Here is a 113,605-nt window from a genome sequence, read left to right on the forward strand (position 1 = left end):
CAAAGGCGATTATACTTTTATAACGACATAATTTTCAGGCCAGATTTTTCAATACGACGAAGAGAGTACGGCAAATACGGCCTTAATCCCCCGGCGGTACATCTGGCATTAGGCCGGCAAGGAGGATTATTTGTACAGTCCAGACCGACTTAGGCATAGCGTTATCCCTCCGTATATCCTGCGCCGTATCATGGAACGGGGCAGCGAGCAGCAGCGCTTGAATGCCCGCCAGACCCTGACCCATGTCCATAGCCTGATGGGGCGCAATCCTCTGCCCGCCCGCTATCAGGTCGCCCAGCAGGCCGGCCAGGTGAAGCGGGGGATATACGACGCGCACCAGGCCATGACCCTGCCCGGCACGCTGGTGAGGCAGGAGGGACAAGCCGCGGCCGATGACCGGGCGGTTAACGAAGCCTATGATTATCTGGGCATCACCTATGATTTTTTCTGGCAGGTATTCCAGCGCCATTCACTTGACGCCAAAGGATTGCCGCTGACCGGCTCGGTCCATTACGGCATCGAGTATCAAAATGCCTTCTGGAACGGCGAGCAAATGGTGTTCGGCGATGGCGACGGCGAAATCTTCAATCGTTTTACCATCGCGCTGGACGTGGTGGCCCACGAGTTAGCCCATGGCGTCACGGAAACCGAAGCCAATTTGATCTACTTTGAGCAGGCGGGAGCGTTAAACGAATCTCTGTCGGACGTATTCGGTTCGCTGGTTAAGCAGTTCCATCTGCGACAGACCGCCGCGCAGGCTGACTGGATTATCGGAGCGGGGCTGCTGACGGAAAAAATCGCCGGCCGGGGCTTACGTTCCATGTCGTCCCCCGGCAGCGCTTATGATGACCCGCTGCTGGGCAAAGACCCGCAGCCGGATCATATGCGGGAATTTGTCCGTACTCGCGAGGATAACGGCGGCGTGCATTTGAATTCCGGCATCCCTAATCGGGCGTTTTATCTGGCCGCCACCGCGCTGGGGGGATATGCCTGGGAAAAGGCCGGTTATATCTGGTATGCCACCTTATGCGATCACCGGTTAAAGCAAAATGCCGATTTTGCCGCGTTTGCCCGCCTGACAATCCAGCATGCCGGCCAGCACTTTACCGATGAGGAAGCTCAGGCGGTTGAACAGGCCTGGCGTTCAGTGGGCGTATCGTCGTGACTATACGGCCGTAGGCCGCTCGGTTCGGTATTTATCCGGACGCCGCCGCAGCAATCTGTCCCGGAGAGGAAGATGGACCAATGCCCTGTGCTTGATGAACAGACCGTGATCGAAGTGTCGCGAGAGGGCGGATTTGCCTATATCCCCGCCCTGCTGGTCCACAGGCGTTTCAGCCTGGGGCAGATGCCGTCCGGGCAGCGGGAGCGGCTGTGCGCGTTAATCAGGCAGTTGCTGGTGCAGTCCCCCCCGGGCGGACGTTGTCCGGGCAGCGGCGATACGCGTTACTACCGGATCCATATCCTCAGGCCGGATAACCGGCAATCGTCTTCCTTTTTCGAACTGCTGGTGCCGGAGGCCAGCGCTCCGTCGGAGCTAGCCCGGTTCTGGCAAAAGGGACGGACGGCGGAGAATTGATTAAGGCGTGATATAGCGCGGGACGACGCGTTTTTTCGAGATCAGTCCATCGCCATGGGGGCAAAAATAGTCCACCGCCCCGCAGGCAATCAGCACATCCAGCGGTTTGCCGCAATCAGGGCATAACACTTCCCGCTTGAACCGGCCCTGGCAGGACGGGCAGTAAAAATCCTCACCCTGCCGCTGGAGTTCGTGTTGGCACACCGGGCATATATCATCCATCATGTCTTCCTTAAACAGGCATCAGGGGCTCAGTAAAATCAGCCTTTATTTTAGCCGGTTCCCGCCCAGAATTGAGTACCGCCTGTGCGCCGGGACAACAGTACCGTCCGGACACTTTGTCAGCAAACTTAGGCCCCTATAGGGCCTTGAGTTTTACTTGCTCTTTTTGATATGGCTTATCAGACGTTTGCGCTTGCGCATCTGGTTTGGCGTCAGGGTGTTGTGTTTGCCGGCAAAGGGGTTAGCCCCTTCATTGAACTGAATACGGATCGGCGTTCCCATGATTTCCAGCGAACGGCGAAAATAGTTCATCAGGTAACGTTTATAGGAATCCGGTAAATGTTTCACCTGGGTACCGTGTATCACCACGATGGGCGGATTGTATCCCCCGGCATGGGCATATTTCGGTTTCACCCGGCGCCCGCGCACCAGCGGCGGCTGGTGTTCTTCGATGGCCATCTGCATGATATTGGTGAGCATGGAAGTGCTGATGCGTTTGGTGGAACAGCGATAGGCTTCGTTGATGGATTCAAACAGATTGCCTACGCCGCTGCCATGCAGCGCGGAAATAAAATGCACCCGGGCGAAATCGATAAAGCCCAGGCGCATATCCAGCGTCTCCTTGACTTCATCGCGGATTTCCTGCGTCAGGCCGTCCCACTTGTTCACCGCAATCACCAGTGAGCGCCCGCTGTTCAGGATAAAACCCAACAGCGAGAGATCCTGATCGGAAATGCCTTCCCGCGCATCAATTACCAGCAAAACCACATTAGCGTCTTCAATGGCCTGCAATGTTTTGATAACAGAAAACTTTTCCACCGTTTCGGTTATTTTGCCGCGTTTGCGCACGCCGGCGGTATCGATAAGGATATATTCCCGTTCGTCCCGCACCATGGGGATATAAATACTGTCGCGGGTGGTGCCCGGCATATCAAAAACCACTACGCGATCTTCCCCCAGTATCCGGTTGGTCAGCGTGGACTTGCCGACATTGGGACGGCCGACAATGGCCAGTTTTATCGGCAGGGACTGCGGGTCAAAGGCCTCTTCCTCTTCGTCTTCAGGAATGCCCTCTTCATCTTCCGGCCAGGGCTCCTGGCCCGGATACTCCACCGCTTCTTCTACTTCTTCCACCACCAGCGGCGAGAGGGCATCTTCCAGCAGGCTGTTGACGCCGCGGCCGTGTGATGCGGCAATGGCATAAACCTCGCCCAGGCCGAGGGAGTAGAAATCACCCACCGCGCTATCGGCATCAATGCCGTCGGTTTTGTTGGCCACCACCAGCGTGGTTTTTTGCCGGCTGCGCAGATGCTTGGCTATGCCTTCATCCGCCGGCATCAACCCGGCGCGGCCGTCCACCATAAACAGCACGATATCGGCTTCTTCAATGGCCACCAGAGATTGGCCGGCCATGCGGGTTTCAACCCCCTCTTCATTGCCATCGATACCGCCGGTATCGACAACGATAAATTCATGGCCTTCCCATTCCGCACGACCATACTTGCGGTCACGCGTCAGCCCCGGGAAATCCGCCACCAACGCATCGCGAGTATGCGTTAACCGATTAAACAGGGTGGATTTTCCTACATTGGGGCGCCCAACCAGCGCGACGACAGGTATCATTGTTACAACCTCATAAGGTAATAAAGTATTTCAGCACGAAACTGGGCTGATTATATAAGACAAAACGGCTCCTGAACATGTCAGGAGCCGTTGATGACCCGCGAACTGAGAATTAGACGGGTAAATCCCTATTTTTTAGCGGGTAAACGCGTAAACCTCGCCGCCGTTGGCCTGAACCAGCAGTTTGCCGCCGGCGACCACGGGTTTGCTCTGCAATCCGGAACTGTCGACTTTATTCTGCGCCACGAATCGCCCGTCGTCAGTATTTATCCAATGCAGGTAGCCTTGCGAGTCGCCCGCCACGAGATAACCGTCGAACAGGACCGGCGAAGTCAGGTTACGATGCAGCAGTTCGCTTTGCGTCCACAGGGTAACACCGCCCTGAATATCCAGCGCCAGAACCCGATCGTCCTGGTCCACGACATAAATCCGGTTGCCGTCCACAATCAGGTCGTTGACCGAACCCACTTCACGCTTCCAGGCAATCTGGCCGGAACGCAAATCCAAGGCGGCCAGGTTACCGTTGTAAGCCAGGGCGTACACCATATTATTGACCACCACCGGCGAGGTGTTCACATCACCCAGGCGGGCGATTTCCGTCGCGCCGGTAGTTTGTGAAATACGCTGCTGCCAAATCATCTGGCCCTGCGCCAGCATGATGGCGCTGACACGGCCGTTGTCGCCGCCCACAATCGCCGCGCCAAAGGCGGTGACCGGCGCGGACTCGCCCCGCAGGGTCAACGGCGGCATATCCAGATTCGCCGTCCATTTTATCGCGCCGTCGGTCTGGCTGAGGGCTTGCAGCATGCCGTTGCTGGTATGAATCAACACCAGGCCGTCGCTGATAACCGGCGTCGACAGGGCTTCGCCGGCGACTTTCGTCTGCCAGGCCACCGTGCCGTCGTCGGCGCTCAGGGCGTAGACCACCGCCTTTTCGCTGCCGATATAAACCCGATTGTCCGCCACGGCGACGCCGCCGGATAACAGTGCGGGCAGGTTACTGGACAAGAAGCCGGTTTTTTCCGACAGATCCGCCGACCAGATTTCCTTGCCGGTATCAATATCCAACGCTTTCACCGTGCCGCGACGATCCGCTGCGAATACGCGGTTGTCCTGCCAGGCCGGATGAAGATTGGAGTAAAATTCGCCGGTGCCGTTACCGACCGATTTGCTCCATACTTCGGTCGGCTGGAACTGGTTGTCAACTTTTGGCAGCGGCGACATGACGACCACATCCTCTTCACCGCTGAACCATGAACAACCGCTGAGCAAAGCTAATGAAATCAGTCCGACGAAACATGTTTTACGCAATTGCATGGGGTCCCTCTTAGCTGGACAAGTTATTCAGTTTCATGCGCAACAAGGCCTGTAATGCCTGCGGCGGATTCGCTTTAAGCGCTTTGTCATAAGCGTCCCGCGCCGCTTGGTTATCACCCTTGATCAACTGGGCGTCGCCGCGGACATCGTCCGCCAGTGCCGACCAGGCCGCAGGTTTAACTCCGGCCAAGGTCGTGAGCGCGCCGTCCACGTTTTTCCCTTGAAGCTGAACACGAGCCAGACGGAGATTAATCAACGACTGAAGATTTTCTTCTTTCGTCTGGGTTAAGGCTTTTTTCAGTTGTTTTTCCGCGGTGGCGAAATCACCTTTTTCCGCATAAAAACGTGCCAAATCCATGGAGGTCAAGGCACCATAGTTGTTGTTATTGCTGTCGGCAAACTTCTGCGCGGCGTCGACCCGCTGCTGGTCCGCATCGCTGGTGAGCGCGGTATTGACCTGCTGCCAGGCGGCGGACGATTTCATCATCGAGTCGTTTTGATGGTTGTGCCAATAACGCCAGCCCACCAACGCGGCGATACCGATAATGACGCCGATAACCAGCGCCTTACCGTTATCCGCAAAAAACCGCACCAGCGCTTCACGCTGTTCGTTTTCCGAGCTGTAGACTTCCACGTGGTCTTTCTCCTTAACCTAAAATCGATGCCAGCCGTTCAGCAACATCGCTTTGCGCCAGCGTTTCCTGGTCGCCGGTGGCGAGATTTTTCACCACCACCTGCTGCGCGGCAACTTCGTTCTCTCCCAAAACCAAGGCCAACCGTGCACCCCATTTGTCGGCGCGGCCGAACTGCTTCTTGAAATTGCCGCCGCCATAGTTGGTCATCAACCGCAGGGCGGGCAAAGCGTCGCGAAGACTCTCCGCCAGGGCCATTGCCGCGCTCAGGGTCGCCTCGCCGGAGGAGATCAGATAGACATCCACCGTCGGCCGGGGTTTGAAATCCGGATTGACCGCCTGCACCAGCAGCACCAAACGCTCCAGGCCCATGGCGAAACCCACCGCCGGCGTGGCGCGTCCCCCCAGTTGTTCAACCAATCCGTCATAGCGGCCACCGCCGCACACCGTTCCCTGCGAACCGAGGCTGGTGGTCACCCACTCGAAGACCGTGCGGTTATAGTAGTCCAGGCCGCGCACCAAACTCGGATTTACCGTATATGGGATACCGGACTGCTGTAAAAGTTCACACAGTCCGGCAAAGTGTTTACGGGACTCTTCATCAAGGTAATCGGTTAGCACCGGCGCGTCTTTCAGCAAAAGCTGAATATCCTCATTTTTGGTGTCCAGGACACGCAGCGGATTGACATACATGCGACGGCGGCAATCCTCGTCCAGCCGGTCCTGATGCTGTTCCAGAAAGGCCACCAGGGCATCGCGGTAATTCGCGCGCGCTTCAAGGGAGCCAATGGAGTTGAGCTCAAGGGCGACGTGTTGATGAATGCCCAGCGCCCGCCACCAGCGGGCGGTGAGGAGGATGAGCTCCGCGTCGATATCCGGCCCCTGCAGGCCGAACACCTCGGCGCCGAGCTGATGGAACTGGCGATAGCGGCCCTTTTGCGGGCGTTCATGCCGGAACATCGGCCCAATATACCACAGGCGCTGTTCCTGGTTGTAAAGCAAGCCATGTTCAATGCCGGCGCGGACACAGCCCGCCGTGCCTTCCGGCCGCAACGTCAGGCTGTCGCCGTTGCGATCCTCGAAGGTGTACATCTCTTTTTCCACAACATCGGTCACTTCGCCGATAGCGCGCTTGAACAAAGGGGTCTGTTCAACAATCGGTAAACGGATTTCACTGTAACCGTAACCGGCCAGTACATCCTTCAGTATGCCTTCAATACGCTGCCAGACTGCCGTTTCTTCCGGCAAATAGTCGTTCATGCCGCGAATGGCCTGGATGTTAGTTGCCATGTCGATTCTCTATAAAAAATTACTTATCAATCAAATTAACGACAATGCGATTGCTGTCATCAAGCATGGCCGCCTTGGCGCGGATTTTAGCTTCCAACTGATCGATCATCTGTTCGTTATCGAAACGGTCGCGCTGGCGCACGCCGTCTTCATAAAAACCGCTCTTATTGTGGCCGCCGGTGACGCCGATGGTGGACACCAACGCCTCCCCCGGACCGTTAACCACACAGCCGATAATGGACACATCCATCGGCGTGACGATATCTTCCAGCCGCTGCTCAAGGGCATTGACCGTACCGATAACGTCGAATTCCTGGCGCGAACAGGTGGGACAAGCAATGAAATTTATGCCGCGGGCGCGAATACGCAGGGATTTGAGAATATCAAATCCTACTTTGACTTCTTCCACCGGGTCGGCCGCCAGCGAGATCCGCAGGGTATCGCCGATGCCTTCGCTGAGCAGCAGGCCGAGCCCGATGGCGGATTTCACCGCGCCGCTGCGCGCGCCGCCCGCTTCGGTAATCCCCAGATGCAGGGGCTGATCGATGCGCGACGCCAGCAAACGGTAGGATTCAACCGCCAGAAAGACATCCGACGCTTTGACGCTGACTTTAAACTGGTTAAAATTGAGGCGATCCAGTATGTCGACGTGGCGCATGGCGGATTCAAGCAAGGCTTCCGGCGTGGGTTCGCCGTATTTTTCCTGGATGTCGCGCTCCAGCGAACCGGCGTTGACGCCGATGCGTATGGGAATGTTTTTATCACGGGCACAATCCACCACCGAGCGGATACGCGCTTCGCTGCCGATATTGCCGGGGTTGATGCGCAGGCAGTCCACCCCATACTCGGCGACTTTCAGCGCGATGCGATAATCGAAATGGATATCCGCCACCAGCGGCACGCTGACCTGCTGTTTTATCAGGCGAAAGGCGTCAGCCGCATCCATGGTCGGCACCGAAACGCGGACGATATCAACCCCCACGCGCTCCAGCGCCTGGATTTGCCGCACCGTCGCCGCCACGTCGGTGGTTCGGGTATTGGTCATCGATTGTACGGCAATAGGCGCGCCATCACCAATCGGCACCTTGCCGACATAGATCCGAGTAGATTTCCGGCGGTTAATGGGTGCGTGATTATGCATACATTCTCTCCATAATTGCTCAATTCAGCCTAATTAGCGGCTATGGTGAGTCTCGCAACCTGGTTTGATCTGACATATCGGCTCAAATCCACCGGTTTGCCCTGATATTGAATCTGGACCGCCGCAGGAGCGCCGATTTTCAATTTGAACGGCGCCTGACCGGCAAGATTGAGCTTACCGCCGGGACGCTGTGTACCGCTGAACAGTTTTTTACCGGTGGCGTCGGAGACTTCCAGCCAGCAATCGGCGGTGAAATTCATCACCAGCCCGTTGGTGCCGGCCTCGCCTTCGGTCGGCGCCGGTGCCGAAGATACGGGCTGCTGGATTGTGGAAGAGGTCGGCGCGGCGGCGGGCGCGTTATTTTGCGCCGTGGCCGGCGAGGTCGCGCCATTGGCATTAGCGCTGTTAGCGACAGGGGCCGCTGCCGCACCCGGCTGAACCGGGGTGGCGGGCGAAGTGGTGCCCGCGGCGGCGGCATCGCTGCCGGCGGACTGATCCGCCGCCGGCTGGCCGGCGTCGTCGCTGCCGGTGCCATCGTCACCGCTTTGACCGCCGGAAGCGGTATTGTCGTTATCGCCCCCCTGATTCAGCTTGGTGGAGGATTGATCGGCCATATCGGAGATATCCTTTTGCTGCGCCTGATGGTTTTGCCACCACCATGCACCGGTCAGGCCTATCACCACGAACAGAATGAGCCAGGTAAATCCCATTAACCAGCCGTCCCGCTTTTTGCGGGTTTTTCCGAGGGCAAAAGTCTGCATCGGCGCGACTTTCGAGGCTCGCACCGGCGCCTGTTTCGCCATCATCGGCAAAATTTCTTCTTCGGAAACGTGAACCAACCGGGCATAGGAGCGGATATAACCCCGCAAAAAGGTCGAGGCCAGATTGGGATTGGCCCTGTCCTCTTCTATTTCCTTCACGGTCGTGACCTTCAGGCACAGCCTTTCGGCCACCGCCTGCTGGCTGAGTCCCATTTGTTCACGTGCCTGACGCAGGCGTCCGCCTGTCGTTGTTGATGCTGTCTGATCTTGGAGGGCTTCAGTATTCATTAGCTAGGAACTGCTGGTACTGTTTAGATTGTGGAAAACTTCGCGCAAGCCGTGTGCCATAACGTTGAACGTCATTGTGGCGTCCCGCTAACGCAGCGAAACGAATCTGTAACCATAAACTTTCAGCACTTGCCGGAAGAATATGCTGATAAATATCCAATAATAGTTGTGCTTTATCGCCTTTCCCTTCACTGAACTGCCGGTCTGCTTCCGCCAGCAAAGCTACGCCCTTTTCCGGGTCGTATTTCAGCGCGCGACTGAGTAACGTCCGCGCCTCATCGTTTTGACCGGCTTTGAAAAAACAATAGCCGGCATTTTCCAGACTATCGGCGACCTGTCCGTAATCCGTTGACCGTGCCGCAGCAGCAAACTGTTGTTGCGCCGATACATACTGCCCTAAACTACATAAAAACGCACCGTAATTATTCAGTACCGAGGCGTTTTGCGGCGCCAATTTCAGCGCCAGGTTATAACGATTCTGCGCGGCGTCGTTTTCGCCGACCCGTTGTTCATAAAGCGCCATGCCCAATTGGGTTCGGTAATCGGCGGGGGCGCCTTTTACCGCCTTGTCGAGATTCTGCCGCGCCGCATCAAGATTATTGGCCGCCAGATATTCCATACCCAACTGCAATCGGGTTTGAGATGACTGTGATGATATCTCGGTATCATGCTTGTCACCGGCGCATCCATTCAACAACCCGAATAGCAATAATACTCCTGTTAACCGTCTCAGCGTCATGCCTGTTCCCTTTTATCCTCTGAAGATTCGGTTATTTTCATCGCCGCCCGTCCGGCGGCGGCTCATCACAAGGTTCTCACCGCGATAGGCTCTCCGGCCATGCGCTTATGCAGAGTCCGTTTAGTGCGATCGATAACATCCCCCGCCAATTGCCCGCAGGCGGCGTCAATGTCGTCACCCCGGGTTTTGCGCACGATAGTGGTAAAACCATAATCCATCAGCACCTTGGAGAAACGATCGACCCGGCTGTTGGAGCTGCGCCCGTACGGCGCGCCGGGGAAGGGATTCCACGGAATCAGGTTAATCTTGCAGGGCGTGTCCTTCAGACACTCCGCCAGCTGATGCGCGTGTTCCGTACCGTCGTTGATATGATCCAGCATGACATATTCCACCGTCACCCGCCCCTGGTTGGCATTGGATTTATCCAGGTAGCGGCGCACAGCCGACAGGAACATGTCGATATTGTATTTTTTATTGATAGGAACGATTTCGTCACGGATGGCATCCGTCGGGGCATGCAGCGAAATGGCCAGCGCCACGTCAATCATATCCCCCAGCTTGTCCAGCGCCGGAACCACGCCGGAAGTGGAGAGGGTGACGCGGCGTTTCGACAGGCCGAAACCAAAATCGTCCAGCATGATTTCCATCGCGGGCACCACGTTGGTGAGGTTGAGCAGCGGCTCACCCATGCCCATCATCACCACATTGGTGATGGGCCGCTGGCCGGTAACCTTGGCGGCGCCGATAATCTTCGCCGCGCGCCACACCTGGCCGATAATTTCCGACACCCGCAGGTTACGGTTGAATCCCTGCTGGCCGGTGGAGCAGAACGTGCACTGCAGTGCGCAGCCTACCTGGGAGGAGACGCACAGCGTAGCGCGATCCTCTTCCGGAATGTAAACGGTTTCCACCTGCTGGTCGCCGACCTTAATCGCCCACTTGATGGTGCCGTCGCTGGAACGCTGCTCGCTGGCCACTTCCGGAGCGCGTATTTCGGTCAAGGTTTTTAATTTGCCGCGCAGCGTCTTGTTGATATCGGTCATCTGATCAAAATCGTCACAGCAATAATGGTACATCCATTTCATGACCTGATCCGCACGAAAGGGTTTTTCGCCGATGCCCAGGAAAAATTCGCGCATCTGCTGGCGATTCATATCCAGCAAATTCAGCTTTTGGTTGAGGGATGCGGGCTCGTCGAGTTCCACCGCCGCTGGCGGCATTTCAGGTACATATTGCTCTGACATGGTAATGAAGGCCTCGTTATTACACGTTATGGCGCGGAAAAGATAAAGAAATGCCCCGGCCGAGTGCGGACTACCACCTCATCCGGGGCGCAACAGTTTTAGATTTTAGCGCAGAGCGGCGCTGCTTAAAAGCAGCAGCCCCGCTTTTTTATCTATCGTGCGGCGGCGATTAGCGTGTGCGGGGGCAAATCTCGTCTTCACTGAAGAAATAGGCGATCTCGCGCGCGGCGGATTCGACGGCATCGGAACCGTGCACGGCATTTTCCGTCAGGCTGTCAGCATAATCGCTGCGCAGGGTGCCGGCCAGAGCGTTGGCCGGGTTGGTGGCGCCCATGATTTCACGGTTGCGCCGCACGGCATCCTCGCCTTCCAAAACCTGGACCACCACCGGACCGGAGATCATGAACCCCACCAGCCCGTCAAAAAAAGGTTTACCCTGATGCTCGGCGTAAAAGCCTTCGGCCTGCGCGCGGGTCAATTGCAGCATTTTAGCGGCAACTATCTTCAAGCCGGCGCTTTCAAAGCGCGCATAGATGGCGCCGATGACATTCTTTGCCACCGCATTGGGTTTCACGATGGAAAAAGTACGCTCTATCGTCATAATGACCTCTTTGTAACAAATTAATAAATGGTCGAGTTAATCGTTTGTTGTATCGACCTGTTCAAGTGGCGCAAATTATAGGGATCGGATAGACGTTTGCCTATCAGAAATGCAACATTCCATTAAAAAAAATTTAGCTTATTCCCTACTTTTCAAGGGGCTATTCTATTTTCCATAAAAAAAGGGTTTATACCAGCGCAAATTCCGTGCAAATCGCTCAAAAATTAAATTCTGTGAGGAAAGGCCTTACCGGAGCAATCCGCTTGTTCGAGGGCTGAAAATCACCGACAATACCTTATCTTACGGGCTGGGCAGGCTGAATGGCCCGCCGCGGCGCAACCACGGAGCATCGTTATGACCTCATCGCTGTTTGTCTCCCCCGCCTGGCTGCAGGAACATATTCACGACCCTTCGGTGCGGATTTTGGATGCGCGGATGTTGCCGCCCGGTTACCAGGGGCCGCGGGATCTGCATGTGGAATATCTGGCGGGACACCTGCCGGAAGCGGTGATATTCGATATCGAGGCGTTGTCAGACAGCAACAGCGCGCTACCGCATATGCTGACCTCCCCTGAGGCGTTTGCCGCCGCCATGGAAGCGCTGGGGGTGGGCGATGGGCAGCATCTGGTGGTTTATGATGACGGTTCGCTGTTTTCCGCGCCCCGCGCCTGGTGGATGCTGCACGTCATCGCCGGCGTAGAGCGGGTGTCGCTGCTGGCGGGCGGCATGGCGGGCTGGCAAAGGGCCGGCCTGCCGCTGGCCGCGGGACCGGTGTTTCAGGACCCGCGCACCTTTCGTCCCCGCCCGTCGGCGGGTCATGTGAAAAGCCTGGCTGACATGCGCCACATTATCGCCCACCGCTCGGCGCAGGTGATTGATGCCCGCCCCGCCGCCCGTTTCAGCGGCCAGGAGCCGGAGCCCCGCCCCGGCCTGCATCGCGGCCATATTCCCGGCAGCAAGAATTTGCCGTGGCATGAGCTGGTGCGGGACGGGGAGCTGAAAAGTCCGGAAGAACTGCGATCGATAGTGGATAAGGCGGGAATCGATACCGGCCGGCCCCTGGTGGCCAGCTGCGGTTCAGGGGTTACCGCCGCGGTGGCGGTGCTGGCGCTTACCGAACTTGGCATTGAGGATATAGCGCTCTATGACGGTTCGTGGAGCGAATGGGGCGGTCGGGACGATGTACCCATTGCGACCGGCGAAGGAAGCGACTAACCCGGCGCCGATGATGCCTGGCCCGACCTTGCCTTGACTCCCGGGGCGCGGTGTCCAAGGCAATTCAGGCGGCAAAGCCATGGCGCCGCCGCCCCGTCAAAAACCCCGGCAATCAGGCCGGTTTGCCATCGCGCAGCGTCCGCAGCCAACTGCCCCACTTGCGTTCGTAGAATGGCTGGATGTGGTGGATGAAGTAATGGCTGATACCCGACTCATCCTTGCCCACCAGGCAAAGGTCAACCGGCTGTTCATCGGGGGCGGTGTCGGTTGCAACTTGTCCCGCCGCTTCGATGGCGGCCTCGGCATCCCCCTCGCACTCCAGTCCAATCAGCCAGTGCGGCGGGTCCTCGGGCTCGTCGCGGATCTGCACCATAAACGCCCGTCGGACCTGCTTATAGTCGGCGAACAGCCTGGTAAGTGAATCAACCATCTGCGCCGGTTTCTGCTCCGTATCGCTAAGGGTGAAGCGCATTTCGCCTTCGAGAATTTCACGCTCGGTCAAGGCATCGCCGCCGTTCATCATCAGGGCGGTAATTTCATCCGGACTGAAAGACTTGCCGTAAGGCAGTTTGGGATTTAGGAACAGCTCCGCTCCCGCCGTCATGGCGAACAGCGTCCGGGTAGGCAGCGCCATAAACGGCTGGGGGTCGGTGACCGCCTGCTGCAAGGCCTCTAAGGATGTAAAAAATGGTATGGCGGTGGTGCCGTCCGGTTTTTCCCAATGTTGCAGATTAACCGGCTGTTCGCCGTCATGGCGGGCCGCGCCGGCAATCCAGCCGTCGCCGGCATCCCCCAGCACAAAAACCGTCGATTCCATTAGCAGGCGAAAAAAAGCCGGCCGATGGGCCGGTTCGCCGGCCGCCTGTTTCAAGGCAAGATCCAGCGCATTCGCCTGAGCTGCATTATTCTGAGTCATTATGTTCTCCGTTAACCGTGCCGCCCCGGTTTCCGGTCCGGGGACGGACAAGATTATTCGGCCGCCTGGGACAACAGCAGATTGGCCAGGGTACGCACCCCCAACCCGGTAGCGCCGGCGGACCATTGATCCACCGCGCTCTTGCGGTAGGTGGCGGAACAATCGATGTGCAGCCAGCCCTGCCGGTAGTTTTCCACAAAATGGGACAGGAAAGCCGCCGCCGTGCTGGCGCCCGCGGTATAGGACGCTCCCGCCACATTGCTGAGATCGGCAAAGTTGGACGGCAGCTGGGCACGGTGGAACTCCGCCAGCGGCAGGCGCCAGAACGGTTCGTTTTCCTGCTCGGCGCTGCTAAGCAGCGACTGGGCCAGGACATCGTCAAAGCTGAACAGCGCGTGGTAATCATTGCCCAGGGCGGTCTTGGCCGCGCCGGTCAGGGTGGCGCAGTCGATAATGATACGGGGTTTTTTCGCCGAGGCGTCGATAAGACCGTCCGCCAGCACCAGCCGGCCTTCGGCGTCGGTGTTCATGACTTCTACGCTTTTACCGTTGCGATAGCGGATAATGTCGCCTAGCTTGAACGCATTGCCGCTCACCATATTGTCGGCGCAGCACAGATACAGGCGCACGCGTTTTTTCAGGCCGCGGGCGATTGCCAGGGCCAGGGCCCCGGTGACGGTGGCCGCGCCGCCCATATCGGATTTCATCGAATCCATGAAGCTGCTGCCTTTCAGGCTGTAGCCGCCGCTGTCGAAGGTAATACCTTTACCCACCAGACATGCCAGAACCGGTTCATCCGGATTGCCGCCCGGGTTGTAGTCCAGGGAGAGCAGCACCGGCTGGCGGTCCGATCCGCGGCCGACGCTGTGGATGCCCGTATAACCGTTCTCGCGCAGATCCTCCGCCTTGGTAATGCGGTATTTGATGTCGTTGGAGACGTGGCACATGATATCCACAGCGCGCTGAGCCAGTTGCTCGGGACCCAGTTCTTCCGCCGGGGTATTGATGGTATGGCGCACCCAGTCGATGACTTTCAGCCGGTTATCCAGCTCCTGCCTGGCGTCCGCCGCCAACTCCGGCCAATCGATGGTTCGCTCGCCTTTCGGCCCGCGGTAACCCTGCCAGAAAGACCAGCAGCGTTCCATATCCCAGCCGTCGCCCTCAAGACGGACATGTTTCACGCCCTGCCCGTCGATTTTACGTGCCCCACGCTGGATTTCCATCAGCGCATTGTCGCCGGTCAGGTGAATGGTCATTCCGCCATCACCGGCGCTCAGCAGCGTTTTTTCGCCCCAACGGGGATCCGCTGCTACCGTTGATAGCATGACCGGCATCGCTTCGGTTGTCATAGTATGACTCCTATAATTGTTGTTTGTGTGAGGCAATCCTGTACGTATCCGGTACAGTGACAAAATCATGGCCCCTACCGGGCGCCCCTTTCAATCGCTTGCCGAACGCCCCGCCTCATTGACTTGGCGGGACAAGGCCCGCCGATGGTCTCTAAACCTAATGACAATGGGATGACATTCAGCAGCAACGTCCCGCAATCGGGCTAACAGCCCGTGTATTCGACCCGGAGGGTGGCAAAAGACGTGGTGGTTAGCGTTGCGTCCACTCGATACTGCCGATATCCACGCCCTGCTTGAACATTTTCCACTGGGGGGAGAGTTCGCGCAGGCGGCCGATGGCGTTATGCACTTGCCCGACGGCGTAATCGATCTCCTCGGCGGTGGTAAAACGCCCGAGGGAAAAGCGAATGGAGCTGTGCGCCAGCTCATCAGTCAGTCCCAGCGCGCGCAGCACGTAGGAAGGCTCCAGGCTGGCGGACGTACAGGCGGAGCCGGACGACACGGCCAAGTCCTTCAACGCCATGATAAGCGACTCGCCGTCCACATAATTGAAGCTGACATTGAGGATATTCGGCGCCCCCTGCTCCAGGCAGCCGTTAAGATAAACTTCTTCCATGTTCCTGATGCCGTTCCACAGCCTGTCGCGCAGCGCGCGCAGCCGCGGTGCTTCAGTCGGCATCTCTTCCTTGGCGATGCGGTACGCTTCGCCCATGCCGACTATCTGGTGAACCGGCAGCGTGCCGGAACGCATGCCGCGTTCATGGCCGCCGCCATGCATCTGCGCCTCGATACGCACCCGGGGCTTGCGGCGGACATAAAGCGCGCCGATGCCCTTGGGACCATAGATCTTATGCGCGGTGAAGGACATCAAATCCACGTTGAGCGCGGCGAGATCGATGGGCAGCTTGCCGACGCTCTGAGTGGCGTCCACATGGAAAATGATTCCCCGGCTACGGCACATTTCACCTATGGCCGCGATATCCTGCACCACGCCAATTTCGTTATTGACATGCATGACGGATACCAGGACGGTATCGTCGCGCATCGCGTCTGCCAACTGTTGCAAATCAAGAAGGCCGCTGCGCTGCGGCGAGAGATAGGTGACGTCAAATCCTTCGCTTTCCAATTGGGAACAGGTATCCAGCACGGCTTTATGTTCCGTTTTGCTGGTGATGATGTGTTTGCCTTTGTCCCGGTTGGCATGGGCCGCGCCCTTTATCGCCAGGTTATCGGATTCCGTGGCGCCGGAGGTAAAAATGATTTCACGCGGGTCGGCGCCCACCAGATCCGCGATATGATTGCGCGCAATATCTACCGCCTCTTCCGCCTGCCACCCGAAACGGTGCGAGCGGGAAGCCGGATTACCGAAATTACCGTCCAGGGTTAAACACTGCATCATTTTTTCGGCAACCCGGGGATCGGCCGGTGTCGTGGCCGAATAGTCCAGATAAATCGGCAGTTTCATTGCTCTTACGCTCCGTACATTACTTCAAACTATACCCATCATACCTCGGCGTTGCCGCCTTCCTGCAAGGTGAATAGTTAGGGTATATGTTAAATGCCGTATTATTGCTTATGCGCGCAGATTAACATTAATGGTTTCTTGGATACGTCCGTTTGTGGCGGTGCGGCGGGTATCGTTATTTTGCCGGTCGGCCACATCAAGGATCTCTTCGTTTTGCACCAGTTCGGCCAGAGAAATATTATTGAGGAACTCGCTGATGCGCACGCTGAGATCGCGCCACAGGGTATGGGTCAGGCAGCGATCGCCGTTCTGGCAGCCTTCTTTGCCCTGGCAGCGGGTAGCGTCCACAGATTCATCCACGGCGGTGATGATGGCGCCGACCGCGATTTGATCCGCTGCTTTACCCAGCAGATAGCCGCCTCCGGGACCGCGTACGCTGGCCACCAGATCATTTTTACGCAAACGAGAAAAAAGTTGTTCGAGGTAAGACAGGGAGATACCCTGGCGTTCGGAAATTTCAGCCAGCGGAACCGGCCCTTCCTGGGAATGCAGCGCGACGTCAAGCATGGCGGTAACCGCATAACGGCCTTTAGAAGTAAGTCTCATGATAATAATTCCCGTTGGGTGAAATATGTCAAAAGTCTGCCATTCCTGAGTAAATTAGTCAACTATTTAACCAAGCATTCCACTCAAGTATTAGTCGCGTTTTAGCTCGTCTTTTGCCGCCTGGGGATGTTCGATTGAGGTCAGGATACCGCGCAGGATATGCAGCTCCTGGCTTTCCGGACGGGCGCGGACGAACAGCCGGCGCAGTTTGTTCATCACCTGCCCCGGATGGGCCGCGCGGATAAAGCCGGTGCGGATCAATACCTGTTCCAGATGCTGGTAGAACCGTTCCAGCTCATCCGCCATCGGGTAGGGCGAGTCCTCCCCATGAACCGGCGCGGCGGCTGTGAGGCTTTCCAGGTACGCTACCCGGATTTCATAGGCCAGGATTTGCACCGCCATCGCCAGATTCAGCGAACTGTATTCCGGATTGGCGGGAATCATCACGTGGAAATGGCACTTTTGCAGCTCTTCATTGGTCAGTCCCACGCGTTCGCGGCCGAATAGCAGCGCCACCGGCGCGTGTTCCCCTGCTTCAACGCTTTTAGTCCCGCATTCCCTGGGTTCAAGCATCGGCCAGGGCAAGGTGCGGGAACGCGCGCTGGTGCCCACCACCAGACCGCACCCGGCCAGCGCTTCGTCGAGGCTGCCGACGATGGTGGCGTTGCCGATGATATCGCTGGCGCCGGCTGACAGGGCAATGGCCTGTGAATCGGGTTGGGTTAACGGGTTCACCAGATAAAGGTTGCTCAACCCCATGGTTTTCATGGCCCGGGCGGCAGAACCGATATTACCGGTGTGGGATGTTTCGACCAAAACAACGCGAATATTGTGCAGCATAATCTTTCAAAGCTAAGGGGAAAGTGGGCAATATATTATCACACCCGTAGGTTTTTTACCGAAACTCTGCTATACTCCGCGCCGTTTCAGTTCTTTAACATCTTAGTGGACGATATCCATGCATCCGATGCTTAACATCGCCATTCGCGCTGCGCGAAAGGCGGGTAATTTAATTGCCAAACACTACGAAACCCCCGATGCCGTCGAAGCCAGCCAGAAGGGCGATAACGATTTTGTCACCAACGTCGATCGCGAAGCGGAACGGCTGATCATCGAGGTAATCCGTAAATCCTACCCGCAGCACACCGTGATCAGCGAAGAGTGCGGTGAACTGACCGGCGAGGATCAGGACGTACAATGGATAATCGACCCACTGGATGGCACCACCAATTTCATCAAGCACCTTCCCCACTTCGCCGTTTCCATTGCCGTACGCATTAAAGGCCGCACCGAAGTCGCGGTGGTCTACGATCCCATGCGCAACGAACTCTTTACCTCTTCCCGCGGCCAGGGCACCCAATTGAACGGCTACCGCCTGCGCGGCAGCACTGCCCGTGAATTGGACGGAACGATTCTCGCCACCGGTTTCCCCTTTAAGGCCAAGCAGCACGCGGCAACCTATATCAACCTGCTGGGCAAGCTGTTTACCCAATGCGCTGATTTTCGCCGCAGCGGCTCCGCCGCGCTGGATCTGGCCTATGTGGCGGCCGGAAGGGTGGACGGCTTCTTCGAAATCGGGCTCAAACCCTGGGATTACGCCGGCGGCGACCTGCTGGTGCGTGAAGCCGGTGGCCTGGTAACCGATTTTGCCGGCGGCCATGAGTATTGGCAGTCCGGCAACCTGGTGGCGGGCAATCCCCGTGTGGTAAAAGCCATGCTCTCCGCCATGCGCGATGAGCTCAGCGACGCGCTGCGGCGCTGATTGACCGGCATCAACCGGTGCGCCGCAGCGATAGTCCGGCGGCCCGCCCGGTCCCCCGCCGTCATGCTCCAATTCCATGACGCCGGCTTCATCTCCCGGGCCATCAATGGCTGAACGGTCTCACCGTGCCCATCAGCAGCGGCTGGGCGGTGAGATAGAGTACCGCTCCGGCGGCTACCAGCAGCAAACCGCCGGCCAGCGACAAGGTTGCCCACGCCACGCCGGCGGATATTCTCGAGGTATGGCGACGGGTTAGGCTTTCGGCCACCCGGCGGCTGAAAAACACCAGCAAGGCCAGCGTCAGCAGGGTCAGGGAGGTCCCGGCGGCCATCACCAGCGCCGATATCACGCCCCAGCCGTAAACCCCTATTACTTTGGCAAACAGCAATACCAGCACCGCGCCGGAACAGGGACGAAACCCCATGGCCAGCACCACCGCCACGCGGGTTCGCCAGCCCGCGTCCGCCTGTAGCGCCGATTCATCCGGTAAATGGTGATGTCCGCAGGCGCAGTCCGCGGGATGGTACCGACCGTCAATCGGCGCTAACGGCGTCGAGAGTAGTACGGCACGCTGCCCCTTCCCCGGGGGAGCAAAGCCCGGACCGGCCCGATAAGGACGCCCATCCTTCGGCGGTTCAATCCCCAGGTAGCGCAGCGAGGTAATGGCGCCAAGAGGCCGTTGCCCCCGATGCCTGAAATTCCGGATGATATCGCGCAGCTTCAGCAACGCCCGCCGGCACAGCAGCGCTCCCAGCAAGGCTACCAGGATATAGCTGCTTTTTTCCAGCCAGAACTCCCCGAGATGCAGCACGCGGGAAGAAAGGTGAAGCCCCACCAGGACCACGCTCACCAGGGCGATGGCCATTCCCCCTTGCAGCAGGGATGCCGCCAGCGTCATGGCCATGCTGAGTTTCAACCGGGACGGATGCGTGGCCAGATAGGTGGTGAGCACCACTTTGCCATGGCCCGGACCGACGGCGTGCAGGATGCCGTACACCAGGCTGAACAGCAATAGCGACAAACCGGCCCGCCCCGGATCCTGCTGAACCTGATAGAGCAGTTGCGCCAGGTGCTGGTGCAGCTGTTCTTGCCATACCACGCTTTTCAGCAGGATCAACGGCCAATAGGCGATAAGGTAGCGTATCGCCGTCAAGGCCGCCAACAGAAACAGCCAAAACGGCCAAAGGCCCGCCAGCCAATAACGTACGGTGCGGGAACCGGGCCCGGAGGCGATTGTCAGTGACATTGCAGTTGTACCCTTTGAGCGAATTGTTTGCCCAGGCTGGTATCGACTCCCTTCGAACCGGGATTATCCAGCGAGAGCGCGTAGGCCTGCAGGGAAGGATTGGGCTTGGGGGTCATCAACGTCAGCTTGCAACCCGCCGACAATCCGGCAGGCAACGTAATGGCGGTCTCATCGTGATACGTCATATCGACAAAATAGGTGGGATCGTAGGTTGAAAAAAAGATGGGGCTACCCGCCAGCAGCGGCGGATGCGCCAGGGGCAACACGAACATCAGCACCGCCTTTTGTCCGTTGCGGTATAAATGGTATTCCGCCGGCATATCTTCAAATTTAACCCGCTGCCCGTCTCGATACACCTCGGTGAAATAGTGCTGGCCCAGCACATTGGCCATGACCTGTGCCGCCAGTTTTTTCCAGGCTACCGAATCCGGTTTGGCGCCGGCATCGTCATAAAAAACATCGGCGGAGGTGATTTCATCCATGGTCCAGGTCATCTTGAAACCGCTGAGATAATTATCACGGCTAATTATTTCAGTTTTCATATCTATAAAACTATGGGGATGGGCGAACACCGCCTGGCTCACGCCCCAGGTTAACGCCAGCAAAATCCGCCATGGCGGATTTCTCCCCCCGCGTCTGTTTCGATGATATAACACCAAGATAACTCCTTGCGCCACCTTGCCACCCCAGGGTTGTCTCACCCTCTTCTCCTTTACGGTTTCATCCCTGGCGATGCTAGCGGATAGAACTTCGTCACCGCAAGACATTAACTGTTGCAAAGGCTTGCGGCGGCAAATCCTTTTCATCGCTAAATGCCTTCTCAAAATGTGATCGCCCTTGAATCTCACAAACAAAAATTATCCTAACCTCACACAGGGAAATTGATTAGCTATCATTAGCAATAATACCAACGTAAGGACAATGAGACCCATGAGCCTGCCCACCCCACCGGTGCCGGCGCTTTCCGGTTCGCAACGTCGCAGCCATTTGCTATTGATGCTTTTTGCGCCCCTGCCATCTTTGTCGCTGGTCTCGCTTTCAAGGTATAACGGCGAGGATTTACCCACGACTCGGCGCGATCTGGTCCACATCGAAAGCGAGATGCGGCGTATCTACCATCTCTCCCTGGTGGTGGGGCATGACGGTAATTACCGGATCGAAGGCAACGTTCTGAATAAGCGGCTGTGCCTTATAGAGGGTATGCGCCGTACGCTGCGCCTTTGTCCGGACAAAGTGAACCGCTATTTTTTGCCTCTGCAACAGCATCAGTGGCTGCATCTGCCCGCCGATTATCAAATCACCGATGAACAGTTCGAGGCTGCCATCACCGGTTACACCTCGTTACTGGAAAGGCCGCCGTCCGCAAGCGATGTGGCCTTTTTGCATCTCTATTTGCGTTATGTATTGATGCAATGCCATGCACGGGAGCAGCCGGAATTCAATCAGCATCAGCTGCAATGGCTACAGCAAAAAGCCGAATACCGGCAGGTGCTGGACATTTTTCGCTTATGGCCCCTGCCGGAGAACGAACTGATAGGCTTTACCCTGCTGGCCCGGTTGCTGAAGACACCCAACCAGACCGGGGTCCGTTCCGACGACGACCGACAGCTCTTGCAGGAAGTAAAAAACATCATCCGGCGGTTCGAACAGGTGGCGCAAACCACCTTCCATCAGCCGGAGATGCTGGCCGGCCAGCTTTTTTCCCATCTCAGCGCCGCCTTGGAACGCTGCCATTTCCGCGTCGGTATCGACAACAGCCTGCAATTGGAAGTGGAGGAGAAATACCCTCGTCTGTTGCGCACAACCCGCGCGGCGGTAATGCCGCTGGAAGCGGCATACCGCATCCGCTTTCCCCGCGAGGAGCTGGGACTTATCGCGGTGATTTTTGGCGCCTGGCTGATGCAGGATAACGATTTGCAGTAGAAGCAGGTGGTTATACTGACCAACAGCGAGGGGGGCAAAGAAAAAACGCTGGAGTTACAAATCCGCGAGTTGACCCTGTTGCCGCTGAATATCAAGTTCCAGTCCCTGGCCGAATTCCAGGTTCGCGGCGCGCCTAAAAATACCGTTTTGGTCATTTCACCTTTTTCTCTGCCGCTACCGCTTTTTTCGCCGCCGCTGATGCTGGTGCGCCTGCCGCTGGCGCAATCCCAGCAAGAGCGTATCCGCCAACTGCTGGAAGCCTGATTCCCGAAGGGAATCGATCATTATCGCTTTCCCTCAATGGACAATGGAAATGGGTTTAATTTAACATTTCATTTTAAAAATTGAAGAAATCGCTCATCCAATGCCGCCTTGGCTTTATTTTATTGAGTTGTTTACCTACTATGCTTCACCCATTTAGTAATGATAAAGCGTATTAATGAATTCGATTAAAGCACAACCTGATGCCTGCGCATTTTCACCGCATTTAAAAAATTGTGGCGTCAATTCTCCGGATCAAAATCATGAAATGAATAATTTTATGGGCCTGTTCAAGCCACTAATTCAGGTTTCCAATATTGCTTTGAAAATAAGTGCCAAATGTAAACCCTCAGCCGTAGCAATAACCAAATGTTTTTCCGCGCTGGTATTTCTTTCTATACCGTTCTCCGCGGCACGGAATCTGCCCAGGGATAAAACAAACAAGGGGGATGATTATAAAACCATTGGTCAAGAGCTCCACCAAGCATCACTTCAATGGCGGGATGAAAATATTATCCATCATCAAAAAAAATCCGATGAGAAATTACGAATTAAAAATATGCATCAGGCCGTCACGGCCGCTGTTTATTATGCCTCTGCATTGACTTCACCCGCTCATCACAGTGAAAGGCTCGGACCTCGAGAAAATAACAGGGCTGCCGACGATGCCCATTCAACGGCGCTATCCTCCCCGATCCTTGCCACGGGAATCCAAAAAGCATAGAACAGCTTCCTCGATTAGATCCTAATGAGTATTACATGATATCGGGCTATGGCGATAACGCCGACCGGTTGGTTCCATTGGAAAAAAGCGGCAAGAACACCCACCATAACTTTCTGCGTTATCGAGATGACCCTGATGTATTGACGTCCGGGTTCCCGCAGCAGGCGGCGTTTCCATTGGATACCCCGAGTGACGCCTCGCTAACCGCCCGGCCGGGTCGCCGCGGATTAAGCGGAAAAAGGTTCGCGGCGCCGGGCAAGGACAAAACGCAGAATATCTTAACCAAGATTAAAAAAGCTGACATCCGGAATGTCCCTTTATTGCCCCCATCCAAGAACGATCCGCGACTGCCAGCCGCCATCATTCAGCAATGCAAGGCAACTCTGGCTGAAGATGAATATGGCATAGCGGTGGATAACCTCAATCCGGCTCATTATGGCCAAGGGAAAGTCTATGAAGTATATAATGGCCGCGACGGCATCAGCCAGCCGGTTTCCCGCTTTTATGTATTGATAAACGCCGATGGGATATCGGTGCGCCCGATAGTGATGCCGGAGCACGGCGTCAAATATGAAATTTTTGATTCCGGCAATCAGGCCGTCAGATACCCCCTGGCCTTTAGCAACGGCCAATGGATACTGCAGCAGCCTACGGCTTTGCAAGTCTCGAAATCGTTAATCCGCCGCATGACCCCGGCAATGGCAGATCCAAATATTGTGGAGTCGGTATTATCCGCGCCCGATGAGCGGGGATTACAGTGGTCCCATGACCATAAAAGCTATCTAAGGATAAGGGGGAATTATGTGGAATTAATCCGTAATAAAAATAAAAGTAATCGATATCATATTGTGACAAAGCACAAAAGAAATAGAATCGATATTAAATTTCATAATAATAAATTTATCGTGACTTCTCAACGCAGCGGAGCCAAAAGAAATATAGCTGCGGCCAAGAGGGAAATACTGGTGTATTAATTAACGCTTATCCCCCGCAATCACATCTGCGGGGGATAAGGCATTCGGCTAATCAGGCATAAACCGGATAACGGGCGCAGATGGCCAGGACTTTTTGCTTGGTGCGCTCAATGACCGCTTCATCGTTAACATTGTCCAGTATGTCGCAGATCCAGCCGGCCAGTTCACGCACGTCGCTTTCGCCAAAGCCGCGGCGGGTGACTGCCGGGGTGCCGATACGGACACCGGAGGTGACAAACGGACTTTTCGGATCGTTTGGCACGCTGTTTTTATTGACGGTGATATTGGCGCGGCCCAAGGCGGCGTCAGCCTCTTTGCCGGTGAGATTTTTCTCCACCAGGTCCAGCAGGAACAGGTGGTTATCGGTACCGCCGGAGACAATGTTATAACCACGATCCAGGAAAACCGCCACCATGGCCTTGGCGTTTTTGGCAACCTGCTGCTGATAAATCTTGAATGCCGGTTCCATGGCTTCTTTCAACGCCACCGCCTTGCCGGCGATAACGTGCATCAGCGGACCACCCTGCCCGCCAGGGAATACCGCCGAGTTCAGCTTTTTATACAGCTCATCGCTGCCGCCATTCGCCAGGATCAGTCCGCCGCGGGGGCCGGCCAGGGTCTTATGGGTGGTGGTGGTGACCACATGGGCGTGAGGAACCGGGTTGGGATAGACGCCGGCGGCAACCAGCCCCGCCACGTGAGCCATATCAACAAACAGATAGGCGTCGATGCTGTCGGCGATTTCACGCATTTTGGCCCAATCCACAACGCCGGAAATAGGCGAAGAAACCGCCGATAATCATCTTCGGCTTATGGGTTGACGCCAGTTCCGCCAGCTGCTGGTAATCGATATGCCCGGTTTCGTCGATGCCGTAGGGAATAATATTATATAGCTTGCCGGAAAAATTCACCGGCGAACCGTGGGTAAGGTGGCCGCCGTGGGCCAGATTCATGCCCAGCACCGTATCTCCCGGCTGCAACAGGGCGGTGTACACGGCAAAGTTGGCCTGGGAGCCGGAATGGGGCTGTACGTTGGCATAATCGGCGCCGAACAGCTCCTTGGCGCGATCGATAGCCAATTGCTCGACGATATCCACAAATTCGCAACCGCCGTAATAACGTTTGCCCGGATAACCTTCGGCGTATTTATTGGTCAGTTGAGAACCCTGCGCCTGCATGACGCGCGGACTGGTGTAATTCTCCGACGCAATCAGCTCAATGTGCTCTTCCTGGCGCACTACTTCCTGCTCCATTGCCTGCCACAATTCGGCATCGTAATCTGCAATGTTCATTTCACGCTTTAACATCCGGTTCTCCTGCTTCAACTGACGTAATTCGTCGATTAAGTTACTCGCCATATTTCACGTTGCGGGCGCGTTGGCTTCCCTGCAAGTCGAACTATGTAGAGTAGAATCCGAGGGGGTATGGCGATAGTGTAAACTTTTTTGCCCCTGCTCCGATAGGTGCGGGGGCGGCTTTTTACGCAAACGTTTCCCTGCGGTTACGCCGCAGGGCTTGGGGGATGGGGTCCGGCGAACCTTCAGGATATTTTTTCATTGCGGCAGGGCGTTTTTTCATGAGGGGGCAGCCCATGAGTCAAAAGTTCACGGCGGGCGATTTATGAACGAGAACGGCCATCGCCCAAGCGGCATACTACGCCGGGACGAAGCCGCCGGGCTGGATTAAATCGCTTCTTCGTCCTGCTCGCCGGTACGAATACGCACCACGCGCGCCACGTCGAAGACGAAAATTTTGCCGTCGCCGATTTTACCGGTTTGCGCGGTATGCATTATCGTCTCCACACAGCTGTCGACGATATCATCCGACACCACCAGCTCTATTTTCACCTTGGGCAAAAAATCCACCATGTATTCCGCGCCGCGATACAGCTCGGTATGGCCTTTCTGGCGTCCGAAACCCTTCACTTCAGTGACGGTCATGCCGGTGATACCGACTTCCGCCAGCGCCTCGCGGACATCGTCCAGTTTGAACGGTTTGATAATCGCATCGATTTTTTTCATTATACAACCTTTCTCAAGCTGATTTGCGGCCTGCGCCGCTCATCATCGGATAGAAGAGAGCCAACTTAATCTTTGAAATCATTAGCGTCCAGCTCATGGCGCGACAGAAGCTTGTAAAACTCGGTCCGGTTACGACCCGCCATACGCGCCGCCTGGGTCACATTTCCCTTGGTAATCTGCAGCAATTTGCGCAGATAATGCAATTCAAATTGCAGCCTGGCCTCAACAAAGGTCGGCAAGACGGTATTTTCACCTTCCAGCGCCTGTTCCACCAGCGCCTCGCTGATAACCGGGGCTGAGGTCAGCGCCACACACTGTTCTATCACGTTAACCAGCTGGCGTACATTGCCGGGCCATCCGGCCGCCATTAAACGCTTCATGGCGTCGGAGGAAAAACTCCGCACAAAGGGTTTATGCCGTTCCGCCGCCGTCCGTAATAAATGGTTGGCCAACAGGGGGATATCTTCGGCCCGCTCGTGCAATGCCGGTAGTTTCAGGCTGACTACATTCAGGCGATAAAAAAGATCTTCCCGAAACTCCCCTTGCGCCATCACTTTGGGTAAATCCCGGTGGGTGGCGGAGATCACCCTGACATCTATATCCAAATCCCGGTTACTGCCCAAGGGGCGTACTTTACGTTCCTGCAATACCCGTAATAATTTTACCTGCAGGGAGAGAGGCATGTCGCCGATTTCATCAAGAAACAGCGTCCCGCCCGCGGCGGATTGAAACAGCCCCTCCCGGCTGCTGACCGCGCCGGTAAACGCCCCCTTGGCATGGCCGAACAGCTCCGACTCGAGCAATTGCTCCGGCAACGCGCCGCAGTTGATGGCGACAAAGGCGTTTTTGCCGCGGGGACTGGCGGCATGTATCGCCTGGGCCAGCACCTCCTTGCCGGTGCCGCTTTGCCCGGTAATCAGCACGCTGACATCGGACTGGGCCACCATTTTAGCCTGTTCCAGCAGCCGCAGCATGATGGGGCTGCGGGTTACGATGGACTCCCGCCAGCTCTCGTCGCCAGCCGGCATGGACAAGGACAGCGCCTCGTCAATGGCTTTATATAAAGCCTCGCGGTCCACCGGTTTGGTGAGGAAGCTGAACACGCCTTTTTGCGTGGCGGCCACCGCATCGGGTATGGAGCCGTGGGCGGTGAGGATTATCACCGGCATGCCGGGCTGGTGGCGCTGAATCTCCTCGAACAGCGCCAGCCCGTCCATTTCATCCATCCGCAGATCGCTTATCACCAAATCGATTTTTTCCCGCGACAGCAGGCGCAGCGCTTCCTGCCCGCTTTCAGCGGTGGTGACGTTGAATCCCTCGCTGCTCAGACGCATGCCCAGCAGTTTCAGCAAACTGGCATCGTCGTCCACCAACAGCAAATTGGCGTTTTTACGTTGGCTCATGGGTTACCGGTTCCTTCGCTTCATTGCTTCACGGCCGGTGCCGTCTTATCGCCGGCGGCCGCACCGGCGCCCGATGCCGGGGCATCGGATGCTCCCCCGTCGCCGGCATCATTGTCGCCGCTGTCTGATATGCCCTGTTTACGGGCCGACAGGCGCCGTTCTATTTCCGTCAGATTTTCCAGCTTGCGGGTGGTTATATCCAGTTTACTTTGCAATTCCGCCTGCTGCTGGCGCATTTGCTCGATTTGCGCCGCGTCGGCCTCCAGTTGCCGCTGGTGACTGCTGCGCTCGTCCGCCAGAATCAGGCGCAGCGCTTGCTGCTGGCGCCACATTTTAAAGATGGGATATACCGACGGGGGGAACTGGGAGCGAAAGCTCAACAGGCGCTGATAGGTCTGGCGCCGTTCGGTCACGGACATATTGGCGGCATTCAGCAGAAGGCTTTCCCGAAACGCGTCGTCCCAGGTATCGCCCCCCTGATTTTCAGCCTCGAGCCGCGCCTGCGACGGGGTCATGCGCTCGGCGCACTCCATGGCGCGCAGCCAATAGGTGGCGTCCTGGAGGTCGCCCTCCCCCCGAGTTTGCCAAATCTGGCCGCATTCGGCGGCATTTCGTCCGGGGACCGCGTTTTGGCGTACCATAGACAACGGCGTCGAAGAGTGCCGGCTGTCGGCATTGCCTACGCAACCGGTCAATAGCGACGGCAGCATCAATAGCGGTCCCAACATCGCCAGGGGATTGCCGGCGGGCCAGCGAAGGCTCAACAGACTTTTAATACTGACGGCAAACCCATGGTTCGCCGGTGAAAACCGTAAATTCATTATTATGCGTTCTCGGCGGTTAGGGGTAATTCGATACGAAAGCAAACACCGGCGTAATCCACCGTTACTAGATTCAGTTCGCCGTTCATGCGGCGTATACAATCCCGTGCAATGCTCAACCCGAGTCCGCTGCCTTTTACCGCGCCTTTGCGCTGTACGCGGCCTTGATAGAACGGCTCGACAAATCATGCTCCGCTCCGCGGCCGGGATCGGCTCGCCGCTATTGGCCAGTTCCAGGCAGAGCCGTTGCCCCGCCTGCCGGCTGCGGATCCAGATGTTACCGGATTCCTGTCCATAGTACACCGCATTGGAATAGAGATTATCAAGTACCCGCATTAATAACAGCGGCTGCGCCCGGCAATGTTCGCATTCCAGTTCCACCAGGGTATGAATGCCTTTGGCGCGGGCCGGCAGGCTGTGGGCGGCAACGACGGAATCGATCATGTCGCGCAGGTGGATATCGGCGAAGTCGGCCGGGCTGTCGGCCAGCTTGCGGTTGTAATCCAGCAATTGCTCGATTAACTGTTGCAGGTGGCGACTGCTGCTGTCGAGAATCGCCACCACGTCCCGTTGATCGGACGTGAGCGGCCCGGCGATTTCATCCGCCAGCAGGGCGGCGCCTTCCCTCAGACTTGCCAACGGCGTTTTCAATTCATGGGAGATATGCCGCAAAAATTCATGGCGCTGGGATTCAAGCCACGACAGCCGTTCGTTAAGCCAAAGGATCCGCTGCGCCAGCGACTGGATTTCACGCGGCCCGCTAAATGAAACGCCGCCGTCCAGCGACCGCCCTTCCCCCAGCCGGTTAATCATCTTTTCCACCATTTTCACCGGACCGATAATCATCCGGGTAAACAGCATGACCAGCATCAGGCTGAACAAAAAGAGCAGCAGCGCCTGCCAGCCGAAAAAACGCCCGCGTTCGGCGATGGCCATTTGCAACTGCTGGCCGCGGGCGAAAATACTGGTGCGGGTGGCCTGCACCATGTCGCTGTTGGCATGGGAAAAATCCCTGAGCTGGTCGGAGGCCGCTTTACTCGGCCCGCTGTTTTCGCATTCAAGATGCTGTAATTGAGCAAGCAAGTCACGCAGCCTCTGAACATAGCGCGGATCGGAGGGCATGCCGCCATGCGCAGCCAGAATCTGGCCGTATTGATTAAGCTGGTTTTGATACAGCGTCACCAGCGTCTGGTCATCCAGAACGCAATATTGGCGATAGCTGCGCTCCATTTCCAGCGCCACGCTGCTCATGGACTCGGTGCGCCGGGCATCCACCAGGGTGCTGCGATTGATATCCGCCGCCTGCTCGCTCAGATGGTCCAGGCTTTTCCAGGCCTGATAGGCCAGCAACAGCAAAGGCAGCAGCACCAGCGTGAAGGCGAGGATAACCAGCTGTCTTAGGGATCGGGGAAACAGACGCCACTTTTTCAAAGAAATCATCCTGTGATTACCGTCCGGTAACCCTGCCGATGCTATCCGACTCGCGGCCATGACGAAAGCACAAAATCATCGGCGCCGGCGTTAAACCACGCAGGGGTCTCATCGGCAAACATAAAACATGGCCGCCGCCGCTAAATCACGCATGGGCTTCAACGCCAGGCAAAAAAAAACACCCGCCTTACGGCAAGTGTTTTTTTCAGAATAGGGGGTGCCTCACTCAACGTGTCGCCCGATGTTTGATAAAGTCGTAAGACAATTATCGGTATGTTGGACGATAGGCACCGTTCTTTGGCGTCATTCGGTAGTTATGTAGCAATCTCTGCTCTTGGAGAGCAGCGGCGGCATATCGAGGTGAATGAGCAACTGGACAGTATTATGCAGCTATCGTGCCAGAAATAAAAGTATTTATTAAGTGATTGAAAAATATACTTAATATTCCCTCGGTATGTGTATAGGCATCAGCCGCCGCGGGATAGTGCCGATGTTCTGTCGCTCAACGGAGACACAAAGCAGATGAAAAAAAATTAATCATAAAAAACAATTGGTTATCTGTCTCCTTTTAGAGACAGATAATTCCGAGAAACGGGTAAAAAGCGACACTGGTACAGCGAGTCGCCATAACCGCTTAACCTAACTGTTTTCTGGCATTGCGGAAAATCCTCATCCAGGGTCCGTCTTCTCCCCACTCTTGCGGATGCCAGGAGTTGCTTACGGTCCTAAAGACCCGTTCCGGATGCGGCATGGTAATGGTCACCCGCCCGCCGGCGCTGGACACCGCCGTGATGCCGTTGGCCGAACCGTTTGGATTGGACGGATAGGCCTCGGTGGCATGCCCCGAATTATCCACAAAACGCAGCGCCACCAGGCCGGCGCTTTCCAACGCCGCCAAATGAGACGAATCCCGCACCTCCACCAGCCCTTCCCCATGGGAAACCGCTATGGGCAGACGCGAGCCTGCCATGCCATGCAGCAGAAGCGACGGGCTTTGCGTCACCTCCACCAGACTGAAGCGGGCTTCGAAGCGTTCTGATTTATTGCGCACAAAACGCGGCCACAGCTCGGCGCCGGGAATAAGTTCCCGCAGGTTGGACATCATCTGGCAACCGTTGCAGACGCCCAGCGCTAGAGTTTGCGGACGATTAAAGAAGGCGGCGAAGTCATCGCGCACCCGCGGGTTGAACAGGATGGATTTGGCCCAGCCTTCACCGGCCCCCAGCACATCGCCGTAAGAGAATCCGCCGCAGGCCACCAGCGCCTGGAATTCCTGCAAATCCCGATCCCCCGACAGCAGATCGCTCATATGCACGTCCACGGCGTCAAAACCGGCGCGATAAAACGCCGCCGCCATTTCCACGTGGGAATTGACGCCCTGCTCCCGCAGCACCGCCACCTTGGGACGCGCGCCTTTGGCAATAAAGGGGGCCGCCACATCCTCGGCGGGGTCGAAGGTCAGCTTGACGTTCAGGCCCGGATCGCTGTCGTCTTGTTTCGCGGCGTGCTCCTGATCGGCGCAGTCGGGATTATCTCGCAAGCGCTGCATCTGCCAGGTGGTTTCCGCCCACCAGGTACGCAGGGTGGTGCGGCTTTCACTGTATACCGTACTGTTGCCGGCACGGATAATCACGCCGTCGCCGGCTATGGCGCGGCCCAGAGTGAACAGGCAATCCTGCAGGCCGTGCCGGGCAAAGACTTCCGCCACCAGTTCGCTGTCTTCGGCGGCAACCTGAATCACCGCCCCCAGCTCTTCGTTAAACAGCGCCGCCAGCCGGTCCTGGCCCAGGGCGGCGATATCGATATCCAGGCCGCAGTGGCCGGCGAACGCCATTTCCAGCAGGGTCACCAGCAGACCGCCGTCGGAGCGATCGTGGTAAGCCAGCAGACGCCGCTGCGCCACCAGCTCCTGCACGGCACGATAGAAACCGGCCAGCTGCGGGGCATCGCGCACATCGGCGGTCTCGTCCCCCAGTTGGCGGTACACCTGGGCCAGAGCGGTGGCGCCCAGCGCCTGATGGCCGGCCCCCAGGTCAATGAGCAGCAGACGGTTTTCTCCGGCGGCGCGCAGCTGCGGCGTGACGGTGCCGCGCACATCCTCTACCCGGGCAAACGCGGTAATCACCAGAGACAGGGGAGAGGTGACTTCCCGCTGTTGCGTCCCCTGCTGCCAGCGGGTCTTCATCGACATGGAGTCTTTACCCACCGGAATGGTCAGGCCCAGCGCCGGACAAAGCTCTTCCCCCACCGCTTTTACCGCATCGTATAAACCGGCGTCTTCACCCGGATGGCCGGCGGCGGCCATCCAGTTAGCGGACAATTTGATCCGTTTAATATCGCCAATCTGCGTCGCCGCAATGTTGGTGATCGCTTCCCCCACCGCCAGACGGGCCGAGGCGGCGAAGTTCAGCAATGCCACCGGCGCCCTTTCGCCCAGGGACATGGCTTCGCCGTAATAGCTGTCCAGACTGGCGGTGGTAACCGCGCAGTCCGCCACCGGGACCTGCCACGGACCCACCATCTGATCCCGCGAGACCATGCCGGTCACCGTGCGATCGCCGATGGTAATCAAAAAAGTTTTTTCAGCCACCACCGGCAAATGCAGTACCCTTTTGACCGCCTCGGCCAGATGGATACCGCCCCGGGCCAGCGGCTGGCCCGCCGCCGTTAACCGGGTCACATCACGGAGCATTTTGGGGGTTTTGCCCAGCAATACATCCAGCGGCATGTCGATGGGCTGGTTGTCGAAATGCCGGTCCGCCAGACTCAGGTGCATTTCCTCGGTGGCTTCACCGATTACCGCGTAAGGCGCCCGCTCGCGGCGGCAAATAGTCTCAAACTCCCCGAGCCGCTCCGGCGCCACCGCCAGCACATAACGCTCCTGGGATTCGTTGCACCAGACCTCCAGCGGGCTCATGCCCGGTTCATCGTTGGGGATGTCCCGCAGTTGAAAACGTCCGCCGCGCCGGCCGTCGCTCACCAGCTCCGGCATGGCGTTGGACAGGCCGCCGGCCCCCACGTCATGAATAAACAGTATCGGATTGTCGTCACCCCGCTGCCAGCAGCGATCGATGACTTCCTGGCAGCGCCGTTCCATTTCCGGATTGTCCCGCTGCACCGAGGCGAAATCCAGATCGGCATCAGACTGCCCGGACGCCATGGATGAAGCCGCCCCGCCGCCCAGGCCGATGTTCATTGCCGGCCCGCCCAGGACAATCAGCTTGGCGCCGATGGAAATTTCCCCTTTTTGCACATGGCCGGCGCGAATGTTGCCAATCCCCCCCGCCAGCATAATCGGCTTGTGATAACCCCGCAGTTCGACGCCGTTATGGCTGCTGACCTGTTCTTCATAGGTACGGAAATATCCCGTCAGGGCCGGACGGCCGAACTCATTGTTAAACGCAGCGCCCCCCAGCGGGCCGTCGGTCATGATATCCAGAGCGGAGACAATGCGATCCGGCTTGCCGAAATCCTGTTCCCAGGGCTGCTCGAAACCGGGGATACGCAAATTGGATACCGAGAACCCCGTCAGGCCGGCCTTGGGCTTGGAACCCCGTCCGGTGGCGCCCTCATCGCGGATTTCTCCGCCGGAACCGGTGGCGGCGCCGGGCCAGGGAGAGATAGCGGTGGGATGGTTATGGGTCTCCACTTTCATCAGAATATGCGCCGGTTCCTGGTGAAAATCGTAGCGCTGGTCCCGCGGGTCGGCGAAAAATCGTCCCACCGAAGAACCTTCCATGACCGCCGCGTTATCTTTGTAGGCCGATAGGACAAACTCCGGCGTCTGTTCAAAGGTATTCTTGATCATTTTGAACAGCGACTTTGGCTGTGCATGGCCGTCGATAACCCAATCGGCATTGAAGATTTTATGGCGGCAGTGCTCGGAATTAGCCTGGGCGAACATATAGAGTTCCACGTCGGTGGGATTGCGCCCCAAACGGGTGAACGCCTCCTGCAGATAGTCTATTTCATCGTCGGCCAACGCCAGCCCCAGTTGATGATTGGCACGCTCCAGGGCGGGACGGCCTTCGACGAGCATAGCCACTTCCCCTACCGGCGCCGGCGTCTGATGCGAGAACAACGCCGCCGCCTGTTCAAATTTATCGAACACAGTCTCCATCATCCGGTCATGGAGCAGAGCCCCCAGTTGGCGCCACTGTTCCTCGGTGAGGGTGGAGCCCTGGATATAAAACGCCAGTCCGCGCTCCAGACGCTTTACCTGCGGCAAACCGCAGTTATGGGCGATATCCGTGGCTTTCGACGACCAGGGGGAAAGCGTACCGGGGCGCGGCGTCACCAGCAGCAGGCGCCCCTCGGGGTCGTGTTCGGCGAGAGAAGGACCGTATTTCAACAGCCGCTGCAATCTTGCGTGTTCGTCGGTATTGAGGGGCGCGCTCAAATCGGCAAAGTGAACATATTCAGCATAGGCATCGCTTACCGGAAGCCGGGCTTCCTGGCAGCGGGCCAGCAGTTTGTTGATACGAAATGCCGACAGAGCGGGCGAACCACGCAGTATTTCCATAATAAAGATCTCTCGTCTTTGAACCGCCGCCCGCCAATGCGGGGTACGGCTTGCCATGGGGCGCAACTTCAGGGGGAAACGCGCGCCATTATAGAGAATCCCGGCGGCGGACGAAACCGTTTGCGCGGTTATTCTTGCGCGCTGAATAACCTTTATTAACGTATGGTCTTTAAGCTTTTTTGTTGCACCGTGGCGCTTTGTTGCGCAAAATGCCCCGACACCAGGGAGAAAATGATAACGATTTTGCCGTTCGAGACAGTAGGGATTGCACTCCGGCAAGAGATAACTATTTGAAGCGCTTAAAATTAAATTATGTCGTGATTGGCGCCATCACCGCATTGCTGACCTGGGCACTTTGGTTCAACGTGCCTTGGCATGGGATGCAAGATGATGTGCTCAGTCAAATCAAAGCCAGAGGAACGCTACGCGTCAGCACCATCGATGCTCCGCTGAGTTATACCACGACCAACCACCACCCCTCCGGTTTCGACTATGAACTGGCGAAACGCTTCGCCGATTATCTGGGAGTAAAGCTGGTTATCCGCCAGCGCGGCACCCTCAATGAACTGTTCGACGATTTGGATAACGACGACGCCGATATGCTGGCCGCAGGCCTCATCTACAATAACGAACGGTTGCAGCGTTACGCCACCGGCCCGGCCAATTATTATGTTTCCCAGCAGCTGGTGTATCGCCTGGGGCAGCCCCGGCCGAAAAATCTCGGCGCGCTGCAGGGCCGTCTGGCCGTGACTTCCGGGTCGGCCCATATTTCACTGCTGCGCGCCATGAAAGAAAAAAAATACCCCCAACTGGCGTGGGAGGTGTCATCGGATCTGGGCAGCAAGGCGTTACTAGAGCAGGTTGCGGAAGGCAAGCTCGATTATACGCTGGCCGATTCCGCCACCATCGGGTTGCTGCAGCGCATCCATCCGCAATTGGCGGTGGCGTTTGATGTCAGCGACGAAGAGCCGGTTACCTGGTATTTGCCAAAGAAAAACAGCGATAACCTGTCGGCCGCGCTGTTGGATTTTTACCACGGGCTGAATGAAGAAGGGATAATCGCCCGGCTGGAGGAAAAATACCTCGGCCATGTGGGCAGTTTTGATTATGTGGACACCAAAACCTTCCTCTCCTCCATCGATGCGACCTTACCGGCGTTGCAATCCCTGTTCCAGCAGTATGCCACTGAAATTGACTGGAAATTACTGGCGGCCATTTCTTACCAGGAGTCCCATTGGGACCCATTGGCCGTCTCCCCCACCGGTGTACGAGGCCTGATGATGCTGACCCGCGCCACCGCCGACAGCCTGGGCATCAACGATCGGCAGGATGCGGAGCAGAGCATTCGCGGCGGGGCGCTCTATTTATCCCATATGATGCAGAAAGTGCCCGAGACCATACCGGAAGATGAAAAAATCTGGTTTGCGCTCACCGCTTATAATATGGGATATGCCCATATGCTGGACGCCCGCGCGCTCACCGCCAAGCAGAAGGGCAATCCCGACAGCTGGGTGGACGTTAAACTCCGCCTGCCCATGCTCAGCCAGCCCCGTTATTACCAGCAGACTACCTACGGTTACGCCCGCGGCCAGCAGGCGTATGATTATGTGGAGAATATCCGCCGCTACGAAATGAGCCTGGTGGGCTATCTGCAGGAAAAAGATAAAGAAAAAGACAAAGAAACCGAGAAAGAAAAAACCCTTCAAGCAGCGCAAACCATCCCTCAGCCGCCAAGCTCCTTTCCGGTCGTTACCAGCCAATTTTCCGGCTTGACCGCCGTTCCATCCGGCATGGCGCCCGTTCTGGCCAAAGCCTCCCCTTAACCGACGGCGGGCGGCTGTTCTTTCATCGCCTGGCGCCGCGCTTTATGCGCAGCCCGGCGGCCGCGAAAAAACGCGCTGAGACGGCTTGAACACTCTTGCTCCAGCACCCCAGAGGTAATGTCCACGAGATGATTCATCCCCGGATGGCGCAGTATGTCGCACAGGGAGCCGGCCGCGCCGGTTTTCTCATCACGTGCGCCGAAGACCAGCCGCCCCACCCGTCCGTGAATCATCGCGCCGGCGCACATGACGCAGGGCTCCAGGGTGACATACAGAGCGGTATCCACCAGCCGGTAGTTGCCTAGCACCGCCCCACCCTGTCGCAAGGCCATGATCTCCGCATGGGCGGTGGGATCGTGGCGGCCGATCGACCGGTTCCAGCCTTCGCCAATCACCCGATCCCCCAAGACCAGCACCGCGCCCACCGGCACCTCGCCCTCGGCCTCGGCGCGTTCGGCAAGCCGCAAGGCATGGCGCATCCAGAATTCATCTCCCTGTTCAATGTTCATCATCGCCATCCCGGAAAAAGTCGTCGCGTAAATATACCCGCAAGCCGGCCCGTTAATCCAATTGCTTCAGGTCCCCCTCGCGGGTCACGCGCCAGCGATACTCGCAAAAATAAAGCAGCGGGCTGTCATGCAGGCTATCGCTATAGCAGCTGAAGAGCTTGAGCGGCGTGCCCAGTTCACGCTCCAGCTGGGCAACCTTTTCATGTCCCAGGCAGCGCAAGGTCAATACCCAGCCGCCATGAAGACGCTTCATCCGGCTGCCGATCAGGCGTACCCGCGGCAAAACAGCGCATCGCTGTATACCCCGCGCACCAGGGGCTCGGGGGAGCCGGTAATCAGCCAGACTTCGGTATCCTGGCTGTCCAGATACTCATTAAGCCGTTGCAGCACGATGGGAAATTCCGTGACGCGACGGCGAAACCAGGCGATAAAGCGGTCTTGCAGCTCAAGCAGGCGCGCCTCGCTATGCCCGAAGGTTATCGACCATAACAGCAGGCTCATCGGCCAGCGGGCCGAACGCCCTTTTGACAGCAGCCCGATAACCACGATGGGTAATACCGGCAATACCAGTACAATATTAAACGGCGAATGACAGAGCAAATATCGCAAAAAACACCCGAACATATCCTGCCGGTGCAGGGTGCCGTCCAAATCGAAAAAAATAACACGCGAGGCTGCTGAGCGGCTCAAAACACGTCCTCCGGCTCGAAAATCCTAAAAAAATAAGCGAATACAGGTTCAGTCAGGGTCATCCAGCGCTCGACGCAAATAACCCTGGTGTCGTTCCAACGCGCGTTGCGCTCCAGCGGCATCGACGCCGGTCAGTATCATCAGGATAGCCGGTTTGACCTCATAATCCGTTTGCGCAAGGGCGGCTTTCGCCACGGTTATTTCGACACCCGTAGCGTCGGCGACAATTCGACATGCCCGATCCACCAGCTTGATATTGGTGGCTTTCACATCCACCATCAGATTTTGGTAGACTTTTCCCAGTTTTACCATCGCCCCGGTGGAAATCATGTTCAGTACCAGCTTTTGGGCGGTGCCGGATTTCATGCGGGTGGAACCGGTAAGCACTTCCGGTCCGACGACCGGGGAGATGGCCACCGCGGCTTCGCGGGCGATGGGAGAATCGGGATTACAGGAAATCGCCGCCGTGGCGCAGCCCAGCCGGCGCGCATAACGCAGCCCGCCGATGACATAGGGCGTGCGCCCCGATGCCGCCAGCCCGATCACCATATCGGCGGCCGTCAGACCCAGCGCCTTTAAATCCTCTTCCGCCAGGGTCAGACTGTCTTCGGCGCCTTCCACCGCCTTCAGTAACGCGCCGGGACCGCCGGCAATCAGGCCGACGACCCGTTCCGGCGCCACGCCGAAGGTGGGCGGACATTCGGCGGCATCCAACACCCCCAGGCGACCGCTGGTTCCCGCCCCCAGATAGATCAATCTGCCGCCTGCCATCAACGCCGCCGCCGCCAGATCAACCGTCGCCGCGATGGCCGGCAGTTCCCGCGCCACCGCCTCCGGCACTTTACGATCCTCTTGATTAAACAAGCGCACCATGTCCAGAGTAGTAAGCTTGTCCAGATCCATGGAATCCGCGTTGCGGGTTTCCGACACCAGGGTACCTAAATTCATCACGCCACCATTGAATATTTAATTCAAATAACAAACACTATTATTGAATATTTAATTCCGGCGGGCGAGGGATTTCAGACTGGAAGGAGAGCTAACAAAGGGGTTCATCTCTTTCCGGCCGGCAGTGGAGCGAAGTCCGGTCTCGCGCCCGCCTCGAATTCATCAGTTTTACTTTAATCGGTCTATTGGAAACATTTATGAGCAGCCTGCTCCGCATTCGCCAGATTTATCACAGCCTGTCGGTTAACGATCACAAACTTGCGGATTATTTACTGGCTCAAACCGACGCGGCCAGACATCTCAGTTCGCAGCAGGTGGCGGCGCAGGCCGGCGTCAGCCAGTCCGGAGTGGTGAAATTCGCCCAGAAACTGGGGTACAAAGGTTTCACCGCCTTGAAACTTGCCCTGAGCGAAGCGCTCGCCACGGCACATATCCCTTTATCCGTCCCGGTGCATAACCAGATCCTCAGCGACGATCCCATCAAAACCGTCGGAGAAAAACTTCTGACGGAAAAACTCGCCGCCCTGCGGGCCACGCTGGACATCAACAGCGAAGATAAGCTTCGAGCGGGTGTGGCCCTGCTGAAAAACGCCGGCAGGATTGTCATCGTCGGCATCGGCGCCTCGGGACTGGTGGCCAGGGATTTCTCGTACAAACTTATGAAGATTGGCATGTCGGCGGTGGCCCAAACCGATATGCACGTCTTACTGGCCATCGTCCAGGCGTTCGGACCCCGGGATGTACTGCTGGCCATTTCCTATAGCGGCACCCGCCGCGAAATCAATCTGGCGGCCCAGGAAGCGCACCGGGTCGGCGCGGGGGTAATGGCCATTACCCATTTTTCACCCAATAGCCTGCAACAGCACGCCGATATTTCTTTATATACCGTCGCGGAGGAAAAAGCTCAGCGCAGCGGCGCCATATCCTCCACCGTGGCGCAGCTTTCGCTGACCGACCTGCTATTTATGGCGCTGGTACAGCGGGATCTGGAAAATGCGCCGCAACGCATACGTCATAGCGAGGAACTGGTCAGAAAACTCAATAAGTTCGCTGAATAGGCAATGACAACGGATAAATCCAGCCAGACCTATATCTCTGCCGCCGAGTTTGGGGGCGCGGGAACTGATACGTTGCCGACAGCATCGATGGCCAATTTCATCGTCAAGTGCAGCAGCGCCTGATACAGGGGAGCACGCCTTGACCGGCCCGTTATATCCCTTGTCATCCGTGAACGCTCCATTATAGCGATATCCATAATAAATTTAACCACGCTGTCGGCATTCCTGGTCATAATATCCGCCCCAAACATAGGATCATGGGAAATGGCTTGGTTGATCATTTCTATGTTTACCATATCGTTTTTTTCCCAACCCAAGTGACTCCTGATCTGTGGCGCGATTTGACTGTAGTTAATCACGTTGCCATGGTCCAGCATAGTTTGCAGCGCGGAAACATGCTTTGCCGGCGATAAATCCTTGATACTCTTGGCGCTAAGATAATAAATATCGTCGGTATGATAGGCTAAATGGGTTACTTCATGCATCAGGGTTATGGCAAGATGTTCCTGCTTGTCCAAGCTCTGCACCAACCGGTCGGCCATAACAACCACACGATTGCGACCATCCCCCGGCACACAAAATCCCAAGATCTCACCTTCAAGGGGCAGCAATTCATATCCGGAAAAGGGGTCCGAGGGCGAGGCTAACGCTGATTGGTATACACCAAGCGTATTCTTTTCCCTTACCGTGGACACGATAAGGACGTTTTTTACCACCTCCCTCTTGAGATTGATGGCCGCGTCTATAATTCCTCGAAACCTGTTGACCGCCAATCCAACAATAAAAGGGTCTTTCACCGTTAAAGCGTTTGAAAAATAACTATCAATCATCATTTTTTCCAAGGCGTTCGTTTTAGCACGCTCTAAAAAATTACTGACTTTCCCTATATCATCAAAAACGTTGCTGAACTGGACGCTGACCGAAAGCTGCGCGCCGGCGAGGTAGGGATGTCTTTTACTTAATTGGGTTTCAACTGTTCCGGTCACCCGAACGGTTTTGATTTCGCCGAATACACGGGTTATCTCGTTATCGATATGTGTGGAAACGTACTCGTCTACCAAGGGTGCTATCCTGCGCATCGGCATAAAGGAATTGAAGCTCGGCAGCGGGTAGTTGGGCACCGGGCGGCGCACAACCGACGAGGTGCTGGCGATCGGCTGCGCGCCATTCATCGCCATAACCGGTTGTAAAGGCCGTCGCTGATAACGTATCGGATTGGCGAGCAGGACTGCCTCTTGAGGCGGGATAACAGCGATTTGGTGACGGTAAAGGGTATATTTATTGCTCAGGATGCCGGTGTTATCAGGATTAAGCCGCAGGTAAACCTCCCGGCCAAGGTATTTATCTCCACCGGGCTTGATAAACTCCACCCGCGTTTTGGCGCCGTCTATTGTAATGGACTTATCAGGAATGAACTCCAGCGGCAATCTTTCCATGTGTTGACCGTTACCCATTCTGCGCAGCGCATTCTTGATGCCAGGAATAACATTCTCTAAATATTCCCCCAGGCGTGACGATTGGGCAACGATCGTTTTTCCCAACGCCGATGGCAGCCGTTTCAACAAAGGATCCGCTGTATGTACCGCCATCTTTGCCAGTGAGGCGACCTGCCCGCTGCCCGCCAATTTCAACGCCGGAATCATGCCTAGACGCAAGGACTGCACCCCTTTATTTAGCGCCAGTTTGGCACCTGCGTTCAGCAAAGGCGCCAACGATAAGGTATCCGTCGCGCAATGATAAAATTTTTCACCTTTCTCCCCTTCTTCACCCGTGGTCAAGCAGGAATATAAAGGCAGCATGGAAAAAAGCGATTCCAAAAGGGATTCCACCGGCGTTTTTATATTACCGTAGTCGTTCAGCGCCCGGCGCAAAGCATTTTTATGCTTTAGCGCGAGCGTATTTATCAAATGTTCATCGGCGGTTTCTCCTACATTAGTAGCCGGGGCCGGCCGGTCCGTCAGTTCCAGGCTGAAATCGGCCTGCACCCGTTGCCGATCCTCTTTCGCCAGCAGTGGCTTATAGCGGGCGATATCTGAATCCACGCGAATTAATTCATATTGCTGCTGTTTTTTGACCAAGGCATAAATACGCCGCTCGCCTACCCGCTCGGCGCCTATGAGATCGACATCGTCGGGATTGGGAAGGATGGTCACCCGATCCGGGTCGTAGGCCAACGCCGGCAACATCACATGGGCACGGGTCTCATGCTGTTTGATTAATGCAAACGTCGGCAGGGAAATGAGTGAAGTGCTGATAAAGCGGAATTCATCTTCCGGCAGACGACTTAGGACGTCGCCGATAAGCAGCCGGTCCACCTGATAAAAGGCGTCGGCAAGATCGTCGGTCTGCTGTTTAAATCTCTCATCCAGCAAGCGGGTATGGTACTGCGGATTGGCTTGTGCCAATTGTAACCGGGTTTGGAATGATGCGAAGAGTTCAGAAAACCGGTTTAATGGATTGTCCTGCTCACGGCGTCGCGCCGGCGAATTGAAGAATTTTTCCAGGGCGCTTTTTTCCAGAGCGGATGCATCCGTGCGCCGGTCCTGCATCATCGCGTCCGGGTTATCGACGCTATAGTCAATCAGGGCGGGAATAAGGAAAAAATTTGACCAATGGTCAGGAACAACGCCTATATTCAGTTGAAGGCAAATCATTCGTCCCAGCACGGCGGCGTCCTGCGGCGTTAATGCCTGCGTATCGCTGCCCGCCGCCAGGGCAAAGGACGCCCCGGCGTGTTTATTGGCCCATTCAGGATCCGTGGCGTTGATATTATACAGCTGCGGGATTGCCAGCAACGGGATCACCGGCGCAATGATATGTCGTATGATATAGTCCCTGACGTCACTACCGGCCAGGACGCGCCCACCGGAGAAAAACGCATAAATAGCGTTATCAAGCCTCAATTTGATAAATACAAGCCTGTTTCCCTCTGATTTCTGGCTATCAAGAATCGCTTCGGTGATAAAATCAACCATGGCGGCGCCGAAGAGATTCTCGCTTATCCACGTATCAATGATCGTCTTAGCCATAGGCGGGGGCATCATTTCAAAGGGATTAACCCCATAGCCACCTGTAGCCGTCTGGATAAAAAGGGCAACCTCTTCCTGCGACAGGGTATTTTCCGTGAGGGCCTTTATGACTGATTTTACCAGAACTGCCCGATCGGTATACTTGACATCGCTATGGCCATTACCCAGCTGGGCCACCAACTGGGCAATATAACGATTTTTATCATCCAGAATTTCATTGTCGCCATTGTGATTACTGGAAGAATTATCGATGCCAAATCCAGCGGAAAAGTGACCCTCCGGCAACGCGGCGGCAGAAGCAAAAGGGAATCGTATGGGATCCTTTATATTACCAATAAAATTATAAACCTTAGCAAAGGCTCCTATAATGCTGGCGGACAGAGCATTAAAACTGCCGGCCGTATGCCGAACGACGGCAAATTCGGCCCCTAACGGCCGACTTCCACGCGCAATAGCGGGTCCATTAAGCGCGGTGGTGGATAACAAAGCCGCTGAGGCGAATATCATCTGTGCTTTTGCCGGCATGGCCGGAACGAAATTAAAGGTTGAATTGATAGTGATTTCTTCGTTAACAACCTGCGCCAGCTTGTGTAAAAAGCCGCCTGCTATTTTCACATGATATTCTTTTTGTTTATCTGAAAAATTATTAAAGAGAGTGTTATTGATGTCGGATTTTCCGATATCGTGAGTTTGAAACATTATTGACGATAATTGCATAAAGTATCCTTTATAAATCACATTGGTTTGTGGCAGCAGTCTCATTTGACCAGCTTGGGGAGAGTGTTTTCCGATTTCTGGGATATCTACAGACCGACGCTCTCCCTCCGTCTTCGCCCTAGCGAGAGTGCCGCCAGGTATGCGCATTACCAACCTGTACAATATTTTTTAATGCGCAAACTTCAAGATCCCAATACTCTTCCAACTTGGCATGGGTCGACCGGTCCATTACGATGGGCAAATTTAATAACTTCAGCGCTTCCCTGGTCTGTTTCTCATTGGCCAGGTTTTGATCGATGATATGGTTAAAAAGATCCGGGCCAGTGAGGTAGGATAACGTTGACGCATAGCGGGCGGAAGCAACTGCATCTTCGAGTGAAGGCCTGTGGGTATAGAATTCTTTATGAGACATATAACGTCGATAGCTCTCATCCAACATGGCGTCTAAAGTTGGACTGTTGGCATGGGTGCCCCAATTACTGTTTGGGTATTTTCCTCTAATATTTAACGCACTATGATAAACCGGCGTGGATAATATCAGTCCCTCCGGGCTGGTGCTGAAATCGAATAGTCCGGGGAAGAAAAAGCGTGTCGTCCACATCCATATAAAGCCCTCCCGTCGATTAAGCAGATCCAATCGAATGACATCGCAGGCGGAAGCGAAGTTGGTCGCCCGGCCTCGGTTACCATCGATGGCGGCAGAATAATGCTCGAAATTTTTCGTTTGTGAAAAAGCATGATAATAATCGGTGAATTCTAAATTGATGACCACTACGTCTTTCGCCAGTTCCTTCAACCGCGCCAGGTTGCGAACATAGGCATCATTATTTTCGCTGGAAAGATAGAGCTTAAAATCATAGGGACGTGGGAACTCTTTTGCCATACGGGCGTTATTTTGCAGATTTTTGATAATATTTTCTGGTATGTCATTCTTTCCGACCCAAATGGACGTAATTTTTCTCGGAATGTTTTTTTTCAAGTTCGCCAATATTTTTATGGGGGAACTATTCCACGGGAGATCGATTCCCAATGCCTTGATACCCTCATATTGGTCTTGTGGCGTCGCTAAAGCCGGTTCAAGTATGTTTGTTTTCTCCAGTTTACCGTCAGGATTGATCATATAATTATCTTGAGGAACAAACTCGATTATCGTCTCGACCTTGGTTTTGTCCTTGCGCGGGTAAAACACATTACGCGACAGATCGTATATTACCGAGGTGGCTTTACCGTTTATTCGCGTGCGGATTTCATTCATATCAACAAAAAATCCATATTTATTGAACTCCCACCGTTTGTCCTTTAAGGACGTGAGCGTATTGGAAAGGGGCGCTGACATCGAGCGCAGGGCGGAACCGGCGTTATTTGAAGAACCGGCCGCGCCGGAATGGCCGGCGGCATTAACGGGATCCGCTGCGCCTGAATGTCCGGCGGCGCCAGGATGGCCGGCGGCGTCCATGTAATCTCCACGCCATTTAGCCGCGGCCCGGGGCCCTCCTTTCCCGCCCAGTCCTTGATGGCCCATGATTTTCAGCTTTTCGCTGAATTTAACCGGAATGGCCCTGAAATGATTTTTTTTGCTCAGAAACAGCTTGGGTCCAAACAGGATGCCTGTTTCCAGGTTGCTCATGGCATAGACCTCGCGACCACGGTATTTTTGATCTTCAAGCCGTTTAATACCGATTTTTCTTCCCGTGCCTTTCTCGGTGATGATAAATATCGGATCAAAATGCGCCGATGGCGGTAATAACAACGGTGTATCCAGTGTCCGTTCAAAGAGTGCTTTTATTTTGGTAAGCTCTTTCCCATATGCTTACTGACTGACATGGCCTGATAAAAGATTTTTACCGACAAAATAAATAACTTCAAAGCCTGGATCCATAAAGCGAGCCGCACCTTTTGCCAACGCTATCATCTCATTGAGTGAGATAATTTTCGAGGCAGGCTGAAGAGAATGTACAAGTAAAAGCTGTGCCGACCTGGCAGCAATATCCTTCATGGTATAACGTGCCGCCGCCATGGTGAGCGCGTTTCGCCCCGCCGTATGCAGGCCTTTCAAAAGCAGCGTGCCGCTTTTGCCATCAGCTGGTTTATTTGGCCCAATACCGGTATCAGTGAAACAATATCCAGCGCGCAATCTAAAACAGTCTCTTCCACTTCATCTTCGGCAATTCCGTCAATACAGGAATAAAGGGAATCAATGATAGGAAAAATCTTTTGCCATAAGCAGAACATGTTTATCATAACCCGCTTCATACAATTTATTCATCATTTGCGCGGCATGATCCGCAACCAGGAGTCTATCAACTTCGCGAAATTCTGGGAAAAAGGTAATATCTTTTTTGTTTTCAGCAAACAGACAGACACCCTGCCGTTGCCAGGCATTAATGAGGCATATTCCTGTAATGGCGAGAGATAGATTATCCGATAACCCTCTTTATTGCGTGCCAGAGCATACAAAACATCCTGATAAAAACGGTTCATAACAAACAGCTCGGTTTCAGGATGCAAAATAATCTTTGCAATGTCGGCAGGAAAGGCATAGGAACCGGGACTCTCACGAAACCACCGGGTTTGGCAATACTTGAAACCAAACTTCGGATTGATCAAGGGCTCAGAAGCCAAATATTTATCCACGGTAACGTCATGCCAGTGATTATCGTCAGTAGGGAAATAGGTACTCCAGGCAAGCCCCAGCAACAAACGTTCAACCACGCTGAACTTTTCGGTTATCGCTTTGTTTTGTGCGATAAAACATCATCGATGTTGGGCAATTTAACGTAACTTGCCTCATCAGGATAAAGAATAGCAAGCGAGCACTCGTTGCTCCGGCATTGTGGCTCATATAGGATATGGCTAAAGGGCTATCAAGAGAATGCATCGCGGAAAGGGGCAATCGGGAGTAATTTTAACAAATACTCACTGGCGGAAACTTGGGAACAAGATTTATTGAGAATCTCCTCAGCGAGTGCTGTTCGCGATTTGTAGTTTGCCATCGCCACGGATAGCGCGGTGAAAGGATTATTAGCTTGTAAGTAAAGTTCTTTTTCCTTAAAATAATATTGTAAAGCATCGTGGACAGCGGATGCATAAAATTCATCTTCTTGATAATGTCCTTCCCGTGATGCTATAAACCTCACCAAGGCGGGAAATTGATAAAACAAAAGCCATTGTGGGGGAGCCAGACCGGCTTCAACCTGCAATTGAACAAATTCACCCAATTCCGCGGCTTCTTCACGACTCATATTACCTATATTCATGTCGCTTTGGCGTGCGAAAATCAAACCGGCCTGTATGCCCCCCAGCTCAAAGCTCGTCATACTGATATTATTAAAGGGGGTTTCTTGCCAGTATTCCAGTACCGGCAATTCGGGGATAATTATCCGATGCCACAATTCTTCCGTACACCGTGATTTATCCGCCGCACCGTCTTGCGAGGTAAGATTGCCCCAATATGTCGCCAGAACGCCGTGCAACCGAGTCCCCAACGATAATAATGATAACTTTTCAAGGTCGTGGTAGGTTGAAACCTGCCCGGTGAAAAGTTTTCAAATGTATCGTTTAATACATTCATATGGAACCAGCGGCGAACGACCATTCCTGCGACATTGCCGGGAATATTCTCGCCTTCGCCGCCGCCATAATAGGCCACTGAAGCCAATAATACCCTGGCCAGCTCATGGATATGGTTCTTCTCCAGCGCAATATACGACAACACGTCCCGAACCAGGTCCGCAACCAGCGTGATATTCTCTTGATTCTTTATCGGAATATTATTTAAAAAACCGTACATGGCCGCATTTTGTTTAAGTAATGTTGCAGCGGCATTTTTTTTCGGATAATAGAGATTATCGGTATGAGCAATGATAAGGCTATGATTGCCCACCGGGGCAGGTGGTACTTCAACCGCGGACGCGGAGGGAAATAACGCTACGTTATCAATATAGGCTTTAATCTTGAAAACGCTGTTTTCCATGAGGCTCTTCATGGCCGACATAGCGGCAGTGGATATTAACGTCATTACATTCGACGACGTACCGGCAATGCTGGCCCGGCCCCGGCCCGGCTGGTTATCATGGTTTTTATCATCAGCCCACCGTGATGCTCGCAGCGGTTTCCCGGTTATAAAATCGTCCCGGCCTTCATAGCCAAGGCGGGCCGCCGATAAATATTCCGCAGACACCGGAAAATTATTTCTTATGCAGCAATTGGCCGTTATTTCCGCCGCATTGACCGTGGGCAGCGATATTTTTTTGATTCCGATGCCTAGCGGCGACCGGAAAACACCAGCAGGACCACTCCCCGAGGCCGCTTGTTTCATTCGCCGGGCAGAGGGGGAAGATACCATTGGCTCTGCCGCATTGGTCACCAACAACAGCATATGCAGCATCAGGTTTGCCCGGCAATTCGCAGCGGCATCCCCTGGATGATTAGATAAATAATGTAATCTGGTTGTCAGCTTCTTATCGCTCATATATTTATGAGCTTTATTATGATATATCCCGATATTTTGTCGATAGATATCCTTATCATTCAAGTTCATTATTAGCCCCATTGGTTATTAATATTAAATCAATTTTTTCAATACTAACAATGACTAATTTATAACAGGTATATTTTAGTGGAACTGGTATATAACTCTGCGACTTCTAATTTATTTTGAAACGATTAAGGGAGCGAGGTCAGTGAAAAACCGGCTTATTCAGAATATGCTAAACCCGATAAGCTGCATAGCGTTTTTGCCAAATAATAGGGATTGTTCAAATCACGCCGAGTCGCTGAACGACGTTTATCTCGACACATAAGGGCGCCACGGGATGCGGGCCCGGCAATAGAGGACATTATTGGCCTTTGCCCGGCTTTGTGGTAATGTGCGCGGATGATACGGCTGAACAAGTCCCGGCCGTTAATGGGTGCAAAAGTGATATGGCTTTATTGATTACCAAGAAGTGTATTAACTGCGACATGTGCGAGCCCGAGTGTCCGAACCAGGCTATCAGCATGGGGCCTGAGATCTATGAAATCGACCCGAACCGCTGCACTGAATGCGTCGGTCATTACGAGACGCCTACCTGCCAGAAAGTGTGCCCTATTGATAACACCATCATTGCGGACCCGGCCGTTTTGGAAAGCAACGAGCAGCTGTGGGAAAAATTCGTGGTGATGTACCACAGCGATCGATTGTAGTTTATCCACCGTCTCGTCGTCCACTGAAGCGGCGGCATTAGCCGTTAGGCCTGTGGGCTTTCTTGATATTCGATGATGACGGTGGCGCAGGCATAATGGCGCTCATCCGCCAGCGTCACGTGGATTTGCGTCACCTTCAGGTTTGCCGCCAGCTCGGCGGCCTGTAGATGCAGCGTCAAACCGGGCTTACCCAACACGTCGTTGTTTACTTCAAAATGCGCAAACGCCAGGCCGTTGCGAATACCGGTGCCGAACGCCTTCGCCGCCGCCTCCTTTACCGCAAAGCGCTTGGCCAGAAAGCGGATGGGCCGCTTATGCTTAAGGTATTGCGCCCATTCGGCCTCGCTAAGAATGCGGCGGGCAAAACGGTCGCCGCTGCGCGCCACCACCGCTTCGATACGCTCGATTTCAACGATATCGGTGCCGATCCCAAGGATAGTCATCAGGCGCGCGCCTTGAGCATCAGCCCCTTCATTTCGGACACCGCCTCGGCCAAACCGCTCATCACCCCGCGGCCGATGATGGAATGACCAATATTCAGTTCGTGCATTTGCGGCAGCGCGGCGATGAGCTGGACATTCTGGTAGGTCAGGCCATGACCGGCGTTGACTTTGAGTCCCTGGCGCTCGGCAAACACCGCCCCCAGGCGTATACGCTCGAACTCCGCCAGCCGGGCGGCTTCATCAGCGGCATCGGCGTATGCGCCGGTGTGTATTTCGATATAAGGCGCACCCACCGCCGCCGCCGCCGCAATTTGTTTTTCATCGGGATCAATAAATAACGACACCTGAATGCCGGCCGCAGATAAACGAGCCACCGCATCTTTCATCTTGTCGATTTGGCCGGCAACGTCAAGGCCGCCTTCGGTGGTCACTTCCTGGCGTTTTTCCGGTACCAGGCAGCAAAAATGCGGCCGCAACTCACAGGAAATGGCGATCATTTCGCTGGTAACCGCCATTTCCAGATTCATCCGGGTCTGGATGGTCTGGCGCAGTAAACGGACATCGCGGTCGGTAATATGGCGGCGGTCTTCGCGCAAATGAACGGTGATACCATCCGCACCCGCCTGCTCGGCGATAAAGGCCGCCTGTACCGGATCGGGGTAATTCGTGCCCCGCGCGTTGCGCAAGGTGGCAATATGATCAATGTTCACGCCTAACAGCAAACCGGACATGGCATTCCTCTGTACTCAGTTAACCTTATCAGCCTAGACCTGCCGGCCTACACCTATCATTTACATCTATATGTCCGCACTAGTCTGTTTATGCTTAGCGCGGTGGATTATCCCGGCACCGAAACGGCCCCGGCCAGTTTAACCGGGCGTGCCGTTGCCGGGCAACGGTTTGGGCGGGATTTTATTTACCATGAACTGGCCGAAAAGCTCACGGCTTTTTAGAGGCTTACCGCCCAGGTAGGGTTTAAGCGCCATGCGGGTAAACCGTTTGGCGGCGCGCAGCGTTTCCATATCTGGAAAATGTCCGGCGGCCAGCGCCTGCAGCTCACGTCCGGTAAAGCTGTAGTGGTCGATGACGACGCTGGCTATAAAACCTTTTTCTTCCCGGAAGCGGTAAGTCATATCATCATCCACCGGCAGGCCGGTAGCGGCACAGTGCAGGAAATCCACGCCGTAGCCCAGGTGATGGAGCAGCGACAGCTCAAATCGCCTTAGGGTGGGCTCGGGGGATCCGGTAGCGGCCGCAAGTGACTGCAAACATTGCAGATAATCAAAGAACAGGGAGGAGTAGTCGGTACCGTAGGCCATTACCCGTGACAGCAGCTCATTGGCATACAACCCGCTGTAGAGCATCAGGCCGGTTAACGGCAGGCCCAGGGAGACAGGCTCGGCATTGCGCAGGGTTTTGACTTCGCCCCGTCCGCTCCAGCGGATAAGCAGCGGCGTGAAGGGTTGCAGAACACCTTTCAGGGCGGAGCGGCGGGAGCGCGCTCCTTTGGCCAGGATCCGCACCCGCCCGTCGTTTTCGGTAAAAAAAAACAACAGCAAGCTGGTTTTGCTATAAGGTCGTCCATGCAGGACAAACGCGCGCTGCCCGGCCTCCATCCGCAATCCCCTCGGAGCACTTCGCCGTAACCTAGACTGCGCAAGGCCCGCTCGTCATCGGCCCAGCCGGATTTCACCTTAACCCAGAGCTCGAGATGCACTTTGTTCTCGAACATCGTTTCCATATCCTGACGGGCTTCGATACCGATGGTTTTGATCTTGCTGCCCTTGTTGCCGATAACCATTTTTTTCTGGCCTTCGCGCTCCACCAGGATCAGGCCATGGATATCAAAACCGCCCCGTTCGTTGGTGACAAAACTCTCGATTTCCACGGTGACCGAATAAGGCAATTCTTCGCCCAGGTAGCGCATAAGTTTTTCACGGATAATCTCGGAGGCCATGAAACGCTGCGAACGATCGGTAATGTACTCTTCGGGAAACTGATGCACGCCCTCGGGCAGGCACTTGCGCACAATAGCCGCCAGCGTGTCGACATTCATCCCGGTTTCGGCGCAAATGGGCACCACATCGTGAAAATTCAGCTGCTGGCTGAGGAAATTCATATGGGGCAGCAGCCGGCTTTTGTCGGTGACGTTATCCACTTTATTAATGGCCAGCACCACCGGGCAATGGACATCGCGCAGCTTATTCACCACCATCTCGTCATCATCGGTCCAGTGAGTGCCTTCCACCACAAAAATAACCAGTTCCACATCACCCATGGAGCTGCTGGCGGCACGGTTCATCAAGCGGTTGATGGCGCGCTTTTCTTCAATGTGCAGCCCAGGAGTATCCACATAAATGGCCTGGTAAGGCCCCTCGGTATGGATACCCATAATGCGGTGGCGGGTGGTCTGCGGCTTACGGGAGGTAATGGAAACCTTCTGCCCCAGAAACTGGTTCAGCAGGGTGGACTTGCCCACGTTGGGCCGTCCGACAATGGCCACAAATCCGCAATAGGTTATTTCTTCGCTCATTCAAGCTCCAGCTCTTTCAGCGCCTGCTCGGCGGCTGATTGTTCGGCTTTACGACGGCTGGATCCGTTACCCACCACGGGTTCCGACAAGCCGCTGACATGGCAGTGAATAGTAAATTCCTGATCATGCGCCTCGCCACGAACCTGAACCACCAGATAAGTAGGTAACGGCAAATGACGCCCCTGCAAATACTCCTGCAGACGGGTCTTTGGGTCCTTTTGCTTGTCGCCGGGACTGATTTCATCCAGGCGGCTGCGATACCAGTTAAGGATCAGACGCTCGATATTCTGAATGTCGCTATCGAGAAAAATCCCGCCGATCAGGGCCTCCACGGTATCGGCCAGAATGGATTCACGACGAAACCCGCCGCTCTTCAACTCTCCGGGTCCCAGCCGCAGGCACTCTCCCAGTTCGAACTCGCGGGCCATCTCCGCCAGGGTATTGCCTCGCACCAGCGTCGCGCGCATGCGGCTCATATCGCCTTCGTCTACCCGCGGGAAACGAAGATACAGCGCATTGGCGATGACAAAACTTAATATTGAGTCACCAAGAAATTCCAGCCGTTCATTATGTTTGCTGCTGGCGCTTCGGTGTGTCAAAGCCTGTAACAGGAGCTCGTTCTGCTGAAAAGTGTAGCCCAGTTTCTTCTGGAGCCTATTAATTAAGATGGGGTTCATGCGTTACCAATAACTCAACCATGCGTCAAATAACTACAGCATACGGAACAGGTCTGCTTGAGCTAAGCCACGCCAAAACTGTTTCGTTTGCAGTGGCTCCCTTACCGGGAACCAGTCTTTATAACCTTCATCTTTCAAGCCGCAGCTGTGTTGGCTACAATTGTTCACCCGAATCACTTACCTAAGTAAGCTCATCGGGTTCACAACCTTGCCGCCTTGCTGCAACTCGAAAGCTATTGGGTATACTACCTTCATCTTTCAAGCCGCAGCCGTGATGGCCGCAGCTTGAAAGCTATTATGTATATTCTACAACGGGTGGCGCGATAATGCTTCGCTTAAAAAGAGATTTGATTAATGAATACCGCCGATACGTCTTAAACGAACGCCGGTAGGCCATTTCCCTTCTTGTTTTTCAAAACTCATCCAAATCGCCGTCGCCTTGCCCACCAGATTTCTTTCCGGGACAAAACCCCAATAACGGCTATCGGCGCTATCATCGCGATTATCGCCCATCATGAAATACTCCCCGTCGGGCACCACCCACTCCATCCGCTGCTGGTAATAGAGATTCATCTGATCCTGCTGGCCGGGAACGGTCAGGATACGATGGGATACGTCGCCCAGGGTCTCGATGCGCTGCGCCAGGCGGATACCGTCATCCACCGACTGGTCCGGCGCCACTTCCAAAAAGCCGGAGGAGGATTCGCCGTTGCCGGTGGAATCAAAGGTCTGGACAAAATCGCTGGGAGCCATTTCGCTATAGGTCACCGGCAATGCGCTGTTGCAGGTAGGACTATTGCCGCACCCCGGATGAACCGTCACGGTTTTTGACAGCGGATCGTAACTGACGCGGTCGCCGGGCAGACCAATCACTCGTTTGATATAGTCCAGCGTCGGGTCAAGGGGATATTTGAATACCACCACATCGCCGCGCTGCGGATGCCCGGTGGGAATCAGCGTGGCTTGGGTAATGGGATTTTTGATCCCGTAGGCGAACTTTTCCACCAGGATGAAATCCCCTACCAATAGCGTCGGCATCATTGAGCCCGACGGGATTTGAAACGGCTCATAAATAAAAGAGCGGACTACAAATACCACCAGCAATACCGGAAAAATTGAAGCGCAGGTTTCAATCCAGCCGGGCTGGCCGACTTTTTTCGGCACGGCTTTACCAGCGACCGGAACGCCGGTATCAAGCGTGGCTTGCGCTTGTTTCAAGCGGCGTGCCGGTGCCAGTTTAAATCGATCCACGCACCAGATAATACCGGTTATCAAGGTCGCTATTGCCAGGATCAAGGCAAACATATTCGCCATGCTAACTCCTCAAACTCATTTACTGTCTTTGCCGACGTGCAGAATAGCCAAAAAGGCTTCCTGCGGCAGCTCCACGTTACCAACCTGCTTCATGCGCTTCTTGCCTTCTTTTTGCTTTTGCAACAATTTCTTCTTGCGGCTGACATCGCCGCCGTAACATTTCGCCAGTACGTTTTTACGCAATTGCTTAATAGTAGAACGGGCAATAATGTGGTTGCCGATAGCCGCCTGAATGGCGATATCAAACTGCTGCCGGGGGATGAGTTCCTGCATTTTCTCCACGATTTCGCGCCCGCGACGCTGTGAATTATCACGATGGGTAATTAACGCCAGGGCGTCTACCCGTTCTCCGTTAATGAGGATATCCACCCGAACCATATCGGAGGTTTGGAAACGCTTGAAACCGTAATCCAGCGAAGCATAGCCGCGGGAGGTGGATTTCAGCCGATCGAAAAAGTCCAGGACCACTTCCGACATGGGAATTTCGTAAGTGAGCGCCACCTGGTTGCCGTGATAGACCATATTGGTCTGCATTCCGCGCTTTTCGATACAAAGGGTAATGACATTGCCAAGGAACTCCTGCGGCAACAGCATATGGCATTCCGCGATGGGTTCGCGCAACTCAAGAATATTGTTCAGGGGCGGCAGCTTGGACGGGCTGTCCACGTACTGGGTCTGGTTATCCGTGGTCACCACTTCGTAGATAACCGTCGGCGCGGTGGTGATAAGCTCCAGATCGTATTCCCGCTCCAGTCGCTCCTGTATGATTTCCATATGCAGCAAGCCCAGGAAACCGCAGCGAAAACCAAAACCCAGGGCGGTGGAGCTCTCCGGCTCGTAGAACAGCGAAGCGTCGTTCAGGCTCAGTTTCCCGAGAGCATCGCGGAAGGCTTCGTAATCGTCGGAGCTGATGGTGAACATGCCGGCATAGACCTGCGGCTTCACTTTCTTGAAGCCCGGCAGGGCCTTTTCCGCCGGCTGGCGGGCCAGGGTCAGGGTATCCCCCACCGGCGCCCCCAGGATATCCTTGATGGCGCAAACCAGCCAACCCACCTCGCCGCAGTTCAGGATGTCCCTGTCCACCCGCTTCGGCGTGAAAATGCCCAGCCGGTCGGCATTGTAGCTCTGGCCGGTACTCATGACCTTGACTTTATCGCCCTTGCGCAGCGTGCCGTTTTTTACCCGGATCAGCGACACCACGCCCAGATAGTTGTCAAACCACGAATCGATGATCAGCGCCTGCAGCGGCCCCTCCGGGGAGCCTTGGGGCGGCGGGATGTCGCGCACCAGCCGCTCCAGCACTTCCGGCACGCCTTCGCCGGTCTTGGCCGAACAGCGCACCGCGTCGGTGGCGTCGATGCCGACGATATCCTCGATTTCCTGCGCCACTCGCTCGGGATCGGCGGCGGGCAGATCGATCTTGTTCAATACCGGCACGACTTCCAGATTCATTTCCATGGCGGTATAGCAGTTGGCGAGAGTCTGCGCCTCCACGCCCTGCCCCGCGTCCACCACCAGCAAGGCCCCTTCGCAGGCCGCCAGGGAGCGAGACACTTCGTAGGAAAAGTCCACATGTCCGGGAGTATCGATAAAGTTCAGCTGGTAAATCTGGCCGTCATTGGCTTTATAATCCAGCGTTACGCTCTGGGCCTTGATGGTAATGCCGCGCTCACGCTCCAAATCCATGGAGTCCAATACCTGGGCTTCCATTTCCCGCTCGGCCAAACCGCCGCAGGTTTGGATCAGGCGATCGGAGAGAGTCGACTTACCGTGGTCGATATGGGCGATTATTGAAAAGTTTCTTATATGCTTCATTTATATGAATTTTTCTCAAATTTTAACGCTAAAAAATATTCCAATGGAAACGGGGATGGAGATAGCAACACGATTACCCGTAAAAACATCGTCGCATCTTACACTGAAAGCGGAAACCAAGAAAGGCAGCCGAGGAAGATCCGGCTTGGGCCTTGTCATCGGATTATTACCCCACTCCTTGTTCCTATGACACTTCCGGCATCAGCCGCTTCCCGACAAACCGCCGGAAGGTTGTAAATTGATTTAAAGCGGGAGGTTGGAATGCGATACACGCCCGCGAACGCGGACCATTGACGGATAGGGAGTAGCCCGGAGCTGTTGAGATAACGTCCAGGCAGCGGCCCGTTATAAGGCAACAGGGCCGGCGGCGGCCCGTCACCGTCAAGCTACTCTTTTTCCCGACGGAAAGAGAGGGAAGCCGGCGGCAGAGCGATTTGCAAAATCACCGGTTGATATTCAATCTGATTGCCGATGCGCTGCGCCAGAAAACGCGCCAGCAGCATACCGCCGGCGCCCCCCAGCAGCCCACCCAATGCGGCGGCGATATCGGTGTGGAAGAGGCCCTGCAGGATTGACGCGCAGCCGATTAAGCCCACCAGAGGCAGCATATACACCAGCAAAGCCGAACGGATCAGGCTGCTTTCGGTGATGCCCACTTCCACCCGCTGGCCGGGCACCAGAGGGTGCTTGCTTTCCACGCGCAGCTGGTGCGACGAATCGGCCCCCATTTTATTGAGGATGCTGGTGCCGCAGCTGCTGCGGGAATGACAGCTGCCGCAGCCCGCGCTTTGCTCGCAACGCAGTTGCGCAATACCTTGCTGCCAGGAGATAACCGTTGCCCATTCTTTAATCATGGTTGCGCCTTAAACACCACGCTGTCGGCGATACGCTTTGCGGTTGCCGGAGGCAATTCACCGACTACGGTGATTTCTGTATTGTTGCGAATATCGGTATAGACCGTGCGCCTGCCGGTGCGGATATACCGCTCCGCGCTGCTGTCCGCCGCGGTGGCCTGGTTGATATTCACCGCGAAACTAAATAACCCGTCGGAATACAGCCTGGCTTCAATGGGCACGTTAATGCCCGGCAGCGTACGGCGACTGCGCGAGACTTCAGCGGTACCCGCCGGCAGCCAGTTGGTGTTCCAATCAAACTGTAACTTTTCCGAGGCCGGCACCGCCAGCAACGGAGGTAGATTCACTTTGTCCAGACCCTGCATCATGTCCATGACCTGCGGGTCGACGACAAATGAGATCACCCGGAATTGTTCCAGCGCCTCACCGTCGCGGTCCAGCAAATCGACACGTAAAGGCAGTTTCGTCTCGGAGTCGATCCACACCACGTAACCAAACCGGGTACTGTCCCGCGCTACTATGCGCACCACATCGCATAAGCGATCGGAGACTCGCGTCCGCCCTACGGGAATAAAATCGTAGAACTGCGCCAGACGCCCAAAATCAGCGTAAACGATAGAGGGAAGAGAATCAACGATATGATCGCCGGAGAGTGTAAAGGGTTCGAGGCCGGGTTCGAAATAACTGATTTCGTCGCCCCGCTGAAGGATTTCAAGCCGGGGGCCATCCATTTGCAGCAGCTGCGCAAACGGACGTTTTTCAAACAGGGCGTGACGAAAACGCAAAGAATCCACACCCTGCTTGCTGACGCTGACGTAAGCAAATTCATAGCTTAATGATTTGCTTGCCTGGCTCATCTGCTGAAGCAAGACGCCGGGGGCGGTAATGGGAGCTGGAGCCCCTGCGGGGGCGGAAGCAGGTGCCCCGGAGGGAACGGAAGCGGTAGCCTCGGCCGGGGCATTTGTCGCATAGAGCAAGCCGCTTGTCATTAAACAAACGGCACACCAAAATTGCTTCATTACTGAGGCTGCATTCCTAATGACTGTGTTCCCGGGACCTGAACCGCTGCTTGCTGGGCTTCATGCTGGTCGAATTGCAATTGCGTTGAATGCACCCGACGCTGCAATTCGAAATCCTGCAAGATTGCGTTGATGCGTTTGCGCTGTTCCTGCACCTGCTGCTGCTGCGAACCGGTATCGGCAACCGCGCCGCCTGAAGGGACACCCAGGCTGACGGGGGACGCCTGGCCCATCATGGGCAAGGTGTTGAATACCGGCGCTTCCGGCTGCGCATCGTTGACCGGACGGTTATAGTGCTGAACGCCGACGATGACCGCCAGAGACACGCAGGCCGCCAAACCGATTTGGGTCACATGGGCAACCCAGGGGCTCGCCTTGCGCCAGAACGGCAGCTTGTGCCAGGTTTCCGGCCGGGGCTGCGATTCTTTCACCGAGACAGGCACCAGGCGTACAGGTTCCTGGGCAATTGCGGCCGCGACACGATCGGCGATATCAAGATGAAGGGTTTCACCAATATCACCACGCATTGTATCGCGGATCAGATGATACCGTTGCCAGCTCTGCCGTAACGAGTCATCTTTCGATAACGCGTTAATCAGTTCATTATCGAACAGTTCACCATCCATAAGAGCCGAAAGCTTTTCATTACGCATGCGTGGGCACCTTCTCCTGCCGCCATCGTTATCGCTGAATCAGCGGTTGAATTTTATTATCAATAGCTTCGCGTGCACGGAAGATACGCGATCTTACCGTTCCCACGGGGCAATCCATGATGGACGCTATCTCTTCATAGCTTAAACCATCCAGTTCCCGAAGCGTAATGGCCATACGTAAATCTTCAGGAAGCCCTTCAATAGTGCGAAACACTATCTGTCGCAATTCTTCAGACAACATTAAATTCTCAGGGTTCGATATTTCTTTCAATGCGCCGGCACTTTCGTAATTTTCGGCATCATTGGCGTCCACATCGCTAGCCGGCGGACGCCGTCCCTGAGCTACCAGATAATTTTTCGCCGTGTTTACGGCGATTCGATACAGCCATGTATAAAAAGCGCTGTCCCCGCGAAAAGAGTCCAGGGCGCGATACGCCTTGATAAACGACTCCTGGGCCACATCAGGTACGTCCCCTTGGGGAACGTAACGCGACACCAGGCTCGCTACTTTATGCTGGTAACGAACGACCAGTAAATTGAACGCTTTTTGGTCGCCTTTCTGCACCCGTTCAACCAGCACCTGATCCGTTAACTGCTCGCTCATCCGAGGTAAATTCTCCCCAAATTTATCTCCACGCGAAAAAAATAGTACCGCCAGCCACTAAACCAATAACACGAGCAAGCTCCCGCTTGGAGTTTATGCTAACCATGAAGTTCCGTCCCACCTGTATTTTTTTGGATTCAATGGGAGACGGCTATCGGCGCACCGGCTCTCGGGCCGGGTGTCAGTCAGACTATCATGAAAAAAAATATTTTTAGTGTTAGATTCCTGAAATCACGCGACCAGATCATAAAATCCGGTCCGGCACCGTATCAACAGCGCAGGTTACCCGGTATTGCGACGGCTGTCAGTAAAGAAGAGAAAATTGTCATGGGTAAAATATCAGCAATTAGCGGTTTAGCCCTAAATCATTGAGTGCTACCATCGGAAAACTGTAATTTCTTATTGGGTAAACACCATTCAAATGCAACCCTCAACTGAACATGTAACCGATGTATTGGTCATTGGCAGCGGTGCGGCCGGGCTTTCGCTGGCCTTGCGCCTGGCCGGGCATTGTCAGGTCATGGTACTGAGCAAAGGGCCGCTCAGCGAAGGATCCACCTATTACGCCCAGGGCGGCATCGCCGCGGTGTTTGACGAAACCGACACCATTGATTCCCATGTGGAAGATACGCTTATCGCCGGCGCCGGGCTGTGCGATCGCGAAGCGGTGGAATTTATCGCCGGCAACGCCCGCCACTGCGTCCAATGGTTGATTGACCAAGGGGTTTTGTTCGATACCGAAACCAGCAGTGATACCAAGGAGCATTATCATCTGACCCGAGAAGGCGGCCATAGCCACCGCAGGATTTTGCACGCGGCGGACGCCACCGGCAAAGAGGTGGAAACCACACTGGTGGAGAAAGCGGCCAACCATCCGAATATCCATATTATGGAGCGCTGCAACGCGGTGGACCTGATAAGCTCCAATAAAATCGGGCTGACCGGTACCCGGCGGGTGGTGGGTGCGTATATCTGGAACCGTGAAAAGGAACGGGTGGAAACCTGCCGGGCGAAGACCGTGGTGCTGGCCACCGGCGGTTCGTCAAAAGTCTACCAGTACACCACCAACCCCGATATTTCCTCGGGGGACGGGATCGCCATGGCCTGGCGAGCCGGCTGCCGGGTAGCCAATCTTGAATTCAACCAATTTCACCCCACCTGCCTGTTTCATCCCCAGGCGCGTAATTTCCTGCTGACCGAAGCCCTGCGCGGCGAGGGAGCGCTGCTCAAGCGTCCCGACGGCTCGCGTTTCATGCCCGATTTCGACGAACGGGGAGAACTGGCGCCGCGGGATATCGTGGCCCGCGCCATCGACCACGAGATGAAACGCCTGGGGGCCGACTGCATGTACCTGGATATCAGCCACAAGCCGGCGGAGTTTATCCAGCATCATTTCCCGATGATCTATCAAAAGCTGCTTACCCTTGATATCGATTTAACCAAAGAACCCATTCCCATCGTGCCGGCGGCGCACTATACCTGCGGCGGCGTGATGGTGGATCAGCGCGGACGTACCGATCTGGACGGGTTATACGCCATCGGCGAAGTGAGTTATACCGGCCTGCACGGGGCCAACCGCCTGGCGTCCAACTCCTTGCTGGAATGCCTGGTCTATGGCTGGTCCGCCTCGGAGGATATCATCACGCGCCTGCCCACCGTCAAACAGGCAAAACAGCTGCCGCCCTGGGATGAAAGTCGGGTCAGCAACTCCGATGAAGAAGTGGTCCTGCAGCATAACTGGCACGAACTGCGCCTGTTCATGTGGGACTATGTGGGCATCGTGCGCACCACCAAAAGGCTGGAACGGGCCTTGCACCGGATCAATCTGCTGCAGCGGGAAATAGACGAGTATTACTCCAATTTCCGCATCTCCAATAATCTGCTTGAGGTGCGCAACCTGATCCAGGTGGCGGAACTGATTGTAAAAAGCGCCATGCTGCGAAAGGAGAGCCGGGGCCTGCATTACACCCTGGACTATCCGGATATGCTGGAAAATCCGCAGCCCACCATTTTGCACCCCTGATTAACGTCCTGCCCCTGAAACCGGCCGGTGCAGCAGCGCCGCGCCGGTTTTCGCGGAAATCCCGCCCGCCCATGTCATAACCCGAGATAAAAATCCCGGGTCAAGTCGCGGTAGGCCGCCGAATAGGCCCGGTTTTCATCCCTGAGCGTAAACGCCGAACAACAGGATGCTCCCGCCGCCGTTGACAGTCCCAGCAAAATCCGGTGCGGCGGTTTGCCCGGATTATCAGCCACCTCGGTGCGATAGCGTACCTGCCACCGCTGCCGGCGGGCCAGCCGGATAAACCCCTCGCCGATGTCCAGGGGCAATACCAGCATGAACAGGCCCTCCGGCGCCAGCAATCGCCGAGCGGCATCCAGCAGGTGTTCATGGGTCAGGGTGCCGGTGGAACGCGCCCGATCCCGGCTGGTATCCCGGCAGGGAATACCCACCGGAAAATAGGGCGGGTTACTGACAATCAGTTCATAACGTTCAGTGGACGTCAGGGCATAAGTGAGAATGTTATCGTTAATAACCCGTAAACGCGCCGCCCAAGGGCTGCGGGCACAGTTTTCGCCCGCCTGGGCCGCGGCCGCGCCGTCCAGTTCCAAAGCGTCGATAGCCGTCCCCTCTCCGGTGCGCTGGGCCAGCATGAGGGCGATAAGACCGCAGCCGGTACCGATATCCAGTATACGCCGCGGGACAGGACAGAGCGGCGTCCAGGCCCCCAGCAGCACGCCGTCGGTGCCTACCTTCATGGCGCATCGATCGTGGGCGGCAAAAAAATACTTAAAGGTAAAACCATCCCGGCGCAACAGGGTCTTTTGACCTGGCGATTCCATCATTACTAGGCTCCCGGCGAACAATCGGGTTACTTTATGTCAAACAGGCCCGGTGTGGAAATAACCATCCATGCGGAAACAGATGAAGATTGATCGGGATCCGTCTATAATCTGCGCCCCAACCAGAGGTAGACCATGACCGTAACCCAATTCACCGAACTCGATCTACATGAAAGCCTGCTCGCCGCCCTGCAGGATAAAGGCTATGAGCGCCCTACCGCCATTCAGGCCGAAGCGATCCCGCCGGCCATGGAGGGACGCGACGTGTTGGGTTCGGCGCCTACCGGAACCGGTAAAACCGCCGCCTACCTGCTGCCGGTGCTGCAACACCTGCTGGATTTTCCCCGCAGGAAATCCGGGCCGCCGCGGGTATTGATCGTCACGCCCACCCGTGAACTTGCCATGCAGGTCGCTGATCAGGCCAGGGAACTGGCGGCCCATACCCAGATTGACGTCGCCACCATCACCGGCGGCGTGGCGTATATGAATCATATGGAAGTGTTCAGCGAAAATCAGGACATCGTAGTGGCCACTACCGGCCGGCTGCTGCAGTACATCACAGAAGAAAATTTCGACTGCCGCGCGGTGGAAACGCTGATTCTGGATGAAGCGGACCGGATGCTGGAAATGGGATTTGCCCATGACGTGGAGGTGATTGCCGCCGAAACCCGCTGGCGCAAGCAGACGCTGCTGTTTTCCGCCACCCTGGAAGGCAACGCGGTGAAGGATTTTGCCGAGCGCCTGCTCAACGATCCGGTTGAAATCGATGCTGCTTCCTCCCGGCGCGAACGCAAAAAAATCGTCCAGTGGTATTACCGCGCCGACGATCTCAAGCACAAAACCGCCCTGCTTTGCCATTTGCTAAAACAGCCCGACGTGACAAAAACCATTGTTTTTGTCCGCAAGCGCGAACGCGTCCATGAACTGGTGGGCTGGCTGCATGAGGCGGGCATTACCTCCTGCTATCTGGAAGGGGAAATGGTGCAGGCCAAACGCAATGAAGCCATAAAACGCATGAGCGACGGACGCATGGCGGTGCTGGTGGCCACCGACGTTGCGGCGCGCGGGCTGGATATAGATGATGTCAGCCATGTGATTAATTTCGATCTGCCCACCACCGCCGACGTGTATTTGCACCGCATCGGCCGCACCGCCAGGGCGGGCAAAAAAGGCACCGCGATTTCCCTGATTGAAGCCCACGATCACCTGCTGCTGGGCAAAATAAGCCGCTATCTTAACGAACCTTTGAAAGCACGGATCGTGGACGAGTTACGCCCCGCCACCCGTGCGCCGTCGCCAAAAGCCACCGGTAAGCCATCGAAAAAAGTGTTGGCGAAACGGAAGGAGAAAAAGCAGCAGGGACAGGTGAAAGACAAGGTCAAAGTGCGTCTGCGCGATAAAAGAAATATCGGCAAGCGCCGGGCGGGCAAACAGGTTGAGAGTGAATCGGCAGCGGCGGCAAAACCCGCTGATGAATAATGCATCGCACCTCTAAAAAGCCGCCCGCCGGGGCGGTTTTTTATGCCACACCCGATCTTTCAGGGTTTAACACTCTAGAAATGAGAATGATTGTATTTATGATACTTAACTAAAATTTTTATTTTTGATCAAATAATTATTGAGTTATTTTTAGTATTATTTCAATTAGTTACCTGCCATGTGATTTGAAACAAGTTCTGTTCAAAATAGTAACAGCGGGTCAATCCCGTTATTTGATATAAACCTGTTTTTGTCTTATTCAGTTTTAATATATTGATTTATAATAAAATTATATAACACTCTAAAATCCGATCCATGAAAAAGGGAGCCTAGGCTCCTTAATGCACTACAAAGACCATTAGATGGCTGATGTAAACGTACGGGTGATAACATCGCGCTGCTGTTCCGGCGTCAACGAGTTAAAACGTACGGCATAACCGGATACGCGGATGGTCAATTGCGGATACTTATCCGGATTGGCGATGGCGTCTTCCAAAGTTTCACGGGTTAACACATTTACATTCAAATGCTGCCCGCCTTCTACGCGCACGACTTCTTTTTGTTCAATGGGAATCTGGCGATATTCAATGTTGCCCAGTTCGCTTAACGCTACGACCTGATCATCGGCATAGCCGGCAACAGCACACAGGCAACGCGCCTGCTCCACGCTGTTATCCAGCAGCCAGAAAGAATTAATCAAAGCTTTATTGTCGGCCTGGGTAATTTGAGTTCCGATAATCATAGATGCCTCCGTGGTGTGGCTTTCAAAATTTTCACGCCATGTCCCTACTGCATGTTTTGCGTTTGTGGACATTTGGTAAAACCAATTCGTCTGCCTGATTATATACCAGCCAATCGGCCGACTATCCTTGATTTAAATCAATTTTTAAGGCGATAAGTCTTTTACCAAAAAGACATGTTTATGTTTTATATCAATTTTGTTGTTTTAGCACCGGCACTTTTTTTAAAATAATTTTGAAATAATACAATTTAATTTGCCATGCATCTCATTTACATTAAGCATTTCGCCGACGGTCGTTACCCGGTAAGCTACCGGATAAGTCATTATCCAACATGGAGCGTACCATGACGCAGAGCCCCACCTGGCGGGATACCCTCGCCGAAGAAAAACCAAACCCTACTTCCGGCAAACCCTGGCTTTTGTGGCACAGGAGCGGGCGGAGGAAAAACCGTCTATCCGCCGCAACCTGACGTATTCAACGCGTTCCGTTATACGGAACTGGCAACGGTGAAAGTCGTCATTCTCGGACAGGATCCCTACCATGGCCCCAACCAGGCCCACGGCCTTTCCTTTTCCGTTCGGCCGGGCGTGCCCGCCCCGCCCTCACTGGTGAATATCTATAAAGAGCTCAGCGCGGACATTCCCGGTTTTACCATTCCGGATCACGGTTGCCTGCAAAGCTGGGCCGGACAAGGCGTGCTACTCCTCAATACCGTATTGACGGTGGAGGCGGGCAAAGCCCATTCCCACGCCAGCCTGGGCTGGGAAACCTTTACTGATAAAGTTATTGAAGTGCTGAATGAGTGCCGCGAGGGGGTGGTTTTCCTGCTCTGGGGTTCCCATGCGCAAAAGAAAGGCGGAATTATCGATCCTAAACGCCACCATATTCTCAAGGCGCCCCATCCCTCGCCGCTGTCGGCGCACCGGGGTTTTTTGGGCTGTAAACACTTCTCCAAGGCCAATGCGTTTTTAATAGAGCAGGGGCAAGAACCCATAGACTGGCAGCCGCATCTGCCGTCTCATTGATTTACGCAGCGACGGCAGCTAGGGCCAAGACCCATTCTGATCGGTAAGGGCAAGCCGGAAAGATGAGAATCTTTGGTTGGGCGGGAATCGGGATATTTCAGGCGCCGCTAATCCCGCCGAGGCTGACAGTTTGCCAACCGGCGGGAGGAATTCAATAATGTATTCAAGCCATTATGGTTGCGCCAAGGGCTGATATCGTTAGCTGCGGGCCTTCGACACAGCCACCATGGCCGGGCGCAGCAGGCGTCCGTTCAAGGTATAGCCCTTTTGCATCACCATCATGACCTGGTTCGGCTCATGCTCGTCCGATTCCAGCATGGTCATCGCCTGATGGACTGCGGGGTCGAAAGGAACATGGGTATCCCCCACCACCTCGATGCCGAATTTGCGCACCGCATCCAGCAAGGATTTCAGCGTCAATTCAATGCCTTCGATAAGCGGGGTCAGCTCGCTGTTGGACTTGTCGGCCGTATCCAGCCCGCGCTCAAGGTTATCAATGACCGGCAGCAGTTCGCCGGCAAATTTTTCCAAAGCGAATTTATGGGCCTTTTCCACATCCAGTTCGGCACGGCGACGCACATTTTCCATTTCCGCCTTGGCTCGTAGCATGCTGTCGCGTTCCCGTTGTTGTAGTTCATCCACCCTGGCCTGCAAAACAGCAATTTGCTCATCGCGCGGATCCACGACTTCTGCCGTCTCGGGCACAGCTTCCGACTGTTGCTCTGGTTCCATATCGATTTCCGGTGAGACTTGCTCGTCAGGGGCGTTCTGTTCTTTACTACTCATCATGAGTTTCTCCGCGTTTTAGCCTTTTTAATCTTGCTACTCCGCTTATTATGGGGATGAATAGCAGGGATTCAAGGGATGTCGCATAATGTATACCCAATGGATTTCAAATTGCAGACCACGCGGCTGCAACCTGAAAGATGAAGGGTATAGTCAGCAAAACACGGCGAGGAAAACAACAACATGAATACACCCTTTAAGAGCATCGGCATTGTCGGCCATCCGCGTCATCCAAACGCCCTGGCCACTCATGAAATGCTCTACCATTGGCTGATCGCGAAAGGACATGAGGTTATCATCGAGCATCAAATCGCCCGGGACCTTAATCTGGAAGGCGCAGCCACCGGCAGCCTCGCCGACATCGGCCAGCGGGCCGATCTGGCGGTAGTGGTGGGGGGGGACGGCAATATGCTTGGCGCGGCGCGTATCCTGGCGCGCTACGACACCAAGGTGATTGGCATAAACCGCGGCAACTTGGGGTTTCTCACCGATCTCGATCCGGATTCAGCCCTGCAGCAGCTGTCAGATGTACTGGCGGGAGACTACCGCTGTGAAGAGCGCTTCCTGCTGGAAGCGCAGGTCTGCCGCGACAACCAATGCGGACGGCTCAGCACCGCCATCAATGAAGTGGTCCTGCATCCCGGCAAGGTCGCGCATATGATTGAATTCGAAGTCTATATTGATGATAGCTTCGCTTTCTCCCAACGTTCCGACGGTCTGATTATCGCCACCCCCACCGGCTCCACCGCCTATTCCCTCTCCGCCGGCGGCCCCATACTCACCCCGCCGCTGGACGCCATCGTACTGGTGCCCATGTTTCCCCATACCCTATCGTCACGGCCGCTGGTCATCAACGGCAACAGCACCATACGGCTGAAGTTTTCCCAAATCGGCAGCGAACTGGAGATCAGCTGCGACAGCCAGATAGCCCTGCCCATTCAGGAAGGCGAGGAGATTTTCATCCGCCGCAGCGAGTACCACCTCGATTTGGTGCATCCTCTTGATTACAACTATTTCAATACGCTGAGCACCAAACTGGGCTGGTCGAAAAAATTATTTTAAAAAGCAGCAGTCGCCGCTTTACTGTATAAAAAACCAGTTTATACTGTGCTTAACTCCAGCTATGTTGTTTTGTACAGGAATATCGCCATGCTGTCTCAACTGACCATCGCTAATTTTGCCATAGTGCGTGAATTAACCATCGATTTTCAAGCGGGAATGAGCGTGATAACCGGCGAAACCGGTGCGGGTAAATCCATTGCCATCGATGCGCTCGGCCTTTGCCTCGGCAGCCGCTCGGACGCCGCCATGGTACGGCCCGGCGCGCCCCGGGCGGATATCTGCGCCCGGTTCGTCCTCGGCGATACTCCCCTGGCCGCGCGTTGGCTGGCGGATAACGAGCTGGACAACGGCAATGAGTGCCTTTTGCGCCGGGTAGTGGGCCAGGACGGGCGCTCCCGCGGCTTTATCAACGGCGTGTCCGTGCCGCTGTCGCAGCTGCGGGATCTGGGGCACCACCTGATACAAATCCACGGACAGCATGCCCACCAGCTGCTGATGCGGCCAGATCATCAAAAGCACCTGCTGGATGCCTATGCCGATGAAAAAGCGCTGCGCCAGACCATGGCGGGCGCTTACCGGCAGTGGCATCAAAGCTGCCTTGAACTGGCCGCATCCCGGAAAAACGCCGCCGACCGCGCCGCCCGACGCGAGCTGCTTCAATATCAGTTAAAGGAACTCAATGAGTTTATGCCGGTGGCGGATGAATATGAACTCATGGACCTGGAATATAAGCGCCTGGCCAACAGCGGCCAGTTGATTACCACCACCCGCCAGGCCCTCGAGACCCTGAGCGAGGGGGAAGACCAAAATCTGCTCGGGTTATTGTATGGGGTCAAGCAGCGGGTGACCGAACTTGCCGGTATGGATGCCGCCCTTTCCCCCATTCTGGATTTACTGGAGGAAGCCTCCATACAGCTCACCGAAGCCAGCGATGAGCTGCGCCACTACGGCGAGAATCTGGATTTGGATCCGGCACGGCTGTTTGAACTGGAGCAGCGGCTTTCGCGGCAGATGAACCTGGCGCGCAAGCATCATGTCGCCCCGGAGGAATTGCCGCAGTTATATCAGCGTCTCCTTCAGGAGCAGGAATCAAGCGAACGGCAGGATATCGACGCACAAGGGTTGGCGGAGGCGGTGGAACGGTATCATGGACAGGCGCTGCACGCCGCCCGCATGCTCCACCAGAAACGGCTGGAGCATGCGGGGGAATTAGGGGAGCTTATCACCCGCAGCATCCGCGAGCTGTCGTTGCCCCACGGGAAATTATCTATCGCCGTCCATTTAGATGAAGACCAGCTCAGCGCCGACGGTTGTGACCGTATCGAATTCCTGGTCACCACCAACCCCGGGCAACCGCTGCAGCCCCTGGCGAAAGTGGCCTCCGGCGGCGAATTATCCCGCATCGCCCTGGCAATCCAGGTCATTACCGCGCGTAAGATGGATACCCCGGCCTTGATATTTGATGAAGTTGATGTCGGCATCAGTGGCCCTACCGCGGCGATTGTGGGTAAAATGCTGCGTCAGCTGGGCGAGTCCACCCAGGTGATGTGCGTTACCCATTTACCGCAGGTTGCCGGCTCGGGCCATCACCACTTTTATGTCAGCAAAAATACCGATGGCAACGAGACCGAAACACAGATGCTTTCGCTGAACAAAAAAGCCCGCCTGCAAGAGCTGGCGCGTCTGTTGGGCGGTAGCGAAGTGACTAAAAATACGCTGGCAAACGCTAAAGAACTGCTCGCGGCAAAGAAAAGCTCAACTTTTTTACGTTCCCGCGGTCAAAGATGGGCCTTCTAGAGGTCCCAAATGTCGGCAGGTTTTTTTACCATCGGCATCCTATGCCAAAAAGGAATGTGATTATTAGGAGCTGTAAGCCGTTGACCGCCGCTGCCGTCGTTCTTCTGATGTTAACCGCCGGTTGTTCTACGCTGGAAAGATTGGTTTACCGCCCCGATATCAATCAGGGGAATTATCTGACCACAGCTGACGTGGCGAAACTTCATACCGGCATGACCAAGCAACAAGTGGCTTATACGTTAGGCACGCCAATGCTACACGACCCGTTTGGCACCAATACCTGGTTTTACGTGTTCCGCCGCCAGCCGGGCCATGAGCCGATAACCCAGCAGACCCTTACCCTGACATTCGATAACAGCGGCACATTGACCCATATCGATAACCAGGCAGCGCTGAATGCCCCCAGTTCATAACGGCCAGCGCCATAGCGGCGGCGGCCGGGAATGATATCCGGCGGCTGTCGTTCAGGTGTGTTGCTGGTGTAGTTCTGGTGTAGTTCTGGTGTAGTTCTGGTGTAGTTCTGGTGTAGTTCTGGAACTGAGTCCGCCAAAGAGATGGCCGCAAAACAACAGCTAGACGGACACGCCGCTCCGTCTTACTTCCTGGTGCGCTCCGCACGCTGACGCCGCCACTCCTTCGGATCCAACAACAGCGGCCGGTAAATCTCCACCCGATCGCCGTCATTCAGGATATCCTCCAGCACGGCGGGCCGGCTGAATATCCCCACCTTGTTTTTGCCCAGATCAATATCAGGCCGCAGGGCCAAAATACCGGAGGCCTCAATGGCGTCTTTAAGCGTGCTGCCTGCGGGCAAGGTGAGCGGGTAAAGGTATTGCCGCTCAGGCAAGGCATATACCACCTCTACCCGGATGTCAGGCACTGTAAACCTGCTGCGCGCGGCGGGTAAAGGCCTGCACCATGCTATTGGCCATCTCCTTGAAGATGTGGCCGAACGCCAGTTCGATTAATTTATTCTTGAATTCAAAACTGAGTTCGAATTCCACCTTGCAGGCTTCAGGGCTCAAGGTGGTAAACCGCCAGTCGCCGGAAAACGTGCGAAACGGCCCCGACACCAGGCGCATCACAATGCTCTCGTTATCGGTTATCACGTTGCGCGTGACAAACGTTTTGCTGATGCCTGCCTTGGACACATCCATCTCGGCGGTCAGCTCGTTACCTTCTTTTCCCAGCACCCGGCTGCCGGTACAGCCGGGTATGAATTCCGGATAAGCACTGATATCGTTTACCAGAGCAAACATTTGTTCCACGCTGTAGGGTACCAAGGCGGAACGACTGATATGAGGCATAAGGGTTCCTGTCATGTCGTTAACTACTTAATATTATCATTTATCTGTCATGAGATAAAAAATCTGTTACCGCTTGTTTAACGCCATTTGCTCGAAAACCCGGCAACCGGGTCAGGAAAGCATTTAATTCCCCCCATAAAACTGTATAATATTTAGTATCATGACAAAGAAAAAAGCTCAAAAACCAGGCTCCGCCACTATTGCGCTGAACAAACGCGCCCGACATGAATACTTCATAGAGGAAGAGTTCGAAGCAGGACTCTCGTTGCAGGGATGGGAAGTCAAATCGCTGCGTGCCGGCAAAGCCAACATCAGTGACAGCTATGTGCTGCTTAAAGACGGCGAGGCCTTTCTTTTCGGCGCTACTTTTCAACCGTTGGCGGTGGCCTCCACCCATGTGGTGTGCGATCCCACGCGTACCCGCAAGCTGCTGCTCAACCAGCGCGAGCTTTCCACGCTCTTCGGCCGGGTTAACCGCGAGGGGTATACCGTGGTGGCGCTATCCCTTTATTGGAAAAACGCCTGGATCAAAGTACGCATCGGCGTCGCCAAGGGTAAAAAAGAGTACGACAAACGCACAGATATCAAAGAACGCGAATGGCAGGTGGATAAAGCGCGCATAATGAAGCACGCCGGCCGTTAAGGTTTGCCCCGCCACCGCGTTTTTGCTATAATGAAATTAACAACTTGGGGCTGATTCTGGATTCGACGGGATTTGTGAAACCCAAGGTGCATGCCGAGGTGAGGTAGGCCTCGTTAAACAGCCTCAAAAAAATAATTGCAAACGATAACTCGTTCGAACCTGCTGCTTTAGCAGCTTAATCAGCTTAATACCCTGAAGGTTCCCTCTCTCCCTAGCCTTCGCTCTTAGGACGGGGATCAAGAGAGGTCAAACCCAAAAGAGCTCGCGTGGAGATCCTGCCTGGGGTTAAAGCGCTAAAACTAATCAGGCTAGTTTGTCAGTAGCGTGTCCGTCCGCAGCTGGCAGGCGAATGTAATGACTGGACTAAGCATGTAGTGCCGAGGACGTAATAATTCCGGACGGGGGTTCAAATCCCCCCAGCTCCACCAATTTTGTATGGACTGCGTAAGTACCACAGCTTTAAAATCAGTAACTTAGCAAACGTGGTACGACACAGCATAGACCCAGAATGGACAATAAAGTGCACGTGAAATGCACGTGGCATTTTCAGTTAAGCCTCTGGTGCCCTCGGAGGCTTTTCTATTTGTAATATTGCGTAACATAAATACACAGCTTACATCGCCGGGCAATCATCCATCTCCCCTTCCCTCATGTTGTTAATCACCCACGTCACGACACCCCAGCACTGCAACCCATCAACGTCATCATCGTCGGGTATGGGTATCGTTTGTCCCGGCAATTCGAGATTGTCAAACCGGCGACGCGGCGAGACAACATACCGGCAGATAACCAAGTCGCCGGCGAACTCAACGACAACGATACTACCGTGGATGGGTTTCACTGATCTGTCAATGACCAGTAGCGCGCCAGCCAGTACGCCGGTGCGCGGCGCCCCATGTCGGGAGTGCATAAAAAAGGTAGCCGCCGGACGACTGATGCACATTTCGTCCAGGCTGAGCGATTTTTCTTCATAGTCTTTTGCTGGAGATGGAAAGCCCATAACGCATGCCTCTAGTACTGTTCATGCATACAGTATAAGTGGTAAATTTTAAGCATGTAAACAGGCCAAACGCCGGTTAAACGCAACGCATTGAGCGCTGGCGGAATTTATTTGTTTTCCGGTACGATAACCTTGTTTCCATTATGTTCCATTTGCTGCGATCGTTTGGGCCTACCCTGGCCCGTCTTTTTTAAAACATGTTAACATTCAACTGCAATCATGCCAGCATTGAATAGAACACCGCTCCCGCCAGCGTCGGAGGTTATTGCAATTTTGAGTTAAATCCACCTTGCGCTTCAAATTCAAATCAGCAAGAATACGTGACATCTGACATCCTTTAGTTCGTATAACGATAATTAATGAATTATCAGAAACAGGCCATTATGGAAAATACAACAATTACCAAAAGAACTCCTCATCTTGACGGAATTAGGGGTATAGCGGCGTTGTCCGTTGTGTTATTTCATTTTGCCAGGGCATTTGATAACTCAGCAATTTCTTACATTCATATAGTTAATCGAACCTTTGTTAGCACTTTATGGAATGGTCATTTCGCAGTTGCAATATTTTTTGTTCTAAGTGGATATCTTTTCTTCAAAAATTCTATTCATCCACCTTATTAAAAGGATTAGAGGCGGGGCTAAGCGATTCCTAAGACTTAGTGTGCCTATTCTTTTGTTTGCCTAACTGCATATGTGCTTCACAAACTAAATTTGTTTACTAATAAAACAGCGGCGCTTTCAAATGGTTCTGATTGGTTAGGAATCTGGTACAAATTCGATCCAAGCTTAAGTTTGGCATTTACTGAATCATTCTGGAAAGATTTTGTTTCATTCAATCCCTTATACACATACAACTCAAATCTCTGGACAATATCATATGAGTTATTTGCAGTTCTTGTAGTTATCACATCAGCGATTTTTGCAAATTATTAAACAACGTTTTTCAGTTAGTTCTTTTAGTATCCATAGCAGCACTATGTTACGGAACACACTACTTTGAGTTTATGCTTGGGGCATTGATGGCCCTATTGCTGCTCATAAAAGATGTAAACATACCGTTAGAAGTTGCTTTTATCATACTAATAATGTCAATGTCAATGGGGTCTTTAGTACTGCCAAGCCAGTTTATGCCTTTATGGAGTGATCTCTTTTACCCTATAGCGGCAACATTGCTTATCGCGACCGTGAGCAAAAATAAAACTCTTGCAAAATATTCTCAAACCGAGTTTTCATTAAGCTTGGAGAATTGTCATTTGGATTATATCTTACACATTTCCTATCTTTAAACAGTGTTGCATCGACTACATTTTTAAAGACGGGGTCGGTAAAGATCACTTTCATATCTTACGCGATATCAACAATGATCCTATCTCTTGCATTTACTTATGCAATAGATCAGCCTTGGATTAAATTTTTAAACAATATTTTTAGCAAAAGTCATTTAAACCTAAGCAAGCTATAGTTTGAACATTGAAATAGTCTTAAATTTTAATAAATAAGACTCACCAGTGCAAGACTTATTTAAAATTTGCTATCGGAGAGTTATTTAAGAATTTATTGGGCCGAAAAACTCGCCATTTTATAAGTCCAGTCAATATCAACCGGTGAATCATCGGGAATGAGTACCGCCGTTGCGTTATCCGGCCAAATGATAGGAGGAATCCTTCCCATATAACAAGATTCACGACAATTTCGGCGTTGATGAGCGCGTATCTAGCCATTAAGCGTACTCCCAAACAGTAACCTGCCCATTGGCACCGTAACCGCCAGTTAACACTACTGCTGAATTTTCTGTGTTTGCTGCCCTGATCCAGCTGACCCTGGTGATATACCGTTATTACCATTAATGCCGACGCCATTTAATGAGCCGCCGCCGCCTAATTGTGATGATCCCCCCGCACCAGGGGCTACAAGTAACGTTGATACTGCAAAGGATATTCCGCCTGGAGAGCCAGAAGACGCTTGGATATTAGCTCCTGTTGGTAGCGCTCCTGTTGGTGCACCCGTCACAGAGAATGGAGGGGCAGTAGGCCCGCGACGGGCGCCAGGTGACCCACCAGGGCAGGACAGAAGTGAGCCAAACGATGAATTCCCCCCCGCGGTTCCGGTACCACCTGCTAAAGGCACGCCGCCGGCACCAATAATGACTGATACACCATTGAATCCACTAGCATAGCGTCCCTTACCATATGCTCCAGCAGTGCCTCCGGTACCCATTGATACGGCCCCGGCACCAGTTGCAGCAGCGCCGCCGCCAGGACCACCAGCCGCTTGGACTTCTACGATTACATTAGTCGTTCCAGGCGTTGCCGAATAAATAGCAGAAGAAACGAAAACCTGAACATTGAGTAAACGCCCCTTGAGCGTCCCATCGGTCGACCCGAGATTTGCGAGAGCTGCAGTTTGAGCGGCGCTGCCGGCTGCCTTGATCTCTGATAAATTATTCGCCTTTTGTATAAACAAAGCCTGGATCGCAGCTAAAACCTGAGTATCAATTGCAGGATTTAGTGCTAACCCAGCGGACTGAACGATATTTGCCAACTCACGTTGGATTGTATTCAGCCAACCCGCATCAATAATGGTCGGCGGTACACCACCGGCGACATTGCCGTTGGTCCATTCGCCGTTAATGTCTGCGGTATTAGTGATATTGCCAATTTTTTGCATAGAATCACCCTCGCCAATTAAAGCGCGTATTGAATGGAATAAAAATAAGAAACTATCCGGCGTAGCCGAATTTTACGATAGTATGCGACGGCGCCAATGCAGACAGCCGGCATTCGAGCCGTTTGTTACCCCAGGAGCGCAGCGGGTCGCCACAATAACTCAGCCCTGCCTGGGCATAAATGATAGTGGTTTCAGGCGCGGTAACCAGCCAGACAAACGGCCAGTCATCGCCATTCAGGGCGTCACCACACACCGATAACCCGGCACGGGCCTGACGATATTGAGTAATGGTGATGGTATATCCCAGCGCTGCAGCCACACCGATAAAATAGGCGTTCGACTGACCGCCGGTGCTAAACAATTTTGTTACCACCGCAGCCTGACGCAGCGCCATGCTGTCGGTTTCACCGATAGCGCAATCATCCGGCAGGCCGAGAGTGTTTTCCCATTCCTGCAATAAGATTGTGGCCGTGCGGGGGAAGGCGCCCACCAGCAATGCCTGGGCCGCATCGTCGCTGCGCTGATAACTATTAGCGAGTGCGCCCAATACTGCCGTCTGTGTGGCCTCCGGATCCTTAGGCCATACGGCTCCCACCGGCATTAATGCCTGTAGTGCGGAAGCATAATCATCGACGGTGAATTGGCTCATAGATACGTCACCGTGCCGCGCACCGGCATCCCGCCGGTGGCCATGGTGATATTGGCCGTCGGTGCGGTCAGGATGAATCCCTCGGTACCCGAGATATCAGCGATGGCCGCCAAAATATCCGACAGGTATGTCGTCCCGCCCGGAGCGCCATATTCGAAAAAGACGTTATCAATGGCCGTATCGATAGCCGCGGTAGTCGTACTGCCGGCGCTGGACAGCCCGCTGATAGAGAAATTAACCAGCGTTTTAATTGGCGAGCAGACATAGATAAGCGCAGTGGTCGGTTGTAACGGATAGATATAATCCGCCACACGGCCCTGATCGCCCGTGGCTTTGACGGCGCCCCAGTCATCGAGTGATGAAATGCCATCGGCGCCGACTGGAAAACCATTATTAGCCGTATCATTACCATCGCACATAATATAAACGCCTACCGTGCCGGCCCCCATCAACCGGCGTACCACCCATGCCCTCGTCACGTTGGATACGGCCAGCGCCCAGGACTTGTAATCATCGTCATTGCCGCCCTGTGGGGTATTCTGGTAGGCCAGCAGCATTCGAGAGCGGAACGCGTCTTCCGATTCAATATCAGCGCCTCCAGTAATCGCCGCCACGGCTGTGGCCTGGCTGTTAACGCCCTCGATAGAAACATCCAGCGTTAAATTTGTGCCGGCGTCTGCGTTACCCGAGGCACCACCACCGGTTGCATCGCCCGCAGCATCGGGAAGAATAGCGGTAATGGTGCCCATGGCCGTTCCGTCCGCGCCAATGGTAATGCCGGAGTCCAATGTGTACTGATATCCATCACTACGATTTAGGACGACTGCGGACTGTAGAGCGGCTCCGGCAGTACCGGTAAATGCAACCGCTGGACAAGCCGCCGCGTTGGCAGGTTTTTGATAAACCCGAGATAGTGCCGCCCAAGCGGCTAAAGCCTCGTCAGTAGCGGTAAATGGGACAGATTGTTTCGCTATCCAGTCCAGATATCCATAATGCAGATAGGCCATGCCGGCATCAGCATCACCCATGATCCCCATGTTGGAAAACCTTAGCAACGCGCCAATATTTTCTAATTCTGACTGAATAAACGCCTGGTTGCGCTGTCGTAATTCGGTCAACGTCGGTCGATTAAACGGCATAATTTATTTCTCCCAGACCCAGGAATATTTGAACGAAGATGAAGCGTTGTCCGGCTTGAGGAAGACGATTTGCATGTACAACCGGCTGGGGTAGACAATCTGTGTCGTGATGGTGACGGTACTGACCACTCCGTCATCCACCAGCCATTGCAGCGCCTCGGTGGCGTAAGTCTCAGCCCGGGTGGCGGTGGCCGGCGTTAACTTTTGACGGTGCAATAACCATAACCGGGAACCGATAGGATAATCAGCGCCGGAATCCCCCCACCAGCCGCGCCGATCATCGCCATCGTAGTCATCATCAGCGCGGGCCAGCCGGTCAGTGAAAAGGCTGATCAGTATGGCGGTTTCCAGATCACTGCCGCTGAGCAAATCACCCTGCCCGATTTGCCAGTCTCCGACCGACTGTTCACCGTTCCAAATTGTTGTGATATCGGTCATTGCACCAACTCCCCGGGCGGCTGGCTGGTCGCCGTTGAACTGCCGGACTGGACGTTCTTCACCTGGTGATCATGTTCGTTATACGTGTCGCGAAGCTTTTTCATTGTGGTGCTGTTGGTACCGGCATTGTCGATGATGTCGCCGCTCACTTTTAACGTTGGGGTATTCATCACTACGCCGGTAGCGGCGTTTATCGTCACCGTGGTTGCATCATTGACCGTTACTGGCTGGCCCTTTGCCTCCACAATGATCCCGGACTTCGTCAGCTTGACGTATTGCCCCCACTGGTCATAAATCACCGTCTCGCCGGTGGCCAACCCGGTATGTCGGTATCCTTGGTGGTTGGAGGCGATGATCACCGCATTGGACCGGTCGCCACCCAGAAAGCCCAGAATGACATCCGTCCCGCCCGGTAGCCCGGAAGAAAAGCCAAATTCAGCCATCCGTACGGTTTTGTCGCGGACCTCCAGCGGTGTCTGGTATTGAATGGTTTGGGTCACGCCGCTATCTGACATCGACGTCACCCGGCCAATACCCAGTAGCATTCTGACCTGCCGGTATAGCCGGGAAAGCTGGCCGTTAACGTCCATGGGTTAACTCCATATGGTCCTGATAAAATTCATACGGCTGTACCGTAAACGCCGCCGGTGGCATCAAAACCATGCGTGCCGTTGTGCCGCCGCTATCATCTTTTTGATAGGTCACTTCTGACAGAAGCCAGAGCGCATTTTGCAGCCCGAATGCCGGCAGGGTTATTGGGATGAGCGTGTTGGGTGCCCATAACGCGCCGGCACTGTCGCGCCAACTGTCAACCGTGATCTGCAGCGTTTTTGAACGGCCGTATCGTCGGTTCATTTCCCAGTCAATACAGCGCTGTGCCTGGTTATGCGCGATCATAGTGCTCTCTACGATCACTATGTGGTTTCGGTAGCGCATTGTGGCCGCTTCCGGATCACTGGCGGTAGCCAGCGTCACCGAACTGTAGCCGCTATCCGGTGATAGCTCTGTCGCAGGATCCATCGACATGGAGACGCCGGTATAATGGGAGAATCGCTCATCGATGGAGGATGTATAGGCGGCGTCCTGAACGTTTTTTCCCTGGGCGATACCGCTGGCGGCTTTTTGCGTACCCACCCGGGTCAGAAAAAGATTACCGTCTGGTTTGTCGTAATAGAGCAGCCCTGCCCATCGGCTAATGCGGTCAATAATTTCCTGGGAGCTTTCCCCCCAGTTCAGCGTGAATTGAGGGACGATATCCATGTCAGTAACGTCGGATGACACAGTGATGCCATAGGGCAACGCCAGTTTTCGAGCGATTTGTAAGGCAGTCGCCTGGCTTATCACATTGTTTTGCCATTCGGCGGAACAGTCCACGAGGTCCTGGCATCTACTGCGCCCTGTCGCCCGCACTTCATGCCGGGCGCTGGAAATCATGGGTGCCCATATATCCACATAACCGGTTAAAACGATATCGGTACCGATTTTAACGACACAGGGGTCGCCAGGCTTAACCATCTGCTGTTCATTGCTACCGGGGTAATAATCCATGAGCGACAGTTCAAAATCGCTGGGGAGGTGTTCAATACTACGTGTCACGCGCACCTCGTCCCAGCCGGATAATATTTTACCGCCAATGGTCAGGGTTAATTCGTCGCTCATGAGGACAATGCCTTAAACGTGGTCGGCATAAATGCCGGATGAACCGGATCGGCCATTTTCACCAATGATTCAGCGCGGGTAGCATCCTGATAAAGCAGGTTGGCAAGCTTAAGCGCGGGCAACGGGCGGATCACGTTCACGGTTTTTATTGGGGCAAGGTTGGCGCCGGAGGATTCAAGAGAGGAAACCACATCTTCCCTTAGCACCTGCAGTTCCCGGTAAACGTCATCGTAGCCCGCATCGGCAATCATTAGCGTCGCGGTATCAATTACCGTAACGACCCGCGATAGAATATCCATGGCATCGTTGTAACTGGACGGGGTGTACTGTGCAGCCGCGTTGGACATCGCGCCTGCGGACAATACGATAAAATAATACTGTGCGGCCGCAGCGATGGCGCTATCGCTGGCCGCCGGGCGATAGGTCGCGTCCCTGAACCCGGACAGGGTTTCCCATACCCGGATCAGATCACTAAGACTGGCTATCCCGTTATTGATGGCATCCACTATTGCCAACACGTTGGCCGAATAGGTGTCAATATCGATTGATGCGAGTAATGCGGCGGTGCTTTCATGTATAACGGCTCTATTTTCTACCGATACCGCTATTTTTTGCCCCACCACCGTATCGTAATCATCCGTATCCGCCGCGGTACTTATGCTGCCATTTGTACCGGAGACACTTCCACCCACCGTTCCGTCGTTGTACCGGCCATAACGGGTGCTGCCAAAGGTAGATTTCAGCGTATTGCTCAGGTTGGTCGCCTCATCGGCAGTGTCGTTTACCATATTGACCCAGAACGCGCCGATACTTTTCAACGTCTTAATAGCTTGGGTAACTGTACGCAAATCGCCTTTGACTTCGCTGATCAACGTAGCGGCCATTTTTGATGCGAGCGATAGCCAGGAGGTGGAGACCGTAGATGCTGCACTGGCGGTATCGGTCAGGGCAAAAACTTTCAGCCCGGATTCAATGACCGTCAAAGTGAATTCAAATACTCGCCCGGCCGGTCCCTCGTTGAGTTTAAGACCGCCGGCGGGGATGCTGACGGTCAAATTCGCCCAGAGTGGGATGGATTAACGTACCCGGCCCGGCGGTTTCGCAAGCAGCGACCAGAGAATCACGCTGGGTCATTACATCGCCCGCGGCGTAACTCAAGCTGCTCTGAATGATAAACCCGCGCAGCGTTACGCGCCGAGCCGCACGACCCATGTCTTCCACCCATGCGGTGTCGCGGTAAGGATATTCATGCACGGACTGGCGCCGTCCAAATGTGCCATCGCCGGCAACAACCGCAAACGGCACGCCGCGAAAGGATGCAGGATGCAGATGCTCAGACCAGCTCCAACTATCGCCAGAACCGCCCAGGATTGAAGATAATGCGTCGCTCACTAAGGACATGGTTTACCCCATAAAGCAAAAACCCGCCGGAGCGGGTCGGGTTTTCTGCCGGTGAAAGTTAATATTCCATGGAAGTCGTTATTTTGCCGCCGGCTCGGACTGTCATCGTTTTTTTCTCCCCGGTTTGACTGTTGACCATCGTCAATTCAATCAGGGTCTTGTTGTCCTTCATCGCGGTCGCAATAGCATCGGCAATCGCCTGGGAGGAATTGACGGTACCGGCGTTAATGGAAGGGACAGGGGCAATGCCTGGCGGTAAAGCCGTCGTGATATCTTTATCGATGATTCCCCCACCTCGCTGAGCCGGCAATATAGGTGGAATGGGAGTTATGTCAGACGGCGGCATAACCGTCGGTATTTCGTTACCCGTATAATTTCCGTCCCGTTGCGCCGACAAAACCGTGGGATTACGTAGTCCGCTCCAACGGTTGTCATTGATAGCGGTATTGATGCCGTTCATGATGTCAAGAGGGTTATAGGGCTGCGTCCCGTTTTCATGCTGAATGATGGCAGTCATCAGTTTTTGCAAAACAACCGGGTCACTCAGATTTAGACGCTGACGCGGGTCGAAACCGGTTTGCTGTGACACGGCGTTGATATAAGCCTGTGTGTTATTCTCCTTGCTGGGTGCATAGGTATGGATGATCCCGTTCAAGGTGTTATTGCCGCGATCTCCGTATAGCATCAACTGTCTGGATAACGCGGCCAAGCCGTCATTCGGCGTGGCAAACGTCACAAAGCCGCCATTCTTTCCGGTACTGTTTGGCGCCGAACGCAAATTTCCTTGATTATTATTCCTTATCCCTAACGCATTACCTGCTGGCTGGCCCTGTGGGGAAGCGGGAGGAATGACAGACAACGTCTTCACATCCTGAAGCAACTGCATGGCCTGCTGGACCGGCCTGTAATAGCTGTCGATCTGTTTCATCAATTCGGGAGACGCATACCCCAGATACAAATCCGATTTTTCTTTTAGAGATAACGTCTTTTTGAAATTCTCATCGCCATAGGCCTGGCGCAGCATATCCGCCTGTTTGCCGCCGTTATTGAATCCCATGATATTGCTCATGGTGACATTGTCGGGGCCATGGGTGATAAGCTGTTTCACCTCTTCCAGCGAATTTTTCACCAGTTCAGATTGACCTAGCCACGACTGGGTTTGCATCAACATGCCGTCCCAAGACGAGGAGATCTGATTGATCTGCTCGCGGAACGCCATGGCATTCTGGATGTCCTGATTACTGAAAATCAGCCCGTCCCGCTGGGCCTGGTCTTTGAGCCGCTGTATTTCATCGCCGGACTGGCGCAAGTAGTTTAGCAGGTCAGGCGACAATCCCGCGGCATTGCCGAATACTGCCTGCAGCGCCGGCGATAGGTTATATAACCTGGAATGCATATCGTCGAGCAGCTTATTGACATCGGCCACGCCCTCTTTGGTTTTAGATATGCCGATGCCGTTAGAAGCCAGCAGCGCCAGAAAACTATTATCACGCCCCTGCACCGCTTCATTAGCACGCTGATAGAGCGAGGCGATAGAATTTTCCGCGTCGCTGCGGGTGGCGCCATTTTCTATCATGGCGCCGGTCAATTGCTGAAAGGCACGGGTTGTCAGGCCGATATTTTTGGCGGTCGTCTGAATGCGGTAACCGCTTTCAGCAAAACCCATTACGCCATTCTTAACAATGTTGATGACCTTAGCCACGCCGCCCAGGCCCACAGTCAGCCCGGTTACCATTTTCAGCGGCGGCACTATGTCACCAATGAACTGCACGCCGTCCCGGGCGTTTTTTGCCATTCCCTGAAATTTATCACTCAGGGTAGACAGGCCGTCAACGGATTGCTGGCCGCCCAATTGCAGCCCGGTTTGGGTTTTATCCAGTGAAGGCAATAAATTCTGAACCGCCTCATGGATGCGCTGGAGTGATTCAGAGACCTGATCATCCGCCTTCAGCTCAAAATCAAATGAATTAGCCACCCGATGCCCTCGCCTTATTGATCCTTTCGGCCTGTTCCGCCCACCAGCGCAAACTCCGCCAGGTCAGGGACCATGTTTCCTGGGGCCCCCAATGGTAATAAAATGCCACATCAGCAATCAATTCCCGCCAGCGTCCGCCGTCGGGGAGTAGTTCAAAAAACCCAGCAGATACCCCTCACAGGATTTGTAATCGGTGAAGGCCATTTTTTTTACCACTTCGCGCGGCACGCCGGCCAGCAGCGCAATGAGTAAACCCATTGCACTAAGCGCCCCGGCCTTAGCCTGCTCGTCGTAGAATTGCTGCACCTGCAACAGCGTTGGTTCGCAAAGATCCACCACCTCCCAGGTTTGTTTGCCGCTGTTGTCCGAAATGGGTTTGACCAGCGTGATGGTTTTGCTTCTTTCCAGTTCCGCCATGATCAATTCTCCGTGACCGAGCCGCCTTCCCAGCGGATGTCGGCTGTTGCTTCAGTGGAATCCACTTCCTGCGTATTAACCGCCCACATGCCGGAACCGATGATGGTTTTCCCGTTCGCCAGTTCTGCCACCACCGTCACATTGGTTTGGCCGTTGAAATCACTGATTGACGTGCCGCCGCTATCCCGGATTTGGCAGGAAATATACGGTGCGTTGGGCGTTTCCTTATAGCCATGTACCCCGTCCATGCCGGTCAGGGTGTCGCGTTTGACGGTCGAAGGGCTGTATTTAAACGCCCCCGCCACCATGATGGTGATGCCGTCGCAGGTCACATACGCGGTGCCCGCAAGGCGGTTTGATGTATCTGCCATGAATTCCCCTTATGCCGTCGGTTGCAGGCGGAACTGATTGAGCAGCGCGAAAATGCGCAGCTGATTGATTAACGTGCCATCCCACAACACGTCTACCCTGTTTGGGTTGCCGGCGTTCTGCTCGACTATCAGCCCGGCGGCGAACGCCGCGGAGTCCTGCACATAGCCGCCATATTCCAAGGTGGTGTATTGAGCGATGAGCTCGGCGCGGATGGTATTCGGCGTCACAATCGCGGAACCGGCCGCAAACCGCGTGCCGTTGGCCGCCAGCTTCATCCGGGCAAATTTAGAGGTTATCTGCGTGCGAATATAGCGGGTGACATACATCAGCAAAAACAACGTTTCCACCTGCAGGTAACTGTCATCGGCATCGCCGTATTTGTTGGTCTGGTAGGTCGTGATGATGTTTTCGATCTGGACCGTGCCGTCATCGGCCACCGTCACCGTGGATATCCCGCTATACAGCAGATTGTTGCGTTCAGTCAGCGTGAAGCGGGATGCCAGCGGCGGCGCCAGGACACCGGCAACCGTCAGGGTTTGCAGCGGACGGCCAGGGTCATTACGCAGGCTGCCGGCAATCGCCCCATAGACGGCCGCCGACCAAATGTATGCTGGGGTCGGTGAGTCATAAATCCCCACAAGGGAGGCATGCTGATCATTACGCAATTCGCCGGCGGCGGTCAGTTGGCCGTAGGTTCCGGCCAGTACGCCGAGGGCATGGCCGTATAGCTGGGATGCGTAGCTCCAGCGCCCGGTGGTGTCCGATAGGAAGGTTTTTACCGCATCCAATGACGTAGTATCGGTATAGGGGTTGACGATGAAATCAAACGTCTGATCCCCCAGGTTCGCCAGGGCGTCGGTCAGGTCCGGGGAGCCAGCGCCGGCACTCATCGGCGTGAAGGTCAGGACCAGTCCGTCAGGGATCGCTTCGCCGCCGGCGCTGCCCTGATAATTCAGGCGAATATCGATGCCATTGCCGTGCGCACCTTTGTTTTTGGCCGTCAGCGTCACAATGGCGGCGGCGGCCTCCGCGGTAACCGGCAGGGAGGTGGCGGCGTTGATGGCGGCGGCCAGGGCGGCCGCGATATCCGCCACAACGTCGGTGGCCACAACTGAAATCTGAACGCGCGTCCCGGCGATATACAGCGAAATGATGCCGGTAGCGGATGCCGGACTGGTCACGGTAATTTTGCCAGCCGCGGCAACCATGTCCTCATCGTCAGCCAGGGGCAGCAGATAAATTTTGCCGGCAGTGTCGTTGGCTACATAGGCCGCCATGAGATTATGCAGCATCGAACCGGAGCCAAATAATCCAGCCACAGCTGCGGGCGATGAGGCAATGATCGGCGTGTTGGCGCTGACAGGCGTTGCCCCGGTCATCTGCCCGATAATCAGCGTCCGCTGGGTCGCGGTTGCGGTATTGGCCTGCGAATTGTCGAACTCGGCATAAAACAGCGGGGTTCGCAGGTTGGTAGGGATTGTACTGAACGGGATCGGCATTATTTTTTATCCTCCACTACCGTATTGGCCGGGGCCGGGTTGGCGGCGATTACTGCGGCCGCCGGGGTAGTTACTGTCGCGGTCGGCATTATTGATACATCCTCGTCGCGCAGCCGGCGGCGCCAGAAACTGTTATCCGGCACTTCCGCCCCGGATTCAGGCAATAGCGAGCCTTTAACCGGGTCGCGAACGGCGCGCCCGGGATTGGGTTTCACAAACATGGGTTACTCCAGATTTATTGGGGCAGGTCTACCGTCACCACAGTTTCGGTGGTGCCGTCAGGCATTTTGATGGTGGTGTCGATGCCGGCCAGCGGCACAGATTCGACCGGATAAAAATCCTCCGGCCCCTGGTAATATTCGATATCCAGTTCGTAGAGCATCTGGGCCGTATGGCCCTCGCCGCTGGCGCTGACGTCTATCGTGGATCGGATAGATTTAAACTGTTGGGTTTGCCGGGTCAGATCGTAACTGTTAATGACTGCCCGCTCTACCTGTTCGCGCAACGCCTCCAGGGCGATTTCGGCCTTCTTTGCCCCATCGTCGTCCGTTGCGCTATCCAGCGCCTGCAGCAGTCCGGTAATGCGCACCGTCGTGACCGTAGTGAACTGCGGGGCGTTCCGGCCCAGAGAGTGCTTTTCCTCAAAGGGTGTTTGCACCAGGAGCGCCGGGTACATATCTGCGCTGGTCGCCCAGTCACGCGGGGAGTAAACCCGGTCACCGGCATCCGTTTTCCCTGTTAACGCGGCAATCACCAGGCCGCGCACCATTGCAGAATTCATGATGAGGTCCTGTTGAGCAGCAGTTTGCAACCGCCGTGGCTGTCGAGCTGTATATCTTTGACGACAAAAACTGTATCGACGCGATAGACATAGAGACGATCGCCTCTTGCCGGCGGCGAGACAAAAACTGCGTCTCTCACCCCCAGCACCGGCAGCGTGGTGTTGATGGTGGGATCGTCCGGGTCGAGCGGCTCAACATCCCGCGTATAGGCCCGGTCGAAAATCCCGGTAATGTCATAGGCTGCGCTGCCGGCGGGCCGGTAGTTCACCGGCTCCCCGAAAACCTCTTGCAGGGGAGCCAGGAGGTTAATATCCCAATCAATGCCCATGGTTATGCCTTGGTTTCAACCGGGCCCTGAACAGTGGTGTTATCCAGGGTGGAAACCGACACGGCTGCCGGTTGTTCCGCGGCGGCGGCCTGCAATGATTCCCGCGTCGCGACAAAACCGGCTTTGATGAGATGAGCGGCAGACGCCTCATCCAAAGTGATGAGAGCGTTCTGTTGGTATTTGGTGCCGTTGTGGTACACGGTTTTACCCTTCAGTACCACAGCTTCGACCGTTTTGGTTGCATCTTCAGTAATTTTAGACATTACGCCACCACCTTAGCGCACAGCGAGGCGTTAACCCGGCTGGGGATAACAATCGGCGCAGATTGCATCATCAGATAGCGCTGGGCCGGGTCGGGCATTACCCATGTTTTTGGCGCATAAGACATCGGGCCATAATTGAATGCCGGATCCAGAATAACGCCAAATGCACGCGTCCCCATCAAACCAGCGCCGCACATAATGACTGCGCCGTCCACCAGCATAGGTTGTTCTGTGTCGGTGGCATCCAGGTACCAATCGTTGTACAGCCACAGGTCAAAGTTACCCCAACGACCTTTATACACTGCGCCTTTTTCGTTCTGCGCTGCAGGGTTGATCTGGTTACCGAACGGAGACAGCAACGGGAACGAAATGGCGGTATCCTTAATAGAGGTATCCAGGCGGAACGCAAGCCATGACTTGGGGGTGAAAATCAGATCGGTGGCATTGGCGCCTGATTTCTGCAAGTAAAGCACCTGCCAAGTTTCGATATTACTCGACGGCAAAATGTTGGTTGTCCCTGCCTCCACCGCTGTCGGCCACAGACTGGCGCCGCTCAGCGCAATAGTCAGTGCGCTATCGCGGCCAAAATCGACCACGGTAGTTTCGTATCCGTCGCCCGTAACCGTCACCATTGCGCTTTGCAGCGCCTGTGCTGCCATCCATTCCAGACGGCGATTGAGCATATCAATCTGATCCGCCATTTCGAATTGGATGTTGATCATCTCGCGTTCGGCCGCGGTATATTCACCGCCAATACGCTCACCGATTTGCCGGCGCACCGGTTTGCGCAGATCGGGGGCGCGTTTATCCTTGATGTAGGGCGGTTTAAAGGTATTGGTCTGGTAGCGACGGCTTTCCACCAACTTACCTTCGACCAATGGCGAGCAGAACGGCGCCATCCGGCGCAGACCGACATCGACGTCGATGGAAACGAACTCTGTCTCGCTGGTTACCACATTGGGAAAAAACCGGTCCAGCAGCCAATTCTGGGAGGTTTTCAGATTGGGGATCAACTGTACCAGTTGGTCAGTATCAAAAATATTCATAGGGTTCTCGCAACAAATAGACGCACGAAAGCCTCCGGCGGACGCCGGATAGCGTTTGAAAAATTAATCGGTTACGGGCTTACAGTGACGCGGGCGCCTGAATGGAGTCGCGCAGGAATATGCCCAGTGGACGAAACGCGGGTTTGAGCGTGGTCACAGTCCAGCTGGCATCGAATGTCAGGCGGTTTTGATTAAACTCGCCCATCAGATACACGCCGCCAGTGACATCTGCAGCGGTGGCGTCCACGTCATCCGCTAAAATAGCGCTCGGGTTTTGGCTGCCATCGGTAGCGGTTTTTACGGACGCGATGTATTTACCGGATGCGGTGATTACACCCAGAACAGTACCGCGCTTATACACGCCCCCCATCAGGATGGTCACGGTATCCGTGACCAGTTGAAGGGGTCCCGATACCAACTGATCCGGGATGAACGTATCCTGGCGAGCGCTGGGCTGCCAGGAATTATCGCCAAATTGATTAACTGACATTATTTATTCCCCACTGCCTGGTTGTAGAGGCTGGCTGCCTGATTGACCAGCGCCGATTTGCCATTTGATCCACCGTCAGCTCCCACGGTAGTGTTGGGGACCTGCTCCATGCGTTCATCGAGACTGCGCCGTCCGGGCTTAGTCTCCAGAGCAGAACTGGCGAGAACACCAATCGCAGCTTTAGCCGGCATATTGGTATTAAAAGCCAAAGATGCGGCTAATGACGGGCGACCGGCGGCATGCTGGCTGGCGAAGATGGCGGCGCAGCGGTCACGTTCGGCCTTGCGACCTTTTTTGACGTCCTTTTTCTCATCCTTGTCTTCGTCGTCATCCTCTTCAGCATCGGGATCGTCGCCGCTGTCATCATCGTCGCCATCGTCGGCACCTTTTTTCCCCTCTTTCTTGTTGTCGTCGTCCTCCTCACAACAATCGTCGCCGTCCTTTTTTTTGTCATCCTCAGCCTTACGGGCCTTTTTGCCTTTTTCCTTGTCGTCCTCATCCTCTTCGGATGCAGACGAAGCGCGGCCCAGTAGGTGTGAAAAATTAAGAAATGCCATTGTTACTCTCCAGATTGTTTTAACAGGTGCCGGAATGCGGCGTCCGGGGTCATGACCATATCGGCCAGGCCCAATTCAACGCCGGCCGCCGACATAAAACAGGCCGCCTGCGTATCTCGGATGGTTTTTTCAGATATCCCGCGGTTGCGGGCGACGGTGCTCACAAACAATCGGCCGATTTCATCGACATCCGACTGTATGGCCTCGCGGGCGGTGTCGGACAGCTCAACGTAGGGGTTTCCCTCGTATTTCCGGTCGCCATAAGTGATGATGGTGACCTGCAGCCCGTCGCTCTTAATCTTCTGCGACCAGTCAACATGCATCACAATGACGCCGACCGAGCCCACTCCGCCGGTGCGCGGCACACAGATGCAATCCGCGGCGCTGGCCAGGGCATAGGCGGCGGAATAGGCGTTCTCGGTCAGGATGGCGTGTATCGGTTTATCGCCACGGGATTTGTAAATGGTGTCCACCAGGTCGAAACAGCCCGCCACCTCACCGCCCGGGGAGTCAATATCCAGGCAGATGCCCTTAACGTCGGGGTCATATAGGGCGGCCAGGAAACTCTGTCGGATGCCGTCATAGCCAGTCATGCCGCTGTAGGGCCGGAGTGAGCCGAGTTTTGCACCAGCGTGCCTTGGATAGGATCACTGCGATGCCCTCTACCAGCTCATAACCGGTATCACTGCCCTTTTTACGGCTGAACGAGTCAACCTCATCGTCGCCCCAGACGGAAGCTGATTTGATTTGGGTAATGCCGAACCGCTCAGATAGCGCCGCCATAACCACTTCGGCTTTGAGCGGGTGAATGGCCAGCGGCACATTAAATAGCCGCTGGGCCAGGTGTGGTAAATTAATCATCGTGTTTCCGGGTCCGTTATGGTTTTTTGCGCCGGTGTATCGACCTGAGCCCAGCTAGGCGGCGTCAGGCCACGCTCTTTGAACGCTTCAACCTCTCGCTTGCGCTGATCGAGCGTTTCCTCCCAGTCTTCGCCCTCGTTTTCCGCCACTTCGTGTTCGAGAGTGGACAATCCGGCATCCATGCCGAGAATTGCGCCTTTTTTCTCAGCGACTGGATCGACCCAGCCGCGCCCCGGTCCCATCCAGTTAGCCCGACAGTATTCCGTCCGAGCATCCAGAAAATCCGGCGCGCCGGCAGGCAGCGGCAGATCACCGATATCGAACACCTCTTCAGTGAAGGCGGTTGCAATTGGTTGACAAAAACCCATGGAATAATCGGAACGGCGCCGGCTCATCGTCTTATAAGCCTCAAGCATCGCGGCACGGGCACTGGAGTAGTTCACATCCGACCAATCCTGGGAAATCTGCTGTGCAGATTGTCCCGTGGCCGCAGCGATGTTGCGCAACACCGCGTTTTCAAACTCCTTAAAATTGCTGTTTGGCCGGGCGGCGTTGACGGTACCGATTTCCTCCCCTGGGTACAGAGCAACCATGCGGGAACCATTTTGTAGCGAAATACGCCGGTCATGATGAAATTCGGCTCGGCCCTGTTGATATCGCCCTAACTCGTTGTCATTCCCGGGACCGAGAGCATCTTCCGCCATCGCAGGATCATACGGGGATTGGATATATGCGCCGAAAATCGAATTGATGATGGCCGCTTCCAGTTCGGTGTGATCGTACTTAATGAGCATTTTCATTTTTTGTACGATCGGTGCCAAGATACCGATGCCGCGATGCTGCGCCCCTCGTTCATGGTCAAAATCATGAATAACGACAGGCCGGCCCCACGGGGTTTCGCGCTGGACTTTTTTCCAAGTCAGGCTTTTTTCTGCCGCCCACCAGTCGCCCATATGCGCCTGGCGTATCCAGTAAGCTACGGGCGCGCCATCCTCGTCGATTTCCACTCCACCGCGAGTATGCGGCAAATCGAATTGCTGCTGGGGATTGCTCAGCCTGTCGGGATCCACAATCTGAACCGCTGTGGCGTAACGGGCCCTGCCTCTTCCCAGGCGGTCCCGCCGATATTGCAGTATGGCCAGCGCATCGCCATCAATAAGTTTGTGACGAAATCCCAGCCGGATCATTTGCGAAACGGTCTGCTTGCGCTCAACGTCGCAATAGCGCCCGGTGTCATTCGCCCATGTGCGCCATGCGGCCTCTAAAACGCGTCCGTATTCGTCCGCCCAGGTAGCGTCGAACGCTTTATTGCCGCTTATGATGGCCAGCGCACGATAATCCGGCTTGAAAATAGGCCGAAAATTGGCGCCGATGGCGTTATCCAAAATACGGGTGACGCTGCCGGCGGCCCAGCCGTCATTCCGCACCAGGTCCCGGATCCGCGATACCATGCGGTCGCGGTAGATATTGATCTCATTATCCGACGACCAAAGCGCGGGCTGCCAGTTTGCCAGCTGATCGCTGAAGGTGTCGGCGGCATCATAGGGAACCCGGCCGCTCCCGTTAAGCGCTGCCGGCCTTGGTCGTGTCGGCGCCAGAGGCTGGCCGTTTGGGCCTAAGATTCTGACTTCGCCCATCAGTAACGAAACCTTATCGCCCTACGCGGGCGAGTCACTGTTCCCAGTTGTGCCTGCAGCAGCTGAATCAGCGCCATCAATTGCGGCAGGGTGGTGGGGGTAAACGTCACCGACCGGGGTCCGTCGCCTTGGGAATAGGAAAATGAAACGCCCTTCGCGCCCGTGGATAATTCCAGATATGCCTGTTGGGCGTTAGCCAGCGCCGTTTGCAACTGCGCGGTGCTCATGCCCGCCAGCAGGCTGGTATTTTTATCAAACATAGGAAATCCTTTAGGCTAAGAGATCGGACATGCGCTTGCGCGCCGGTGGCGCATCGGGCGTCGAGATAATCACCCCGGGCATACGGAGTTGTGGTTTTTCCTCGGGCTGCGCCGGTGGCGGCTGCAATGTTTCCGGATTAGCTGCGATAGCGTCAGCCGTGGCGTTCAGTTTCAGTCCAAGATAGAGCAGTCCACAAAGCGCGCCGTAGTTGTACACCCGGCAATCGAGCGCTTCATTCGCCCTGCCCGGCAACTGTTCCCAAACGCGATAACGCTGGCCACCGGCGGTTTTCACCACGGACCGTTCCGCAAGCAGTTGGCTGAAATAATTTAAATCTCGTTCTACCGGGAAATGCATATAGCCGGCCGCGGGCTGACCCGGCTCCGGTGGTTCAATGTGCAGTCGGGCGCGGACCGAATCTTTTGCAGCGTTGACACCCAGAATGATCGGGCGATATTGCGATTTTGTCCGAGAGGTGGGCTTTTTTGTCGGCCAGACCGGCGAACGCTTGCCGCCGCGCGCCGACTCGCCCTTGATTGCCCAGATTCGCCGGCCAATGCGTTCTTTACAGAACTCGTAGACCTTTTGCGTGTGATGACCACCAGAGTCCATGCAGCCTGCCATGACGGTAAAACCCCGGCCGTCTGCCCGGCGCCAGACCTGTTTGAGATACGCATCCAGCCGTCTCCAGGGTTCATCCGTCTCCAGGTCGCCCTCAATGACATCGTGTGCTATCGACCAGCTTTCCTCGTTGCGGCCCCAGCCCACTATTTCCAGTTCAAACCGGTCATCTTGTGTGTCGATGCCGACTGTGATCACCACCACACCATCCGGCACCTCGGCCGGGAACACTTCGCAGCGTTCAGCTAATTTTTTCTCGCTCAATGCTTTTTCCCCGCGGTCCTCATAGGTTTCGCCCAGGGTCGTATTGATGAACGTCTGGCGCATCAGCGGATCGTCTTTAACCCGCAGCCACTCCGCTACCAGATATTTCCAGGCGGCATTGGTATGCAGGCTATAACCGGACCAAATATGGAAGCCGGCATGTCCATGAAATGGTGCCGTGGCGCGCCATTCACCGCGCTTGACCATCCCGGGCAAATCGCTGTGATGGATAAGGCAGCCGGTATGCCGGCAGACGTAGTAAGCAGTTTCCGGCAACCCGTTACCGTTCTCGTCTTTTTCCCACTTCATGCCGTACGGCGTATCCGGTCCGCCCCACTCCAGCACCTGGTATTCACCGCACTGTGGGCAGGGCACGAAATATTTGCGCTGATCGCTCTCGCCGTACGATTTTTCGATGCGGCTGAGCCCCTTTACGGTAGGCGTTGAGCCCAGGACAATTTTTCGATTCCAGAATGTCTCAGAGCGTTTGACCCCCAGGGCTATCTGATCGCCCTCCATGCCGGCCCCGGCCACCGGGTAGCCGTCCACTTCATCGAACAGAATGATACGGCAGGTAATACGCCGGAAACCGCCGGGACTGTTTGCCCCCACCAGAGTGAGATTGGCGCCATTCATAAACTGCTTTTTGAGAATGGTCTGGTTACTGTCCTTGGCCTTCGGGTCGCCGGTGATCTCCGATAGCACCGGCGTATCGCGCAGCATCGGAACAATTTCGGTTTTGCTGTAGTCCTCCGCATCCTCGACGCGGGGTTGAACAACCAGGATGGGTGACGGGTCATGCGACAGGTAATACCCGACCACATGATCCAGAATCTTGGTGTAGCCCACCCGGGCCGATTTCATTACCGATACCTGGGTAACAGCCGGGTCGGTAATGGCATCCATGATGCCGTCCTGATAGGCAAACGAGCGAAACCGCCCGGTTTGGGCGCTGGTCTCTTTGGACAGAACGGCATGCCTATTGGCCCACTCACTCAAAGAGAGGGGCTCGGGCGGTCTGATATTGGTACGGCGGAAGAGAAGTTCGCCGGAAAAGTTATGCCATGCGGTCGGGTTAGCTATCCCCTCGGTCGTTGTTTGTATCAAGGCTTAACTCCTCCATCGCCTCGTAAACCACCTCCTGCAGCGCCGCCACAAACCCGGCATCATCAGTGGTTGAGGCCAGCACCCGCAGCCGGGGGCCATGCTCGGGCGCAATGGCAATTAGCCGGGTCCGCATGCGTGAGTACTCCATCCCCACAGCCTCGATCATATTTTTATAGGGCAGTAGCTGTCCGGACTTTTCCTCATATTCCAACTTAGCCAGCAGGGCAAAGAAGTTTTCCTTTAGTGTGCGAGCCTCATCCATCGACATGGTCGCACCCATCTCGGCTACCAATCTCGCAGCGATTTGCGCCGGCGATTCTTCACGATCGGCGTCATGCTTGTTACCCGATCTGTTACCTTTGCGGTTGTTACCCGACTTGTTACCCTGTTTGTTACCTTGCGTGTTACCTGCCGTTTTTTTCTCAGGGCGGGTAACAGTTTTCCGGTACCGCTCAATGTTGGCGTTTGACGCCTCGACATCAATGTCATCGCCCGCCAGAACCAGCCAGCCACGGGCCTTCCAGGTCGTTACCGTCTTGCGGCTGACGCTGTGCAATTTGGCAAAATCAGACTGGTTCATTTTGTTACCCTGGCGGAGTTGTTACCCAAATTTCAAAATTTCATAGCTAGACGCAGAACGCGGCGCGCAATGCCCGTGAAATAAGACCCTCGGGGAAGGACCCAAAAGAGAATGGCTATCATTTGGCCGTCCTCATCGCCTCATCGAGCGCTTTGCTCATCTCACCGGGCATCAATTTTTGAGCCATCGTTTGAGCGGTTGCCATATAGTCCAAATGCTCGTGGACTGGCAGCGCATTACCGAACCGGATAAGCAGCCGCAGCGTGTTCGGGTTTGTACCGCGATCACGCCGCGTCCCGTTCGCTGACCGTGGTAATCGCTGCTTCTTCCCCTTGCGGCCCTTTCGCGCCTTCACCCGCTGCCATACACCATTGACGCCATCGACCGTACCGATGAAGATGTCAGTCCGCGCTTTGAGTTGCGCCATCTTGGTTCTGGTCAGGTTGCCGTACTTGTTCAGCTTGATGTCTTTGGGGTTGAGCAGCGCTGAGCTGTTGAGCTTATGCACACCGCCGAACTCGAACGGATCGAGATAGCCGGCGGCGATATCCCGGACAAATACTTTCGCGACAAGATTATCCTTGCGGGCGCCAACTGAGCCGACCGCGTTAACGGTAAATGGTGTCGGGCTTTGCAACACCTTTTGCATTTGCAGCTTTTCGGCTTCTTGTATCTGTCGAGCCACATTCGTTAGCGCTTGGGCGGTCGCAAACGGAATTTGTTTCTTTATCGTCTGAAGCTGTCGGGAAAGGTCTTTTAAATCTGCCATATTCCTGCCCTATGAAACTGTCTATGATAGGTCCGCCAAACCAGCCTTCATCTATCATAATTTCTGGCGGGACCGGGATGCCGGTGTTGTATCGTCCAAGGACTTGGTAAGGATTATCCTCGACGCCCGTCATATTTATCCCCAGGGTTTGGAGTATTGTTAGTGTCTCTTAATTAATGCGGAAACCATTTATGGCAAATATGAACCTCTCATGCCTTCGCTCGGCAAACTCAGTTTCGAGGATTCAATCGGGACCGGATGATCACGGCATCGCTTATGAAGCGTTATTAGTTGCGATTCTTACTGAAATCTCAAAATCAGATGATGGGCATGAGGCCATCCAAAGGATACGGAGATATCTCAACGATGCGCTTCCGGGCGGGAAATTCACTACTTCTTTGAGGATAGCGGATGATATAATCAGTGAGGCCGTAGGTGAAGCTCCTAAAGCGTAGCCCATGCATCTTTTAGGCATTATTGAGCGTCCACGGATAGACGCTCTGTAATGGCTACTCCGTTGTCACATCTGCCGGTAACTTATTTTTCTTAACGACAAAGACGGGACCGCCGTCGTCGTCATCTTCAACCGCGGTCAATTCGTCTTCGTCGAACCACTTTTCCTCTGCCCGACCGTCCGCTGCCTTGTAGTGAACCTGATAGCCGTTTGCATGATCGGCATATTCAGCGCGGCCTTTAACGTGGCCCATTTCACCACTGATTGAAATCTCGACAAACTGATTAAGCCCAAATGTAAACATCGTTTTCTCCGTTATTACACTGTCGGTTGTGCCACGGCGCGCACCAGCGCCATGATGCCGGTTTGAATATCGGTCTTGCCGATAGCTGCCCAGCGTTGCGGCTCAGCCGCACGGAAGCGCTCCCATTCCAAGGACTCACTGGTAGCATGGGACGGACCAGCGCGGTTTGCGTCAGCCCGCTTAACTTCCGTGTCAGTGCTTAGCCGACCAACCAGCTCAGCCTGTAGTTGCAGCAATTCAGCACCCTTTGCCTTGATGCGATTCATCAGGTCGATTTCTTCCGGTATCAGCTCGCGATATCCGGTGATTTTTCGGTGTTGGTTTTCCACGATCCCCCCCCTACAGCTTTTTAGCCAGCGCCACAGTTTCCTCGAATACGTCTTCGATATCGTGACCCAAATAGATCAGGATGCCCTTCAGCTTTTCGAGAATGGATTCATGCTCGGCCACAGTGATTGTGGCCACCGTTGCAGCGGGTGCAGCCGGAGCAGCCGGAGCTGGAACAATAATGGACGCAGGCACAGCGACAAAATACAACGTGTTCACACTCGCCGTAGTTCCATCTTCCAGGATAGCGGTTAACGTTACGGGACCGACAGCAGTGCCCGTGATACTGGCCACTGCCTGTCCGTTTGCATCGGTTGTGCCCTGGGCAGGAGTAACGGCTCCAGAGGTTACGGAGAAATTGACCACAGCACCAGCGACAGGAGCGCCTGCGTCATTAGTGATTAAAGCCTGGATGGTGTTAGCGCTTAGGCCATCAGCGGGCTGTGAATTTAACAAGATGGCAAGAGTAATTTTGTTCACGGGTTCAACCTCGGGTTTTTGAGTTTCAGTCGCCGCCGTCGCGGTAACTGGTTTAAAGTAGATGGCTGTCACCTTCTCTTTGAGACATGCCCAGATTTTTTTAATGAATGCTTTCATTTCTTCCTCACAGCTTCGATTCGCTTTATCCGCTGGTAGAGAAGCATGACCAACTCGCCCCAACTGAAGCCGGCGCGCTCGCCCAACCGTTCTAAAGATTGTTGCGTTCCGAATTGGGCCGAATATTCCTTATAAGCCTCGCGCGCCCAGTCTTTGGGGATGTCATTCATGTTGGTTTGCTGAACGGGGAATCTTTCGTCGGTCATTTCTGCCTCACTTATCTATTTGCTCGACTATGCGGTGTGCGTTGATTGTTTTTGTCAGGATGGCGATAATTCAGCAGCCATTGGGGAAGATGCATAAACCTATTTTCCTCGTTTTGGCGCAAACGATCACTTGCTGGCATACACCCGATGTATCAAACGTCTCATCGTATTCATGAAGCAATTCCGCCATTTTCTCTTGCCATTGTTCCGGCATTTCATGCATCAATGAGCGTGGCAGCACCAGAAACGACGAATAAGAAAGACCGAACCAATCCCACAATTTATTCATTTTGCCTCTCCAGTTCGATTTTACGGATGCCGGCCAGCTGCGCGTTGCAGTTCTGCAGATCAGTTAGCAGCAACTCATCCCATTGCAGCGCATCGCCCCAGGTTAATTGCTCACTGGGCGGCGGGCTGATTTGGCACTGCGCTGTTAGGCTGGACGGGATCGGCGTCACCGGCGTCTTTTCGTATTTCGTTATAGTGTTTGAGCAGGACATCAGCAGCGGCAGCAGGAACAACGGTAACAGCGCAGGGCTCAGTTTTGATAACCGTTTGGATAACGGTTTCCCGGTCCTGGCCAGCAGCGGTATTGTTGGATTGTGCATTGAGGGTTGTCCCGGCGATGGTGTTAAACAGATTGAACAGATTGGCCTGGTTCTGCACGGCGGCCGCGTTGGCCTGATTTTCCTGCATCAGAGCGGCATTGGTCGTTTGCGCCTCGGCGTATTTGCCGTAATAGTGGAATGCCACCCAGCTCAGAACGCCAATGATCAGGGCAATGATGGCCGTTACCGCAACCGCTATTTTGTTCATACGTCACCCCAGGTACACAGGTCAGTTTCAATTTCGCGCCGTTGCATCAGCCCCTTCCAGGCCCGGTTGCCGGCATAGATCCACTGGCGCAGCGCCTGGCATGCCCCAAGGGTGTCGCCGGCGTTAAGCTTGCGCAGCAAAGAAGAGTGACGAAACGCCGTGGCCCCCACGTTATAGGTAAAGGAGTAAAGCGCGGCGCGGGTGGTGTCTTTGATGGGGACTTTTACCGCCGTATCGACGGCCTTTTTTACCGGCGCCAGGTCTTTTGCCAGTAGTGCGTCGCATTCGCCATCGGTATAGCGCCGACCCTTGATAATATCCGGCCCGGTGTGGCCATCGCAGACGGTCCAGATCCCGGCCACATCCTGATAGGGCAGGTATTGCCGCCCCTCCAGGCCGTTGGGACCGCCCAGCAGCGCAACTGCTATGGTCATTGCCCCGCCGCTGAGGGCGGCAATGATGCTTTTGCGTAACGCGGGAGACATCGCCATTATTCCGGCCTCGGTATAATAGTTTTCCCCTCGCGGGCGGCCGCTTCAATCGCCCTGGTCTGGCGGCGCTGGAAATAGAGATTCGTAAAATAGGTAGCGATACCGAGCACTATCCCGAAAATGATCGCTGCCTGACTCCAGTCGACGTGGCGAAACCAATCAATAAATTTTCCCAGCGCAATCAGTAGACCGGAAGACGAATACGCCCCGACCGTCGTTATTTTTTCAGGCATTTTGGACATGCTCCGGCCCCCCCGATGTTCCGAGGTTTTAAATTTATGGTTGTGTGGATCGATCTCAATATAACTAACACGATAAAATTGAGATGTTGTATTAGCGAAAAAATTTTCTTGATTAATTTCTTTTACATTGTGTTAATTCATAGAGCAGCTTTGATATTTACTTTCTAGTTTTTGGGCCCATTGGAAATTTTGATTTCAATCCTTTTCTTTTATTTGCAACGTCTGAAAACAAAACCAACATTCTATTTGTACAGCGTTCCAGTGATTCAGTAGCGATATTGATAAAAGCCCACATGTAGTTGAAATCAGTGCTATTTATGCAACCTGTACCACGCCCATTTGCTTCACTTCGATAGAAGGAAATTGGTAAAATGTGAGTATAGTGTGATAAAAGATCGAATGTCTTTTGAAATGGATTTTATCGATCCCCATTTCGTTCAGTAACTCATCTCTGGAATATATTGTTAGTAACTTACCAGCTATAGCGCGTTTTTAATTGAAACATCAAGAGATTGAAAAAGCATTTCCAGTTAACCGAGCAATAATTTCTTCTCTTTGCTGAAAGTAAAAGGCAGTTCATTGTCATTTTCCTCATCATTATTTGAAAGTAATTCAATTCTTTTACACAGTCATTTAAATGCATTACGTTTAATTTTGCTTTCCACTCTTCCAGCGATAGTGGATCTTTAGATATGTAATAGAAAAGTATTTCGCCTTCCATTATAGCTCTAACATGAGGGGCTATGGAGGAAACATCCCAATTCTCATATTCTCGCTTTGACCATCGTGAAATTGGAGTGGCAGCCATCAAAAATGAGGCATGGGCACATATACGTGTAAATATATATGTTGACCAAGCTTTATAAGGCTCAGTCTGCCTTACACCAATAGCATTACTTATTGCATTGGCCTCGCAGACAGCAATATCACAGTTGCGAATCGCGAGATGATAAAAATCCCAATCATAGTTTGAATCATCGGAATTATTATGAACACGACTCATCGGACCTTCCCGCCTGGTTTATATCAAGAATTGATGCATTATAGTTTAATTTTAACTTTCATAACACCATAACCCCGCCGAAACGGGGTGTCTATCGTACTCCGAGCAAATCAAGCGGCCTGCAACTCCAACCGCCGGCCGAGCGCCGACATGGCGCGCTGTATGGTGTCGATTTTCGTTGAGTGATGCAGATCAAACAGCCGTGTCACTTCCTGTTTTTTCACTCCCATCCGAGCCGCCAGCTCGACCTGGCTTAAGCCGGACTCGATGAAGGCGTTCAGAAGCATCACTTTAGATGCCACGCTCAGCGGCACATCAACATAATCGCCGGTTATCGCGCTGGGCGCCGGAACCGGCCGGTTATCCTCAAAGTAGAAATCGAACGCCGTCACCAGCGCGTCGAGCGCCATCGCTAACGCTTCCTCCCGGCTATCCCCCTGCGTTAATGCCTCGGGGATATCCGGGAATGACACCACAAATCCGCCGGTGTCTGGCTGTAAAGTTACTGGATATCGCATATTGTCATAGTGAACCTGCGCGAGTACCAGCCCCTTTCGAGGCTGGTGATTATCAAAGACCTAACTGCTTGATAATGGCTTTTCTGAGTGGCTCTTTGATTTCATCCCCTGGGTGCCTCGGCATCACGCTGCGTCGGTCCTTGTATCGAAGCTTCAGATGATTGGTGCCGTCTGAAACTTCAACCCCTTGAGATTCAAGCCATCGCCTGAACTCGCGTTGCTTCACTTCTCCCCCTGTCTGTTGAACATGGGATTATAGTAAACAATTATGCTTACCAAGTCAACAGTTTTGTTTACTTTTCCATGCAAATAAAACCCCGCTCAATGGCAGGGTTCAAATGATAAGCTTCATGCGTTGCAACTACTCTTAGCACACTACAACACTTTTTTCGGGCCGAGATAGTGTTTTTTCTTCATAACCATAAATATTTTGCTTCTGAATATAAGGATCCATTTCTAAAACCGCACCGGTCATTGATAGGCATCCATCAATAAACCCTTCGGCGACTTGTAATTGCCGCCTTATTTCCCGCTCGTTACATCTAAACCACCGTGCTATTGCAGACTTTGATGCGCCATAAATATAATGCAAGCAGACCAAATTATATTCATCAGGCCTCCTGATTTTTTGCAGGCACAGTACGGCAGAATCTATGATCAGCCCGTCATCGTCACAGCAAGAGTCGAATGTTTTACCTGTCCGTGGCAGAAGCCCCTTGAAGCCTGCGGCAATATGCGAAAAATCAACGCTGGAATTATCACGCGCCCAGACGCCCCACCGTTCGAGTACTAATTGAATGTCGCGCATGGTTTCCCCTATTTTGATTTGCCTGTACTGATCACGCCGAGCGCCAGCGCCCGATCTATTGTTCGTACCATCATCTCCAGCTGGCTGCCGTGTTTTCCCTCGAATGCAGCCGTGTCCCGGTGCAGTTCGTCATGGCACCGCCGGCACAGTGGTATTGTGAAAAGGTCGTGTGGTTTGGTAGCCATGCCGCCCAGGGCGTGGCCGGTAATGTGATGCGGATCGTCCGCCGGGCTGCCACAACCGCCGCACGGCTGCGCTTTTACCCATTGGGTGTAATGTTCATTCGTCCAGCGCCGCCGTTTCGGGATCAACATGAACGACTCCGGCGGTTCAGGGTCGATTGCCAGCGCCAGCACAGGCTTAGCTTGCTCCACCAGCACAGCGGTGGCTGATACAAACGGCTCTATGGTGGATTCCCGCATAACAGATTTAATGGGTTCAGGCTCCGGCATTTTTAATATCTTGCGCGCCGACCATTCAGGCGTCGCCTGAACCACGTTTTTCAGCATTGCCCAACATGTCAGTTCAGGTAATGAGATTTGCCGGTCCGCTGGCAACATGAACGCGCTGCGGACGGTATCCAAAATCCAATCAGCCAGATTGTGAAATGCGATTTCGCCCAGCTTCTCCATCGCCAGCCCTTGAAATTTGTGATCATGATGCCAGCACAGCCGGACTGAACCGTGGTCATAACGTCGAAACGTCATTTCGGTCATGTGAAAATCATTAGTTGACCACTGGCACCCGGCCGCGCGCTGCTCGAGCCAGGATTCCAGCCCATCTACATGGCCGGCCGCCGCGATGACGCGCTCATCAGTAAAAAACCCGGTTAATGCCGGATCATCGGCCAGGGTTTGCGCCGCGTCCGCCAGCGCGCCGGCAGGCAAATGCTTCATGAATTCCGGCTCGTTGCTGATCAGCACCCGTCCGGCAGTGAACATCGGCAGCAGGTCGCCGCCCGGGCGGAACAGCACCAGGCCCAGGTCGCGCTGCAGGCACGGGGTTAATATTGCTCTCAAACCAGACTCCCGCGGGTAACGTGCTCCGCCCACAGGCCGGCAATCCACTTAACGCCCTTGGCGGTGAACCGGGCCTGGCTGAATGCGTAATTCGATGTCGTTGTGGTACCGGTCTTTACCTCAAACCGGCCGGCGTCGGTGTGCTGGTGGTGCGGCGTCAAAATATTGTTGAGCCGGTACATGATGTGGCGGTCCAGCAGGAACAGACGAAATTCGGGCTCTTTTGCGTTGAGCAACTTTGCCACCTGGCGGAACGACATTGAGCCGGTGGCTGTAACATACCGGTCCACGAACTCCGCTTTTGGTGCCGCCGTAGCCAGCTGGTTTTCTAACGCCTGTTTTTGCTCGACCAAATCGGCGGCCAGGCGCAGTGCTTCCGGCAAAGATTGCGGGACCGTGATCTGCTTTTCCAGTTCCTGCCAGCGATCCACAACCGCGGCGGTGAACTCAGGAGAGAGACGGGCCACCAGCACCAGGGAATCCCGTTTATTGAACCGGTACTCGGTATAGCTATTCCCGTTGTGTTCGAAATCGAACTGCGCCAACGGCGCGGTTAAAATTCCAGCGGCAACCAGGCGCTCAGCCGAACGTTTCACATCCCCATGTTTGCTTTGAACCAGGGCGGCAATCTCCCGGCTCGACATCATGATCGGTCCTGCCGTAATTGCGTTATGCATCGGCTACCTCCTCCTGAATGAATTCACTGATCGTTATTTTCACCTGGCCATTTTTCATTACCGGCCCCCAGCAGGCGGTGAGTTGTTTCACCTGGCTGTCGTCTTTCCAGATGCCGGCATGCGTTAATGCGTCGAAAAGGGCTTTAAAGTAGTTATCGAGATCGCGGCGGGCGCGGTCCGGCGGGTACAGCACAAGGGAAACACTCACGTCATCCACCAGCGAAATGGGATATCTGTGAAACACCTCAAGGATTGACGCCAGCACATCCGTACGGAATAGCCGCCCTTTCGCACTGATTAAATGGGCGCCGGCCAACGGCCCCCTATTCGGGGACCGCCAGTAACTGTTCACGCTGGGTGGAAATGGAAGCATCAAGATCATGCGGCTTCCTCGGCTTTGGCTTGGCATAACTCCGGCAGATTGGCGCGAACTAGCGCCTCGGCGAACGGCGGCGGGACGGCATTGCCGCAGCGGGCAACCTGCTTATCCTTTGCGTATTTATTGCCGCGGTAATCCTGATCGATAACGTACCAAGACGGGAAGCCCTGAGCGGCGTAGAGCTCATGCGGTTGCAGCATGCGCATGCCGATATCGACTATCTGATAATCCACACCTTCGACCGTAACTAGGCCAAACCGGTCCCGGCTGGTTACCGTGTGAAGCGGCTCGGTAATGTCCAGCCCCTCTTTTTCATTACCGTAATACTTCAGCAAAAACGCCCTCACCTCGCCGATATGCATCCCACCGGCGGTAATGGTAGGCATAGGTTGCGCGACAGGCTGGCCGTCTTTGCAGGTGCCGCGGAGCTTAATCAGATGGGAGGTAACCAGAGCTGAATCCGCTTTCGCAGTCACCGTCTGTAATGGCTCGCTGACGTCGCGCGGACGACTTTGTCCGGCGCGGCCACCGCAACCCACCAGCTGTGCGGAAACCAGGGCGTGATGATCGACCGTCGTCACCGTATGGGCTGGTTCGTCCAGGCTGGCACCCGGGCCCGAATAATTGCCGCCGAAATGTTTTGCCAGAAAGGCTTCAACAAGCTGGCTTTTTCCTCCACCGCCGGCAGTGATCGTTCCGCTGGGCTCATCGGCGGAGTGGCCGACGCTGTTGCCGAACTGGTGGGCAATGATCGGGGCCACCAGCAGATGTTCGGCTTTGCTTGTCACTGTGGTTAGCGGGCCTTCCAGGCTGTAGGCCATGCGGTCACCGCCGAAGCCCGTTTGCCCTATACGGGCGATAACCGGCGCCACAAGACAAGAATGGTTCGTGTTGCATAGCGTATGCAGCGGCTGTTCTACCGAACGCGGTTTCGCCTGAAATTTAGGGCCACCAGCTCCAGCTATTACCGGGCTTACCAGCGCATAGCCGTGTGTTTTGGTGATGGTCTTCAGTGGCTCATCGATTGACTGGCCCCGGAAACAATCATAAGAGCCATCCTTGGTGGAGTGATTGCACTTTACAATAAACGGCGCCGGGTTATCGATAACAAAGCGCTGGATGCCGCGCGCGATCCGCTTTAGGGTATTTTCGGCCAATGGCCGCTTGCGCTCGAATATGCTCGGACATGGGATAGACCAGTCGATACACTCCGCCGCGGTGCGCCAGGGCTTAAGTTTCCCGCTCTGAACCTCCAGTGATTTCGGATCGCCGTGAGTCGGTTCCGGCCAGACAATAGGCCGACCATCGCAACGCATAATCATAAAGAAACGCTTCCGAATGGTTGGTGCGCCGTAATCGCATGCCCTCAACTCTCGATAATCGACTATATATCCCAGGCCGGCGACCAGGCGGCGGCGGTCATCGCTGTCCGATGCGATACCCAGCACCTCGCAGCATTCATTCAATGCAGGGTGGTTAGCAGAAATACCGGTCGTCAGCATCGCGACGAACGCAGCGAACGTTTCCCCTGCCCGGGCAGGATCGGGATATTCGAAACCGTCGGCACCCGTCAATAGCGGCCCCCACGTTTTAAACTCCTCGACGTTTTCCAGTGGGATCACCCGAGGACGTTTTTTCAGCACCCACCGAATGACTATCCAGGCCAAGCCCCTAATTTCCTTTTTCACTGGCTTCGAACCCTTTGCCTTTGAAAAATGGCGGCAATCGGGACTGAACCAGGCCAAAGCCACCGAGTGGCCGCCACATGCCGCAATCGGATCGACATCAAAAACCGACTCGCATAAGTGCAACGTGTCAGGGTGATTGGTCCGGTGCATAGCGATCGCATTTGGGTCATGGTTAATGGCAATATCCACGCTGCGACCAGTGGCCATTTCTATTCCCGTACTGGCGCCGCCGCCGCCGGCAAAATTATCAACAATGATTTCCCTCATGCTGTTGCTCCCATGGCTGCAGTTAATTTCACGGTCTGGCTGATAATGGCGTCGGTAGGCATGCCATCGAGTTTCATTCGATGGATGTGATGACGAATTTTGTTTTGCAGCTCGGCCGGCAGATTTTCGGCAGCAGGCACTTGGTCAAATAAGAAATGGACCTCTTCCGGCCATACTTTGTTATTGGTTTCCGGTAATGGAATAATTTCTGGAATATTTTGCTGGTGGTTTATGCGTTGCGCCTCGCGCCTGATCTGCGCAAGAAAGGCATTGCCCTGGGCTTCGAGTTGATCGCGGCTGACATAACCCATGGCCGGGCCACGCCAGTTTTTATCGAATACCGCGATGGCGCCCGCAAAAAACGCGCCGGTGGGCACCTGCTGTTCATCTGAGGGTTTAAACCAGACAGGAACGTCAAAACCGACACGACCACGGATGAATGAAATATGGTCGGCCTGCTCCGGCCACCAAACCTCGGATGTGGCAGCTTTAATCAAAAACACATACCGCCCACCCCGTTCCCGCATTTCCGCCGCGTAGGCCATGATGTGCCGCATACCGGTAATGTACTGGCCGTCGTGCTGGCTGGCGCGGGAGTAAGGAGGATTAGCGAATGCGGCCCCGTTGAGTTCCACTAGACGTGCCGACCAGTCCTGCGACAGCGCATTGTCAGCCGCGGAGTAAAACGCCTCGCATTTGGCGTTACTCTCGTCGGCAAACAGGTCCAGGACAAGCGGGCCGAACATAGCGTTAATGCCCCAGAATAGCGGATCCGGAGTACGCCACTGATCGCCAATCTCTTTCAGTTTGTGGGCGGGTTGACGGTGGAGTTGCTCCAGCGCAACGCAGTAGTGGTTCATTCACACACCCCCGCATATACGCTGTTGCAGACGGAGTGATCACTTGCCTCTGCCAGCAGGTCAAATTGATGTCCGCCGCGAGTTGTCATGGCCCAGTCGCGGTATGCCTCAATGCCATGCGATTCCAAAGTAATAACCTCGCTACGGCGTTCTGAGTTCATCGGATCCATGGTTGAAGTAAAAAAGCTTGAATTCTGTCGGCGGCTGCATGCGCTGACCAGCCGTTCCCATGCTGCAACGCGGGTGATCTCTTCAGGCCACCGGCTAAATATCTCAGCCAACTCGCCTTTGCGAGCATTAACACATGGCATGCAACCCACACGGCTACAGCCCATTTTGTAGAGTGGATTTGGGTCAATGCCGTGCCGCCGCGCTAGGGCAAAAACATCCGCGTGTTTCCAATCCAGAATTGGGCGGTAGATACTTAGCCGCGGTCCAATATCGAAACCGGACTCCCAGGGGAAAAGCTTTGCTCGTTCCTTCGATTCTTCGGCTCGAATACCCTGCCAGCTCACGACCTCGGTACCGGCAGAGGTCAAGGGTTCAATTACCTGCAGGCGCATGGGTTCGTGTTTCAGCTCAGTGGTGCAGAACCGCCGTTGTGACGAAGGAAATCGCCCTTTCCACATGCAGAGATCGAGGAATGGGATACCTGTAGGATGCAGAATGAACAATGCTTTCTCGATGATTTCCGTTGCGCGCTCCGGCGTAAAACCGCATTCCTCCACCAGCGAAACCGGCCAAACTTCGGCAATAAACTTGCGCTTGCCCTCGATGCGATCAGTAAAATCAGCCTTAACGCGGCGAATAGGACCTAAGTTGGTTTCCAAATAATCGAGATATGCCAGGGTGATGGGGTGCTCATGGCCGGTATCGGCGAATGCGGCGAAATGGTCAACGCCAGCCTCCCGCGCCAGCAGCCAGGTGGCGAGGCTGTCTTTGCCACCAGACACACAAATGACATTTTTAACGCCTGGTGCCAGGGAGCGGCTATCAATTTTCATGCGGCCACCCCCATATCGGTGTGATCCACCAGCCGCGCTTCAGAAATTCCGGAGTAATCACCGCAGTAGAAATTTCCGTAACTGCTGCACCGGGCCCGACGGCTGATAATTTGGTCACGCAGGCGCTCATTGGTAGCTGGTGCAATATCAAGAACTACTAACCATTGCCGCGCGGCCCGGCGCCATTGGTACTGACTTTCCAACTTTTCTGCCAGAGCTGATTCTTTTTGAAAAGGTGTCATGCTGCTTTCTCCCCGGCCTGGCGCTGGCTGCACTCGGCCCATATTTTATTCCAAGTGGATTTGGCGAAATCCTCCCGCATGGACTTAACGCTGGCGCTGTCGGCGTCTTTCCGCGCGGCCGTTTCAATAAGGCTTTTTGATTTGTTGTCCAACGAACGTTTGAGGTAGCGTCCATAGGCGGCGTCGCGTTCTGAGTGATCAGCTTCCTGATTTAACTGAGAGTTGGATTTTCGGCCTTCACTATTCCAAGCCTGGGCACCCAGAAGATTTCCACTGAATTTTGATGGGCGGAACATCGTTTCGGGGTTTAGAAATTTTGCCCATTTGGTGCCTAGCCATAGCGCAACCAGGTAATCAACAACCAGGACCAGTTCTTCAACGGTGTGGCCATCGGTAAGCCGGGCGCGGATGTTTTGCAGCGTGGTGGGGATCTTGGTGTAACGGGCGCCAGTGAGTTTATTCAGGTGATCCAGTACCGCGATCGCCTGGTCTGTGGTTATTTTTGATTGAAAAGATTCCTCTTCCCGGGCTGCCGCCGCAGGCGGTTGCCCAAAAGTGTTTTTATTTGATGGATCTGGTGTTGATCTTACTGACGGATCGGGTGCACCGGGTACAGGCTCAAGATTCGGATTTTCGCGGTCTGGTGAGCCCTCATCCTGTGAACCTTCATGTGATGAGGGTTCATGCTGTGAGCCTTCATCCTGTACAGGCTCAATAGCGGGCTTTGAGACTGTACGGCGTACAGGCTCGGCCAGTGACTCGGCCAGGAGTTTAGCCAGATTCAGCTGATAGGTATTGCTGCCCTGCTGCCGGCGACCGTTCGCCCCTTTGACGCTTCGGGATGATTTACTTAACCAGCCGGCGGCGGACAATTCGGCCAGGGCGCGGCGCACCCCGCTATCGGATTTAAAGCTGCATTTGCGCATCAGCGTTTCGACTGACGGCCAGCTATGCCCCTCATCGTTTGCAAAGTCGGCCACCGCCAATAGCAGCATCTTGCGTGGCTGCGTCAGGCTTTGGACCTCCCAGACCTGAGACATCAACTTAATGCTCATAACGGCCCCGTAAATTTCTTTCTGAATTGCTCGACAGGCTGCATGCACTCATGTTCGTAGCCGTCTCGCAGGAATATGACTCGCTGGCGTTCCCGGTCCCAGCCAATGACGTGCACGGTAACCCCATACTGATCGCGGTAGCTGCGATCCACAGGGACACGATTTTCATCCACGATGCAGCCCCCTGTTCATTGAGTTCCCGCCAGGCGGTCTCCAGTTTCGCCCGCTCAACCTCCGGGCGGTAGTCGAATGGCGCGGGCTGGGCGGCAGTGAATGGCATGCAGCGGAATTGCGTGATCGGCGGTTCAATGTGTAAACTGTCCATGCGTTATTTATCTCCATGGTAATGAGACGCCGACGCCTGAGGGTTGCAGCCCTGGGCGTCAACCTTTTCAGGAGGGCAGTACACTCGATACAGCAGCGATACATGCTCTTGCCATTTCCGCTGTACCTGGTAACTCGTCTCATCGAGATCCTGGCGTTCTGCGTTATCAATCATCCCGTCCGCGATCGCCTCTCGCACCCGGGCCGAATGCCGGCCAATCCACTCAATTGACTCCATCAGCCGTTCGTTGATGTCCGCGTTATCGATAGACTCAATGTCCACCAGCGGAACATTGACGCTGTTTGATGCGCGGGATACGGCATCGGCAACGTATTTCTCCCCGCTGGCCTGCTGGATTACCAGCGCCCAGCCGAACGGGAATATCTGATCGCCGTCGGCGCGCAGGCGGTTGAAAATCGCGTTCTCAGTGACGCCTAACCACTCCGCAGCCTCGGCATAACCGCCCGGCAGCGCCGCGATGGTCTTTTTGATTGCGGCCACCAGCCACCCCGGCTGTTTTTCTGCCTGCCAATGTGATTGTTTACCCACGGTTAACCTCTCACCTCTGTGGTTTTTGTTTTTCCTCAGGCAAGTTAACCTGATTACGTTCGGTGCCACGCAAATACGCCCAATCAACGTCCGGGCGAAGTTCTTCGCACGTCACCGCGCCTGATGTGGCTTTCTCAATTTCTGGGCATCGTTCTGCGGGAATGGCTCGTATACCATTTGCCCATTGGGAAATGAGTGACGAATTGACTCCCAATAATTTCCCTAAGAGAGTCGCCTGCCCCCTTTGCAGGCCGGTATAGGTTCTGAGATTCATGCTTAATCCATGTTTCGGCTTGACTAAGGATGAGAATATAGCGAAACGCGAAATTGCGCGCAATACATTTAAGCGTAACGCGCATATAAATGTTTCGCGTTTTGCTATTAAATTTTACAAATGAAAGACATTGACGAGATTCGGCGCGACAATTTGCGCCACATTGAGCAGGAATGTGGGGGTCCATCTGCTACCGCTGAATTGGTGGGGATGTCTCCTGGACAGTTTGTAAATCTTCGGGATGGGGCAAAAGACTCAAAAACCGGGAAAGCGCGCGGCATGCGTAAAGAGACAGCGCGGCGCATTGAAGTTGCGGCTGGAAAACCAAAAGGTTGGCTGGACGTAGATCACTTAGGTGCCTTAAAGACAGATTCAACCTCGCTGAAAGCTACTGGTATCGAAGAAAAATATTTGTCATTATCAAAAGAAAAACAATCTGTTATAGACTATTTTTTGCTATCAGATGGTGAACCAGCACCCGAGTGGGTAGACAGGGATGCGCGGGCATATGCCGATTCGCTTAAGCTAAAAGCGCGCGGATGGTTGGAGAGAGGTCAAACAAGTAGCGATATAAAGAAAAATCGCGCTTAGGCTTGTTTGGTCAGAGGGAAAACTAATCAAGTGAAATGGTAAAGTACAATGTCTGATGAAATGAAATTCGCCAAAATCGCCTATATAGTTCCTTTTCAAATGGGAAAAATAACAATAGAGAGCCAGTTTTACTCATCAATTCTCCTAAAGATAAAGAGGTAAGTTTTTCTATCTCATTGTTTTAATAGGACTTATTCCAGGAATTGTTTACTCAGTATCATGTACTATAAGGTCTGACGATGAATCAAGTGATAGTTTTAAATACGCAGCACAAAAAAGTTTAGGGTTGAAGATGTTCTTGGGTTGGAAGGGCTATCCCTACTGCTGTTGAGATTCCTGTAACTCTCAAACCACCAGTTTTATCTGATCAGTACCGCATCGAAGCGATACTCAATAGCGAAAATGGTTCATCCCAGGAAGCTAAGTGGGCGAAATCTTTAGTCGAAATAAAGGTTGAGGAATAAAGCATGTTCACCGACCAACCGATAACTATTCCACCTTATCAGCAAGGTAGTGTAAGCTATAATTTGACGATAAAAGAAGTATGACTTATGACAATGCACAGTCTGGAAGTGGAAAAAGTGGTGGGGGTAATGATATGCAAAGCAGAATTGCAAAGCTTGAATCTGATGTATCATATATCAGGCGAGATATTGATGAACTGAAACTCGAAGTGAAGTCCGTTGACAAACGGCTATCCAACATAGAAGCCGGTATCACCTCAATGAAAACCACGCTTAAAGCGACGGGAGTGGTTATGGGTTTGGTTTTCGCGTTTTGTACCTATGTTTTCGGAAGTTATGTGTCTAGAATATTGGACGCATTGAATGGGTTAGTGCTGAAATAATCTACTGCCTCCAACCATTTCTCACGAGATTCCCCGATATACCCATCCTGATTTTGAAGGGTCGCCATTAGATAACCCTTCCCCAGGTAAGTACTTTTCAAAATCCCCGCCTAAGTCCAGACGCTCAATTTAAGCGATCCGTTTTCTCTATCAAAAAATTTCGCGTTTCGCTAATATTAATTGTTGACTTTCATTTCGCGTTTCGCTAAAAATATACATCAACAGCGAACAGGCAGGACGCCCACGAAGTAGCCGCCGGTGGCAAATGAATGACCGGATGATTCGCAATAAGACACACAGCAGATGGGGCTTCTAAATGAAAAAATTTAAATGGGTCATTTGTGAGTGCTGCGAAGGAAGTGGGAAAGTCGATAACCCTGCATTCAGCAACGGCATAACTTCCAGTGAATGGGCTGAATGGGGCGAAGAAGACCATCTAAATTATATCGGCGGGTTTTATGACGTCTGCTGCCCATCTTGCCGGGGTAGCGGTAAACGCCAGGTTCCCATCGTTTCCGCGCTTAGTTTCGCTGAAAAACGCGAACTGGTCCAACAACGGAGGGATAACCGGGAACTGGCTGAATGCGACCGCATTCATGCAATGGAACGCATGCTGGGTTGTTAATGCTGCGCCCTTCAGGGCGCTCTACACAATCGCATGAGCACTGTTACGGTGGCCGGCCCATAACCCAATCCATCGTTTTTGCCGACAGTGCTCAGCCGATTGTGTGATCCGGTGATTGTTGGGGTTATCCGCCCTGCAGCTGGTTCGACTCCAGCCGCCCATGGATGCTAACGCATGGCAACCAGGTGAGGCAGTGATAGATGGTGGACGCCGCACTTACGCTGATAAATCCAGGGAACCTGCCGGTGCATGTACGCCGGTCACACCGTGCCGCGCCACCCTTGGTTAGGTGGCAACAATAACACCTGAGAGAACTTCCCTGGGCTTGCCCAGGGAGCCGGGGCAACCAAGTATCCGGCCGCCCGGTCCCCGTTAACGGACCACTTATTCGGGACTGGATGACTTCCACTTCAAGACGGTCCCTATAAATGTCCAGAAAGTGGCGCGACTGGCGCGGGAGGCAGTGACAAGCCGGGAGAGACCGGCACCCAACAGGTAAGAGCATTGACGAGCAAGGCATAGAGGCTGGTTCGATTCCAGGCGCCAGGATTGTTTTATATCTGGTGATGGGCAGGGAAAAGGTCCGTTCGATTCGGACACCGGCAATGCTCTTACCGTTGTGGTGAAAGGTAAATTGTCAGGAGCTTACCTGGTATTTGATTACTTGAAACAAGCGTTGGCGAGTAGGCGCGCTAACTTTCACCACAAACCCATCGCCTTGGAACGCGATAAATGCTGTGTGTAGTTCTTGGCGGTGGCGTCGGCTCTTCAACTCAAAAGGGGTGAAGATAATGTTCTGGCCGGCGCGCCGCCCTTTTTACGCGAGGTAACCATGTCTGAAACAAATCGTGCAACCAATGTCCCGGATTTCTTGGGCGAGCTGGACGGCGGTGTCTTTGAAACCAAAATAGCCAGCGCGCTGAATGAAGTCGCGCTGGGCGTATTAAATAACGGCAGTACTGGCGAGATCACCCTCAAATTTAAAGTGGCGCGCCTGAGTAAATCGCTCGAAGAAAAACGAGTGATGATCACGCACAAAATGTCCTATGTCCGCCCAACGCCGCGCGGCAAATTTTCCGAAGAGGATACGACGGAAACCCCAATGTATGTCAACCGCGGGGGCAAACTGACTATTTTGCTCGAAGATCAAGGGCAGTTGCTCACCTTGGCTGGCGAAATAGACGGCCAGTTGCGCTCCAAATAATTACCCATTTAACCTATTTATTTTAAGGAAAAATAATGGCACAGACTGTTGATTCAACCGCTATCAGCCAGATCAAAGATCTGGTTCTCGGCCAGCAGGTAAACGAACGGCTAAATAACACTACCCTTTCTCCCCTTGTGGCCGTGCCGGACGGAGTGGTATTAAAAAATCTCGAACCCTATCTCACCGGCCGCGTACGTTTTCGCGGTAATTTGTCCACAGCCAGTATCGATGATTTTATCCGATATTCTACCGGTTACGCGGAAGAAGGCGCGCGGTGTTTTATTGACGCAGACAAAATGAGTGCGGTTTCGATTTTCAATCTCGGCACCACTGCATTACCAGGCCACGCGGATAATACCTCGGCACTGACGTTAAAAAGCACCGCGCCGTTCTCTGCCGTTTTGCATATTAATGGCGAGCGAAAATCACAGAAAGACCTGGCCGAATGGATCGAAGATTGGTCGGAATATATTATCGGTTTTTCGTCCGACGGCAACACGATTGATGCCAAAAAATCGGCGGCGGCACTTCGCAAAATTACCATTGAGGCCAACCAGAAAGCTGACTATGAGGACAGTGATTTCAGCGGTAAGCGGTCACTCTTTGAAAGTGTGGAAGCAAAAACGCAGGAAATTATGCCTGTCGCATTTGAATTCAAATGCATTACCTATGAAGGGCTCACTGAGCGCGCAATTAAACTTCGCCTGAGCATTATCAATTCTGATCGCCCTATCCTTGTACTGAGAATTGTACAATTAGAAGACGTTGAGGAAAAATCGCGGCCGAATTTAGGATTTGTTAATCGATAAATTTAAAGGCAGCGTTGTTGAAACCTTCATCGGTAAATTCTCCGCGTAATGATGTGATGCCCGGCAGGCATTAAATAAAAACTTAATTGAATATTGCCACTTGGCAAGGGCTTCGCTCATCCCAAATAGGGGTAATGAATAATGACGTGGATTACAACATTTAGCGGGCATCATTTTGATTATGCCGATCCGGATATTAATTCTATCTGCATTAGCGATATTGCCCATGCATTATCAAATGAATGTCGCTATGCCGGCCACTGCCCACAATTTTATAGTGTTGCCCAGCATTCTGTCCTGACCAGTATGATTGTGCCGCCGGCGTTTGCTCTTGAAGCTCTGCTGCATGACGCCGCTGAAGCGTATTGCAAAGACATACCAAGCCCATTAAAAGCGCTGCTGCCAAGCTATCGTTCTGTAGAGGCCCGTATTGATGCAGTTATCCGGCGTAAATTTGGTTTGCCAGCGGTTAATTCACCAGAAGTCAAGGACGCTGACCTGATCATGCTGGCCACGGAACGCCGTGACCTCGAAATAGATCCGGGCACGGTATGGCCGATGCTGGAGGGGATTCCAGTTGCCGACCTGGTCGTTTTCCCGCTCACGCCCTGCCAGGCGGAACGCGCCTTTTTCGAGCGCTGGGACGAACTTAACCAGAGGATAGCATCATGACTATCAGCGATTTTCAGATCATTAAAATAGACGGCGGCTGGAGAGTGCAACGCGGGATGAGCGAATCCCTGGTTGCCAGGAGTTATATTGAAAACGAATTGTTGTCTGATCTGCTGGATGCATTCTCCGCCGCGCGGCCATCGCTGGGCCTGCATTTTTCCACCCCTGCAGAACTGGCGGCCATGTTAGACCATGTCAGTTGCTTTCATGAATTATCGGCAGAGCTGATCGCAGAGGAAATGTTCAAGGGGGCTATCGCACAGTCGGTTAATGCCTGCACCTGCCCGTCCGGCGATGGATCTCTACGCTGGCCCTGCCCTATTCACCCTCCCACTAGCGCGGAAAAGGCTATACCCACCATCCAGCGTATCGAGCCGATAGAGCCGCAGCGCGATGAAAACGGTTGGTGGTCACATCCAGATTATATCCCGGACCTGGAAGAAGACGCGCTGCGTGTCGAATTCGAGGTGTGGCTTGAGGTTAATGGTGTCGAATGCTCAGCCCGGCTCATGGAGGACGATGTCGAGCCAGACAGCCCGGTGGCTCAGGCATGGGAAAATGGCGACGCCGATTGCAGCATCTGGAACCCGAAACCTCCCGAGGGTGAAGGCTGGTTCCTGGTCTCTGTCCACGATACCGAAGACGGCCCTAGCGCGGTATGGCTGCGCAAACTACCCGACGCCCAGCCGACGACGCCATATGACGCCCTGGTGCGATTCTACCGAAAACTGCATGAAGAGCACCGGGAACTGGAAGGGAAAGCTCAACGGCTGCGTTACCGCTGCGAAAATCTCGATGGGCAATTAAAAGAGCTGAAGGCAGCGCGCTTGACGCCGACAGCACCAGCCGTGCCGGATGGGTGGAAACTGGTTCCGATAACTGCCACGCGTTCGATGATTCAAGCCGGCGCGACAGCAGCACGACAATACATGGAAGAAACCGGCGGCAACAGTCCTTATGTTATCTATCAAGCGATGATTGCCGCCGCCCCATCACCTACCAGCACGGAGGGCAAATAATGGCTACGATAATTACACTCTGCGGATCCAGCCGGTTCAAAGACGCCTTCGAAATTGTGGCGCAGCATTACACAATTCTCGGTCATGTCGTTATCACTATGGGCAATTATGGCCACGTTGATTATCCCCTAGGTGCTAAATACCTCACAAATGATAACGACAACGACGGGGAGGTAAAACGGCGTCTCGATATCCTGCATCTGCAAAAAATCGATATGGCAGATGAGATTATTGTTATTAACGTTGGCGGCTATATAGGCAGCAGCACGACGCGGGAAATCACGTATGCCACCGCGGCTGGAAAAAGTGTCAGATATCTATTTCCTCAACTCACCAGCGGAGAGGGCGAATAATGGCAATCAGATCCATTGAGCACCTAACCGAGGAAGTAATCAAAAACGCTTTCAATGGCACCAATTTCGGTCGCACTGACTTCGCCACGATATTGGCTGAGACGGTGCTTAAGCGCGCTGCTGGCTATCATTCTGGCAGTACCGCTACTGCAATCGCTACACACCTTGGGTTGCTAAGCGCGAAAACCAAAGCGCCACAAAACTGGGGCTGACCTTTGCCCATCATCTTTACTACAAACAAACCGTGCGTGATGCTATCGCCACCCTACCAGCCAGGATACCGAGCTGCTGCCGATATTGATTGAAGCTTACGAGGAAGCGCGGGCCGCCACGGCACCATCGGCAAAATTGCCAGCGGCCTTCAACGTAAAAATGGGTGGCGATAAAGTAACACGCGCCATGTTCCAGGGCATGAACATGATGCGTCAGGACTGTATTAAGGCGCTGCGCGAACAGGGCTATCAGGTGGAGGGGAAATGAAGGCAAGAAATCCGTTGGAGGCTTATGCCGAGAGTTATGAATTAATGGCTAAAATCGGCAATGGTCGGGTCGATTGTTTAAGTGTCTCTATTGATATCCGACAGAATATGATGCCTCTCGTTGACGCCTGCCCACCAGCACAAATGAAACCGAACTCATCAGTTAGCGTTACAAGTTCGATTGAGCTGCGGGCAGAACGGGCAGCCCGGGACCTTGCGAACTATTTTGGGGATGAAGGTGCATTCGACCCGAACATGCCGGAAGAATGGGTTTTGGCAAGCATGACGCGGATTATCTCGGCCGCGTTGCGTGGAGAGGAATGATGGCTATCGACCTTTCTAACTTGAAAACCGGCCATGCAGCCGCAGCGGCCGCCGGCGATAGATTCTATCTCGGCCCTGAGTGTACAAAACACCCTGGTCATGGCCGCGTCAGGTACGTTATCAGTCGTGTGTGCCGGGAATGCAGTCGTGAAAAATGT

At 54.4% G+C, this 113,605-nt stretch carries 118 protein-coding genes, 1 other RNA gene and 8 pseudogenes; 31 read left to right on the forward strand and 96 right to left on the reverse strand.

Features of this window, described 5'->3' with window-relative positions; all coding sequences use genetic code 11:
- Positions 1–130: 130 nt before the first annotated feature.
- Both GTU79_RS20745 and GTU79_RS20750 read left to right on the forward strand, forming a co-directional pair.
- Entirely contained in the window at positions 131–1,165 is a 1,035-nt protein-coding gene (locus tag GTU79_RS20745; protein WP_275956902.1) for a M4 family metallopeptidase, read from the forward strand.
- Between the two features lie 72 nt (positions 1,166–1,237).
- A complete protein-coding gene (locus tag GTU79_RS20750) occupies positions 1,238–1,579 on the forward strand; it encodes a protealysin inhibitor emfourin (RefSeq protein ID WP_203524580.1) in 342 nt (113 codons plus the stop codon).
- Here the strand turns inward: GTU79_RS20750 and GTU79_RS20755 are convergent, their stop codons facing one another.
- The 10 genes from GTU79_RS20755 to ndk form a co-directional block, all read right to left on the reverse strand.
- The gene (locus GTU79_RS20755; RefSeq protein ID WP_203524763.1) at positions 1,580–1,801 is read right to left on the reverse strand and encodes a zinc ribbon domain-containing protein; all 222 of its coding nucleotides are present in this window, start codon (positions 1,799–1,801) and stop codon (positions 1,580–1,582) included.
- Positions 1,802–1,954: 153 nt separating this feature from the next.
- Entirely contained in the window at positions 1,955–3,424 is a 1,470-nt protein-coding gene (der, locus tag GTU79_RS20760; protein ID WP_203524581.1) for a ribosome biogenesis GTPase Der, read from the reverse strand.
- Positions 3,425–3,559: 135 nt separating this feature from the next.
- Positions 3,560–4,741 carry an outer membrane protein assembly factor BamB gene (gene bamB / locus GTU79_RS20765; RefSeq protein WP_203524582.1) on the reverse strand — a complete coding sequence of 394 codons (1,182 nt, stop codon included), beginning with the start codon at positions 4,739–4,741 and terminating at the stop codon, positions 3,560–3,562.
- Between the two features lie 10 nt (positions 4,742–4,751).
- On the reverse strand, positions 4,752–5,375 hold the full coding sequence (locus GTU79_RS20770) for a YfgM family protein (protein WP_203524583.1): 624 nt from the start codon (positions 5,373–5,375) through the stop codon (positions 4,752–4,754).
- A 13-nt stretch (positions 5,376–5,388) separates the two neighbouring features.
- On the reverse strand, positions 5,389–6,663 hold the full coding sequence (hisS, locus tag GTU79_RS20775) for a histidine--tRNA ligase (protein WP_203524584.1): 1,275 nt from the start codon (positions 6,661–6,663) through the stop codon (positions 5,389–5,391).
- Between the two features lie 19 nt (positions 6,664–6,682).
- A complete protein-coding gene (gene ispG, locus GTU79_RS20780) occupies positions 6,683–7,804 on the reverse strand; it encodes a flavodoxin-dependent (E)-4-hydroxy-3-methylbut-2-enyl-diphosphate synthase (protein WP_132926767.1) in 1,122 nt (373 codons plus the stop codon).
- Between the two features lie 29 nt (positions 7,805–7,833).
- Positions 7,834–8,853, reverse strand: a complete 1,020-nt coding sequence (gene rodZ / locus GTU79_RS20785) for a cytoskeleton protein RodZ (protein ID WP_203524585.1) — start codon at positions 8,851–8,853, stop codon at positions 7,834–7,836.
- Positions 8,843–9,592: a type IV pilus biogenesis/stability protein PilW gene (gene pilW / locus GTU79_RS20790; RefSeq protein WP_132926763.1), complete on the reverse strand. Its 750-nt coding sequence runs from the start codon at positions 9,590–9,592 to the stop codon at positions 8,843–8,845. The genes rodZ and pilW overlap by 11 nt, the downstream gene beginning before the upstream one ends.
- A gap of 65 nt (positions 9,593–9,657) precedes the next feature.
- Positions 9,658–10,812, reverse strand: coding sequence for a dual-specificity RNA methyltransferase RlmN (gene rlmN, locus GTU79_RS20795; protein WP_203524764.1), 1,155 nt, complete (start codon positions 10,810–10,812; stop codon positions 9,658–9,660).
- A gap of 193 nt (positions 10,813–11,005) precedes the next feature.
- Positions 11,006–11,437: a nucleoside-diphosphate kinase gene (gene ndk, locus GTU79_RS20800; RefSeq protein ID WP_132926761.1), complete on the reverse strand. Its 432-nt coding sequence runs from the start codon at positions 11,435–11,437 to the stop codon at positions 11,006–11,008.
- A 354-nt stretch (positions 11,438–11,791) separates the two neighbouring features.
- On the opposite strand from ndk, the gene sseA reads away from it, so the two are divergent.
- The gene (sseA, locus tag GTU79_RS20805) at positions 11,792–12,652 is read left to right on the forward strand and encodes a 3-mercaptopyruvate sulfurtransferase (protein ID WP_203524586.1); all 861 of its coding nucleotides are present in this window, start codon (positions 11,792–11,794) and stop codon (positions 12,650–12,652) included.
- 112 nt (positions 12,653–12,764) lie between these two features.
- On the opposite strand, the gene sseB is transcribed toward sseA, so the two are convergent.
- The 5 genes from sseB to trmJ form a co-directional block, all read right to left on the reverse strand.
- On the reverse strand, positions 12,765–13,568 hold the full coding sequence (gene sseB / locus GTU79_RS20810; protein WP_203524587.1) for an enhanced serine sensitivity protein SseB: 804 nt from the start codon (positions 13,566–13,568) through the stop codon (positions 12,765–12,767).
- A gap of 53 nt (positions 13,569–13,621) precedes the next feature.
- Positions 13,622–14,917 carry an aminopeptidase PepB gene (gene pepB, locus GTU79_RS20815; RefSeq protein WP_165934255.1) on the reverse strand — a complete coding sequence of 432 codons (1,296 nt, stop codon included), beginning with the start codon at positions 14,915–14,917 and terminating at the stop codon, positions 13,622–13,624.
- A gap of 250 nt (positions 14,918–15,167) precedes the next feature.
- Complete coding sequence (locus GTU79_RS20820) at positions 15,168–16,382, reverse strand: IscS subfamily cysteine desulfurase (RefSeq protein WP_203524588.1); 1,215 nt, start codon at positions 16,380–16,382, stop codon at positions 15,168–15,170.
- 108 nt (positions 16,383–16,490) lie between these two features.
- Positions 16,491–16,988, reverse strand: coding sequence for a Fe-S cluster assembly transcriptional regulator IscR (gene iscR / locus GTU79_RS20825; protein WP_132926753.1), 498 nt, complete (start codon positions 16,986–16,988; stop codon positions 16,491–16,493).
- Positions 16,989–17,078: 90 nt separating this feature from the next.
- Positions 17,079–17,828, reverse strand: a complete 750-nt coding sequence (trmJ, locus tag GTU79_RS20830; RefSeq protein ID WP_203524589.1) for a tRNA (cytosine(32)/uridine(32)-2'-O)-methyltransferase TrmJ — start codon at positions 17,826–17,828, stop codon at positions 17,079–17,081.
- 118 nt (positions 17,829–17,946) lie between these two features.
- Here trmJ and suhB point away from each other — a divergent pair, with 118 nt between their 5' ends.
- Complete coding sequence (suhB, locus tag GTU79_RS20835) at positions 17,947–18,750, forward strand: inositol-1-monophosphatase (RefSeq protein ID WP_132926749.1); 804 nt, start codon at positions 17,947–17,949, stop codon at positions 18,748–18,750.
- Positions 18,751–18,853: 103 nt separating this feature from the next.
- Here suhB and GTU79_RS20840 read toward each other — a convergent pair whose 3' ends face one another.
- Positions 18,854–19,996, reverse strand: coding sequence for a nickel/cobalt transporter (locus GTU79_RS20840; protein WP_203524590.1), 1,143 nt, complete (start codon positions 19,994–19,996; stop codon positions 18,854–18,856).
- Positions 19,987–20,604: a DUF1007 family protein gene (locus tag GTU79_RS20845; RefSeq protein ID WP_253073684.1), complete on the reverse strand. Its 618-nt coding sequence runs from the start codon at positions 20,602–20,604 to the stop codon at positions 19,987–19,989. The genes GTU79_RS20840 and GTU79_RS20845 overlap by 10 nt, the downstream gene beginning before the upstream one ends.
- Positions 20,605–20,926: 322 nt before the next feature.
- Here GTU79_RS20845 and csiE point away from each other — a divergent pair, with 322 nt between their 5' ends.
- From csiE to GTU79_RS20865, 4 genes are all read left to right on the forward strand, one after another.
- Complete coding sequence (gene csiE / locus GTU79_RS20850; protein WP_214513325.1) at positions 20,927–21,919, forward strand: stationary phase inducible protein CsiE; 993 nt, start codon at positions 20,927–20,929, stop codon at positions 21,917–21,919.
- Positions 21,920–21,925: 6 nt separating this feature from the next.
- Positions 21,926–22,183, forward strand: coding sequence for a hypothetical protein (locus GTU79_RS20855; RefSeq protein WP_214513326.1), 258 nt, complete (start codon positions 21,926–21,928; stop codon positions 22,181–22,183).
- A gap of 175 nt (positions 22,184–22,358) precedes the next feature.
- Entirely contained in the window at positions 22,359–22,904 is a 546-nt protein-coding gene (locus GTU79_RS20860; RefSeq protein WP_203524592.1) for a hypothetical protein, read from the forward strand.
- A 35-nt stretch (positions 22,905–22,939) separates the two neighbouring features.
- Positions 22,940–23,878, forward strand: a complete 939-nt coding sequence (locus GTU79_RS20865; protein WP_214513327.1) for a hypothetical protein — start codon at positions 22,940–22,942, stop codon at positions 23,876–23,878.
- A 52-nt stretch (positions 23,879–23,930) separates the two neighbouring features.
- Here GTU79_RS20865 and glyA read toward each other — a convergent pair.
- The 5 genes and pseudogenes from glyA to purL form a co-directional block, all read right to left on the reverse strand.
- A pseudogene (gene glyA, locus GTU79_RS20870) lies at positions 23,931–25,185 on the reverse strand (serine hydroxymethyltransferase).
- A 375-nt stretch (positions 25,186–25,560) separates the two neighbouring features.
- Positions 25,561–25,899 (reverse strand): nitrogen regulatory protein P-II, encoded by a 339-nt coding sequence (glnB, locus tag GTU79_RS20875; protein WP_132926739.1) that lies wholly within the window; start codon positions 25,897–25,899, stop codon positions 25,561–25,563.
- A 65-nt stretch (positions 25,900–25,964) separates the two neighbouring features.
- The gene (gene glrR, locus GTU79_RS20880; RefSeq protein ID WP_132926737.1) at positions 25,965–27,302 is read right to left on the reverse strand and encodes a two-component system response regulator GlrR; all 1,338 of its coding nucleotides are present in this window, start codon (positions 27,300–27,302) and stop codon (positions 25,965–25,967) included.
- A gap of 20 nt (positions 27,303–27,322) precedes the next feature.
- Complete coding sequence (locus GTU79_RS31875; RefSeq protein ID WP_476749679.1) at positions 27,323–29,554, reverse strand: histidine kinase dimerization/phospho-acceptor domain-containing protein; 2,232 nt, start codon at positions 29,552–29,554, stop codon at positions 27,323–27,325.
- Between the two features lie 634 nt (positions 29,555–30,188).
- Positions 30,189–34,079: a phosphoribosylformylglycinamidine synthase gene (purL, locus tag GTU79_RS20895; RefSeq protein ID WP_203524766.1), complete on the reverse strand. Its 3,891-nt coding sequence runs from the start codon at positions 34,077–34,079 to the stop codon at positions 30,189–30,191.
- Between the two features lie 287 nt (positions 34,080–34,366).
- Here purL and mltF point away from each other — a divergent pair, with 287 nt between their 5' ends.
- Complete coding sequence (gene mltF / locus GTU79_RS20900; RefSeq protein ID WP_253073387.1) at positions 34,367–35,899, forward strand: membrane-bound lytic murein transglycosylase MltF; 1,533 nt, start codon at positions 34,367–34,369, stop codon at positions 35,897–35,899.
- Here mltF and tadA read toward each other — a convergent pair.
- The 3 genes and pseudogenes from tadA to murQ all read right to left on the reverse strand — a co-directional run bounded on the left by tadA (position 35,896) and on the right by murQ (position 38,046).
- Positions 35,896–36,411, reverse strand: coding sequence for a tRNA adenosine(34) deaminase TadA (gene tadA, locus GTU79_RS20905; protein WP_203524597.1), 516 nt, complete (start codon positions 36,409–36,411; stop codon positions 35,896–35,898). The two genes, mltF and tadA, sit on opposite strands and share 4 nt — an antisense overlap.
- Positions 36,412–36,460: 49 nt before the next feature.
- A pseudogene (yfhb, locus tag GTU79_RS20910) lies at positions 36,461–37,098 on the reverse strand (phosphatidylglycerophosphatase C).
- A gap of 48 nt (positions 37,099–37,146) precedes the next feature.
- Positions 37,147–38,046 (reverse strand): N-acetylmuramic acid 6-phosphate etherase, encoded by a 900-nt coding sequence (gene murQ, locus GTU79_RS20915; protein ID WP_203524598.1) that lies wholly within the window; start codon positions 38,044–38,046, stop codon positions 37,147–37,149.
- Positions 38,047–38,243: 197 nt separating this feature from the next.
- Here murQ and GTU79_RS20920 point away from each other — a divergent pair, with 197 nt between their 5' ends.
- Positions 38,244–39,104: a MurR/RpiR family transcriptional regulator gene (locus tag GTU79_RS20920; protein ID WP_203524599.1), complete on the forward strand. Its 861-nt coding sequence runs from the start codon at positions 38,244–38,246 to the stop codon at positions 39,102–39,104.
- Positions 39,105–39,133: 29 nt separating this feature from the next.
- On the opposite strand, the gene GTU79_RS20925 is transcribed toward GTU79_RS20920, so the two are convergent.
- The 6 genes from GTU79_RS20925 to GTU79_RS20950 form a co-directional block, all read right to left on the reverse strand.
- Positions 39,134–42,850: a hypothetical protein gene (locus tag GTU79_RS20925; RefSeq protein ID WP_214513328.1), complete on the reverse strand. Its 3,717-nt coding sequence runs from the start codon at positions 42,848–42,850 to the stop codon at positions 39,134–39,136.
- 118 nt (positions 42,851–42,968) lie between these two features.
- Positions 42,969–44,600 (reverse strand): collagen-like triple helix repeat-containing protein, encoded by a 1,632-nt coding sequence (locus GTU79_RS20930; protein ID WP_214513329.1) that lies wholly within the window; start codon positions 44,598–44,600, stop codon positions 42,969–42,971.
- A 60-nt stretch (positions 44,601–44,660) separates the two neighbouring features.
- The gene (locus GTU79_RS20935; RefSeq protein WP_214513330.1) at positions 44,661–44,984 is read right to left on the reverse strand and encodes a hypothetical protein; all 324 of its coding nucleotides are present in this window, start codon (positions 44,982–44,984) and stop codon (positions 44,661–44,663) included.
- Between the two features lie 131 nt (positions 44,985–45,115).
- The gene (locus GTU79_RS20940) at positions 45,116–45,562 is read right to left on the reverse strand and encodes a hypothetical protein (RefSeq protein WP_214513331.1); all 447 of its coding nucleotides are present in this window, start codon (positions 45,560–45,562) and stop codon (positions 45,116–45,118) included.
- Between the two features lie 152 nt (positions 45,563–45,714).
- Positions 45,715–46,323, reverse strand: coding sequence for a hypothetical protein (locus GTU79_RS20945; protein WP_214513332.1), 609 nt, complete (start codon positions 46,321–46,323; stop codon positions 45,715–45,717).
- On the reverse strand, positions 46,227–47,390 hold the full coding sequence (locus GTU79_RS20950; RefSeq protein ID WP_214513333.1) for a hypothetical protein: 1,164 nt from the start codon (positions 47,388–47,390) through the stop codon (positions 46,227–46,229). The genes GTU79_RS20945 and GTU79_RS20950 overlap by 97 nt, the downstream gene beginning before the upstream one ends.
- Positions 47,391–47,773: 383 nt before the next feature.
- Between GTU79_RS20950 and GTU79_RS20955 the strand changes: the two genes are divergently transcribed.
- Positions 47,774–48,034, forward strand: a complete 261-nt coding sequence (locus GTU79_RS20955) for a YfhL family 4Fe-4S dicluster ferredoxin (protein ID WP_203524603.1) — start codon at positions 47,774–47,776, stop codon at positions 48,032–48,034.
- Between the two features lie 44 nt (positions 48,035–48,078).
- Here the strand turns inward: GTU79_RS20955 and acpS are convergent, their stop codons facing one another.
- The 11 genes and pseudogenes from acpS to rpoE all read right to left on the reverse strand — a co-directional run bounded on the left by acpS (position 48,079) and on the right by rpoE (position 57,946).
- Positions 48,079–48,477 carry a holo-ACP synthase gene (acpS, locus tag GTU79_RS20960; protein WP_203524604.1) on the reverse strand — a complete coding sequence of 133 codons (399 nt, stop codon included), beginning with the start codon at positions 48,475–48,477 and terminating at the stop codon, positions 48,079–48,081.
- Positions 48,477–49,208, reverse strand: a complete 732-nt coding sequence (pdxJ, locus tag GTU79_RS20965) for a pyridoxine 5'-phosphate synthase (RefSeq protein WP_214513334.1) — start codon at positions 49,206–49,208, stop codon at positions 48,477–48,479. Before pdxJ ends, acpS begins: the two co-directional genes overlap by 1 nt.
- A 138-nt stretch (positions 49,209–49,346) precedes the next feature.
- Positions 49,347–50,093 (reverse strand): DNA repair protein RecO, encoded by a 747-nt coding sequence (gene recO / locus GTU79_RS20970; RefSeq protein ID WP_214513335.1) that lies wholly within the window; start codon positions 50,091–50,093, stop codon positions 49,347–49,349.
- 11 nt (positions 50,094–50,104) lie between these two features.
- Positions 50,105–51,010: pseudogene (gene era, locus GTU79_RS20975) on the reverse strand (GTPase Era); the annotation flags it as partial.
- The gene (gene rnc, locus GTU79_RS20980; RefSeq protein ID WP_132926557.1) at positions 51,007–51,687 is read right to left on the reverse strand and encodes a ribonuclease III; all 681 of its coding nucleotides are present in this window, start codon (positions 51,685–51,687) and stop codon (positions 51,007–51,009) included. The gene rnc and the pseudogene era, both read right to left, overlap by 4 nt.
- Before the next feature lie 351 nt (positions 51,688–52,038).
- Positions 52,039–53,001, reverse strand: coding sequence for a signal peptidase I (lepB, locus tag GTU79_RS20985; protein WP_203524607.1), 963 nt, complete (start codon positions 52,999–53,001; stop codon positions 52,039–52,041).
- 15 nt (positions 53,002–53,016) lie between these two features.
- A complete protein-coding gene (gene lepA / locus GTU79_RS20990; RefSeq protein ID WP_132926553.1) occupies positions 53,017–54,816 on the reverse strand; it encodes a translation elongation factor 4 in 1,800 nt (599 codons plus the stop codon).
- A gap of 386 nt (positions 54,817–55,202) precedes the next feature.
- The gene (rseC, locus tag GTU79_RS20995) at positions 55,203–55,670 is read right to left on the reverse strand and encodes a SoxR-reducing system protein RseC (RefSeq protein ID WP_203524608.1); all 468 of its coding nucleotides are present in this window, start codon (positions 55,668–55,670) and stop codon (positions 55,203–55,205) included.
- A complete protein-coding gene (gene rseB / locus GTU79_RS21000; protein WP_132926549.1) occupies positions 55,667–56,689 on the reverse strand; it encodes a sigma-E factor regulatory protein RseB in 1,023 nt (340 codons plus the stop codon). The genes rseC and rseB overlap by 4 nt, the downstream gene beginning before the upstream one ends.
- The gene (gene rseA / locus GTU79_RS21005; RefSeq protein WP_203524609.1) at positions 56,689–57,342 is read right to left on the reverse strand and encodes an anti-sigma-E factor RseA; all 654 of its coding nucleotides are present in this window, start codon (positions 57,340–57,342) and stop codon (positions 56,689–56,691) included. The genes rseB and rseA overlap by 1 nt, the downstream gene beginning before the upstream one ends.
- A gap of 28 nt (positions 57,343–57,370) precedes the next feature.
- Positions 57,371–57,946, reverse strand: coding sequence for an RNA polymerase sigma factor RpoE (rpoE, locus tag GTU79_RS21010; protein WP_132926545.1), 576 nt, complete (start codon positions 57,944–57,946; stop codon positions 57,371–57,373).
- A gap of 195 nt (positions 57,947–58,141) precedes the next feature.
- Between rpoE and GTU79_RS21015 the strand changes: the two genes are divergently transcribed.
- Entirely contained in the window at positions 58,142–58,318 is a 177-nt protein-coding gene (locus GTU79_RS21015) for a hypothetical protein (protein ID WP_203524610.1), read from the forward strand.
- A gap of 49 nt (positions 58,319–58,367) precedes the next feature.
- Complete coding sequence (nadB, locus tag GTU79_RS21020) at positions 58,368–59,969, forward strand: L-aspartate oxidase (RefSeq protein WP_203524611.1); 1,602 nt, start codon at positions 58,368–58,370, stop codon at positions 59,967–59,969.
- Between the two features lie 74 nt (positions 59,970–60,043).
- On the opposite strand, the gene GTU79_RS21025 is transcribed toward nadB, so the two are convergent.
- A complete protein-coding gene (locus GTU79_RS21025) occupies positions 60,044–60,793 on the reverse strand; it encodes a tRNA1(Val) (adenine(37)-N6)-methyltransferase (RefSeq protein ID WP_203524612.1) in 750 nt (249 codons plus the stop codon).
- A 132-nt stretch (positions 60,794–60,925) separates the two neighbouring features.
- On the opposite strand from GTU79_RS21025, the gene srmB reads away from it, so the two are divergent.
- Positions 60,926–62,269, forward strand: coding sequence for an ATP-dependent RNA helicase SrmB (gene srmB / locus GTU79_RS21030; protein WP_132926539.1), 1,344 nt, complete (start codon positions 60,926–60,928; stop codon positions 62,267–62,269).
- Between the two features lie 358 nt (positions 62,270–62,627).
- Here the strand turns inward: srmB and grcA are convergent, their stop codons facing one another.
- Positions 62,628–63,011 carry an autonomous glycyl radical cofactor GrcA gene (gene grcA, locus GTU79_RS21035; RefSeq protein ID WP_132926537.1) on the reverse strand — a complete coding sequence of 128 codons (384 nt, stop codon included), beginning with the start codon at positions 63,009–63,011 and terminating at the stop codon, positions 62,628–62,630.
- A gap of 344 nt (positions 63,012–63,355) precedes the next feature.
- Between grcA and ung the strand changes: the two are divergent.
- Positions 63,356–64,037: pseudogene (gene ung / locus GTU79_RS21040) on the forward strand (uracil-DNA glycosylase).
- Between the two features lie 198 nt (positions 64,038–64,235).
- On the opposite strand, the gene grpE reads toward ung, so the two are convergent.
- A complete protein-coding gene (grpE, locus tag GTU79_RS21045; RefSeq protein WP_132928031.1) occupies positions 64,236–64,823 on the reverse strand; it encodes a nucleotide exchange factor GrpE in 588 nt (195 codons plus the stop codon).
- A gap of 183 nt (positions 64,824–65,006) precedes the next feature.
- Between grpE and nadK the strand changes: the two genes are divergently transcribed.
- The 3 genes from nadK (at position 65,007) to bamE (ending at position 68,095) form a co-directional block, all read left to right on the forward strand.
- Positions 65,007–65,885 (forward strand): NAD(+) kinase, encoded by an 879-nt coding sequence (nadK, locus tag GTU79_RS21050; RefSeq protein ID WP_203524613.1) that lies wholly within the window; start codon positions 65,007–65,009, stop codon positions 65,883–65,885.
- 87 nt (positions 65,886–65,972) lie between these two features.
- A complete protein-coding gene (gene recN / locus GTU79_RS21055) occupies positions 65,973–67,682 on the forward strand; it encodes a DNA repair protein RecN (protein WP_214513336.1) in 1,710 nt (569 codons plus the stop codon).
- Between the two features lie 41 nt (positions 67,683–67,723).
- A complete protein-coding gene (gene bamE, locus GTU79_RS21060) occupies positions 67,724–68,095 on the forward strand; it encodes an outer membrane protein assembly factor BamE (RefSeq protein WP_214513337.1) in 372 nt (123 codons plus the stop codon).
- 182 nt (positions 68,096–68,277) lie between these two features.
- Here bamE and GTU79_RS21065 read toward each other — a convergent pair whose 3' ends face one another.
- Positions 68,278–68,562 (reverse strand): RnfH family protein, encoded by a 285-nt coding sequence (locus tag GTU79_RS21065; RefSeq protein WP_203524616.1) that lies wholly within the window; start codon positions 68,560–68,562, stop codon positions 68,278–68,280.
- Complete coding sequence (locus GTU79_RS21070; RefSeq protein ID WP_132926525.1) at positions 68,555–68,989, reverse strand: SRPBCC family protein; 435 nt, start codon at positions 68,987–68,989, stop codon at positions 68,555–68,557. Before GTU79_RS21070 ends, GTU79_RS21065 begins: the two co-directional genes overlap by 8 nt.
- A gap of 160 nt (positions 68,990–69,149) precedes the next feature.
- On the opposite strand from GTU79_RS21070, the gene smpB reads away from it, so the two are divergent.
- Both smpB and ssrA read left to right on the forward strand, forming a co-directional pair.
- Complete coding sequence (gene smpB, locus GTU79_RS21075; RefSeq protein WP_203524617.1) at positions 69,150–69,632, forward strand: SsrA-binding protein SmpB; 483 nt, start codon at positions 69,150–69,152, stop codon at positions 69,630–69,632.
- A gap of 46 nt (positions 69,633–69,678) precedes the next feature.
- Positions 69,679–70,060: a transfer-messenger RNA gene (ssrA, locus tag GTU79_RS21080) on the forward strand.
- Between the two features lie 185 nt (positions 70,061–70,245).
- On the opposite strand, the gene GTU79_RS21085 is transcribed toward ssrA, so the two are convergent.
- Positions 70,246–70,632 carry a HumD family translesion DNA polymerase gene (locus tag GTU79_RS21085; RefSeq protein WP_203524618.1) on the reverse strand — a complete coding sequence of 129 codons (387 nt, stop codon included), beginning with the start codon at positions 70,630–70,632 and terminating at the stop codon, positions 70,246–70,248.
- 383 nt (positions 70,633–71,015) lie between these two features.
- Here GTU79_RS21085 and GTU79_RS31550 point away from each other — a divergent pair, with 383 nt between their 5' ends.
- Positions 71,016–71,255 (forward strand): acyltransferase family protein, encoded by a 240-nt coding sequence (locus GTU79_RS31550; RefSeq protein WP_420854197.1) that lies wholly within the window; start codon positions 71,016–71,018, stop codon positions 71,253–71,255.
- Positions 71,256–72,998: 1,743 nt separating this feature from the next.
- Here the strand turns inward: GTU79_RS31550 and GTU79_RS31200 are convergent.
- From GTU79_RS31200 to GTU79_RS21325, 48 genes and pseudogenes are all read right to left on the reverse strand, one after another.
- Positions 72,999–73,301: pseudogene (locus GTU79_RS31200) on the reverse strand (hypothetical protein); the annotation flags it as partial.
- Between the two features lie 52 nt (positions 73,302–73,353).
- Complete coding sequence (locus GTU79_RS21100; protein WP_203524622.1) at positions 73,354–73,950, reverse strand: YmfQ family protein; 597 nt, start codon at positions 73,948–73,950, stop codon at positions 73,354–73,356.
- Positions 73,947–75,089 carry a baseplate J/gp47 family protein gene (locus GTU79_RS21105; RefSeq protein ID WP_203524623.1) on the reverse strand — a complete coding sequence of 381 codons (1,143 nt, stop codon included), beginning with the start codon at positions 75,087–75,089 and terminating at the stop codon, positions 73,947–73,949. The genes GTU79_RS21100 and GTU79_RS21105 overlap by 4 nt, the downstream gene beginning before the upstream one ends.
- Before the next feature lie 3 nt (positions 75,090–75,092).
- Positions 75,093–75,527 carry a phage GP46 family protein gene (locus GTU79_RS21110; protein ID WP_203524624.1) on the reverse strand — a complete coding sequence of 145 codons (435 nt, stop codon included), beginning with the start codon at positions 75,525–75,527 and terminating at the stop codon, positions 75,093–75,095.
- Positions 75,524–76,117: a phage baseplate assembly protein domain-containing protein gene (locus GTU79_RS21115; RefSeq protein ID WP_253073388.1), complete on the reverse strand. Its 594-nt coding sequence runs from the start codon at positions 76,115–76,117 to the stop codon at positions 75,524–75,526. Before GTU79_RS21115 ends, GTU79_RS21110 begins: the two co-directional genes overlap by 4 nt.
- Positions 76,107–77,186 carry a phage baseplate assembly protein gene (locus GTU79_RS21120; protein WP_203524625.1) on the reverse strand — a complete coding sequence of 360 codons (1,080 nt, stop codon included), beginning with the start codon at positions 77,184–77,186 and terminating at the stop codon, positions 76,107–76,109. The genes GTU79_RS21115 and GTU79_RS21120 overlap by 11 nt, the downstream gene beginning before the upstream one ends.
- Positions 77,183–78,587 (reverse strand): annotated as a pseudogene (locus tag GTU79_RS21125) (DNA circularization protein). The gene GTU79_RS21120 and the pseudogene GTU79_RS21125 overlap by 4 nt, the downstream one beginning before the upstream one ends.
- A gap of 58 nt (positions 78,588–78,645) precedes the next feature.
- On the reverse strand, positions 78,646–80,562 hold the full coding sequence (locus GTU79_RS21130; RefSeq protein ID WP_203524627.1) for a hypothetical protein: 1,917 nt from the start codon (positions 80,560–80,562) through the stop codon (positions 78,646–78,648).
- 117 nt (positions 80,563–80,679) lie between these two features.
- Positions 80,680–80,979, reverse strand: a complete 300-nt coding sequence (locus GTU79_RS21135) for a phage tail assembly protein (protein WP_203524628.1) — start codon at positions 80,977–80,979, stop codon at positions 80,680–80,682.
- Positions 80,980–80,981: 2 nt separating this feature from the next.
- Positions 80,982–81,350, reverse strand: coding sequence for a phage tail tube protein (locus GTU79_RS21140; protein ID WP_203524629.1), 369 nt, complete (start codon positions 81,348–81,350; stop codon positions 80,982–80,984).
- A gap of 9 nt (positions 81,351–81,359) precedes the next feature.
- Positions 81,360–82,850 carry a phage tail sheath subtilisin-like domain-containing protein gene (locus GTU79_RS21145; RefSeq protein ID WP_203524630.1) on the reverse strand — a complete coding sequence of 497 codons (1,491 nt, stop codon included), beginning with the start codon at positions 82,848–82,850 and terminating at the stop codon, positions 81,360–81,362.
- The gene (locus GTU79_RS21150) at positions 82,850–83,071 is read right to left on the reverse strand and encodes a DUF2635 domain-containing protein (protein ID WP_203524631.1); all 222 of its coding nucleotides are present in this window, start codon (positions 83,069–83,071) and stop codon (positions 82,850–82,852) included. The genes GTU79_RS21145 and GTU79_RS21150 overlap by 1 nt, the downstream gene beginning before the upstream one ends.
- A gap of 14 nt (positions 83,072–83,085) precedes the next feature.
- On the reverse strand, positions 83,086–83,631 hold the full coding sequence (locus GTU79_RS21155) for an ATP-binding protein (protein WP_203524632.1): 546 nt from the start codon (positions 83,629–83,631) through the stop codon (positions 83,086–83,088).
- Positions 83,628–83,960, reverse strand: coding sequence for a head-tail joining protein (locus tag GTU79_RS21160; protein ID WP_203524633.1), 333 nt, complete (start codon positions 83,958–83,960; stop codon positions 83,628–83,630). The genes GTU79_RS21155 and GTU79_RS21160 overlap by 4 nt, the downstream gene beginning before the upstream one ends.
- 2 nt (positions 83,961–83,962) lie before the next feature.
- A complete protein-coding gene (locus tag GTU79_RS21165; RefSeq protein WP_203524634.1) occupies positions 83,963–84,223 on the reverse strand; it encodes a hypothetical protein in 261 nt (86 codons plus the stop codon).
- A complete protein-coding gene (locus GTU79_RS21170) occupies positions 84,223–85,269 on the reverse strand; it encodes a major capsid protein (protein ID WP_203524635.1) in 1,047 nt (348 codons plus the stop codon). The genes GTU79_RS21165 and GTU79_RS21170 overlap by 1 nt, the downstream gene beginning before the upstream one ends.
- A 79-nt stretch (positions 85,270–85,348) precedes the next feature.
- Positions 85,349–85,759: a head decoration protein gene (locus GTU79_RS21175; protein WP_203524636.1), complete on the reverse strand. Its 411-nt coding sequence runs from the start codon at positions 85,757–85,759 to the stop codon at positions 85,349–85,351.
- Positions 85,759–86,316 carry a hypothetical protein gene (locus GTU79_RS21180; RefSeq protein WP_203524637.1) on the reverse strand — a complete coding sequence of 186 codons (558 nt, stop codon included), beginning with the start codon at positions 86,314–86,316 and terminating at the stop codon, positions 85,759–85,761. Before GTU79_RS21180 ends, GTU79_RS21175 begins: the two co-directional genes overlap by 1 nt.
- Before the next feature lie 2 nt (positions 86,317–86,318).
- Positions 86,319–87,174: pseudogene (locus GTU79_RS21185) on the reverse strand (S49 family peptidase).
- Complete coding sequence (locus GTU79_RS21190) at positions 87,174–88,814, reverse strand: phage portal protein (RefSeq protein WP_203524638.1); 1,641 nt, start codon at positions 88,812–88,814, stop codon at positions 87,174–87,176. The pseudogene GTU79_RS21185 and the gene GTU79_RS21190 overlap by 1 nt, the downstream one beginning before the upstream one ends.
- Positions 88,814–89,074 carry a gpW family head-tail joining protein gene (gene gpW, locus GTU79_RS21195; protein ID WP_203524639.1) on the reverse strand — a complete coding sequence of 87 codons (261 nt, stop codon included), beginning with the start codon at positions 89,072–89,074 and terminating at the stop codon, positions 88,814–88,816. Before gpW ends, GTU79_RS21190 begins: the two co-directional genes overlap by 1 nt.
- A 10-nt stretch (positions 89,075–89,084) precedes the next feature.
- A complete protein-coding gene (locus GTU79_RS21200; protein ID WP_338091425.1) occupies positions 89,085–91,067 on the reverse strand; it encodes a phage terminase large subunit family protein in 1,983 nt (660 codons plus the stop codon).
- Complete coding sequence (locus GTU79_RS21205; RefSeq protein WP_203524640.1) at positions 91,036–91,647, reverse strand: RNA polymerase subunit sigma-70; 612 nt, start codon at positions 91,645–91,647, stop codon at positions 91,036–91,038. The genes GTU79_RS21200 and GTU79_RS21205 overlap by 32 nt, the downstream gene beginning before the upstream one ends.
- A 118-nt stretch (positions 91,648–91,765) precedes the next feature.
- A complete protein-coding gene (locus tag GTU79_RS21210) occupies positions 91,766–92,416 on the reverse strand; it encodes a hypothetical protein (RefSeq protein ID WP_203524641.1) in 651 nt (216 codons plus the stop codon).
- Positions 92,417–92,925: 509 nt separating this feature from the next.
- Positions 92,926–93,174 carry a hypothetical protein gene (locus GTU79_RS21215; RefSeq protein WP_203524642.1) on the reverse strand — a complete coding sequence of 83 codons (249 nt, stop codon included), beginning with the start codon at positions 93,172–93,174 and terminating at the stop codon, positions 92,926–92,928.
- Between the two features lie 14 nt (positions 93,175–93,188).
- Complete coding sequence (locus GTU79_RS21220; protein ID WP_203524643.1) at positions 93,189–93,503, reverse strand: Acb2/Tad1 domain-containing protein; 315 nt, start codon at positions 93,501–93,503, stop codon at positions 93,189–93,191.
- Positions 93,504–93,513: 10 nt separating this feature from the next.
- The gene (locus GTU79_RS21225; RefSeq protein ID WP_203524644.1) at positions 93,514–94,098 is read right to left on the reverse strand and encodes an Ig-like domain-containing protein; all 585 of its coding nucleotides are present in this window, start codon (positions 94,096–94,098) and stop codon (positions 93,514–93,516) included.
- Positions 94,095–94,304: a hypothetical protein gene (locus GTU79_RS21230; protein WP_203524645.1), complete on the reverse strand. Its 210-nt coding sequence runs from the start codon at positions 94,302–94,304 to the stop codon at positions 94,095–94,097. Before GTU79_RS21230 ends, GTU79_RS21225 begins: the two co-directional genes overlap by 4 nt.
- A gap of 70 nt (positions 94,305–94,374) precedes the next feature.
- Entirely contained in the window at positions 94,375–94,593 is a 219-nt protein-coding gene (locus GTU79_RS21235; RefSeq protein WP_338091426.1) for a hypothetical protein, read from the reverse strand.
- Complete coding sequence (lysC, locus tag GTU79_RS31555) at positions 94,586–94,804, reverse strand: Rz1-like lysis system protein LysC (RefSeq protein ID WP_420854198.1); 219 nt, start codon at positions 94,802–94,804, stop codon at positions 94,586–94,588. Before lysC ends, GTU79_RS21235 begins: the two co-directional genes overlap by 8 nt.
- Entirely contained in the window at positions 94,704–95,120 is a 417-nt protein-coding gene (locus GTU79_RS21240) for a hypothetical protein (protein ID WP_203524647.1), read from the reverse strand. Before GTU79_RS21240 ends, lysC begins: the two co-directional genes overlap by 101 nt.
- Complete coding sequence (locus tag GTU79_RS21245) at positions 95,117–95,611, reverse strand: lysozyme (RefSeq protein ID WP_275956903.1); 495 nt, start codon at positions 95,609–95,611, stop codon at positions 95,117–95,119. Before GTU79_RS21245 ends, GTU79_RS21240 begins: the two co-directional genes overlap by 4 nt.
- Positions 95,611–95,853 (reverse strand): phage holin, encoded by a 243-nt coding sequence (locus tag GTU79_RS21250; protein WP_203524648.1) that lies wholly within the window; start codon positions 95,851–95,853, stop codon positions 95,611–95,613. Before GTU79_RS21250 ends, GTU79_RS21245 begins: the two co-directional genes overlap by 1 nt.
- 472 nt (positions 95,854–96,325) lie before the next feature.
- Positions 96,326–96,856 (reverse strand): hypothetical protein, encoded by a 531-nt coding sequence (locus GTU79_RS30710; RefSeq protein WP_253073389.1) that lies wholly within the window; start codon positions 96,854–96,856, stop codon positions 96,326–96,328.
- 110 nt (positions 96,857–96,966) lie between these two features.
- On the reverse strand, positions 96,967–97,374 hold the full coding sequence (locus tag GTU79_RS21260; RefSeq protein WP_203524649.1) for a type II toxin-antitoxin system HicB family antitoxin: 408 nt from the start codon (positions 97,372–97,374) through the stop codon (positions 96,967–96,969).
- A gap of 52 nt (positions 97,375–97,426) precedes the next feature.
- On the reverse strand, positions 97,427–97,600 hold the full coding sequence (locus GTU79_RS21265) for a type II toxin-antitoxin system HicA family toxin (RefSeq protein ID WP_203524650.1): 174 nt from the start codon (positions 97,598–97,600) through the stop codon (positions 97,427–97,429).
- Between the two features lie 141 nt (positions 97,601–97,741).
- Positions 97,742–98,182 (reverse strand): antiterminator Q family protein, encoded by a 441-nt coding sequence (locus tag GTU79_RS21270; RefSeq protein WP_203524651.1) that lies wholly within the window; start codon positions 98,180–98,182, stop codon positions 97,742–97,744.
- An 8-nt stretch (positions 98,183–98,190) separates the two neighbouring features.
- Complete coding sequence (locus tag GTU79_RS21275; RefSeq protein ID WP_203524652.1) at positions 98,191–99,201, reverse strand: DUF968 domain-containing protein; 1,011 nt, start codon at positions 99,199–99,201, stop codon at positions 98,191–98,193.
- The gene (locus GTU79_RS21280) at positions 99,198–99,878 is read right to left on the reverse strand and encodes a phage antirepressor KilAC domain-containing protein (protein WP_203524653.1); all 681 of its coding nucleotides are present in this window, start codon (positions 99,876–99,878) and stop codon (positions 99,198–99,200) included. The genes GTU79_RS21275 and GTU79_RS21280 overlap by 4 nt, the downstream gene beginning before the upstream one ends.
- Positions 99,871–100,260 (reverse strand): RusA family crossover junction endodeoxyribonuclease, encoded by a 390-nt coding sequence (locus GTU79_RS21285; RefSeq protein ID WP_203524654.1) that lies wholly within the window; start codon positions 100,258–100,260, stop codon positions 99,871–99,873. Before GTU79_RS21285 ends, GTU79_RS21280 begins: the two co-directional genes overlap by 8 nt.
- On the reverse strand, positions 100,257–102,212 hold the full coding sequence (locus GTU79_RS21290; protein ID WP_203524655.1) for a DNA cytosine methyltransferase: 1,956 nt from the start codon (positions 102,210–102,212) through the stop codon (positions 100,257–100,259). Before GTU79_RS21290 ends, GTU79_RS21285 begins: the two co-directional genes overlap by 4 nt.
- Positions 102,209–103,072, reverse strand: coding sequence for a phage N-6-adenine-methyltransferase (locus tag GTU79_RS21295; protein ID WP_203524656.1), 864 nt, complete (start codon positions 103,070–103,072; stop codon positions 102,209–102,211). The genes GTU79_RS21290 and GTU79_RS21295 overlap by 4 nt, the downstream gene beginning before the upstream one ends.
- Positions 103,069–104,076 carry a phosphoadenosine phosphosulfate reductase domain-containing protein gene (locus GTU79_RS21300; protein WP_203524657.1) on the reverse strand — a complete coding sequence of 336 codons (1,008 nt, stop codon included), beginning with the start codon at positions 104,074–104,076 and terminating at the stop codon, positions 103,069–103,071. Before GTU79_RS21300 ends, GTU79_RS21295 begins: the two co-directional genes overlap by 4 nt.
- Entirely contained in the window at positions 104,073–104,318 is a 246-nt protein-coding gene (locus tag GTU79_RS21305) for a PerC family transcriptional regulator (protein ID WP_203524658.1), read from the reverse strand. Before GTU79_RS21305 ends, GTU79_RS21300 begins: the two co-directional genes overlap by 4 nt.
- A complete protein-coding gene (locus GTU79_RS21310; protein ID WP_203524659.1) occupies positions 104,315–105,373 on the reverse strand; it encodes a conserved phage C-terminal domain-containing protein in 1,059 nt (352 codons plus the stop codon). The genes GTU79_RS21305 and GTU79_RS21310 overlap by 4 nt, the downstream gene beginning before the upstream one ends.
- Entirely contained in the window at positions 105,370–105,546 is a 177-nt protein-coding gene (locus tag GTU79_RS21315; protein WP_203524660.1) for a DUF4222 domain-containing protein, read from the reverse strand. Before GTU79_RS21315 ends, GTU79_RS21310 begins: the two co-directional genes overlap by 4 nt.
- A 155-nt stretch (positions 105,547–105,701) precedes the next feature.
- Positions 105,702–106,247, reverse strand: coding sequence for a YmfL family putative regulatory protein (locus tag GTU79_RS21320; RefSeq protein WP_203524661.1), 546 nt, complete (start codon positions 106,245–106,247; stop codon positions 105,702–105,704).
- 10 nt (positions 106,248–106,257) lie between these two features.
- Complete coding sequence (locus tag GTU79_RS21325) at positions 106,258–106,521, reverse strand: transcriptional regulator (protein WP_203524662.1); 264 nt, start codon at positions 106,519–106,521, stop codon at positions 106,258–106,260.
- A 120-nt stretch (positions 106,522–106,641) separates the two neighbouring features.
- On the opposite strand from GTU79_RS21325, the gene GTU79_RS21330 reads away from it, so the two are divergent.
- The 10 genes and pseudogenes from GTU79_RS21330 (at position 106,642) to GTU79_RS21375 (ending at position 113,447) form a co-directional block, all read left to right on the forward strand.
- Positions 106,642–107,112 carry a hypothetical protein gene (locus GTU79_RS21330; RefSeq protein ID WP_203524663.1) on the forward strand — a complete coding sequence of 157 codons (471 nt, stop codon included), beginning with the start codon at positions 106,642–106,644 and terminating at the stop codon, positions 107,110–107,112.
- A gap of 544 nt (positions 107,113–107,656) precedes the next feature.
- Positions 107,657–107,959 (forward strand): hemolysin XhlA, encoded by a 303-nt coding sequence (locus GTU79_RS21335; RefSeq protein ID WP_214513340.1) that lies wholly within the window; start codon positions 107,657–107,659, stop codon positions 107,957–107,959.
- Positions 107,960–108,275: 316 nt separating this feature from the next.
- Complete coding sequence (locus GTU79_RS21340; RefSeq protein WP_203524666.1) at positions 108,276–108,584, forward strand: hypothetical protein; 309 nt, start codon at positions 108,276–108,278, stop codon at positions 108,582–108,584.
- 832 nt (positions 108,585–109,416) lie between these two features.
- Positions 109,417–109,788 (forward strand): hypothetical protein, encoded by a 372-nt coding sequence (locus tag GTU79_RS21345; RefSeq protein ID WP_203524667.1) that lies wholly within the window; start codon positions 109,417–109,419, stop codon positions 109,786–109,788.
- A 35-nt stretch (positions 109,789–109,823) separates the two neighbouring features.
- Positions 109,824–110,649: pseudogene (locus GTU79_RS21350) on the forward strand (YfdQ family protein).
- A gap of 92 nt (positions 110,650–110,741) precedes the next feature.
- Positions 110,742–111,272, forward strand: coding sequence for an HD family hydrolase (locus GTU79_RS21355; protein WP_203524669.1), 531 nt, complete (start codon positions 110,742–110,744; stop codon positions 111,270–111,272).
- Positions 111,269–112,291 (forward strand): hypothetical protein, encoded by a 1,023-nt coding sequence (locus tag GTU79_RS21360; protein WP_203524670.1) that lies wholly within the window; start codon positions 111,269–111,271, stop codon positions 112,289–112,291. Before GTU79_RS21355 ends, GTU79_RS21360 begins: the two co-directional genes overlap by 4 nt.
- Positions 112,291–112,644 carry a hypothetical protein gene (locus GTU79_RS21365; RefSeq protein ID WP_203524671.1) on the forward strand — a complete coding sequence of 118 codons (354 nt, stop codon included), beginning with the start codon at positions 112,291–112,293 and terminating at the stop codon, positions 112,642–112,644. Before GTU79_RS21360 ends, GTU79_RS21365 begins: the two co-directional genes overlap by 1 nt.
- Before the next feature lie 297 nt (positions 112,645–112,941).
- Positions 112,942–113,124 carry a hypothetical protein gene (locus GTU79_RS21370; RefSeq protein ID WP_214513341.1) on the forward strand — a complete coding sequence of 61 codons (183 nt, stop codon included), beginning with the start codon at positions 112,942–112,944 and terminating at the stop codon, positions 113,122–113,124.
- Complete coding sequence (locus tag GTU79_RS21375; protein ID WP_203524673.1) at positions 113,121–113,447, forward strand: hypothetical protein; 327 nt, start codon at positions 113,121–113,123, stop codon at positions 113,445–113,447. Before GTU79_RS21370 ends, GTU79_RS21375 begins: the two co-directional genes overlap by 4 nt.
- Positions 113,448–113,605 lie beyond the last annotated feature (158 nt).

The organism is Sodalis ligni (assembly GCF_016865525.2).
GTDB classification, from domain to species: domain Bacteria; phylum Pseudomonadota; class Gammaproteobacteria; order Enterobacterales; family Enterobacteriaceae; genus Acerihabitans; species Acerihabitans ligni.

What these genes read in the sequence shown, in the direction of transcription:
- GTU79_RS20750 (WP_203524580.1), top strand. Translation starts at nt 1,238, where the DNA reads ATGGACCAATGCCCTGTGCTTGATGAACAGACCGTGATCGAAGTGTCG.
- GTU79_RS20755 (WP_203524763.1), bottom strand. Translation starts at nt 1,801, where the DNA reads ATGGATGATATATGCCCGGTGTGCCAACACGAACTCCAGCGGCAGGGT.
- der (WP_203524581.1), bottom strand. Translation starts at nt 3,424, where the DNA reads ATGATACCTGTCGTCGCGCTGGTTGGGCGCCCCAATGTAGGAAAATCC.
- bamB (WP_203524582.1), bottom strand. Translation starts at nt 4,741, where the DNA reads ATGCAATTGCGTAAAACATGTTTCGTCGGACTGATTTCATTAGCTTTG.
- hisS (WP_203524584.1), bottom strand. Translation starts at nt 6,663, where the DNA reads ATGGCAACTAACATCCAGGCCATTCGCGGCATGAACGACTATTTGCCG.
- ispG (WP_132926767.1), bottom strand. Translation starts at nt 7,804, where the DNA reads ATGCATAATCACGCACCCATTAACCGCCGGAAATCTACTCGGATCTAT.
- rodZ (WP_203524585.1), bottom strand. Translation starts at nt 8,853, where the DNA reads ATGAATACTGAAGCCCTCCAAGATCAGACAGCATCAACAACGACAGGC.
- pilW (WP_132926763.1), bottom strand. Translation starts at nt 9,592, where the DNA reads ATGACGCTGAGACGGTTAACAGGAGTATTATTGCTATTCGGGTTGTTG.
- rlmN (WP_203524764.1), bottom strand. Translation starts at nt 10,812, where the DNA reads ATGCCGCCAGCGGCGGTGGAACTCGACGAGCCCGCATCCCTCAACCAA.
- ndk (WP_132926761.1), bottom strand. Translation starts at nt 11,437, where the DNA reads ATGACGATAGAGCGTACTTTTTCCATCGTGAAACCCAATGCGGTGGCA.
- sseA (WP_203524586.1), top strand. Translation starts at nt 11,792, where the DNA reads ATGACCTCATCGCTGTTTGTCTCCCCCGCCTGGCTGCAGGAACATATT.
- sseB (WP_203524587.1), bottom strand. Translation starts at nt 13,568, where the DNA reads ATGACTCAGAATAATGCAGCTCAGGCGAATGCGCTGGATCTTGCCTTG.
- pepB (WP_165934255.1), bottom strand. Translation starts at nt 14,917, where the DNA reads ATGACAACCGAAGCGATGCCGGTCATGCTATCAACGGTAGCAGCGGAT.
- GTU79_RS20820 (WP_203524588.1), bottom strand. Translation starts at nt 16,382, where the DNA reads ATGAAACTGCCGATTTATCTGGACTATTCGGCCACGACACCGGCCGAT.
- iscR (WP_132926753.1), bottom strand. Translation starts at nt 16,988, where the DNA reads ATGAGACTTACTTCTAAAGGCCGTTATGCGGTTACCGCCATGCTTGAC.
- trmJ (WP_203524589.1), bottom strand. Translation starts at nt 17,828, where the DNA reads ATGCTGCACAATATTCGCGTTGTTTTGGTCGAAACATCCCACACCGGT.
- suhB (WP_132926749.1), top strand. Translation starts at nt 17,947, where the DNA reads ATGCATCCGATGCTTAACATCGCCATTCGCGCTGCGCGAAAGGCGGGT.
- GTU79_RS20840 (WP_203524590.1), bottom strand. Translation starts at nt 19,996, where the DNA reads ATGTCACTGACAATCGCCTCCGGGCCCGGTTCCCGCACCGTACGTTAT.
- csiE (WP_214513325.1), top strand. Translation starts at nt 20,927, where the DNA reads ATGAGCCTGCCCACCCCACCGGTGCCGGCGCTTTCCGGTTCGCAACGT.
- GTU79_RS20860 (WP_203524592.1), top strand. Translation starts at nt 22,359, where the DNA reads ATGAATTCGATTAAAGCACAACCTGATGCCTGCGCATTTTCACCGCAT.
- GTU79_RS20865 (WP_214513327.1), top strand. Translation starts at nt 22,940, where the DNA reads ATGATATCGGGCTATGGCGATAACGCCGACCGGTTGGTTCCATTGGAA.
- glnB (WP_132926739.1), bottom strand. Translation starts at nt 25,899, where the DNA reads ATGAAAAAAATCGATGCGATTATCAAACCGTTCAAACTGGACGATGTC.
- glrR (WP_132926737.1), bottom strand. Translation starts at nt 27,302, where the DNA reads ATGAGCCAACGTAAAAACGCCAATTTGCTGTTGGTGGACGACGATGCC.
- tadA (WP_203524597.1), bottom strand. Translation starts at nt 36,411, where the DNA reads ATGATGAACATTGAACAGGGAGATGAATTCTGGATGCGCCATGCCTTG.
- murQ (WP_203524598.1), bottom strand. Translation starts at nt 38,046, where the DNA reads ATGAATTTAGGTACCCTGGTGTCGGAAACCCGCAACGCGGATTCCATG.
- GTU79_RS20920 (WP_203524599.1), top strand. Translation starts at nt 38,244, where the DNA reads ATGAGCAGCCTGCTCCGCATTCGCCAGATTTATCACAGCCTGTCGGTT.
- GTU79_RS20925 (WP_214513328.1), bottom strand. Translation starts at nt 42,850, where the DNA reads ATGCAATTATCGTCAATAATGTTTCAAACTCACGATATCGGAAAATCC.
- GTU79_RS20950 (WP_214513333.1), bottom strand. Translation starts at nt 47,390, where the DNA reads ATGAACTTGAATGATAAGGATATCTATCGACAAAATATCGGGATATAT.
- GTU79_RS20955 (WP_203524603.1), top strand. Translation starts at nt 47,774, where the DNA reads ATGGCTTTATTGATTACCAAGAAGTGTATTAACTGCGACATGTGCGAG.
- acpS (WP_203524604.1), bottom strand. Translation starts at nt 48,477, where the DNA reads ATGACTATCCTTGGGATCGGCACCGATATCGTTGAAATCGAGCGTATC.
- pdxJ (WP_214513334.1), bottom strand. Translation starts at nt 49,208, where the DNA reads ATGTCCGGTTTGCTGTTAGGCGTGAACATTGATCATATTGCCACCTTG.
- recO (WP_214513335.1), bottom strand. Translation starts at nt 50,093, where the DNA reads ATGGAGGCCGGGCAGCGCGCGTTTGTCCTGCATGGACGACCTTATAGC.
- rnc (WP_132926557.1), bottom strand. Translation starts at nt 51,687, where the DNA reads ATGAACCCCATCTTAATTAATAGGCTCCAGAAGAAACTGGGCTACACT.
- lepB (WP_203524607.1), bottom strand. Translation starts at nt 53,001, where the DNA reads ATGGCGAATATGTTTGCCTTGATCCTGGCAATAGCGACCTTGATAACC.
- lepA (WP_132926553.1), bottom strand. Translation starts at nt 54,816, where the DNA reads ATGAAGCATATAAGAAACTTTTCAATAATCGCCCATATCGACCACGGT.
- rseC (WP_203524608.1), bottom strand. Translation starts at nt 55,670, where the DNA reads ATGATTAAAGAATGGGCAACGGTTATCTCCTGGCAGCAAGGTATTGCG.
- rseB (WP_132926549.1), bottom strand. Translation starts at nt 56,689, where the DNA reads ATGAAGCAATTTTGGTGTGCCGTTTGTTTAATGACAAGCGGCTTGCTC.
- rseA (WP_203524609.1), bottom strand. Translation starts at nt 57,342, where the DNA reads ATGCGTAATGAAAAGCTTTCGGCTCTTATGGATGGTGAACTGTTCGAT.
- rpoE (WP_132926545.1), bottom strand. Translation starts at nt 57,946, where the DNA reads ATGAGCGAGCAGTTAACGGATCAGGTGCTGGTTGAACGGGTGCAGAAA.
- GTU79_RS21015 (WP_203524610.1), top strand. Translation starts at nt 58,142, where the DNA reads ATGAAAAAAAATATTTTTAGTGTTAGATTCCTGAAATCACGCGACCAG.
- nadB (WP_203524611.1), top strand. Translation starts at nt 58,368, where the DNA reads ATGCAACCCTCAACTGAACATGTAACCGATGTATTGGTCATTGGCAGC.
- GTU79_RS21025 (WP_203524612.1), bottom strand. Translation starts at nt 60,793, where the DNA reads ATGATGGAATCGCCAGGTCAAAAGACCCTGTTGCGCCGGGATGGTTTT.
- srmB (WP_132926539.1), top strand. Translation starts at nt 60,926, where the DNA reads ATGACCGTAACCCAATTCACCGAACTCGATCTACATGAAAGCCTGCTC.
- grcA (WP_132926537.1), bottom strand. Translation starts at nt 63,011, where the DNA reads ATGATTATCGGAACTCAAATTACCCAGGCCGACAATAAAGCTTTGATT.
- grpE (WP_132928031.1), bottom strand. Translation starts at nt 64,823, where the DNA reads ATGAGTAGTAAAGAACAGAACGCCCCTGACGAGCAAGTCTCACCGGAA.
- nadK (WP_203524613.1), top strand. Translation starts at nt 65,007, where the DNA reads ATGAATACACCCTTTAAGAGCATCGGCATTGTCGGCCATCCGCGTCAT.
- recN (WP_214513336.1), top strand. Translation starts at nt 65,973, where the DNA reads ATGCTGTCTCAACTGACCATCGCTAATTTTGCCATAGTGCGTGAATTA.
- bamE (WP_214513337.1), top strand. Translation starts at nt 67,724, where the DNA reads ATGCCAAAAAGGAATGTGATTATTAGGAGCTGTAAGCCGTTGACCGCC.
- GTU79_RS21070 (WP_132926525.1), bottom strand. Translation starts at nt 68,989, where the DNA reads ATGCCTCATATCAGTCGTTCCGCCTTGGTACCCTACAGCGTGGAACAA.
- smpB (WP_203524617.1), top strand. Translation starts at nt 69,150, where the DNA reads ATGACAAAGAAAAAAGCTCAAAAACCAGGCTCCGCCACTATTGCGCTG.
- GTU79_RS21085 (WP_203524618.1), bottom strand. Translation starts at nt 70,632, where the DNA reads ATGGGCTTTCCATCTCCAGCAAAAGACTATGAAGAAAAATCGCTCAGC.
- GTU79_RS31550 (WP_420854197.1), top strand. Translation starts at nt 71,016, where the DNA reads ATGGAAAATACAACAATTACCAAAAGAACTCCTCATCTTGACGGAATT.
- GTU79_RS21100 (WP_203524622.1), bottom strand. Translation starts at nt 73,950, where the DNA reads ATGAGCCAATTCACCGTCGATGATTATGCTTCCGCACTACAGGCATTA.
- GTU79_RS21105 (WP_203524623.1), bottom strand. Translation starts at nt 75,089, where the DNA reads ATGCCGTTTAATCGACCGACGTTGACCGAATTACGACAGCGCAACCAG.
- GTU79_RS21110 (WP_203524624.1), bottom strand. Translation starts at nt 75,527, where the DNA reads ATGACCGATATCACAACAATTTGGAACGGTGAACAGTCGGTCGGAGAC.
- GTU79_RS21115 (WP_253073388.1), bottom strand. Translation starts at nt 76,117, where the DNA reads ATGGACGTTAACGGCCAGCTTTCCCGGCTATACCGGCAGGTCAGAATG.
- GTU79_RS21120 (WP_203524625.1), bottom strand. Translation starts at nt 77,186, where the DNA reads ATGAGCGACGAATTAACCCTGACCATTGGCGGTAAAATATTATCCGGC.
- GTU79_RS21135 (WP_203524628.1), bottom strand. Translation starts at nt 80,979, where the DNA reads ATGGCGGAACTGGAAAGAAGCAAAACCATCACGCTGGTCAAACCCATT.
- GTU79_RS21140 (WP_203524629.1), bottom strand. Translation starts at nt 81,350, where the DNA reads ATGGCAGATACATCAAACCGCCTTGCGGGCACCGCGTATGTGACCTGC.
- GTU79_RS21145 (WP_203524630.1), bottom strand. Translation starts at nt 82,850, where the DNA reads ATGCCGATCCCGTTCAGTACAATCCCTACCAACCTGCGAACCCCGCTG.
- GTU79_RS21150 (WP_203524631.1), bottom strand. Translation starts at nt 83,071, where the DNA reads ATGTTTGTGAAACCCAATCCCGGGCGCGCCGTTCGCGACCCGGTTAAA.
- GTU79_RS21155 (WP_203524632.1), bottom strand. Translation starts at nt 83,631, where the DNA reads ATGAATTCTGCAATGGTGCGCGGCCTGGTGATTGCCGCGTTAACAGGG.
- GTU79_RS21160 (WP_203524633.1), bottom strand. Translation starts at nt 83,960, where the DNA reads ATGGGCATTGATTGGGATATTAACCTCCTGGCTCCCCTGCAAGAGGTT.
- GTU79_RS21165 (WP_203524634.1), bottom strand. Translation starts at nt 84,223, where the DNA reads ATGTCTAAAATTACTGAAGATGCAACCAAAACGGTCGAAGCTGTGGTA.
- GTU79_RS21170 (WP_203524635.1), bottom strand. Translation starts at nt 85,269, where the DNA reads ATGAATATTTTTGATACTGACCAACTGGTACAGTTGATCCCCAATCTG.
- GTU79_RS21175 (WP_203524636.1), bottom strand. Translation starts at nt 85,759, where the DNA reads ATGTCAGTTAATCAATTTGGCGATAATTCCTGGCAGCCCAGCGCTCGC.
- GTU79_RS21180 (WP_203524637.1), bottom strand. Translation starts at nt 86,316, where the DNA reads ATGGCATTTCTTAATTTTTCACACCTACTGGGCCGCGCTTCGTCTGCA.
- GTU79_RS21190 (WP_203524638.1), bottom strand. Translation starts at nt 88,814, where the DNA reads ATGGGCGAAGTCAGAATCTTAGGCCCAAACGGCCAGCCTCTGGCGCCG.
- gpW (WP_203524639.1), bottom strand. Translation starts at nt 89,074, where the DNA reads ATGTTTGATAAAAATACCAGCCTGCTGGCGGGCATGAGCACCGCGCAG.
- GTU79_RS21205 (WP_203524640.1), bottom strand. Translation starts at nt 91,647, where the DNA reads ATGAACCAGTCTGATTTTGCCAAATTGCACAGCGTCAGCCGCAAGACG.
- GTU79_RS21210 (WP_203524641.1), bottom strand. Translation starts at nt 92,416, where the DNA reads ATGGCAGATTTAAAAGACCTTTCCCGACAGCTTCAGACGATAAAGAAA.
- GTU79_RS21215 (WP_203524642.1), bottom strand. Translation starts at nt 93,174, where the DNA reads ATGTTTACATTTGGGCTTAATCAGTTTGTCGAGATTTCAATCAGTGGT.
- GTU79_RS21225 (WP_203524644.1), bottom strand. Translation starts at nt 94,098, where the DNA reads ATGAAAGCATTCATTAAAAAAATCTGGGCATGTCTCAAAGAGAAGGTG.
- GTU79_RS21230 (WP_203524645.1), bottom strand. Translation starts at nt 94,304, where the DNA reads ATGACCGACGAAAGATTCCCCGTTCAGCAAACCAACATGAATGACATC.
- GTU79_RS21235 (WP_338091426.1), bottom strand. Translation starts at nt 94,593, where the DNA reads ATGAATAAATTGTGGGATTGGTTCGGTCTTTCTTATTCGTCGTTTCTG.
- lysC (WP_420854198.1), bottom strand. Translation starts at nt 94,804, where the DNA reads ATGTCCTGCTCAAACACTATAACGAAATACGAAAAGACGCCGGTGACG.
- GTU79_RS21240 (WP_203524647.1), bottom strand. Translation starts at nt 95,120, where the DNA reads ATGAACAAAATAGCGGTTGCGGTAACGGCCATCATTGCCCTGATCATT.
- GTU79_RS21245 (WP_275956903.1), bottom strand. Translation starts at nt 95,611, where the DNA reads ATGGCGATGTCTCCCGCGTTACGCAAAAGCATCATTGCCGCCCTCAGC.
- GTU79_RS21250 (WP_203524648.1), bottom strand. Translation starts at nt 95,853, where the DNA reads ATGTCCAAAATGCCTGAAAAAATAACGACGGTCGGGGCGTATTCGTCT.
- GTU79_RS30710 (WP_253073389.1), bottom strand. Translation starts at nt 96,856, where the DNA reads ATGAGTCGTGTTCATAATAATTCCGATGATTCAAACTATGATTGGGAT.
- GTU79_RS21260 (WP_203524649.1), bottom strand. Translation starts at nt 97,374, where the DNA reads ATGCGATATCCAGTAACTTTACAGCCAGACACCGGCGGATTTGTGGTG.
- GTU79_RS21270 (WP_203524651.1), bottom strand. Translation starts at nt 98,182, where the DNA reads ATGCGCGACATTCAATTAGTACTCGAACGGTGGGGCGTCTGGGCGCGT.
- GTU79_RS21280 (WP_203524653.1), bottom strand. Translation starts at nt 99,878, where the DNA reads ATGCATAACGCAATTACGGCAGGACCGATCATGATGTCGAGCCGGGAG.
- GTU79_RS21285 (WP_203524654.1), bottom strand. Translation starts at nt 100,260, where the DNA reads ATGATCTTGATGCTTCCATTTCCACCCAGCGTGAACAGTTACTGGCGG.
- GTU79_RS21290 (WP_203524655.1), bottom strand. Translation starts at nt 102,212, where the DNA reads ATGAGGGAAATCATTGTTGATAATTTTGCCGGCGGCGGCGGCGCCAGT.
- GTU79_RS21295 (WP_203524656.1), bottom strand. Translation starts at nt 103,072, where the DNA reads ATGAACCACTACTGCGTTGCGCTGGAGCAACTCCACCGTCAACCCGCC.
- GTU79_RS21300 (WP_203524657.1), bottom strand. Translation starts at nt 104,076, where the DNA reads ATGAAAATTGATAGCCGCTCCCTGGCACCAGGCGTTAAAAATGTCATT.
- GTU79_RS21305 (WP_203524658.1), bottom strand. Translation starts at nt 104,318, where the DNA reads ATGACACCTTTTCAAAAAGAATCAGCTCTGGCAGAAAAGTTGGAAAGT.
- GTU79_RS21310 (WP_203524659.1), bottom strand. Translation starts at nt 105,373, where the DNA reads ATGAGCATTAAGTTGATGTCTCAGGTCTGGGAGGTCCAAAGCCTGACG.
- GTU79_RS21325 (WP_203524662.1), bottom strand. Translation starts at nt 106,521, where the DNA reads ATGAATCTCAGAACCTATACCGGCCTGCAAAGGGGGCAGGCGACTCTC.
- GTU79_RS21330 (WP_203524663.1), top strand. Translation starts at nt 106,642, where the DNA reads ATGAAAGACATTGACGAGATTCGGCGCGACAATTTGCGCCACATTGAG.
- GTU79_RS21335 (WP_214513340.1), top strand. Translation starts at nt 107,657, where the DNA reads ATGACTTATGACAATGCACAGTCTGGAAGTGGAAAAAGTGGTGGGGGT.
- GTU79_RS21340 (WP_203524666.1), top strand. Translation starts at nt 108,276, where the DNA reads ATGAAAAAATTTAAATGGGTCATTTGTGAGTGCTGCGAAGGAAGTGGG.
- GTU79_RS21345 (WP_203524667.1), top strand. Translation starts at nt 109,417, where the DNA reads ATGTCTGAAACAAATCGTGCAACCAATGTCCCGGATTTCTTGGGCGAG.
- GTU79_RS21355 (WP_203524669.1), top strand. Translation starts at nt 110,742, where the DNA reads ATGACGTGGATTACAACATTTAGCGGGCATCATTTTGATTATGCCGAT.
- GTU79_RS21360 (WP_203524670.1), top strand. Translation starts at nt 111,269, where the DNA reads ATGACTATCAGCGATTTTCAGATCATTAAAATAGACGGCGGCTGGAGA.
- GTU79_RS21365 (WP_203524671.1), top strand. Translation starts at nt 112,291, where the DNA reads ATGGCTACGATAATTACACTCTGCGGATCCAGCCGGTTCAAAGACGCC.
- GTU79_RS21375 (WP_203524673.1), top strand. Translation starts at nt 113,121, where the DNA reads ATGAAGGCAAGAAATCCGTTGGAGGCTTATGCCGAGAGTTATGAATTA.